82 protein-coding genes and 1 rRNA gene (1 of these 83 cut by a window edge) are annotated in these 95,058 nt (G+C 56.7%); 24 read left to right on the forward strand and 59 right to left on the reverse strand.

Annotation, left to right across the window (positions count from 1 at the left end; translation table 11 throughout):
* Window positions 1–686, forward strand: the final stretch of a protein-coding gene (gene ppx, locus EDF82_RS10220) for an exopolyphosphatase (RefSeq protein WP_123755357.1). 847 nt of this gene lie to the left of the window's left edge; the window shows 686 of its 1,533 coding nt (coding positions 848–1,533); its start codon lies beyond the left edge, outside the window; its stop codon occupies window positions 684–686.
* Between the two features lie 47 nt (window positions 687–733).
* On the opposite strand, the gene EDF82_RS10225 is transcribed toward ppx, so the two are convergent.
* Window positions 734–2,971 carry an EAL domain-containing protein gene (locus tag EDF82_RS10225; protein ID WP_123755358.1) on the reverse strand — a complete coding sequence of 746 codons (2,238 nt, stop codon included), beginning with the start codon at window positions 2,969–2,971 and terminating at the stop codon, window positions 734–736.
* Between EDF82_RS10225 and EDF82_RS25295 the strand changes: the two genes are divergently transcribed.
* Window positions 2,904–3,218 (forward strand): hypothetical protein, encoded by a 315-nt coding sequence (locus EDF82_RS25295; protein ID WP_187043089.1) that lies wholly within the window; start codon window positions 2,904–2,906, stop codon window positions 3,216–3,218. The two genes, EDF82_RS10225 and EDF82_RS25295, sit on opposite strands and share 68 nt — an antisense overlap.
* 104 nt (window positions 3,219–3,322) lie before the next feature.
* Window positions 3,323–3,514, forward strand: coding sequence for a YfgG family protein (locus EDF82_RS10230; RefSeq protein ID WP_123755359.1), 192 nt, complete (start codon window positions 3,323–3,325; stop codon window positions 3,512–3,514).
* Window positions 3,515–3,554: 40 nt separating this feature from the next.
* On the opposite strand, the gene EDF82_RS10235 is transcribed toward EDF82_RS10230, so the two are convergent.
* Window positions 3,555–4,448, reverse strand: a complete 894-nt coding sequence (locus tag EDF82_RS10235) for a LysR family transcriptional regulator (RefSeq protein WP_123755360.1) — start codon at window positions 4,446–4,448, stop codon at window positions 3,555–3,557.
* A 191-nt stretch (window positions 4,449–4,639) separates the two neighbouring features.
* Between EDF82_RS10235 and EDF82_RS10240 the strand changes: the two genes are divergently transcribed.
* A complete protein-coding gene (locus tag EDF82_RS10240) occupies window positions 4,640–5,740 on the forward strand; it encodes an MFS transporter (protein ID WP_123755537.1) in 1,101 nt (366 codons plus the stop codon).
* 102 nt (window positions 5,741–5,842) lie between these two features.
* Here the strand turns inward: EDF82_RS10240 and EDF82_RS10245 are convergent, their stop codons facing one another.
* From EDF82_RS10245 to guaB, 4 genes are all read right to left on the reverse strand, one after another.
* Window positions 5,843–6,175, reverse strand: a complete 333-nt coding sequence (locus tag EDF82_RS10245) for a type II toxin-antitoxin system RelE/ParE family toxin (RefSeq protein WP_123755361.1) — start codon at window positions 6,173–6,175, stop codon at window positions 5,843–5,845.
* Between the two features lie 30 nt (window positions 6,176–6,205).
* Window positions 6,206–6,439 (reverse strand): type II toxin-antitoxin system Phd/YefM family antitoxin, encoded by a 234-nt coding sequence (locus tag EDF82_RS10250; protein WP_123755362.1) that lies wholly within the window; start codon window positions 6,437–6,439, stop codon window positions 6,206–6,208.
* 159 nt (window positions 6,440–6,598) lie between these two features.
* The gene (gene guaA, locus EDF82_RS10255; RefSeq protein ID WP_123755363.1) at window positions 6,599–8,176 is read right to left on the reverse strand and encodes a glutamine-hydrolyzing GMP synthase; all 1,578 of its coding nucleotides are present in this window, start codon (window positions 8,174–8,176) and stop codon (window positions 6,599–6,601) included.
* A gap of 65 nt (window positions 8,177–8,241) precedes the next feature.
* Complete coding sequence (gene guaB, locus EDF82_RS10260; RefSeq protein ID WP_123755364.1) at window positions 8,242–9,708, reverse strand: IMP dehydrogenase; 1,467 nt, start codon at window positions 9,706–9,708, stop codon at window positions 8,242–8,244.
* Between the two features lie 158 nt (window positions 9,709–9,866).
* Here guaB and xseA point away from each other — a divergent pair, with 158 nt between their 5' ends.
* The gene (xseA, locus tag EDF82_RS10265) at window positions 9,867–11,237 is read left to right on the forward strand and encodes an exodeoxyribonuclease VII large subunit (RefSeq protein WP_123755365.1); all 1,371 of its coding nucleotides are present in this window, start codon (window positions 9,867–9,869) and stop codon (window positions 11,235–11,237) included.
* Between the two features lie 13 nt (window positions 11,238–11,250).
* On the opposite strand, the gene EDF82_RS10270 is transcribed toward xseA, so the two are convergent.
* From EDF82_RS10270 to EDF82_RS10325, 12 genes are all read right to left on the reverse strand, one after another.
* The gene (locus tag EDF82_RS10270; RefSeq protein ID WP_123755366.1) at window positions 11,251–11,469 is read right to left on the reverse strand and encodes a zinc ribbon domain-containing protein; all 219 of its coding nucleotides are present in this window, start codon (window positions 11,467–11,469) and stop codon (window positions 11,251–11,253) included.
* 50 nt (window positions 11,470–11,519) lie between these two features.
* On the reverse strand, window positions 11,520–12,605 hold the full coding sequence (locus EDF82_RS10275; protein ID WP_123755367.1) for a Gfo/Idh/MocA family oxidoreductase: 1,086 nt from the start codon (window positions 12,603–12,605) through the stop codon (window positions 11,520–11,522).
* Between the two features lie 144 nt (window positions 12,606–12,749).
* Window positions 12,750–14,228, reverse strand: a complete 1,479-nt coding sequence (gene der / locus EDF82_RS10280; protein WP_123755368.1) for a ribosome biogenesis GTPase Der — start codon at window positions 14,226–14,228, stop codon at window positions 12,750–12,752.
* A gap of 159 nt (window positions 14,229–14,387) precedes the next feature.
* Window positions 14,388–15,566 carry an outer membrane protein assembly factor BamB gene (gene bamB / locus EDF82_RS10285; RefSeq protein WP_123755369.1) on the reverse strand — a complete coding sequence of 393 codons (1,179 nt, stop codon included), beginning with the start codon at window positions 15,564–15,566 and terminating at the stop codon, window positions 14,388–14,390.
* Window positions 15,567–15,576: 10 nt separating this feature from the next.
* Window positions 15,577–16,197, reverse strand: a complete 621-nt coding sequence (locus EDF82_RS10290) for a YfgM family protein (RefSeq protein ID WP_123755370.1) — start codon at window positions 16,195–16,197, stop codon at window positions 15,577–15,579.
* Window positions 16,198–16,231: 34 nt separating this feature from the next.
* Complete coding sequence (gene hisS, locus EDF82_RS10295; RefSeq protein ID WP_123755371.1) at window positions 16,232–17,506, reverse strand: histidine--tRNA ligase; 1,275 nt, start codon at window positions 17,504–17,506, stop codon at window positions 16,232–16,234.
* Between the two features lie 91 nt (window positions 17,507–17,597).
* Entirely contained in the window at window positions 17,598–18,719 is a 1,122-nt protein-coding gene (gene ispG / locus EDF82_RS10300; protein WP_123755372.1) for a flavodoxin-dependent (E)-4-hydroxy-3-methylbut-2-enyl-diphosphate synthase, read from the reverse strand.
* Window positions 18,720–18,745: 26 nt separating this feature from the next.
* Window positions 18,746–19,723, reverse strand: coding sequence for a cytoskeleton protein RodZ (rodZ, locus tag EDF82_RS10305; protein ID WP_123755373.1), 978 nt, complete (start codon window positions 19,721–19,723; stop codon window positions 18,746–18,748).
* A gap of 272 nt (window positions 19,724–19,995) precedes the next feature.
* Window positions 19,996–21,162, reverse strand: coding sequence for a bifunctional tRNA (adenosine(37)-C2)-methyltransferase TrmG/ribosomal RNA large subunit methyltransferase RlmN (locus tag EDF82_RS10310; RefSeq protein ID WP_123755374.1), 1,167 nt, complete (start codon window positions 21,160–21,162; stop codon window positions 19,996–19,998).
* A gap of 359 nt (window positions 21,163–21,521) precedes the next feature.
* The gene (gene ndk / locus EDF82_RS10315) at window positions 21,522–21,953 is read right to left on the reverse strand and encodes a nucleoside-diphosphate kinase (RefSeq protein ID WP_041146713.1); all 432 of its coding nucleotides are present in this window, start codon (window positions 21,951–21,953) and stop codon (window positions 21,522–21,524) included.
* A 161-nt stretch (window positions 21,954–22,114) separates the two neighbouring features.
* Window positions 22,115–24,439 (reverse strand): peptidoglycan glycosyltransferase PbpC, encoded by a 2,325-nt coding sequence (pbpC, locus tag EDF82_RS10320; RefSeq protein ID WP_123755375.1) that lies wholly within the window; start codon window positions 24,437–24,439, stop codon window positions 22,115–22,117.
* Window positions 24,440–29,386 carry an alpha-2-macroglobulin gene (locus EDF82_RS10325; RefSeq protein ID WP_123755376.1) on the reverse strand — a complete coding sequence of 1,649 codons (4,947 nt, stop codon included), beginning with the start codon at window positions 29,384–29,386 and terminating at the stop codon, window positions 24,440–24,442. It abuts the gene before it with no gap.
* 557 nt (window positions 29,387–29,943) lie between these two features.
* On the opposite strand from EDF82_RS10325, the gene EDF82_RS10330 reads away from it, so the two are divergent.
* The 3 genes from EDF82_RS10330 to sseA all read left to right on the forward strand — a co-directional run bounded on the left by EDF82_RS10330 (window position 29,944) and on the right by sseA (window position 33,347).
* Window positions 29,944–31,155 carry a hypothetical protein gene (locus EDF82_RS10330; protein ID WP_123755377.1) on the forward strand — a complete coding sequence of 404 codons (1,212 nt, stop codon included), beginning with the start codon at window positions 29,944–29,946 and terminating at the stop codon, window positions 31,153–31,155.
* Between the two features lie 36 nt (window positions 31,156–31,191).
* Window positions 31,192–32,376, forward strand: coding sequence for an amidohydrolase (locus tag EDF82_RS10335; protein WP_123755378.1), 1,185 nt, complete (start codon window positions 31,192–31,194; stop codon window positions 32,374–32,376).
* 122 nt (window positions 32,377–32,498) lie between these two features.
* Window positions 32,499–33,347, forward strand: a complete 849-nt coding sequence (gene sseA, locus EDF82_RS10340; RefSeq protein WP_123755379.1) for a 3-mercaptopyruvate sulfurtransferase — start codon at window positions 32,499–32,501, stop codon at window positions 33,345–33,347.
* A 33-nt stretch (window positions 33,348–33,380) separates the two neighbouring features.
* On the opposite strand, the gene sseB is transcribed toward sseA, so the two are convergent.
* From sseB to trmJ, 11 genes are all read right to left on the reverse strand, one after another.
* Window positions 33,381–34,157, reverse strand: a complete 777-nt coding sequence (gene sseB, locus EDF82_RS10345; protein WP_123755380.1) for an enhanced serine sensitivity protein SseB — start codon at window positions 34,155–34,157, stop codon at window positions 33,381–33,383.
* Window positions 34,158–34,236: 79 nt separating this feature from the next.
* Window positions 34,237–35,523: an aminopeptidase PepB gene (gene pepB, locus EDF82_RS10350; RefSeq protein ID WP_123755381.1), complete on the reverse strand. Its 1,287-nt coding sequence runs from the start codon at window positions 35,521–35,523 to the stop codon at window positions 34,237–34,239.
* 110 nt (window positions 35,524–35,633) lie between these two features.
* Window positions 35,634–35,834 (reverse strand): Fe-S cluster assembly protein IscX, encoded by a 201-nt coding sequence (gene iscX, locus EDF82_RS10355; RefSeq protein WP_123755382.1) that lies wholly within the window; start codon window positions 35,832–35,834, stop codon window positions 35,634–35,636.
* Between the two features lies 1 nt (window position 35,835).
* Window positions 35,836–36,171 (reverse strand): ISC system 2Fe-2S type ferredoxin, encoded by a 336-nt coding sequence (gene fdx / locus EDF82_RS10360; RefSeq protein ID WP_004866372.1) that lies wholly within the window; start codon window positions 36,169–36,171, stop codon window positions 35,836–35,838.
* Window position 36,172: 1 nt separating this feature from the next.
* Complete coding sequence (gene hscA / locus EDF82_RS10365; protein ID WP_123755383.1) at window positions 36,173–38,023, reverse strand: Fe-S protein assembly chaperone HscA; 1,851 nt, start codon at window positions 38,021–38,023, stop codon at window positions 36,173–36,175.
* A 15-nt stretch (window positions 38,024–38,038) separates the two neighbouring features.
* Window positions 38,039–38,554 (reverse strand): co-chaperone HscB, encoded by a 516-nt coding sequence (hscB, locus tag EDF82_RS10370; RefSeq protein WP_123755384.1) that lies wholly within the window; start codon window positions 38,552–38,554, stop codon window positions 38,039–38,041.
* A 282-nt stretch (window positions 38,555–38,836) separates the two neighbouring features.
* The gene (gene iscA / locus EDF82_RS10380) at window positions 38,837–39,160 is read right to left on the reverse strand and encodes an iron-sulfur cluster assembly protein IscA (protein WP_123755385.1); all 324 of its coding nucleotides are present in this window, start codon (window positions 39,158–39,160) and stop codon (window positions 38,837–38,839) included.
* A gap of 15 nt (window positions 39,161–39,175) precedes the next feature.
* Window positions 39,176–39,562 carry a Fe-S cluster assembly scaffold IscU gene (iscU, locus tag EDF82_RS10385; RefSeq protein ID WP_002913991.1) on the reverse strand — a complete coding sequence of 129 codons (387 nt, stop codon included), beginning with the start codon at window positions 39,560–39,562 and terminating at the stop codon, window positions 39,176–39,178.
* 26 nt (window positions 39,563–39,588) lie between these two features.
* Complete coding sequence (gene iscS / locus EDF82_RS10390) at window positions 39,589–40,803, reverse strand: cysteine desulfurase (protein ID WP_123755386.1); 1,215 nt, start codon at window positions 40,801–40,803, stop codon at window positions 39,589–39,591.
* Window positions 40,804–40,981: 178 nt separating this feature from the next.
* Window positions 40,982–41,473 carry a Fe-S cluster assembly transcriptional regulator IscR gene (gene iscR, locus EDF82_RS10395; RefSeq protein WP_041146727.1) on the reverse strand — a complete coding sequence of 164 codons (492 nt, stop codon included), beginning with the start codon at window positions 41,471–41,473 and terminating at the stop codon, window positions 40,982–40,984.
* 208 nt (window positions 41,474–41,681) lie between these two features.
* Window positions 41,682–42,416, reverse strand: a complete 735-nt coding sequence (gene trmJ / locus EDF82_RS10400) for a tRNA (cytosine(32)/uridine(32)-2'-O)-methyltransferase TrmJ (RefSeq protein ID WP_123755387.1) — start codon at window positions 42,414–42,416, stop codon at window positions 41,682–41,684.
* Window positions 42,417–42,536: 120 nt separating this feature from the next.
* Between trmJ and suhB the strand changes: the two genes are divergently transcribed.
* The gene (gene suhB / locus EDF82_RS10405) at window positions 42,537–43,340 is read left to right on the forward strand and encodes an inositol-1-monophosphatase (RefSeq protein WP_123755388.1); all 804 of its coding nucleotides are present in this window, start codon (window positions 42,537–42,539) and stop codon (window positions 43,338–43,340) included.
* A 42-nt stretch (window positions 43,341–43,382) separates the two neighbouring features.
* Here suhB and EDF82_RS10410 read toward each other — a convergent pair whose 3' ends face one another.
* Both EDF82_RS10410 and EDF82_RS10415 read right to left on the reverse strand, forming a co-directional pair.
* Entirely contained in the window at window positions 43,383–44,363 is a 981-nt protein-coding gene (locus EDF82_RS10410; RefSeq protein ID WP_123755389.1) for a nickel/cobalt transporter, read from the reverse strand.
* Window positions 44,354–44,992: a DUF1007 family protein gene (locus EDF82_RS10415; protein ID WP_123755390.1), complete on the reverse strand. Its 639-nt coding sequence runs from the start codon at window positions 44,990–44,992 to the stop codon at window positions 44,354–44,356. Before EDF82_RS10415 ends, EDF82_RS10410 begins: the two co-directional genes overlap by 10 nt.
* A gap of 124 nt (window positions 44,993–45,116) precedes the next feature.
* On the opposite strand from EDF82_RS10415, the gene csiE reads away from it, so the two are divergent.
* A complete protein-coding gene (gene csiE, locus EDF82_RS10420; protein ID WP_123755391.1) occupies window positions 45,117–46,394 on the forward strand; it encodes a stationary phase inducible protein CsiE in 1,278 nt (425 codons plus the stop codon).
* Here the strand turns inward: csiE and EDF82_RS10425 are convergent.
* The 4 genes from EDF82_RS10425 to EDF82_RS10440 all read right to left on the reverse strand — a co-directional run bounded on the left by EDF82_RS10425 (window position 46,391) and on the right by EDF82_RS10440 (window position 53,221).
* A complete protein-coding gene (locus EDF82_RS10425; RefSeq protein ID WP_123755392.1) occupies window positions 46,391–47,524 on the reverse strand; it encodes a 3-phenylpropionate MFS transporter in 1,134 nt (377 codons plus the stop codon). The genes csiE and EDF82_RS10425 overlap by 4 nt on opposite strands.
* A gap of 87 nt (window positions 47,525–47,611) precedes the next feature.
* Window positions 47,612–48,439 carry an aldose 1-epimerase gene (locus EDF82_RS10430; protein ID WP_123755393.1) on the reverse strand — a complete coding sequence of 276 codons (828 nt, stop codon included), beginning with the start codon at window positions 48,437–48,439 and terminating at the stop codon, window positions 47,612–47,614.
* Window positions 48,439–49,875 (reverse strand): sugar porter family MFS transporter, encoded by a 1,437-nt coding sequence (locus tag EDF82_RS10435; protein WP_123755394.1) that lies wholly within the window; start codon window positions 49,873–49,875, stop codon window positions 48,439–48,441. The genes EDF82_RS10430 and EDF82_RS10435 overlap by 1 nt, the downstream gene beginning before the upstream one ends.
* 70 nt (window positions 49,876–49,945) lie before the next feature.
* A complete protein-coding gene (locus EDF82_RS10440) occupies window positions 49,946–53,221 on the reverse strand; it encodes a DUF5107 domain-containing protein (protein WP_123755395.1) in 3,276 nt (1,091 codons plus the stop codon).
* A 112-nt stretch (window positions 53,222–53,333) separates the two neighbouring features.
* On the opposite strand from EDF82_RS10440, the gene EDF82_RS10445 reads away from it, so the two are divergent.
* Window positions 53,334–54,530 (forward strand): ROK family transcriptional regulator, encoded by a 1,197-nt coding sequence (locus tag EDF82_RS10445; protein ID WP_123755396.1) that lies wholly within the window; start codon window positions 53,334–53,336, stop codon window positions 54,528–54,530.
* Window positions 54,531–54,603: 73 nt separating this feature from the next.
* Window positions 54,604–55,026: a DoxX family protein gene (locus tag EDF82_RS10450; protein ID WP_123755397.1), complete on the forward strand. Its 423-nt coding sequence runs from the start codon at window positions 54,604–54,606 to the stop codon at window positions 55,024–55,026.
* A gap of 67 nt (window positions 55,027–55,093) precedes the next feature.
* Here EDF82_RS10450 and glyA read toward each other — a convergent pair whose 3' ends face one another.
* Window positions 55,094–56,347, reverse strand: a complete 1,254-nt coding sequence (gene glyA, locus EDF82_RS10455; protein ID WP_123755398.1) for a serine hydroxymethyltransferase — start codon at window positions 56,345–56,347, stop codon at window positions 55,094–55,096.
* Window positions 56,348–56,670: 323 nt separating this feature from the next.
* Here glyA and hmpA point away from each other — a divergent pair, with 323 nt between their 5' ends.
* Complete coding sequence (gene hmpA, locus EDF82_RS10460; RefSeq protein ID WP_123755399.1) at window positions 56,671–57,861, forward strand: NO-inducible flavohemoprotein; 1,191 nt, start codon at window positions 56,671–56,673, stop codon at window positions 57,859–57,861.
* 67 nt (window positions 57,862–57,928) lie between these two features.
* On the opposite strand, the gene glnB is transcribed toward hmpA, so the two are convergent.
* The 5 genes from glnB to purL all read right to left on the reverse strand — a co-directional run bounded on the left by glnB (window position 57,929) and on the right by purL (window position 66,355).
* Entirely contained in the window at window positions 57,929–58,267 is a 339-nt protein-coding gene (gene glnB / locus EDF82_RS10465; RefSeq protein ID WP_002914032.1) for a nitrogen regulatory protein P-II, read from the reverse strand.
* A gap of 65 nt (window positions 58,268–58,332) precedes the next feature.
* Window positions 58,333–59,670 carry a two-component system response regulator GlrR gene (gene glrR / locus EDF82_RS10470; protein WP_123755400.1) on the reverse strand — a complete coding sequence of 446 codons (1,338 nt, stop codon included), beginning with the start codon at window positions 59,668–59,670 and terminating at the stop codon, window positions 58,333–58,335.
* Window positions 59,657–60,361: a two-component system QseEF-associated lipoprotein QseG gene (qseG, locus tag EDF82_RS10475; RefSeq protein WP_187043014.1), complete on the reverse strand. Its 705-nt coding sequence runs from the start codon at window positions 60,359–60,361 to the stop codon at window positions 59,657–59,659. Before qseG ends, glrR begins: the two co-directional genes overlap by 14 nt.
* Window positions 60,362–60,378: 17 nt before the next feature.
* On the reverse strand, window positions 60,379–61,815 hold the full coding sequence (locus tag EDF82_RS10480; protein WP_123755402.1) for a HAMP domain-containing sensor histidine kinase: 1,437 nt from the start codon (window positions 61,813–61,815) through the stop codon (window positions 60,379–60,381).
* 652 nt (window positions 61,816–62,467) lie between these two features.
* Window positions 62,468–66,355: a phosphoribosylformylglycinamidine synthase gene (gene purL, locus EDF82_RS10485; RefSeq protein ID WP_123755538.1), complete on the reverse strand. Its 3,888-nt coding sequence runs from the start codon at window positions 66,353–66,355 to the stop codon at window positions 62,468–62,470.
* Window positions 66,356–66,529: 174 nt separating this feature from the next.
* Between purL and mltF the strand changes: the two genes are divergently transcribed.
* The gene (gene mltF, locus EDF82_RS10495) at window positions 66,530–68,143 is read left to right on the forward strand and encodes a membrane-bound lytic murein transglycosylase MltF (RefSeq protein ID WP_123755404.1); all 1,614 of its coding nucleotides are present in this window, start codon (window positions 66,530–66,532) and stop codon (window positions 68,141–68,143) included.
* Here the strand turns inward: mltF and tadA are convergent, their stop codons facing one another.
* A complete protein-coding gene (gene tadA, locus EDF82_RS10500; protein ID WP_222618214.1) occupies window positions 68,144–68,650 on the reverse strand; it encodes a tRNA adenosine(34) deaminase TadA in 507 nt (168 codons plus the stop codon).
* Window positions 68,651–68,708: 58 nt separating this feature from the next.
* Window positions 68,709–69,344 carry a phosphatidylglycerophosphatase C gene (gene yfhb / locus EDF82_RS10505; RefSeq protein ID WP_123755406.1) on the reverse strand — a complete coding sequence of 212 codons (636 nt, stop codon included), beginning with the start codon at window positions 69,342–69,344 and terminating at the stop codon, window positions 68,709–68,711.
* 220 nt (window positions 69,345–69,564) lie between these two features.
* Between yfhb and EDF82_RS10510 the strand changes: the two genes are divergently transcribed.
* Both EDF82_RS10510 and EDF82_RS10515 read left to right on the forward strand, forming a co-directional pair.
* Window positions 69,565–70,413, forward strand: coding sequence for a MurR/RpiR family transcriptional regulator (locus tag EDF82_RS10510; RefSeq protein WP_123755407.1), 849 nt, complete (start codon window positions 69,565–69,567; stop codon window positions 70,411–70,413).
* Window positions 70,414–70,469: 56 nt separating this feature from the next.
* Window positions 70,470–70,730 carry a YfhL family 4Fe-4S dicluster ferredoxin gene (locus tag EDF82_RS10515; protein WP_123755408.1) on the forward strand — a complete coding sequence of 87 codons (261 nt, stop codon included), beginning with the start codon at window positions 70,470–70,472 and terminating at the stop codon, window positions 70,728–70,730.
* A gap of 18 nt (window positions 70,731–70,748) precedes the next feature.
* Here the strand turns inward: EDF82_RS10515 and acpS are convergent, their stop codons facing one another.
* The 11 genes from acpS to rpoE form a co-directional block, all read right to left on the reverse strand.
* Window positions 70,749–71,129: a holo-ACP synthase gene (gene acpS, locus EDF82_RS10520; protein ID WP_123755409.1), complete on the reverse strand. Its 381-nt coding sequence runs from the start codon at window positions 71,127–71,129 to the stop codon at window positions 70,749–70,751.
* Window positions 71,129–71,860: a pyridoxine 5'-phosphate synthase gene (gene pdxJ / locus EDF82_RS10525; protein ID WP_123755410.1), complete on the reverse strand. Its 732-nt coding sequence runs from the start codon at window positions 71,858–71,860 to the stop codon at window positions 71,129–71,131. The genes acpS and pdxJ overlap by 1 nt, the downstream gene beginning before the upstream one ends.
* Before the next feature lie 8 nt (window positions 71,861–71,868).
* Entirely contained in the window at window positions 71,869–72,609 is a 741-nt protein-coding gene (gene recO / locus EDF82_RS10530) for a DNA repair protein RecO (RefSeq protein ID WP_123755411.1), read from the reverse strand.
* Window positions 72,610–72,620: 11 nt separating this feature from the next.
* Complete coding sequence (gene era, locus EDF82_RS10535; protein WP_123755412.1) at window positions 72,621–73,526, reverse strand: GTPase Era; 906 nt, start codon at window positions 73,524–73,526, stop codon at window positions 72,621–72,623.
* The gene (gene rnc / locus EDF82_RS10540) at window positions 73,523–74,203 is read right to left on the reverse strand and encodes a ribonuclease III (protein WP_123755539.1); all 681 of its coding nucleotides are present in this window, start codon (window positions 74,201–74,203) and stop codon (window positions 73,523–73,525) included. The genes era and rnc overlap by 4 nt, the downstream gene beginning before the upstream one ends.
* Window positions 74,204–74,498: 295 nt before the next feature.
* Window positions 74,499–75,473, reverse strand: a complete 975-nt coding sequence (lepB, locus tag EDF82_RS10545; protein ID WP_123755413.1) for a signal peptidase I — start codon at window positions 75,471–75,473, stop codon at window positions 74,499–74,501.
* A 16-nt stretch (window positions 75,474–75,489) separates the two neighbouring features.
* Complete coding sequence (gene lepA / locus EDF82_RS10550; RefSeq protein ID WP_123755414.1) at window positions 75,490–77,289, reverse strand: translation elongation factor 4; 1,800 nt, start codon at window positions 77,287–77,289, stop codon at window positions 75,490–75,492.
* Window positions 77,290–77,475: 186 nt separating this feature from the next.
* The gene (gene rseC, locus EDF82_RS10555; RefSeq protein ID WP_123755415.1) at window positions 77,476–77,955 is read right to left on the reverse strand and encodes a SoxR-reducing system protein RseC; all 480 of its coding nucleotides are present in this window, start codon (window positions 77,953–77,955) and stop codon (window positions 77,476–77,478) included.
* Window positions 77,952–78,908 carry a sigma-E factor regulatory protein RseB gene (gene rseB, locus EDF82_RS10560; protein WP_123755416.1) on the reverse strand — a complete coding sequence of 319 codons (957 nt, stop codon included), beginning with the start codon at window positions 78,906–78,908 and terminating at the stop codon, window positions 77,952–77,954. The genes rseC and rseB overlap by 4 nt, the downstream gene beginning before the upstream one ends.
* Window positions 78,908–79,558: an anti-sigma-E factor RseA gene (rseA, locus tag EDF82_RS10565; protein ID WP_123755417.1), complete on the reverse strand. Its 651-nt coding sequence runs from the start codon at window positions 79,556–79,558 to the stop codon at window positions 78,908–78,910. Before rseA ends, rseB begins: the two co-directional genes overlap by 1 nt.
* 31 nt (window positions 79,559–79,589) lie before the next feature.
* Window positions 79,590–80,165 carry an RNA polymerase sigma factor RpoE gene (rpoE, locus tag EDF82_RS10570; protein WP_004866461.1) on the reverse strand — a complete coding sequence of 192 codons (576 nt, stop codon included), beginning with the start codon at window positions 80,163–80,165 and terminating at the stop codon, window positions 79,590–79,592.
* 422 nt (window positions 80,166–80,587) lie between these two features.
* Between rpoE and nadB the strand changes: the two genes are divergently transcribed.
* Window positions 80,588–82,207, forward strand: a complete 1,620-nt coding sequence (gene nadB, locus EDF82_RS10575) for an L-aspartate oxidase (RefSeq protein ID WP_123755418.1) — start codon at window positions 80,588–80,590, stop codon at window positions 82,205–82,207.
* On the opposite strand, the gene EDF82_RS10580 is transcribed toward nadB, so the two are convergent.
* The gene (locus EDF82_RS10580) at window positions 82,192–82,929 is read right to left on the reverse strand and encodes a tRNA1(Val) (adenine(37)-N6)-methyltransferase (RefSeq protein ID WP_123755419.1); all 738 of its coding nucleotides are present in this window, start codon (window positions 82,927–82,929) and stop codon (window positions 82,192–82,194) included. The genes nadB and EDF82_RS10580 overlap by 16 nt on opposite strands.
* A 132-nt stretch (window positions 82,930–83,061) precedes the next feature.
* Here EDF82_RS10580 and srmB point away from each other — a divergent pair, with 132 nt between their 5' ends.
* Entirely contained in the window at window positions 83,062–84,387 is a 1,326-nt protein-coding gene (gene srmB, locus EDF82_RS10585; protein WP_123755420.1) for an ATP-dependent RNA helicase SrmB, read from the forward strand.
* A 56-nt stretch (window positions 84,388–84,443) separates the two neighbouring features.
* On the opposite strand, the gene grcA is transcribed toward srmB, so the two are convergent.
* Window positions 84,444–84,827: an autonomous glycyl radical cofactor GrcA gene (gene grcA, locus EDF82_RS10590; RefSeq protein ID WP_123755421.1), complete on the reverse strand. Its 384-nt coding sequence runs from the start codon at window positions 84,825–84,827 to the stop codon at window positions 84,444–84,446.
* Window positions 84,828–85,143: 316 nt separating this feature from the next.
* On the opposite strand from grcA, the gene ung reads away from it, so the two are divergent.
* Complete coding sequence (ung, locus tag EDF82_RS10595; protein WP_123755422.1) at window positions 85,144–85,833, forward strand: uracil-DNA glycosylase; 690 nt, start codon at window positions 85,144–85,146, stop codon at window positions 85,831–85,833.
* A 69-nt stretch (window positions 85,834–85,902) separates the two neighbouring features.
* Here ung and EDF82_RS10600 read toward each other — a convergent pair whose 3' ends face one another.
* Window positions 85,903–86,973 carry a tRNA/rRNA methyltransferase gene (locus EDF82_RS10600; protein ID WP_123755423.1) on the reverse strand — a complete coding sequence of 357 codons (1,071 nt, stop codon included), beginning with the start codon at window positions 86,971–86,973 and terminating at the stop codon, window positions 85,903–85,905.
* A gap of 203 nt (window positions 86,974–87,176) precedes the next feature.
* Here EDF82_RS10600 and trxC point away from each other — a divergent pair, with 203 nt between their 5' ends.
* From trxC to EDF82_RS10625, 5 genes are all read left to right on the forward strand, one after another.
* The gene (gene trxC, locus EDF82_RS10605; RefSeq protein WP_123755424.1) at window positions 87,177–87,602 is read left to right on the forward strand and encodes a thioredoxin TrxC; all 426 of its coding nucleotides are present in this window, start codon (window positions 87,177–87,179) and stop codon (window positions 87,600–87,602) included.
* 70 nt (window positions 87,603–87,672) lie between these two features.
* Window positions 87,673–88,371, forward strand: a complete 699-nt coding sequence (locus EDF82_RS10610) for a tRNA-uridine aminocarboxypropyltransferase (RefSeq protein ID WP_123755425.1) — start codon at window positions 87,673–87,675, stop codon at window positions 88,369–88,371.
* Window positions 88,372–88,406: 35 nt separating this feature from the next.
* Window positions 88,407–91,058: a protein lysine acetyltransferase gene (gene pat, locus EDF82_RS10615; RefSeq protein WP_123755426.1), complete on the forward strand. Its 2,652-nt coding sequence runs from the start codon at window positions 88,407–88,409 to the stop codon at window positions 91,056–91,058.
* Window positions 91,059–91,178: 120 nt separating this feature from the next.
* Complete coding sequence (gene pssA / locus EDF82_RS10620; protein ID WP_123755427.1) at window positions 91,179–92,534, forward strand: CDP-diacylglycerol--serine O-phosphatidyltransferase; 1,356 nt, start codon at window positions 91,179–91,181, stop codon at window positions 92,532–92,534.
* A gap of 41 nt (window positions 92,535–92,575) precedes the next feature.
* Window positions 92,576–92,899, forward strand: coding sequence for a YfiM family lipoprotein (locus EDF82_RS10625; RefSeq protein WP_123755428.1), 324 nt, complete (start codon window positions 92,576–92,578; stop codon window positions 92,897–92,899).
* Window positions 92,900–92,902: 3 nt separating this feature from the next.
* Here EDF82_RS10625 and EDF82_RS10630 read toward each other — a convergent pair whose 3' ends face one another.
* On the reverse strand, window positions 92,903–94,201 hold the full coding sequence (locus EDF82_RS10630; protein ID WP_123755429.1) for an MFS transporter: 1,299 nt from the start codon (window positions 94,199–94,201) through the stop codon (window positions 92,903–92,905).
* Between the two features lie 574 nt (window positions 94,202–94,775).
* Window positions 94,776–94,891 (reverse strand): 5S ribosomal RNA (gene rrf / locus EDF82_RS10635).
* Between the last annotated feature and the right edge of the window lie 167 nt (window positions 94,892–95,058).

Genomic DNA, 95,058 nt, shown 5'->3' on the forward strand with positions numbered 1-95,058 from the left:
ACGCGCTGGCGATCAAAGAGCTGCGTTTATCCGACGGCGCGCTGCGTGAAGGCGTGCTGTACGAGATGGAAGGACGTTTCCGCCATCAGGATATCCGTAGCCGCACCGCGCAAAGCCTGGCGAATCAATACAATATTGACCGTGAGCAGGCGCGTCGGGTGCTGGAAACCACCACTCACATGTTCGAACAGTGGCAGGATCAGAATCCCAAGCTTGCCAACCCGCACCTGTCTGCACTGCTCAAATGGGCGGTCATGCTGCACGAAGTGGGACTGAATATTAACCATAGCGGGATGCATCGCCACTCGGCGTATATCCTGCAGAACAGCGATTTGCCCGGCTTCAATCAGGAGCAGCAAATGCTGATGGCAACGCTGGTTCGCTATCATCGCAAAGCCATCAAGCTCGACGATTTGCCGCGCTTTACGCTGTTTAAGAAAAAGCAGTTCCTGCCGCTGATTCAGCTTTTGCGTTTGGGCATCTTGTTGAATAACCAGCGTCAGGCGACCACCACGCCGCCTACGCTACGCCTGCAAACGGAAGCAAACCACTGGACGTTGGTCTTCCCGCACGACTGGTTCAGCCAGAATGCGCTGGTGCTGCTCGATCTGGAAAAAGAGCAACAGTACTGGGAAGGCGTGCCCGACTGGTTGTTGAAGATTGCCGAGGAAGAGCCCGACAACTAATCCACAGGCCGGGTTGAAGCAGCCCGGCCCTTTCTTATCTTACCCCGTCAGCCAGCCTTGGCCATTTCCTTGCTTGCCAGAGAATCCAGCGGAACCGGTGCACCAATGTCGCGGCCCTGCAGGTAGTCAATCCCCAGAGACTGCACCACCTGTCGAATCTCCGGCGTCTCAACATCCTCCGCCACCACCTGCATATTTTTCATCCGCGCCAGATGGCAAATCGAGGCCACCACCTGGTAATCGAGGCTGCTGGAAGGCAGATTGCGGATAAAGCTGCCGTCAATGCGCAGTAAATCGACATCCAGACTTTTCAGGCGAGCATAGCTGGCGGAACCCGTACCAAAATCGCGGATGGCCACACGGCAGCCTAACGTCTGCAGTTGTGCCACGGTTTGCCGTGCAAGCTCCGGATTGGTGAGCGCGTGGTTTTCCGTCAGCTCAAAGATTAACTGCCAGGGCTCAACATCGTAGTGCGCCAGCAGGATCTCCACTTCGCCGGGGAACTGGCTTCTGCTGGCGGAAACCGGTGAAAGGTTCATTGCCAGCCGCAGTCCCGGAAGTGTCTGCCGGTGCCGGTTCATAAAGGCGATGGTGTGCTCCAGCACCCACAGGTCGATACGCGATGCGAGGCCAAACTCTTGCGCCACCGGCAGGAAGGTTTCCGGGTAAATCAGCGCCCCGTCCTCCCCCACCATTCGCAGCAGCACTTCATGATAGCTATCGCCGCGAATGCCGACGATCGGCTGAGCCGCCAGCTGAAACTGATTGCTTTCCAGCGCATGCTGGATCTGGTTCATCATCGCCACTTTATCTTTCAGTCCGGACTGGATATGCACGGCGCCGCGGCGCTGCAGATTTTCCGGCTGGCCGCTGGTCAGCGACATATCAGCAATGTTGTTGAGCTCGCCCAACAACAAATAGAGATGCTGAACCGGTGAACGAACGCTGCAGTAGCTGATCCCAACGGTGGGTTGCAGAGGTATCCCGTCCCAGACCAGGCGAAAGCGTCTGATATGTTCAGCCAGTGTTGCAATTCGTGCCTTATGCTCACCGCTGTTCAGGCGGATCACCAGATCATGGCCGGAAAGATGGTAGACGGCTTCATTCGGTTGTAAAACGTCGCTTAAATGCTCGGCAAGCTGCTGTTTATATTGGATACGCAACAGAACGCCATAATGACGGCCAAGCAGCTCCAGCTCCGGTATCCGCAAAAAGCACAGCACTGACCAGATTGAGTTATCTAACGAGCGGCTCAGCGCCCGTAAATTGGGCATATGGACCACCGGGTCGAGAAATGCCATCCGCCGAACCCGGTCATGAATCATGCGCTGCTGGGTGGCCAGCATAGCCATATAAGCAATAATAAAAGAGAACACCAGATAGCTCGAAGAGGTGATGGCTATCTGGTTATGATAAACCATTGAAGAGGGTAAATAGCGCTCGTGAAAATGAATAACAAAAATCAGCACCAGCGACCAGATCAGCGAGATATAGCGATAACCAAAACGCATCGCTCCCCATAACATCACAGGCATAAGTAATGATAATGTATAATTTGTGCTAAATATCGTACTTCTGCTATTCAGTGGCATAAATAATAGTGCCAATAACATTAACAATGACGCAGCCCATAACACAAATTCGACATATTTTATTTTTGGGTCAACCTGTAGATTCGCCTGTGAAATAAACCCACGGATATGCCATGGATTACGAATAATACGAATCAGAAAATAGCATAGCGGCACGCCGGTTAAACAGCCCACCATCAAAGCCTGAAAAGTCACTAACGTTCGCAGGCTTAGCGGATCCACGCCAATCAGATCCGCCCGTCGCGGATGCATCCCCAGATACTCGGCCAGTTGGGAAATCACCAGAAAAATGAGTGATGGCAGAAACATTTGCCAGAACAATCGGTGCGGCATCAGGCTCACATTGCCATGCGTAATATGCTGCCGGTGTGGCACGAAGATTCGGTATCCGCCCCAGCACAGCACGGCGGGGATCAGGAAATGGAAAATAACGCTGACCGCGTTCCCTGGACTCATTCCGCGCGCGATAGTACACAGCAGGCCAATGATAATACCTGGCAGTGCCGCCCAGCCAAAAAAAAGCATCAGACTGAGGACCAGCGCTAACGGTAAATAGTAAAGAGAAACTTCACTACCGTTGAGCTCAGCGTAGGTATTTGCCTCTCTTGCAAGAGGCAGTAAAAGCGTGGGTAAGATAAGCGGCAGCGCCCACCATTTATCCCGATACTGTTTATATTTTTTAATTATTGTCATTGATGCTCTATGGATAACCCAGATTCCAGCAGGGTATATTCAGGCAGGCATCCAACCCAACCATCCTGACCGCGAAAATAATAACAACGCGGAACGAGCAGACGATTTTAGTGACCAACAGCCGCGCACAGTTGATTTAAATCAAAAAAATTATGCTCTAACATTAATAAATCTTATTTTTTTGGCATTGAACCGCCGAATGAGAAACCATGTAAATGTGGTGAGCATCTTACATAACATTAAGTAATGTTTGAGCCGCGGATTTTTACATCCCCATCAATTGACCCTGCGCCCTTCCTGTGCCTTAATACCCATATCGCCCACTTGTGGGTATACTTTAAGGAACCTTTTGTGAGTCAGGCACCCAGTATGCGTAAACGACATCGATTTAACCGTCGCATGACCCGTATCGTACTGCTTATCAGCTTTATCTTTTTCTTTGGACGATTCGTCTACTCCTCCATCGGCGCCTGGTACCATCATCAGGACAAGATCCAGTCTCAGCAGTCTACGATTACTGTTGATACTCCCCCGCGGGAATAAGCCGACACTGTCGTGTCAGCCACATGCCGGTCGCATCGCCTTAAACGGGGAAGCGCACACCGCGTAGCAGACGCAGTATTTCACCGATCCCTTTGCTGAGAATTTTATCCTGACGCATGACCACACCTAACTGTCGGTGCAGAGACGGCGTCAGCGACTGAACAGATAATCCGTGCCGGTCTTCAGGCTGCTCAACCGCCATACGCGGGACAATGCTATACCCCAACCCGGCGCGTACCATACGTTTAATCGCCTCGATGCTCCCCAACTGCATGACCGGGGCTACCAGCAGCCCGGCAGCACGGAACCAGCCGTCGATGAGCTCACGGGTGCCGCTTCCTGCCTCAAAGGCAATCAACGGCAGCGCCTGTAACCGTTCTGGCATCAGCGGCAATGGCAATTCATCGCCATCGCTGGCAAAGATAAAAACAAACTCCTCATCCAGCAACGAAGTGACGGCCAGGCTACGCCCGCTGGCCGGGAGCGTCACCAGCCCCAGATCGAGCCGGTTCTCTTCCACGGCCCGCACGATATCAACCGTATTGCCGGTCGTAACGCCCACCGTCAGCAACGGATGTGCCAGCCGCAGCTGCTGTAACAACGGGGGCAAAAGGTGAATGCAGGCCGTAGCTCCCGTCCCCAGCGTTATCGAGCCGCTGATCTCATGGCTACACTCGTTGACCGACTGCAGCGCGGCGCTGACCGCACGGTCGATATGCTCGCTGTGACCTAACAGCGCCTCTCCGGCAGACGTGGCTTTGATGCCTCGCCCGGTGCGCTCAATCAGGCGGGTCTGGAGAAACTGTTCCAGCTGGCGCACCTGCAGGCTGACCGCAGGCTGCGATAGCCCCAGCACATCGGCAGCGGCAGAAAAACTCCCGCGCTGGACCACCAGCCGAAAGGTCGCCAGATATCCCAGATTAAGCGTCGTCATTGCAAAGTTTCTCTTATAAGGGTCATAAACGAACCGGTCTGCCAGCACAATAGCGTGCGGGTTATGCTGCCGACAACTGCATAACTGACTGGAACACCACAAAAGTGACTGAACAAACGCGCCGCCCTACCGCTTTACTCACGCTGGCTGTCGGGTGCAATCAGCTGATTAACTGGGGGATTTCATTTTATATGCCGGGCACCTTTGCCCGAGCCATCCACCAGGACACCGGCTGGCCCGCGACCCACATCTACCTCGGCCTGACTCTTGCCATGCTGATAATGGCGCTGCTCTCCCCTTCCGTCGCCCCGCTTCTGGCGCGAGCTGGCGGCCAGCGGGTGGTGCTTTGCGGCACGCTGACGATAGCGGCGGGATGTTTCATGATGGCCACGGTCCATTCCCTGACAGGCTGGCTGGGCGCCTGGCTACTTACCGGTATCGGCATGCGTCTGGCGCTGTATGACGCCCTGTTCGCTGCGCTGGTGAATCTTTACGGCCAGCAGGCGAGACGAACGATCTCCCGGGTCACGCTGGCGGGCGGGTTAGCATCCGCCCTGTTCTGGCCGCTGGGGGCCGCTTTGCTGACGGTGACGGACTGGCGACACGCGCTGCTGGTCTATGGTCTGCTGGGTCTGCTGAGTGCGTTCCTGCTCTGGCGGATGCCCAATCACACCCAGCCCGTCGCGATACGCCGGCACGAGCGCCTTCCTGCTTCGCACCATGAAAAGCGCATGGGCCTGCTGTATGCCACGCTGATCGCCCTGGTCACCTTTGTCTCCAATGGCACCTCCACTCATCTGCCGGAATTTATTGCCAGCTACGGGCTGCCGGTGGCGGTGGGAATGCTGTGGGGCGTGGGGCAAACCGGCGCGCGGTTTCTGGAGGTCGCGTCCGGCTCCGCGCTCACGCCACTGAAGCTTACCCTGCTGACCACCTTCCTGATGCCACTGTGTTTCGCCCTCGGCCTGAGCGCCCCCAGCATTGCGTGGGCTGCCGCAGGGTTTGTGCTAGGGTATGGCGCAATCAACGGGCTGACGACAGTGTTTAAGGCCACGCTACCGCTACAGCTGTTTGCCACCCAGGATTACGCCCGCCGCACCGGCATCCTGCTGATCCCGGCCCAGCTGCTGGCTGCGGCCTCACCATTTGCCTATGCCTGGCTTAATCAACATCTCGGGATTCAGGGGAGTTTAGGGGTGTCCGCCGGACTGGCGCTGGTGGTCGCCGGGCTGGCACTGGCCATTGCCCGCGACCAGGCTCTGCGTCCGTCACCAACGCTTAGCCCACCTTAATACCCGGTCTAAAACGAAAACCCCTCTGCTTTTACAGAGGGGTCCAGGGGAATAACTGCCACGCAATGGTGTAAATGGAGTATTTAGAAACAACGCAGATTATCAGGCCATAATCAGACGCTTAAACAGTAACTGTTGGATGTCCTGGCGATGGGACAAGATCGCATGTGCTGTCACCCGCGTACCGTCGACAGAATACAAAACCCGGTAGCCTTCAGCATGGTTAAATTCCCGATACTTCGCACAGCCAATTTTCAGCAGCTCTGGGCAGAGCTGGCATCCTAACGGAAACTGGCTCACGGTACGCTCGAACTGCGTGAGTATATCCGCGATAACCGGGCGCGGTTTAACATCAACCCGGCGGAGATAACTCGCAATGGTGTCGATGCAGTGCTTTACAGTCAGCGTGTATTCAAAGGTGACCAGCGGTTCCATGGAAATCCCTTTACGTTGCGTGCTCTGGGTTTAATCCGCAATCCCATCCAGCAGTTGGTCTTTTGAGAACAAGCGCCCGTCAGATTTATCTTTCTCCGACAGAGTCAGCAGTTTTAACAACGCGATGGCGTTTTCCCGTTCCTGCTGCTGGTCATAGGATTCTATAACATACGCAGGTACACCATTTTGTGTGACCAGGATCGGTTCAGACAGATCAAGCGTCGCCGCGTTTTTTTTAACGTAGCTGATAGTCTCTACTTTCATGATGGCTTCACCGAATAATTATACAATGGTTTTAATATAGACCATTTTTAGACCACCAACAAGATGCAGAATTCTCACTTCCGATTGAATGATTGGGAACCCATAAAACGAAAAAACCCTCTGTAAAAACAGAGGGTTTTGTTTAATCACGCCGGGAGATTATTCCCACTCAATCGTTGCTGGCGGTTTGCCGCTGATGTCATACACCACGCGGGAGATACCGTTCACTTCGTTGATGATGCGGTTGGACACGCGGCCAAGGAAATCGTATGGCAGGTGCGCCCAGTGGGCGGTCATAAAGTCGATGGTTTCGACCGCACGCAGGGAGACGACCCAGTCGTATTTACGGCCATCGCCCATGACGCCAACGGAACGGACCGGCAGGAACACGGTGAACGCCTGGCTCACTTTGTTGTACAGGTCAGCTTTGTGCAGTTCTTCGATGAAGATAGCATCCGCGCGACGCAGCAGGTCGCAGTACTCTTTCTTCACTTCGCCCAGCACGCGAACACCCAGACCTGGGCCCGGGAACGGGTGACGGTACAGCATGTCGTACGGCAGGCCCAGCTCCAGGCCAATCTTACGCACTTCATCTTTGAACAGCTCACGCAGCGGTTCAACCAGACCCATCTTCATCTCTTTCGGCAGGCCGCCCACGTTGTGGTGAGATTTGATGACGTGCGCTTTACCGGTTGCGGAAGCGGCAGACTCGATAACGTCAGGGTAGATAGTACCCTGTGCCAGCCATTTAACATCTTCCAGTTTCAGCGCTTCTTCGTCGAACACTTCAACGAATACGCGGCCGATGATTTTACGCTTGGCTTCCGGGTCGTTTTCGCCCGCCAGCGCGGTCAGGAAGCGGTTTTCGCCTTCAACGTGAACGATATTCAGGCCGAAGTGGTCGCCGAACATATCCATTACCTGAGCGGCTTCGTTCAGACGCAGCAGGCCGTTGTCGACGAAGACGCAGGTCAGGTTTTTACCGATAGCGCGGTGCAGCAGCATCGCGGTGACCGAGGAGTCAACGCCGCCGGACAGGCCGAGGATAACTTTGTCGTTACCAACCTGCTCGCGGATGCGAACAATCGCATCTTCGATGATTTTTGCCGGGGTCCACAGCGCTTCGCAGCCGCAGATGTCCAGCACAAAACGCTCCAGCAGACGCTGGCCCTGACGGGTATGGGTCACTTCCGGGTGGAACTGCACGCCGTAGAAGCGTTTTTCTTCGTTGGCCATAATGGCAAACGGGCAGGTCTCGGTGCTGGCAACGGTCACGAAGTCAGACGGGATAGCGGTAACTTTGTCACCGTGGCTCATCCACACGTCCAACTGCGGAAGACCAGCAGCGCTCAGGGAGTCTTCAATACCGCGAACCAGCGCGCTGTCGGTTTTAACTTCGACCTGTGCGTAGCCAAATTCACGCTCGGTAGAGCTTTCAACATGACCGCCCAGCTGCATTGCCATGGTCTGCATGCCGTAGCACACGCCAAATACCGGCACGCCAGCGTCGAACACATACTGCGGTGCGCGCGGGCTGTTATGCTCGGTGGTGCTTTCCGGGCCGCCGGAAAGAATGATGCCGCTTGGGTTGAACTCACGAATTTGAGCTTCTGTCACGTCCCAGGCCCACAGCTCGCAATAAACCCCTAATTCACGTACGCGACGTGCAACCAGCTGGGTGTACTGAGAACCGAAGTCCAGGATTAGAATGCGATGTTTATGAATGTTATCCGTCATTGACGTTTATTCCAGAGCAGTAGCGATTAAATAAAATCGCCCGGCGCATGGCCGGGCGATGAAAATCAGGAGCCCATGCGGTAGTTCGGGGATTCCTTGGTGATCGTCACGTCGTGAACGTGGCTTTCCTGGATACCAGCCCCGCTGATACGCACGAACTCCGCTTTAGTACGCAGGGTGTCGATGGTACCACAACCGGTCAGTCCCATACAGGAGCGCAGGCCGCCCATCTGCTGGTGAATGATCTCTTTCAGGCGGCCTTTATAGGCAACACGGCCTTCGATACCTTCCGGTACCAGTTTGTCTGCCGCGTTGTCGCTCTGGAAATAACGGTCTGAAGAGCCTTTGGACATCGCGCCCAAAGAACCCATACCGCGGTAAGATTTGTAAGAACGCCCCTGGTAAAGTTCGATTTCACCCGGAGATTCTTCGGTACCTGCCAGCATGGAACCAACCATGACGGCCGCGGCGCCAGCGGCGATCGCTTTGGCAATATCACCGGAGAAACGAATACCGCCGTCGGCGATAACCGGAATACCGGTTCCTTCCAGGGCTTCGACAGCATCAGATACCGCGGTAATCTGCGGAACACCCACGCCGGTCACGATACGGGTCGTACAGATAGAGCCAGGGCCGATACCCACTTTCACCGCGCTCACGCCGGCTTCAGCCAGGGCACGAGCACCGGCACCCGTTGCGACGTTACCGCCGATGATTTGCAGGTCCGGGTATTTAGCACGGGTTTCACGGATGCGCTGCAGAACGCCTTCGGAATGGCCGTGGGAGGAGTCAATCAGCAGTACGTCAACGCCTGCAGCAACCAGCGCATCAACACGCTCTTCGTTACCTGCGCCAGCGCCAACCGCTGCACCAACGCGCAGACGACCGTGCTCATCTTTACAGGCGTTCGGTTTACGTTCCGCTTTCTGGAAGTCTTTAACCGTGATCATGCCACGCAGATGGAAACCGGCATCCACGACCAGCGCTTTTTCAACGCGTTTTTCGTGCATTTTAGCAAACACGACGTCGCGGCTTTCGCCTTCACGCACGGTGACCAGACGCTCTTTCGGGGTCATGTAAACGCTGACCGGCTGGTTCAGATCGGTCACGAAGCGCACGTCACGGCCGGTGATAATCCCCACCAGTTCGTTGTCTTCGTTCACCACCGGATAACCGGCAAAACCGTTACGTTCGGTCAGTTCTTTCACTTCACGCAGCGTGGTGGTCGGCAGGACGGTCTGTGGGTCAGAAACCACACCGGATTCATGTTTCTTCACGCGGCGAACTTCATCCGCCTGGCGTTCGATAGACATGTTTTTGTGAATAAAGCCGATGCCGCCTTCCTGTGCCAGGGCAATTGCCAGGCGCGCTTCCGTTACGGTATCCATGGCTGCGGAGAGCATTGGAATATTCAGACGAATGGTTTTCGTCAGCTGAGTGCTGAGATCGGCAGTATTCGGCAGAACGGTAGAATGAGCGGGAACGAGGAGGACGTCGTCAAACGTCAGAGCTTCTTTAGCGATACGTAGCATGGGCAATATCTCGACCAGGGTGGATAAATATTGCCGTGGCATTATACAGAGCGTAACCGATTGCATCCACCCTTTTTTGAAAATAATACTTGCGATTGCCCCTCAGCAGGTTACTATCGACTGAATAACCTGCTGATTTAAAATTTGATCTTGCTCACATGTTGCCATCTAAATCTCCCTCCATTTTCACCGTCAGCCGCCTTAATCAGACGGTTCGTATGCTGCTGGAACAGGAAATGGGTCAGGTCTGGATCAGCGGCGAGATCTCAAACTTCAGCCAGCCCTCCTCCGGTCACTGGTACTTCACCTTAAAAGACGATAACGCCCAGGTGCGTTGCGCGATGTTCCGCAACAGCAACCGTCGGGTCACCTTCCGCCCGCAGCACGGGCAGCAGGTGCTGGTTCGCGCCAATATCACCCTGTATGAGCCGCGCGGCGATTATCAGATTATTGTTGAAAGCATGCAGCCCGCCGGTGAAGGCTTGCTGCAGCAGAAGTATGAGCAGCTAAAAGCCTTGCTGGCGGCGGAAGGCCTGTTCGAGCAACAGCATAAGCAAGCGCTCCCCTCTCCGGCCCACTGCGTCGGGGTGATCACCTCAAAAACCGGCGCGGCGCTGCACGACATTTTGCAGGTGCTCAAACGGCGCGATCCGTCGCTGCCGGTGGTTATCTACCCGACCGCGGTGCAGGGTGACGATGCGCCAGCGCAGATCGTTCGCGCCATCGCCTTAGCCAACCAACGTGCAGAGTGTGACGTACTGATCGTGGGTCGCGGCGGCGGCTCGCTGGAAGACTTATGGAGTTTTAACGATGAACGGGTCGTGCGGGCGATTTTTGCCAGCCGTATTCCGGTCGTCAGCGCTGTCGGGCATGAAACTGACGTGACCATCGCCGATTTTGTCGCTGACCTGCGAGCGCCAACCCCTTCTGCTGCTGCGGAAATTGTCAGCCGCAATCAGCAGGAGCTGTTACGCCAGTTGCAATCCGGTCAGCAGCGCCTGGAAATGGCGATGGACTATTTCATCGCCAACCGTCATCGTCGCTTTACCCAGCTGTTCCACCGCCTTCAGCAGCAGCATCCTCAGCTGCGCCTGGTGCGCCAGCAAACGACTCTGGAACGCCTGCGTGAGCGTATGCGTCAGGCGCTTGAAACGCAGATGAAGCGTGCCGATCAGCGTCAACAGCGCATCGTACAACGCCTGAATATGCAGAACCCGCAGCCGCGTATTCATCGCATTCAGTCACGGATTCAACAGCTGGAATATCGTCTTGCCGAGAACATGCGCGCGCGCTTAAGCGATCAACGCGAACGTTTTGGCAGCATGGTGACCCATCTCGAAGCCGTCAGCCCGCTGGCGACGCTGGCGCGCGGCTATAGCGTCACTTCAGCCAGCGATGGCAAAGTGCTGAAACAAACCAAACAGGTGAAGGCCGGCGATCGGCTCTCCACTCGCCTGAATGACGGCTGGGTAGAAAGTGAAGTTACCGTGGTCACGCCCGTGAAGAAAACACGGGCCAGGAAAGCCTGACGGCGCATCCGCCTTACTCAGGCAGAACCCACTCCACACGCTTTTTCGAGATCAGCCCGTGTCCGTGCTGACAAAAATAATCCACCGCCCCGCACGCCTTTAATACCTCGAGCGGTTGGTGGCAATCCGGACAGCGGGCCTCCGGTGCAAAGTCTGTTGCACAGTGGCTACAGTGCGCACTCTGCCCCTGCAGTTCCAGCGGCGCATGACAAACAGGACAGGCAAGTTCCATGGTGATTCCTTACTGAAGGTTTATCTGCCCAGTTTATCATGACATCCGCTTCAGTGCGGCCCGCGTAATTGCTGCTGTAGCTCCAGCAGCAGCGCCACCTCGTTGATCCGCCGCTGGGTTAAGCGGGCGACCTCATCGGGCGCGCGGACAAACAGGCTGTTGTCGCCCAGAATATGCTCTCCCAGGCAGTGGTCGTAGATGGCACCAGCGCGCCGCCAGCTGTCGACGCGCTCACCGTCAATCAACGACACCACCTCGCAATTATCACGGCGATCCTGGCTGATGATCCGCCCGTCACGCAGCCACAGGCGAAGCCCTTTCTGACCTCCGGAAGGCCCGGCATATTTGTTGAGCCAGATATTAAGCGCAAGACCGCTGATCTCCCCTGTCAGGTGGGCGCTGCCTTCTGCAGTGTGAAAATCGCCTGGCGCGATGGCGCGACCGAGCCGGTCGCTGGCCTGCCGGACCGCAAGATGAATGTCATCTTCCCCACCACAGTAGCGAATGGTTTCGCGCAGCATGGCCAGCACATGGGTACCGATATCGAGGATCACGCCATCGGGATGGCGCAGCTGACGGGTGTCAGGTTCACCGGTGGCAAAGTTGAGCGCCACCGGCTCGCCGTTTGCATTAAAACCGCTAGGCTCCTGCAAAAAGCCGTCGATACGGACGATGTCGCGGATTGAAGAGACCAGCGGCTGGCGGCTTAGCGCCGGACCTTCCCAACGGGCGTCCAGCTCACCTAAGGCCAGCTTCAGCGCGCCATCACGCGCCATCCAGTGATCGAGCGCCAGAACCCGCCGCGCGGTATGCGGATCGCTAAGCCGTGCCCGCAGACGGGCAATCTGTTCCAGGGTAGCAACAACCGGCTTTTCCACCACAATGCGCGGACAGTCTGAGGCCAGCGCCGCTTCCAGCACCGGTAGATGCTGTAACGAAGCGGTGGTGATAAACAGCAGATCCAGTGGTTTGTCGAGCAGCGCCGCCAGCGACTCACAGCAGGTGATGCCCGGCAGTTTTCTCCCGGCATTAGCATCGAAGCCCCAGCACGCCGTGAGCGGTATCGCCAGACGCCCGAGAGCCGGAAGATAGGCAGTTTCGACAACCGCACCCAGTCCAATAAATCCTACTTGCATCGTGACCCTGCCATCGTGATTGCCAGATAATCAGTAAAAAGTATGCGGTTATTATACACGCCGCACCGTCGTCCGCTGCGGATTCATTCAGCGGCAGGATGCGTTCCTGAGGGATAAAAAAACCCGCCAGCGGCGGGTTTTCCATTATTTGCTTTTCTTGATGTGTTTAATCAAGCGCTTACGCTTACGCATCTGGTTCGGCGTCAGGGTATTACGTTTGTTGGCAAACGGGTTCTCGCCCTCTTTGAACTGGATACGGATCGGCGTCCCCATGACTTCCAGCGATTTGCGGAAGTAGTTCATCAGATAGCGTTTGTAAGAATCCGGCAGGTCTTTCACCTGGTTACCGTGAATAACCACGATCGGTGGGTTATAACCACCGGCATGAGCATATTTCAGCTTCACGCGACGACCGCGCACCAGCGGCGGCTGGTGATCTTCGGCAGCCATGGTCATGATACGGGTCAGCAATGCCGTCCCGACACGACGGGTTGCGCTGTCATAGGCTTCGCGTACGGATTCAAACAGATTACCCACGCCGCTACCGTGCAGGGCGGAGATAAAGTGGATACGGGCAAAGTCGATAAAGCCCAGACGGAAGTCCAGGGTTTCTTTGACCTGCTCTCTGACTTCCTGGCTCAGGCCGTCCCATTTGTTGACGACAATCACCAGCGAACGCCCGCTGTTGAGGATGAAGCCCAGCAGAGAGAGGTCCTGGTCGGAGATGCCTTCACGGGCATCGATAACCAGCATCACGACGTTAGCGTCTTCGATCGCCTGCAGGGTTTTGATCACCGAGAACTTTTCGACTACATCGGTAATTTTCCCGCGCTTACGCACGCCCGCGGTGTCGATCAGCACGTATTCACGCTCATCGCGCTGCATCGGAATGTAGATGCTGTCACGGGTGGTGCCCGGCATGTCGTAGACCACAACGCGGTCTTCGCCAAGAATACGGTTGGTCAGCGTTGATTTACCGACGTTCGGACGGCCGACAATCGCCAGTTTGATCGGCAGATCCTGCGGGTTGAAGTCATCTTCCGGCTCTTCAATTTCTTCGCCGTTTTGCTCGGCTTCAAACTGCGCCCAGTACGCTGCATCTTCATCGACTTCTTCCGAAGGGTCGATTTCTTCTGCCCATGGCAGCAGGACGTGCTCCAGCAGGCTGGTAACACCGCGACCGTGAGACGCCGCGATCGGGTGAATATCACCCAGCCCCAGCGACCAGAAATCGGCAATCGCCTGATCGGCATCGATACCGTCAGTTTTGTTCGCCACCAGGAAGGTTGGTTTTTCACGAGAACGGAGGTGTTTCGCGATCGCCGTATCCGCCGGCATCAGGCCCGCACGGGCATCAACCATAAACAGCACCACGTCCGCTTCTTCAATCGCCAGCAGGGATTGTTCCGCCATCCGGGTTTCAACGCCATCTTCTGTGCCATCGATACCGCCGGTATCGATACAGATAAATTCGCGACCTTCAACTTCAGCACGACCGTACTTACGGTCACGAGTCAGCCCCGGGAAATCCGCGACCAACGCATCACGAGTGCGCGTCAAACGGTTGAAAAGCGTGGATTTTCCAACATTAGGGCGCCCGACAAGCGCGACCACAGGTATCATGTTAAATGCCTCTTACAAATTGCTATGCAACGTCGTTTTGACGACGTTTTTAAAAAAGTCAAAACGGCCCCTGTGTGCCAGGGGCCGTTTATCAATATGCACTATACCGCTGTCTCCCGTCGCACGAAGCAACCCGGTCAACTGGGTATGTCGCTACGACTAACGCGTAATGGAATACAGCGTGCCGTCTGTTGCCTGGATCAGCAGTCGACCATCGGCTACTGCCGCGTCGGTACGGAAGCCGGAGCTATCCACTTTCTGCTGGGCCACAAAGTGACCATCCTCTGGGTTAATCCAGTGCATATAGCCTTCGCTATCGCCAACGACCAGGTTGCCATTATACAACACCGGCGCCGTTAACAGGCGATGTAATAGATCGCTTTGCGTCCACAGCGTAACACCACCTTCAGTGGAGAGCGCCAGGATGCGGTCATTCTGATCGACCATGTAGATACGATCGCCGTCAACGATAAAGTCGTTCACGGAGCCCAGCTCACGTTTCCACATGATCTGGCCGCTACGCAGATCCAGCGCCGTCAGGTTACCATTATACGCCAGGGTATAAACCACGCCATTAACGATAACCGGAGTGGTATCGACGTCATTCAGACGGTCAATTTCAGTCGGGCCGGTTGCCTGGGAGATACGCTGCTGCCAGATGATCTGCCCTTGCTGCATCAGCACGGCGCTCACGCGACCGTTATCACCGCCAACGATGGCTGCGCCATAGGCGGTCGCCGGAGCAGATTCACCGCGCAGGGACAGCGCCGGCATATCCAGGTTGACGGTCCATTTGACCGCGCCATCCGTTTCGTTCAGCGCCTGCAGCTGGCCGTTGCTGGTATGCACCAGCACCATGCCGTCGCTGATGACCGGACGAGAAATCGCTTCACCGGCGACACGCGCCTGCCACGCCACGGTACCATCGCTGGTATTCAGAGCGTACAGCTGGGCTTTTTCGCTACCGATATAGACATGGCCGCCGGAGACCGCGATACCACCGGAAAGCAGCGCCGGGGTCCGTGAGAACCAGCCGTCTTTCTCAGCCAGGTTAATTGACCAGACTTCTTTACCATCGTCAGCATTCAGCGCTTTGACGGTGCCTTTACGATCGGCCGCATAGACCACACCGTCCGCAAAAGCCGGGTGCAGGTTAGAATAGAATTCGCCGATACCATCGCCAACAGAGGTGCTCCAGGACGTGGACGGCGTAAACTGATTTTCCACCGTCGGCAGTGGCGACATTTTCACCACATCTTCTTCGCTGTTAAACAACGAACAACCGCTTAATAAGGTAACGGAAAGCAGCCCTGGCAAAAGTAATTTACGCAATTGCATCGAGTCCCTCTCAGATGGACAGATTATTTATTTTCATACGCATCATTTCGCTGAGCGCTGGTGAAGCATCGCTTTTCACGCCAGCTTCCCAGGCTGCGCGCGCGCCTTGCTTATCGCCTTTATCGAGCAGAATCTCACCACGGAGATCGGCAACGATAGCAACCCAGCCCTCGCCTTTAATACCATCAAGGGTTTTCAGCGCTTCATCTGGTTTCTTCAGCTGCAGCTGTACACGCGCGAGACGCATATTGATAACCGACTTCAGGTTATCATCCGGCGCCGCGGCGAGGCCCTGCTGAAGCTGCTTTTCGGCATTTTGCAGATCGTTCTTGTCAACAAAACGCTGCGCCAGTTCCAGTGAGGTGAACGCACCGTAGGTATTTTTGTTGTCAGCCGCAAATTTCTCTGCCGTCGTCAGCGCTTCAGGCTTGTCTGATTTGAGCCCAGACATCGCGTTCTCATAGGATAAAGACGACTCTCTCGCCGTATCCTGCTGATGAGAGCTCCAGTAGCGCCAGCCAACCAACGCACCAATCCCTAAAATCACACCAACGGCCAGCGCTTTACCATTTTCGGCAAAGAAACGCTTGAGCGCATCGACCTGATCGTTTTCGTTGTTATACGTTTCCACGCAGTCCTTCTCCTGACTAATGATTCCCGGGAGATTAACCCAGTAGTGCGCGCAAATGCGCAGCAACGCTATCCTGCGTTACGGTAGTTTGCTCACCTGAGCGTAAATCCTTCACCACCACGTTTCCGTCAGCAATTTCTGACTCACCGACCACCAGAGCAACACGAGCGCCCCATTTGTCCGCGCGGGCAAACTGCTTCTTAAAGTTGCCGCCGCCGTGGTTAGTCATCAGCTTAACGCCGGGCAGCGCATCGCGAACCCGCTCAGCCAGACGCATTGCGGCGGACTGGGTGTCGGTTCCGGAGGCTACCAGGTATATATCGACAACGGAATCGGCTTTAAATTCCGGATTAACTGCCTGGACCAGTAAAACAAGACGTTCCAGACCCATCGCGAAGCCCACAGCCGGCGTTGCACGCCCGCCCAGTTGCTCCACCAGGCCATCATAACGACCACCGGCACACACCGTTCCCTGCGAGCCGAGGCTGGTAGTCACCCACTCAAACACGGTACGGTTGTAGTAATCCAGTCCGCGCACCAGGCGCTGGTTCACGGTGTAGCGAATACCGGCGTCATCCAGCAGAGCACACAGCCCGGCGAAATGCGCTTTAGAATCTTCATCCAGGTAGTCGCCTAACGCCGGTGCGTCGTTCAGCAGCGCCTGCACTTCCGGATTTTTGGAATCCAGAACACGCAGCGGATTGGTGTACATGCGGCGTTTGCAGTCTTCGTCGAGCTTATCTTTAAACTGCTCAAGATAGGCGACCAGCGCATCACGATAGGTGGCGCGAGCTTCCAGCGAACCAATAGAGTTCAGCTCCAGCGCGACGTGATCGGCAATCCCCAGTTCACGCCACCAGCGAGCGGTCAGCATGATCAGCTCCGCGTCAATATCCGGGCCCTGCAGGCCAAAGACTTCAACACCCATCTGGTGGAACTGACGATAACGCCCTTTTTGTGGACGTTCGTGGCGGAACATCGGCCCGACGTACCACAGGCGCTGTTCTTGATTGTACAGGAGACCATGTTCGATGCCGGCACGTACGCAGCCCGCCGTCCCTTCCGGACGCAGCGTCAGGCTATCGCCATTGCGGTCTTCGAAGGTATACATCTCTTTTTCAACCACGTCGGTGACTTCACCGATCGCGCGTTTGAATAACGGGGTCTGCTCTACAATCGGCAAACGGATTTCGCTGTAACCGTAGCTGCCGAGTACCTGTTTCAGTGAGCCTTCAATGCGCTGCCAGAGAGCGGTCTCGCCCGGCAGATAATCGTTCATGCCACGGATGGCTTGAATGTTCTTTGCCACGTTTAATCTCTTTATATATATACAAAAATGAACCCCGACGCCGCGCGTCTGCAGGTTCAATCATACACGGGAAGTGATATACCGCCCCAGATTATTTCTCTTCGACCTGCTGAACGTCGATACGACGCGCTTCATCGAGCATCGAGGCTTTGGCACGGATGCGCGCTTCCAGCTGATCGATCATATCGTCGTTATCCAGTCGGTCTCTGCGCACGCCGTCTTCATACAGGCCGCTTTTTTTATTGCCGCCGGTCACCCCGAGCGTCGATACCAGCGCTTCGCCAGGACCGTTCACCACACAGCCGATAATTGAAATATCCATCGGCGTGATGATGTCTTCCAGGCGCTGTTCCAGCGCGTTGACGGTGCCGATCACGTCAAATTCCTGACGGGAGCAGGTTGGGCAGGCGATGAAGTTAATGCCGCGCGCGCGAATACGCAGAGATTTCAGGATATCGAATCCAACCTTGATCTCTTCAACAGGATCCGCCGCCAGCGAAACGCGTAGCGTGTCGCCGATCCCTTCATTGAGCAGCAGACCGAGGCCGATCGCCGACTTCACCGCGCCACTGCGCGCGCCGCCGGCTTCGGTGATCCCGAGGTGCAGCGGCTGATCGATCTGCTTCGCCAGCAGGCGATACGATTCAACGGCCAGGAACACATCTGACGCCTTCACGCTGACCTTGAATTGATCGAAGTTCAGACGATCGAGATGATCGACGTGGCGCATCGCTGATTCGAGCAGCGCCTGCGGCGTCGGTTCACCGTATTTTTCCTGCAGATCTTTTTCCAGCGAACCGGCGTTGACGCCGATACGGATCGGAATATTTTTATCGCGAGCACAATCCACAACCGTGCGGATACGCTCTTCGTTGCCAATGTTGCCCGGGTTGATACGCAGGCAATCCACACCGTACTCCGCCACTTTCAGGGCGATACGGTAATCAAAGTGGATATCGGCGACCAGCGGTACATTGACCTGTTGTTTGATGAGCCTGAACGCTTCTGCCGCATCCATCGTCGGCACCGAGACGCGGACAATATCCGCGCCAACGCGTTCTAATGCTTTGATTTGATTTACTGTCGCTTCCACATCGGTGGTGCGCGTATTGGTCATCGACTGGACGGCGATGGGGGCACCATCGCCAATCGGCACATTCCCAACGTAAATACGTTTCGATTTTCTACGTTGAATCGGAGCCTGGTTATGCATGAAAAATCTCCCGCGTTACCCGTCTGTTACTGCGCCGCAGTTGGTTCGGCACTAAGGGTCAGACGCGCAACCTGGTTAGTTCTGATAAAACGACTTAAATCGACGGGTTTACCCAGATACTGAATCTGTACGGCTGCCGGAGCACCGATTTTCAGTTTGTAAGGCGCCTGACCGCTGAGGTTCAGGTTACCGCCCTTACGCTGTAAACCGCTGAACAGTTTTTTGCCGGTCGCATCGCTGACTTCCAGCCAGCAATCAGCGGAAAAGTTCAGCACCAGGTCCTGAGCGGCTGCCGCGGTTGCGGTAGCATCAGCCGGGTTAGTTGGCAGCGGCGTGGCCGGAGCCGGTGTCGCTGCGGCAGTATCCACATTGGCCTGAGACGGCGCCACGACGGCGTTGTTGTCTACCGGCGCCTGAGCGGTGGCCGCTGGCGCTGGGGTGGTATCAACAGGTGCGCTGTTGGCGATGTCGCCAGCGTTGTCCGGCGCTGTGCTGCTTGCTCCGGTATCCAGCGGAATATTCTGGTTGCTGTCGCCGGCGTTTAACTCCGCGGTCGACTGGTCGGCCATGGACGTAATCTCTGCCTGCTGCGCTTTATGGTCTTGCCACCACCAGGCGCCGCTGAGGCCAATCACCACGAACAGTACCAGCCAGGTGAAGCTCATCAGCCAGCCGTCACGCTTTTTACGGCGCTTGCCCAGCGAGAAGCTCTGCATCGGCGCAACTTTTGCCGCACGGATCGGGGCCTGTTTTGCCATCATCGGCAACAGTTCTTCTTCCGGAATGTGGACAAGACGCGCATAGGAGCGGATATAACCGCGCAGGAAGGTGGAAGCCAGATCGGCAGGCGCCTTATCGTCTTCGATGTCACGAACCGTGGACACTTTCAGGCATAAGCGCTCAGCCACCGCTTGCTGGCTGAGTCCGAGTTGTTCGCGGGCATTACGCAGACGCGCGCCCGTGGTATTTGCTTCTTGATGGTCTTGAGTGGCTTCAGTATTCATTCGACAACTACTGGTACGTGAATTTAAAGTTCAGCGCCGGTCAGACCCGCGCCGCGAAACATCTGCTAAACGACATACAATGAGTATAAATCCGCCTGGCTAACTCTCACATATACTTATCAATACTGCATGCTAAGCGGTTGTAGTGCCGCTACATACTGCCTCAAAGTCGACAGAAACGCACCGTAATTATTGCCTGAACTGGCGTATTTCGCCTGGCGATTAGGCTTAAATACGCAGCACGCGCTTTATGACGCGCGCTGCGTTATTTATCAGACCGTTTTCACTTCAATCGCTTCACCCTGCATACGTTTACGCATCGTACGTTTGGTACGGTCGATAACGTCGCCGGCCAGCTGACCGCAGGCGGCATCGATGTCGTCTCCGCGGGTTTTACGGACGATGGTGGTGAAACCATAATCCATCAGGACCTTGGAGAAACGGTCGATACGGCTGTTGGAGCTACGGCCATACGGCGCGCCCGGGAACGGGTTCCATGGGATCAGGTTGATCTTGCACGGCGTATCTTTCAACAGCGCAGCCAGTTCATGCGCATGCTCGGTGCCATCGTTAACGTGATCGAGCATCACGTACTCAATGGTGACGCGACCCTGGTTGGCGTTGGATTTAGAAATATAGCCGCGAACCGAGTTCAGGAAAGTCTCAATGTTGTACTTTTTGTTGATCGGCACGATCTCATCACGAATCGTATCGTTCGGCGCGTGCAGGGAGATCGCCAGCGCCACATCGATCATATCGCCAAGCTTATCCAGCGCCGGCACGACGCCAGAGGTAGACAGCGTGACGCGACGTTTTGACAGGCCAAAACCGAAGTCATCGAGCATGATTTCCATCGCCGGTACCACGTTGGTCAGGTTCAGCAGCGGCTCGCCCATCCCCATCATCACCACGTTAGTAATCGGGCGCTGGCCGGTAATTTTGGCCGCACCGACGATTTTCGCCGCGCGCCAGACCTGGCCGATGATTTCCGACACCCGCAGGTTACGGTTAAAGCCCTGCTGCGCCGTCGAGCAGAATTTACACTCTAACGCGCATCCGACCTGCGACGAGACGCACAGAGTGGCGCGATCGTCTTCCGGAATGTAGACCGTTTCAACGCGCTGATCGCCAACGGCAATCGCCCATTTGATGGTGCCGTCGCTGGAGCGTTGCTCTTCGACGACTTCCGGCGCGCGGATCTCCGCGACTTCTTTGAGTTTGTTGCGCAGCACTTTGTTGATATCGGTCATATCATCAAAATCATCGCTGCAATAGTGATACATCCATTTCATCACCTGATCGGCGCGGAAAGGCTTTTCGCCCATGTTTTTGAAAAACTCGCGCATCTGCTGACGGTTCAGATCCAGCAGGTTGATTTTGGCATCTTTGTTCGGCACCGGCAGAGCGGCGTTATCAGGTGTGACAATATGTTCAGACATAATCGATTCCGGCCTCGTTGTTACACGTTATGGCCCCAGGAGGGTTGAAAAAAGAAACGCCCCTGAGAACGAGTGCTCGTTCAGGGGCGCTGCATTGTACAAATTCTGGCGTATCAATACCACGTTTGCACGCGGCAATGATGAAAAAATCTGTTACGGCGTACTTAATCCTCTATGGCTCTCCGATTATCGAAAAGACGACGAGGCGATAAAAAAGTCTGCTGCCGCAGACTTAATCCTCTATGGCTTTTCGATTGTCGCAAGGCGGCGAGCAAGTAAATCCCCGGGAACATAGATAACTATGTGACCGGGGTGAACGCGCGAAGCCAACACAGCGACGGCCGAAAAGACGACGAGGATTAGCGAGTGCGCGGGCAAACCTCGCCTTCAGCAAAGAAGAACGCGATTTCGCGAGCCGCAGACTCAACAGAATCGGAACCGTGGGTGCCGTTCTCGGTGAAGCTGTCCGCGTAGTCAGCGCGCAGGGTGCCCGCCAGCGCGTTGTCCGGGTTGGTTGCGCCCAGCAGGTCACGGTGACGCTGCACGGCATTTTCGCTTTCCAGGACGGAAACAACGATCGGGCCAGAGGTCATGAACTCAACCAGACCGTCGAAGAACGGGCGACCTTCGTGCTCAGCATAGAAGCCGCGAGCCTGCTCAACGGTCAGATGCAGCATTTTGGTGCCGACAATTTTAAACCCTGCAGCTTCAAAGCGAGAAAAGATGCCGCCAATAACGTTTTTTGCCACCGCGTTTGGTTTGATGATGGAAAAAGTACGTTCAATAGCCATGATAACCTCTTATATATGTTGTTCTGTTTCGCAGATGAGACCGATAAATACGGCGCGAATTATAATCATCATCTGCCGCCGTTGCCTATGTGTTTAGGTAACATTTTTTTAAAAAAAAGCGACCTTAAACAACAAATCCAGCCAGTCAATGCAAATTCCACTTATTGCAGCGTGAAACTGGCGGTAGCGATCTGGCCACTTTCCTCCATCACCACCAGCTGATAGCGGCCAGGTTGTTCCAATGGCAAGGTTGCACTGGAGCCGGACGCCGCCTGCGGTTCACCATTCAGGAACCACCAGCGCCGCCCTTCTCCACCGCTTGTCTGCAACGACAGCATCACCCGAGCTGCCCCCGGCAGGCGTTTGATCACCGCGCCATCCCCCACGCCGGTCAGCACCAGCGGGGCGACATCCAAGACCTGCGGCGGCGGACAACCGGCAGAGACCGGCCCCAGCCGGGCAGCACGCCGCTCGCTCGCCGGCAGCCAGGGTTCCAGCGGCAGCGGCCAGACATCGATCCGCCGCTCGACGGCGCCGGGGCAGTCTGCCGCCACGCGCCGTCCTTGCTCATCAGTCCATACCGGGAAGCGAATGCCACGAGCGCCCTCCTGACCCGGAAGCAACAGCGTCGGCGGCTGGCTGCCGTCCAGCAGCCATGTCGCCAGCCGCCGACGGCAGTTGCTGTCTCCCGCCGCCAGGCTCTGCCCGCCCGGCCAGCAGATCGTCGCCGCGCTCACCGACGCCGGTCGCGGGTCGACGGGCAACCCGCCGCGCCCCGTCATCGGCCGTGCCAGCAGCATATTATTGACCTGATTTAACAGCGGTACCGCACTGGCAAAACCAAACTGTCCCACCACCGGCGTACCGTCCGGCCTGCCGGTCCAGATGCCGATCAGATACCGGGCGTTCACCCCAATCGCCCAGGCATCGCGGTAGCCGTAGCTGGTGCCGGTTTTCCACGCCAGCGGCACCACCTGTGGCAAAGAGGCATCCGGCACCGGCTGCGCTTCACCGGCCAGGATCCGTCGGACGATCCACGCCGCGCCCGGCGACAGTAGTGGCCTTTCCACCAGCGGCGCGTCCGGCGTCATCCGCAGCCGCGCGGCCTTGCCGTGGCGGGCGAAGGCGCTGTAGCCCGCAACGATATCTTCCAGCCTCGCCCCCGCCCCGCCGAGGATCAGCGACAGGTTTGGCTCGGCGCCTGCCGGAAGCATCAGCGGCAGACCGGCGTTACGTAAAGTAGCGGCAAAGCGCTTCGGCCCGTAGGCTTCAAGCACCTGCACCGCCGGCAAATTCAGCGAGCGCACCAACGCCTCGCTGGCGCTGACCGGGCCATGAAAGCCGCTGTCAAAATTTCCCGGGCGATAATCGCTAAAGCGTCGCGGAACATCCTGCAACAGCGAAGCCGGATGAATCAGCCCGTCATCCAGCGCCATACCGTAGACAAAAGGTTTTAATACCGAACCCGGGGAGCGCACCGCCGACACCATGTCGATATGGCCGAAACGGCTATCGTCGGTGATATCCGCCGACCCCACCCAACCACGCACGCGCATGTTGGTATGGTCGACCACCACCATCGCCAGCGAGCTGCGCGGCGGCAGCCGCGATTTCCAGTTGAGAGCCAGATCTTCCAGCTGCCGCTGAAGCCCGGCATCCAGGGTGGTCACCACTTTTTCCTCGCGGCTACTCGCCAGCATACGACGCGAGAAAAGCGGCGCCAGCTGCGGCATCTGCCGCGGGAACAGCCAGACCGGCTCTTCTTTCGCTTCCCGCACCGCGCTGTCAGGCCAGACGCCCTGAGTGCGCAGTCTCTCCAGAACCTTATCCCGGGCAGCCTGAGCCCGCTGCGGCCAGCGGTCAGGACGTAAGCGGCTCGGTGCCTGCGGCAGCACCGCCAGCAGCGCCGCCTCGCCATAGCTCAGCTGCGCCGGCGGTTTCCCGAGATAGGCCCAGCTGGCGGCACCAATCCCCTGAAGCGTGCCGCCAAAGGGGGCACGATTAAGATACAGGGTCAGAATATCGCTTTTTGACAGGTGCCACTCCAGCTGCAGCGCACGCCATAGCTGGCGCAGCTTGCCGCCGAAAGTACGGGGATGAGGGTCGAGCAGGCGGGCGACCTGCATGGTCAGCGTACTGCCGCCGGAGATCACCCGCCCGGCGTGCATATCCTGCCAGGCGGCGCGCAGCACCGACAACGGGTTAACGCCCGGATGACGCCAGAACCAGCGATCTTCATACTGGATCAGCGCCTGAAGATAGCGCGGTGACACATCCTTCAGGGTCACCGGATAGCGCCAGACGCCCTGACTATCGGCGAACCGCCACAGCGGCGTGCCGTCTTCTGCCACCACCACCCGGGCCGGTACCACCTCATTGAGCGGTAGCGGCCACAAACGGTCGGCGGCCAGTACCACCAGCCAGAGTATAACGATGCCCGCCGCCAGCCAGCGCCAGCGGCGGGATATGCGCAACCACCAGCGCATTTACGGTGTAATAACCAGCGGACCGCTGGCCGCACCGGTTGCCCGCCATTGCGGAACATACATGGATTCTACCTGCGGTTGCGGAACCTGATAGGTTCCCGGCGTCACCGCGCGGGCCAGATACACCAGCGTGACCGGCTGTCCTTCATTAATCGCCACCGCGGCGACAAAGCGATCGTCGCGGAATTCGATATGCTGAATATCAGCCTGCTGCATCTGGTTCAGTAGGTTCTGCACCCCTTCGCCGTTCTCCTGCAGGCTGGCGCTGCTGTTCGCCAGGTTCTGGTTTTCCAGCTCCAGCCCCGCCGGCAGCAGATCCACCACCAGCGCATCCGGCACGTTTCTGTTGGCGGTCACTTCAAGTTTCACCAGCACCAGTTCACCGCTGCGTAGCGAGCTCAGCGATTTCTGCTGGCCATGGGTATCAAAAATATGGCGTTCGATACCCAGCACGTTCCCCGCCGGCTGCGGCGCGCTAAGCGGATAGCCGCTGCTGTCAACGCGCAGCCACAGTGGTTGATTCCCGGTGTTGCTGACCTGCAGGGTTGCCAGACGATCGGCGCTCAGGTTTTGGGTCAGCGGTTTATCCGCGGAGAGCGGCTGCGCCTGCAGCGAGGTCTGCGCCTGCCAGTTGCCGGGCAAATTCTGCAGCGTCCGGCCTGCGAGGAACAGGGCGTTGGTCTCCTGGGTAGAGAGCCAGCGCTGGCCATAGGCCTCTTCTGACAGCGTGTTCAGTAAGCGAGTCTGCGCTTCCGGCAACAGCTTGTTCTCTTCCAGCAGCGCCAGCTTCAGCGCATCGTCGCGCAACGCGCTGCCATAATCGCCAAGCCAGCGGTTCTGATCCTGACGCGGGGTGGTCATCGCCAGCTCCAGCGCCCGATCGCCGCGCGGGGCATCCCCCATCGCTTTCAGGGCGATCCCCAGCTGCAGCAGCGACAGGCCGGAACGCGCCTGCTCATGCCGGTTCCAGATTTCACGCAGTGCACCCAGCGGCGCTTTTTGCTGACGCGCCAGCACCAGCGCCGCATAGGCCTGGGCGGCGAAACGGCTGGCCGCGGTATCATCGCTGTAACGCACGGTCATCAGACCCGGCTCCTGCAGGTAACGCAGCAGCCGCTGATTACCGTTATTCAACGCCTGAGTCGGCACGCTATAGCCCTGCTCGCCCGCACGCACGAGGAAATCCATCGCATAGGCGGTCAGCCAGTACTCCTCCGGCCCTTCTTTGTCCCACAGGGCGAAGCCCCCGTCAGCACGCTGCATATTCAGCAGGCGGGAGATGCCGATCTCCACCGCCGCGCGGCGTTTCTCATCGCTGTCACCGACAATACCCCACGTTTTTAGCTGCGCGGCATTGGTGTAAAGCGACGGGAACAGCCCGCTGGCGGTCTGCTCCAGGCAGCCATACGGGTAAGCTTTCAGCTCGCGGATATAGCGCGCCAGGTTAAGCGGCGGCTTGCCGCTAAGCACCAGTTGCCCCTGGAGGGTCGCCGGCGAGAATCCCTGAGTTTGTGCTGCCGGTACCAGCCACTGCTCTCCCGGTTGCAGCACCACGCCGCTGTTTACCGTTTGAGCCGGGAAAGCCGGGCGCACGCCAATCTTCCACTGTTTCTGGATGGCAGCGAACGCCTCGCCCGGCAGATTCAGACCGTCGATAGTGGCGTTCACCTGACCATCGCCGAAACCTTCCCGCGCGCTCACCGGAATAAACAGTGTGCTGCGGGCGCCGGGCGCCAGCTGTACCGGTGGGATGGCCCCGCCATCGAGCTGTAGCAGGCCGCCGGCGTTCAGCGTAACGTTCAGGGTTTGCGGCCGGTCGGTCAGGTTGCTGAGATCCAGCGCCAGCCGGGTCGTGTCGCCGCTGGCGAGGAAGCGTGGCGTGTTAAGCTCCACGATCACCGGCGCGGCGACCACCACCTTCTGGTCGCTGCTGCCAAAGTCATCGGCGGTCCACGCCTGCGCCATGACCCGCAGCTCACCGTTAAAGTCGCCAATCGGCAGCGTGACCTCACCTTCGCCCTGCTCATTAAGCACCACCGGCTGCGCCTGTTGGGCAATAATGGTGACGTGATTTACCGGCGGTTTACCGCCGCGTTTAAGCTCGTCGCCGTCGCCGCCGAAGCGCAGGCTGGCAATACGCCCCTGCCCCTCAATGACCTGGCCGTAGATATCATAAATATCCGCGCCATAGCGTTTCTGACCGAAGAAGGCATTCCACGGGTCCGGCGTCGTGTAATCGGTAATATTCAACACGCCGCTATCCACGGCGGAGAGCAGGACGTTCACCTGTTTTGGCACGTCGCCCTGCTGCACGCTGGCTTTGACTTTCACCGTCAGCGGCTGGTTCGGACGCATCTTTTCAGGTGCCTCCAGCGCGAGGTTCAGACGACGGTTTTCGTCGCCCAGCGGCAGATGCAGCAGGCCAACCGCCCGTTTCGGCGTTGCGGAGCGGGATTTATCTCCGGGACGAATCACCAGCGTGCTGAGATAAAGGTCGTGACGGTTCCAGGTTTTATCAACCGGAATCGACAGCGCCATTCCGCTTGCCGGAACGTCGATCTCCTGCCACCACAGCGGGCCTTCGCTGGATTCAACCATGGCATAGCCTTTGCCTGCGGCAGGCGCGGCGATCTGCAGCTTGATGGTATCGCCGGGTTTGTAGGCGGCTTTATCCAGCTTCATGGTGACCCGATCCGGGCGCGCCGCGCCGGTACCGTCGCTGTTATCCTGCCAGCTGTAGCCTGCCCAGAAACGCACGCTGCTGACCGAATCATTCGGGCCTTTGACCTCCAGGCGATAAGAGCCCCATTCCACCGGGAAGCTCACCTTCGCGGTTTGCCCGACCGGAATATCCAGCGAGGTTTCGCCTTCCTGCAGATCTTTTTGATCAAACTGCGACTGCCAGCCTTCGCTATCTGACCAGTTCCAGTAGTAGTCGCGACGCTCGCGGATCAGGCGAACCTGCAGGCCGGAGACCGCTTTTTTCTCGCCTTTGGCATCGGCATAGACAACGTCAAACGCGGCGATGCTGTTTTCATCCACTACCGGCTGTTTCACGGTGCTGTCGGTGCGGTAGTCATACACATCTTTGAGGGTAAATTCGGGACGGATCCCCGGTAGGGTATCCGCAGGCCAGATCGCTTGTTGCACGGTACGGGTAACCGGACGACCACCGGATTCCAGCAGGCTGGCCTGGAGGATCACCTGCAACGGTGAATGGCTCTCCTGCCACTGGCTGGCGGTGGTCACTTCACCATGCCCTTTTTCGTCGAGCGTCATCTGGACTTCATCGAGGCTCCGGGAGAGGTTTTCCTCCGCAATATCGCCAAACTGGAAGCCCGGCAGAGCGGTCACCGCGTCACGCAGCGGGCGCAGGAACAGCTTGCCCTGCAGCTGGTTGCCGCTTGCCGGGGCGCCGTACAAATAGGCACCGGCCACCGCGAAGCGAACGTCGGCATTCGGGGCGAGCGGCGCGTTTTGCGGCGTCAGATTCAACGCCATGCGTTCCGGCATAAAGTCTTCGACGTGGAAATCCCACTCGCGCGGCTGGTTGTCGCCGGTGCTGGCACGAACGTGCCACATGCCGGTCGCCGCATCGCTACTGAGCGGGTAAGTAAACTGATACAGGCCGTTGACCGGCTTGCTGACCTGCGAACGGATCACCTGGCCATCCGGCTGAACCACTTCCAGTTTTACCGGCTGCTCGGCCAGCGGTTTACCGTCGCCGTCACGCAGCAGCGCGTTGAGGATGACCGTCTCTCCTGGGCGGTAGAGATCGCGCGGGCCAAACATAAAGAACTGTTTGCTGAATCCTGGCGCGCCGGCAATCGAGAACTCGGCCAGATCCAGCGCGGGAAGCTTGAGATCCAGCAGCGTCGTCTGGCCCTCTTTGCGGGCCAGCAGCAGCGCCGCGTCTTTATCGGTTTGCAGCGTCACGTGACCCTGGCCGTCGCTTTTCGCCTGGGCCAGCGTCTGCCCTTTGGCATTGAGCAGCTGTACATCGATATCGGATTGCGCGGCGCCGTTTTCGAGGCTCTGGGTAAAGACGTCCAGTCGGTTATGGTAGCGGTGCGCCGACACGCCGATATCGCTCAACGTAAACAGGGTCGCGGCATTACTGTAGCTATAGCGCCCCGCCGGGTTCATCACCGCCACATAGACGCCTGGCTGCTGTAACGGTTGGATATCCGCCAGCGGCAGCAGCAGTTTCTCGCGGGTATTACGCGCCGGGTTAAGGTCGAAGCGCCCGGTGTAAACCAGCTCGGCCATTTTCAGCAGCTCGTCGGATTCCCAGTTACTCAACGAATTGCGGTACTCCCACTGGCTGACGAACGCCGACAGCGATTCAGGTTTAACGCGGTAAAAATTAACATCGACGTTATCCACGTTCAGCGCCATCACCGGCAGCCCGGCCACTACTTTACCCGGCAGCAGCGAACCGCGGCTGGCAAAGCCTACGCTGGGGGCAATATCCCGGGTGGTAATGGTTTTTTCAAATGAGGTATCGAAGGTCGCCGCGTTCAGGGCCACCAGCGTCGGATCGACAGAGACAATCAGCTCGCGTTTGGGCTCAAGGTGGCGCAGCCGCAGCGTTTTCAGGTCGGGCGAGAGTTCCCAGGCGCCGTCAACCTTGCCGCTTTTTTTATCGACCAGGTGCACGCTGCGGGAGAAATCCTGATCCGGCTTCAACGGCACGGAAAATGTCAGCACCAGCGCCGCGGCGCCATCCAGCTGGAGCTCCGAGGCATCGAGCAGGGTCAGCGCCTTGCCTTTGCTTTTTTCCGCCAGCGCCGCCAGTTGGGTGCTATCAAGTTTTGCCCCCTCCTCTTTCGCCGCGGGCGATGCCGCAGGCGCGACGGCCTCTGTTTTACTGCTGTCGTCACACCCGGTGAGTGAGAGTGCGGTCAGCAGCGCCAGCGACACTGCCGCTAAACGAAATGGTTTCATCCTTTAACCCCTTGGCCCAAACAGCCAGATACCTATCGTGCTCTCATTATCATGCGTCGGCGACAGAATTACCAATCGGGGACGCTTTCTTCAGCCGGTTCAACAGCCAGTGCTCCCGCAAACCGGTGACGCCTCGCAAGCAAAGAACAACCTGATAATACTCACGGCGATAAACAGCATAATTAAATAATCCGCCGTAGCAGGATACTTCCCTGTTAATTTCATTCCGGATAGCAGAAAGATGAATTCCGAAATTAACGACTGCACGTGAATATAATTTGACAATATTGCGGCATTATTTTATTTCAACGTATACCCGTCATACGTCTTATTGCTGGCTACCCGTGCGTAGAACGGCGTTGCTGCGTGCAGGCACCGCATGCCCCATGGTGATATCTGCGCGGGTGCCTGAAAGAGTGCTGGTATTTCGGAATGTCGATGCCCAGTAATACATTCGGTGGTGATGAAATCGGCCGCACGTTCCGCGGGCGAAATAAATGGCGCAACATCACGCCGCTCCACATTAATAAATGAAATAAACAACACGAGATTTATTTATGCCACAAATGGTCGCGCTCTTTCTTATTATTTTTATTTTATATGCGGGCGATGTTATTTCCACCCGCACGAAAGCCTGGATCCCCTCCGTTTTTGTCTGCGCGGTGCTGTTTCTCGCCGGCTACTGGACCTTTTTCCCCGCCGATATTATTAGCCAGGCGGGGATCAATACCCCCGTCGCGCTGCTGATGATGTATCTGCTGATCACCAATATGGGCACGCTGCTCTCGCTGAAAGAACTGATGCGGCAGTGGAAAACGGTGATCATCTCGCTTGCCGGCATTGCCGGGATAACGCTGGCCGTCTTTGCGGTGAGCCTGATGCTGTTCGATCACAACACCGCGCTGGTGACCATTCCGCCGCTGGTGGGTGGCGTGGTCTCTTCGCTGATCATGTCGCAGGGCGCCAGCAATGCCGGTTTAGTCGACCTGTCGGTACTGGCTATTCTGATGTACGTCATGCAGGGCTTTGCCGGCTATCCCCTGACCGCCATTATGCTGCAGCGCGAAGGGAAAGCGCTGTTGGCGCGCTACCGTAGCGGCGACTATCGTCCCGAGCACGCTGACGGCGACCCGACGCTCCTCGCCCCCGGTGAGGAGACCATGCCGCGGTTGTTTCGCCGTATCCCCACCAGCTACAACACCGCCTATTTTAAATTCCTGCGCCTGGCGATAGTGGCCTGCCTGGCCTGGTTCGTGTCGGACCTGGCAAAGCCGTGGGTCAGCATCAGTCCGTTCGTCCTGTGCCTGTTTTTTGGCGTGGTCTTCACCTCGCTGGGGTTCCTCGAAAAGCATACGCTGCACAAGGCCAACGGCTTCGGCTTCGCGGTCATGGCCTTGATGCTGTTTATCTTTGATTCCTTGAACAAAGCGACCCCGGAGATGCTGCTGCGCCTGCTTTATCCGATGCTGGCGCTGATCGCGACCGCGATAGTCGGCATGTATATCGTCTCCTGGCTGGTGGGCAAAGCGCTCGGCGTGAGCGGCGCCATGTCCTTTGCCATCTCGCTGACCGCGCTGTATGGCTTCCCGGCGGATTACATCATCACCAACGAAGCCATTAACGCCCTCACCCAGGATGAAAAAGAGCGCCAGATCCTCACGCAACATATGCTGGGTCCCATGCTGGTCGGCGGGTTTATCTCCGTCACCATCGTCTCCGTCATTCTGGCCGGCGTACTGGTGGGCTATCTGACGCCTGCTATCGGCTAAGCCCGGTCATTGTCACTATGCTTATGGAGTATCGTTATGATTAACCCCGAAATTACCGCAATCGTCGCCCGCGAAGAGCAGGCCATGATCGCCCGGCGTCGCGATTTGCACGCTCACCCGGAACTACCCTGGGAAGAGCAGCGGACAACCGAACGCGTCATCGATGAACTGCAGGCCATCGGCATCGCCTGCCGTCGTACCGAGCCAACCGGGGTGATTGCCGACATTAGCGGCGGCAAACCGGGCCACACGGTGGCCTTACGGGCCGACATGGATGCGCTCCCGGTGCTGGAGCTGAACGAGCAGCTTAGCTATCGATCGCAGATCCCGGGGAAAATGCACGCCTGCGGGCATGATGCCCATACCGCGATGCTGCTCACCGCCGCCCGCGCGCTGTACGCCGTTCGCGAGCAGATGCCCGGTAACGTACGGTTGATTTTTCAGCCTGCAGAAGAGATCGCCGAAGGTGCCAAAGCGATGATCGATCAGGGCGCGCTCGATAACGTCAGTAATATTTTTGGCCTGCATATCTGGTCCGGTACGCCCTCCGGTAACATCTCCTGCAACGTCGGGTCGTCGTTCGCCTCCGCGGATTTACTCACCGTCACCTTTCGCGGTCGCGGCGGCCACGGTTCAATGCCGGAGGCCTGTGTCGATGCCGCGGTGGTGGCCTCGGCGTTTGTGATGAATGTGCAGGCCATCGTGGCGCGCGAAACTTCACCGCTCGACGCGGCGGTGGTCACGATCGGCAAAATGACGGTCGGCACACGCTTTAACATCATCGCGGAAAACGCGGTGCTGGAAGGCACGGTGCGCTGTTTCAGTCTTGCGGCCCGCCAGCGACTCGAAGACGCGATTACCCGCTACGCCCGGCATACCGCGGCAATCTATGGCGCGACCGTCCAGGTCGACTACCACTACGGCACGCTGCCGGTGATCAACGAGACGCGCAGCGCCCTGCTGGCCCAATCGGTGATCCGTGATGCGTTTGGCGAGGCGGCGCTGTTCAGCGAGCGCCCCACCACCGGCGGGGAAGATTTCAGTTTTTATATGCAGAATATCCCCGGCTGCTTTGCCCTGCTCGGCTGCGGCAGTCCAGAGAAAGGCAGCGATTACGCTCACCACCACGGCTGCTTCAATATCGATGAGCAGGTGATGAAAAACGGCGCTGAGCTGTACGCGCAATACGCCTGGCGCTATCTGCATCAGCAGGTGTTTTGATATTCCGCCCCCGAAGCGCTTCGGGGGCGTATCACATTCCCGTAGCCTTCCGGTGAAAATGCCTTGTCGGTCAGCGTAAAAACATCAACAATCTATCTATTATTGATGACACGGAGGCAGCCATGTCCACTTCGTTTTTTGTCGCCGCTGACTGGTTAGCGGAACATCTTGATGACCCGGAAATCCAAATAATCGATGCACGAATGGCCCCGGCGGGTCAGGAAGCGTTGCGCGATATGGATGCGGAATACCGCGCCGGCCATATTCCCGGGGCGCTCTTTTTCGATATTGAAGCCCTGTCCGATCACACCAGCCCGCTGCCGCATATGATGCCGCGGGCGGAAGCGTTCGCCGTCGCCATGCGGGAACTGGGCGTGAGCAGCGATAAACATCTGGTGGTGTACGACGAAGGTAACCTCTTCTCAGCGCCGCGAGCATGGTGGATGTTGCGCACCTTTGGTGTGGCAAACGTCTCGATTCTCGCCGGCGGCCTGGCTGGCTGGCAGCGCGAAGAACGCCTGCTGGAACAAGGGATCCCTGAACAGGCGGAAGGTGAATTTGACGGGCGCTTCGATCCACTGGTGATCAAACGTCTTACCGATGTGCTGCTGGTCAGCCATGAAGGATCGGCGCAGATCGTCGATGCGCGCCCGGCCCCCCGCTTTAATGGTCTGGCCGATGAACCTCGTCCGGGGCTGCGTCGCGGCCATATTCCCGGGGCGCTCAACGTGCCGTGGGGCGATCTGGTGATTAACGGCGAGCTCAAAACCGTTGATGAGCTGAATGATATTTTCCTGCGCCAGGGCGTGGATTTTGATCGGCCGATTATCGCCAGCTGCGGCTCGGGCGTCACGGCGGCGGTGGTCGTGCTGGCGCTGACCACGCTGGGAGTCAACGGCGTCTGCCTGTACGACGGCTCATGGAGCGAATGGGGTGCGCGGAGCGATCTGCCGATCGAGCCGGCGCAATAGACAACATAACGGGGGCGCGATGCCCCCGTTATCTTAGAGAATGCGGTTCTGTTTGAAGTCGCGCAGGAAGCTGCCCCAGCGCTTTTCATAAAACGGCGTGATATGGGCCATCATAAAATGGCTGATGCCTTTCTCGCCCTCGACAACCTGACAGATATCAACCGGCTCATCGCCAGGTAAGGTATCGGTCGCCACGCTGCCGGTGGCCTGAATCACCGCCTCAATCTCGCCTTCCACTTCAAGGCCGATCAGCAGATTTGCCGGTGCCTCTGCGCTGTCCTTGATCGAACAAAGATACGCGCGTTTGACGGTCTTGAGCGTTTTAAACAGCGTCGTCAACGAGTCGATCATCTGTGCCGGTGGCTCGGCAACCTCTGACAGCAGCAACGATTCGCCGCCTTCAATCACCGTCTGCGTGCTGAGCGGCGTGCCCTCTTCTCCCAGCAGATGCTTGATCTCGTTGGGCATAAACTCTTTGCCAGTAGGCAGCTTCGCATTGAGGAACAGCGTTTCGCCAAGCGTCATGGCAAACAGCGTACGTGCCGGCATCGCCACAAAGGATTGCTCGTCGGTGACCGCCTGCTGCAAGGCCTCCAGCGAGGTGAAAAACGGAATGACCGAAGCCCCGTCGTCTTTCTCCCAATGCTGTAAGTCCACGGCGCTCTCTTCCACCACCGCTTCGCCTTCCGCCGCCGCACCGGGCACCCACACCGTGGATTCCAGCAGCACACGGAAAAATGCCGGACGGTGGCCCGGTTCGATCGCCGCCTGTTCCAGCAGGGTTTCTAATTCATTTTTAGTTTCGGACATAATGCTCACAACATCAGGATCGGAATGGCCCCGGCAACGCTGGCCGGGGCTACGAGTCAGGGCAATCGCCCCGGCGCTTTTACTCTGCGGTTAACAGATTGGCAATCGTACGTACACCGAGGCCGGTCGCGCCAGCGGACCACTGTTCAACGGCGGATTTACGGTAGGTTGCCGAGCAGTCAATGTGCAGCCAGCCCTGATGATAGTTCTCAACGAAATGAGACAGGAAACCTGCCGCCGTGCTGGCGCCAGCCGGATAAGCGGCGCTGCCGGTATTATTCAGTTCGGCAAAGTTAGACGGCAGCTGACCACGGTGGAATTCCGCCAGCGGCAGACGCCAGAAGGCTTCATTTTCTGCCTGCGCGCTCGCCAGCAGACGGTTAGCCAGCTCGTCATCGAAGCTGAACAGCGCGTGGTAGTCGTTCCCGAGCGCGGTTTTCGCCGCACCGGTCAGGGTCGCCGCGTCGATGATCAGCGCCGGTTTCTGCGCGCAGGCATCGATCAGACCATCGGCCAGGACCAGACGGCCTTCGGCGTCGGTATTCATGATCTCGACGGTCTTACCGTTGCGGTAGCGAATAATGTCGCCCAGTTTGAAGGCGTTACCGCTGATCAGGTTGTCAGCGCAGCACAGGTACAGCTTCACGCGCTTGTTCAGACCGCGGGTAATCGCGAATGCCAGCGCACCGGTGACCGTCGCTGCGCCGCCCATGTCGGACTTCATGGAGTCCATGAACGCGCTCTGTTTGATGCTGTAGCCGCCGGAATCAAAGGTGATACCTTTCCCGACCAGGCAGGCATACACCGGCGCGTCTTTATCGCCGGATGGGTTGTAATCCAGCGCCAGCAGCACCGGCGGACGCTCGGAGCCGCGACCCACGGTATGCAGACCGAGATAGCCCTGTTCACGCAGGTCTTCGCCTTTGGTGATGCGGTAAGAAACATTGTCGCAGGCCACGCCGCACAGCAGATCGACGGCACGCTGCGCCAGCTGTTCCGGCCCCAGATCTTCCGCCGGGGCGTTAATGGTGTCACGGACCCAGTCGATGATCGTCAGGCGGCTGTCCAGCTCGCTCTTCTGCGCGTCGTCCAGCGTCGGCCATTCGACTTTGCGGCTGCCTTTCGGCCCTTTATAACCGGCCCAGAACGCCCATGCGCGGTCGGTATTCCAGCCTTCACCGCTCAGCGCGACATGCTTAATCCCCATGCCATCGACCTTACGCGCCGCGCGCTGAATCAAACCCAGGTCGTCTTTACCGTTCAGATGCAGGGTGATGCCGTCATCATTAATGCTGTAAGTCGCTTTTTCGCCCCAACGCGCATCGGCAGGTTGAGTCGTCAGCGTAATCTTCATGGCTTCTGTCATTTTTTTTCATCCTTATTAGCAAACGGGCCACCTTATGGCAGCCCGTTAGAATTTTTTCGCTGCATGATCCGCGTTGCAGGCACTCTGCAGCGTAGAGCATGACGCGAAAATTAATCGGCTTCGTCTAACCAGACTAGCAGAATCGCCTCAAGAATTTTTTCATTCGATGCGTTTGGATTGTCATCGAACGCTTCCAGCTCGCAAATCCACTGATGCATATCGGTGAAGCGAACGGTTTTCGGGTCGAGATCCGGGAAAGCGTCGTACAGCGCCTCACCAATTTCACGACTATCGGTCCATTTCAGTCCCATATTAATGCTCGCGTGCGTGGTTGATGGTGTAACGCGGGATCTCGACGACCAGGTCATCGTGGGTCACGCGCGCCTGGCAGCTCAGACGGCTATCGGGCTCCAGCCCCCATGCCTTATCCAGCATGTCGTCTTCGTCTTCCGTGCTTTCCGCCAGCGAGTCAAACCCTTCACGCACAATGCAGTGACAGGTCGTGCAGGCACAGGATTTTTCGCAAGCATGTTCAATCTCGATGCCGCTACGTAACGCCGCATCCAGAATGGTCTCACCGATCTCAGCTTCCACAACTACGCCATCCGGACACAGGTCCTGATGAGGCAGAAAAACAATCTTTGGCATATTAAACCTCGTCCACGGATTGGCCTTTCAGCGCAGTACGGACCGACTGGTCCATGCGGCGTGCGGCAAATTCCTGGGTTTGTGTGTCTGTATTTTTAATCGCATCTTTAATGGCGTCGGCATCATCACCTGCGGCAACCGCGCTCAACTGCGCCATTGCCTCATCGATAGCCTGACGTTCTGCGGCGCTGAGCAGCGCGGCATCGGCGGCCAGCGCACTGACCAGGCTCTCTAACACGCGTGCGGCTTCGACTTTTTGCTCAGCCAGCATACGCGCCTTGATATCCTGTTCGGCGTGACTCATCGAATCTTTGATCATGGTGGCGATTTCGCCGTCGGTCAGGCCATAGGATGGCTTCACCTGAATGGAGGCTTCGACGCCGGTCGATTTCTCCATGGCGGTCACGCTCAGCAGGCCGTCGGCATCCACCTGGAAGGTCACGCGAATATGCGCGCCGCCGGCCGGCAGTGCCGGAATACCGCGCAGCGCAAAACGCGCCAGCGAGCGGCAATCCTGTACCAGTTCACGCTCGCCTTGCATCACGTGAATGGACATCGCGGTTTGACCATCTTTGAAAGTGGTAAATTCCTGCGCGCGCGCCACCGGAATGGTGGTATTGCGCGGGATGACTTTTTCCACCAGGCCACCCATGGTCTCCAGCCCTAAAGAGAGCGGGATAACATCGAGCAGCAGCAGTTCGCTGTCGGGCTTGTTGCCCACCAGGATGTCGGCCTGAATCGCGGCGCCAATGGCAACCACTTTGTCCGGGTCGATGGTGGTCAGCGGGGGACGGCCAAAGAACTCGCCGACGCGCTCACGCACCAGCGGCACGCGAGTTGAACCGCCGACCATCACCACTTCCAGCACCTCTTCCGCCGCCACGCCCGCATCTTTCAGCGCACGACGACAGGCCAGCAGGGTCCGTTTGACCAGCGGCGCAATCAGTTCATCAAACTGGCTACGGGTAATCTCCCCTTGCCAGCCACCCACGTTGACGCTGACGACGTCGGCATCGCTGAGGGCGATTTTGGCGGCGATGGCCGCATCCAGCAGCTCGCGCTGCAGGCGGTTGTCACTACGATCGCTCAGCCCCGCCAGTTCGCGCAGGTAATCCGCCAGCAGGTGGTCAAAGTCATCGCCGCCGAGCGCGGAATCGCCGCCCGTGGCCAGCACTTCAAACACCCCACGGCTCAAGCGCAGCACTGAAATATCAAAGGTGCCGCCACCGAGATCGTAAACCGCAATCACCCCTTCCTGACCGGAGTCCAGGCCGTAGGCAATCGCCGCCGCGGTCGGTTCATTCAGCAGACGCAGCACGTGCAGGCCCGCCAGACGCGCGGCGTCTTTGGTGCCCTGGCGCTGAGCGTCGTCGAAGTAGGCCGGAACGGTAATGACCACGCCGTCAAGCTCGCCGGACAGCGCTTCGGTGGCCCTGGCGGCCAGCGCTTTCAGGATATCGGCAGAGACGCGAATCGGGTTGAGCAGACCCGCGGCGGTCTGGATCATCGGCAGACCGTTTTCACTGGCCTGTAGCTGGTAAGGCAGATGCGGATAGCGGGTCTGAATATCGGCCAGCGAACGCCCCATCATACGTTTTACCGAGCTGATGGTATTGACCGGATCCTGGGCGGCATTCTGCCGGGCATCGTAGCCGACGCTCTGGCCAGATGCCTGGTAGTTCACCACGGAAGGCAGGAGGTAACGACCCTGATGATCGGGCAGTGTTTCGGCCTGACCGCTACGCACGGTAGCGACCAGAGAATTGGTGGTGCCAAGGTCAATCCCCGCGGCCAGACGACGCTGATGCGGCGCGGCGCTCAGACCAGGCTCACTAATTTGTAATAAGGCCATAATTGCTTCCGAAAATTAAAAATCGAGCAGCTTTTCTTCGAGTTGTTCTGCCACGCTCTGAAGTTTATCGAGAAAACGCAGTTTACGCACGGTATCTGCCGCTACGTCCCACGTCTCGTTATTTAATTGTTCAACAACCTGCTGATGACGAAGGTCATACATCCCTTTCACGCGCTTGATAAACCCCGCGAGCCGCGCTTCATCCTGCGACTTTTCAATCTCATCCAGCTCTTCACGCAGCTCCAGCTGTTCCATCAGGAAGGCGGTATCGCGCACGGTGTGCTGCTCGCTGGCTAAGTCGTAGCCATGAAGCGAAAGGAGATATTCGGCGCGGGTCAGCGGATGCCGGAGCGTTTGCCATGCCTGGTTGATTGTGGCGGATTGCTGCACGGAGGCGAGCTGTTCGGCCGCACTCGCGCTGGCGAACTTGTCGGGATGATACTGGCGCTGTAAATCCTGGTACCGGACAGCCAGCTGTTCTTGCGAAAGGGTATAACTGACCGGTAACCCGAAGAGGGTAAAATAGTCCATAGTAACCTCAGGGTTAACGAGATAAAGCAAACCCCACGCGTAGCAAAACTACGGTGGGGCTATACCCTTCATCCTTCAAGCTGCCTGGGGGTTGGCTGCACCCGTTCAGCCCAGTCACTTACCTGTGTAAGCTCCTGGGGATTCCCGGCCTTGCCGCCTACAAGCAACTCGAATTATTTGGGGTATATACTTTCTTACTTCGCGTTGCAGATGCATCGGCTGCGAGTGGCTCGCTTGCCGCCTTCCGCAACACGAATTAATCGGTATAACAGCGGAACGCGATTACACGTTAAAGCTTTCGCCGCAACCACACTCATCTTTAACGTTAGGGTTAGTGAATTTAAACCCTTCGTTCAGGCCTTCTTTGACGAAGTCCAGCTCAGTGCCGTCGAGGAACTGCAGGCTTTTGCCGTCGATCACTACCTTGACGCCTTTATCTTCAAACACGGTGTCTTCTGCCGCCGGCTCGTCAACAAACTCCAGCACATAGGCCATACCTGAACAGCCAGAAGTGCGGACCCCTAAGCGCAGACCGAAGCCTTTGCCACGGTTGGCCAGGAAGGAATTAACTCGCGACGCTGCGCTGTCGCTAAGAGTAATCGACATACAATAACCTCTTAATTATTTCGCTTCACGTTTGCTTTTATAATCCGCAATCGCGGCTTTAATCGCGTCTTCCGCCAGGATGGAGCAGTGAATTTTCACCGGCGGCAGTTCCAGTTCATCGGCGATATCGGTGTTCTTGATCGCCTGAGCTTCGTCCAGAGATTTCCCTTTCACCCATTCGGTGACCAGGGAGCTGGACGCGATAGCGGAACCGCAACCATAGGTCTTGAAGCGCGCGTCTTCAATGATACCTTCATTGTTGACTTTGATCTGCAACTTCATGACGTCGCCACATGCCGGTGCGCCAACCATGCCGCTGCCGACGTTCTCATCGCTGTTGTCGAAAGAACCAACGTTGCGTGGATTCTCGTAATGATCGATAACTTTTTCGCTGTATGCCATGATGAATTCTCCTTATACCCTACCGATTAATGATGTGACCATTCGATGCTGTTCAGATCCACGCCCTGCTTGAACATATCCCACAGTGGAGACAGATCGCGCAGACGGCCGATGGATTTACGAACCAGATCAATGGTGTAGTCAATCTCTTCTTCGGTAGTGAATCGACCTAAAGAGAAACGGATAGAACTGTGTGCCAGTTCATCAGTCATGCCCAGTGCACGCAGCACATAGGACGGCTCAAGACTTGCGGAGGTGCAAGCTGAACCCGAGGAAACGGCCAGGTCTTTCAGCGCCATAATCAGCGATTCGCCTTCAACATAGTTGAAGCTGACGTTGAGAATGTTCGGCGCGCCCTGCTCAAGGTCACCGTTGAGGTAAACCTCTTCCATATCTTTTACGCCTTCCCACAGACGGTTACGCAGACCGCGCAGACGCGCCATCTCGGTTTCCATCTCTTCTTTCGCGATACGGTAAGCTTCACCCATACCGACGATCTGGTGGACAGGCAGAGTACCGGAACGCATGCCACGCTCGTGACCGCCGCCGTGCATCTGCGCTTCAATGCGGATACGCGGTTTGCGACGAACATACAGTGCGCCAATACCTTTAGGTCCGTAGATTTTGTGACCGGAGAAGGACATCAGGTCAACTTTCAGCTGGCTCAGGTCGATAGGCAGTTTGCCTACGCTCTGGGTCGCGTCAACGTGGTAAATGATGCCACGCGCACGGCACAGTTCGCCGATGGTAGCGATATCCTGCACCACGCCAATTTCGTTGTTCACGTGCATGATGGACACCAGGATGGTGTCGTCGCGCATCGCGGCTTCCAGCTCTTTAAGATCGATAATCCCGTTGCGCTGTGGCGCCAGGTAGGTGATCTCGAAGCCTTCACGCTCCAGCTGGCGACAGGTATCCAACACCGCTTTGTGCTCGGTTTTGCTGGTAATAATGTGCTTGCCTTTTTTCTGATAAAAGTTAGCAGCACCTTTAATAGCCAGGTTGTCGGATTCCGTTGCACCGGAGGTAAAGACGATTTCACGCGGGTCAGCACCGACCAGTTCAGCAATCTGATTACGGGCGATATCAACCGCCTCTTCAGCCTGCCAACCGAAACGGTGTGAACGAGAGGCCGGGTTACCAAAGGTCCCGTCCAGGGTCAGGAATTGCATCATTTTCTCGGCAACACGCGGGTCCACCGGCGTTGTTGCGGAGTAATCGAGGTAAATCGGTAATTTCATTGCTCTTTAACTCCGTACATCACTCAATGCAAGGAACCAGGCAACCGGCTTGATGTACGACCGGGGACACGGGATGCCGTAGCATCCCGGCCTGATTCTGAAATCTTTATTTTATCTTTTATGACTCTGACCGTTTCACCTTGCAGCACCGTGGCCACAAGTTGAAACCAGACGAGTATTACGCACGCAGCTTAACGTCAATGGCGTCCTGGGTGCGGGTATTGCGCTGGGATTCATGGCTATGCTGACGCCCAGAAACATCAAGGATTTCCTGGTTATTGACCAGTTCACCCAGGGTGATGTTGTTCAGGAAGCTGGTCAGACGTTCGCTCAGGTCACGCCACAGTGCGTGGGTCAGGCATTTATCGCCGCCCTGGCAGCCGCCTTTGCCCTGACAACGGGTCGCGTCTACCGATTCGTCTACTGCGCTGATCACTTCGCCTACGGCGATGCTACCGGCTTCTTTACCTAACAAATAACCACCGCCTGGTCCACGCACGCTGGAAACCAGACCGTTTTTACGCAGACGGGAAAACAGCTGCTCCAGATAGGACAGCGAGATCCCCTGACGTTCAGAAATATCAGCCAACGGAACCGGGCCCGATTCAGAGTTGAGCGCAACGTCCAGCATCGCGGTCACAGCATAACGCCCTTTAGATGTCAGTCTCATGTCTTACTTAACCTCAAACTCGCCCCTGCCCGGGCTTTTTATTAATATGGGTATTGCATAGCAGGAGCAAGTCTGACATTCCCGAGTAAATTGGTCAACTATTTACTTGACTGTTTTAGTCAGGTATTTAACCTTCCGTGCGCTCATGTGCTTGCGCGGCCTACGTTTTTGTCTGCCGGGCATGCCGCGCACCCTCGGGAAAGCGGCATCACTGCTCTTTGTTTTTTTGCTCAATCGACGCCAGCATGCCGCGCAGAATGTTCAGTTCCTGGCTTTCCGGGCGTGCGCGCGTAAACAAACGACGCAGTTTATTCATCACCTGCCCTGGGTGGGTGGCGCGGATAAAACCGGTGGAAATCAGAGTCTGTTCGAGGTGACCGTAAAAACGCTCTAAGTCATCGACCAGCGGATAAGGCGTTTCGTCGTGCTCTACCGCCGGGGCATCCTGCTCCTGCGCGGCCAGCCAGGCCATCCGCACTTCATAGGCGATAACCTGGACGGCCATCGCCAGGTTCAGCGAGCTGTATTCCGGGTTAGCGGCGATCGCAACATGGTAGTGGCATTTCTGCAGTTCATCGTTGGTCAGCCCGACGCGTTCGCGGCCAAAGACCAGCGCTACCGGTGCATGCTGCCCTTCAGACACGCTCTTCAGACCGCATTCACGCGGGTCGAGCATCGGCCACGGCAGCGTACGCGAGCGGGCACTGGTACCGACCACCAGGCTACAGCCTGCCAGCGCTTCATCGAGAGTATCGACGATCTGCGCATTGCCGATCACATCGCTGGCACCCGCCGCCAGGGCAATAGCCTGAGAGTCAGGTTTAACCAGCGGGTTAACCAGCCACAGGTTTGTTAACCCCATGGTTTTCATGGCGCGAGCAACGGAACCCATGTTTCCAGTGTGTGATGTTTCTACCAGTACGATTCGAATATTTTGCAGCATTATGGTTCTTCGGCTAAAGATTATTCACGCATGCTATCATAAAACGGAGACATAAGGAGATTTGGCTGTTATTATGTGCGCCGTTTTTTCCCGTTCTTTAACATCCAGTGAGAGAGACCGATGCATCCGATGCTGAACATCGCCGTGCGCGCAGCGCGCAAGGCGGGTAATTTAATTGCCAAGCACTACGAAACCCCAGACTCCGTAGAAACGAGCCAGAAAGGCAGCAATGACTTTGTGACTAACGTCGATAAAGCAGCCGAAGCGCTGATTATTGAAACCATTCGCAAATCTTACCCGCAGCACACCATCATCACCGAAGAAAGCGGTGAACACGCAGGTGAAGATCAGGATGTTCAATGGGTTATCGATCCGCTGGATGGCACCACCAACTTCGTAAAACGCCTGCCTCATTTCTCTGTATCTATCGCCGTACGCATTAAAGGTCGTACTGAAGTGGCGGTAGTTTACGATCCAATGCGCAACGAACTGTTCACTGCAACCCGTGGTCAGGGCGCACAGCTCAACGGCTATCGTCTGCGTGGCAGCACCGCTCGCGATCTGGATGGCACGATTATCGCCACCGGCTTCCCGTTCAAAGCCAAACAGCACGCGACCTCTTACATGAACATCCTGGGCAAAATGTTTACCGAATGCGCGGACTTCCGTCGCACCGGTTCTGCTGCTCTGGATCTGGCCTACGTTGCTGCTGGCCGCGTTGATGGTTACTTTGAAATCGCGCTGAAGCCGTGGGATTTCGCTGCTGGTGAGCTGATTGCTCGCGAAGCTGGCGCGATCGTTTGCGACTTCACCGGTGGTCATAACTACCTGCTCACCGGCAACATCGTTGCGGGCAACCCGCGTGTGGTTAAAGCGATGCTGGCCAACATGCGTGACGAACTGAGCGAAGCGCTGAAGCGTTAATCTCTCTCACTTTCCCCCGGTTCGCCGGGGGGAAGTTGTTTTTCAAAACGGCCGCAATCCGCCGCCGCCCGGCACCGCACTACTCCACATCACCACCGACGCCGCCAGTAAAATGACGCCGCCGGAGAGCGCCAGCGTCGACCAGCCAATTTGCTGCCAGAGAGGAGGCGTTTTACTCCCGCTCAGCTTCACGGCTAGCTGACGAAAACCATGCACCAGCAACGCCAGTCCACTGATGGTCAGTGACGTTCCCGCCGCCATTGCCAGCGCCGCCGCCATGCCCCAGCTAAATACGCCAATCACCTTACTAAACAGCAGAACCATGATCGCTCCTGAACAGGGACGCATCCCCATCGACAACACGATCGCCAGCCGTGCGCGCCAGTCATCGCCGCTCTGGAGCTGCTCCGGCGCCGGCATATGCTGATGCCCGCAGCCACAGTGGGCATCATGAACGTGATGAGGCGTAAACGCGGTAAACCGAGGACGGCGCAGGAGTCCCCGCAGCTTTTTCAGCGCCCGCCAACACAACAGCAGGCCCAGCACGCCGACCAGCAGATAGCTGCCTTTCTCCAGCCAGAAGCTGCTGAGATGCAGCTGCCTTGCGGGCAACTGCAACACCGTCAGCACCACTACCACCAGCACAATCGCCACCACGCCCTGCAGCAGCGAGGCGGCCAGCGTCAGGGCAATGCTGGATTTCAGCTTCGCCGGATGCGTTGCCAGCCAGGTGGTAATCACAATCTTGCCGTGCCCCGGCCCCAGAGCGTGCAGCACGCCATAGATAAAGCTAAAGGCCAGAAGGGTAAAACCTGCCGCTGACGGGTTATCCGCCACGGCCTGTAATAGCTGGCTCAGCTCGACATTCAACGCCCGCTGCCAGATGGTACTTTGCAGCAACACCTGCGGCCAGGCGCGCCAGAGCCAGATGCCGGCCCCGGTGGCCAGCAGTAAAAAAACGGCCAGCGGCCACAGCTGACGCAAACGCGACGCCCGGGCAGCGGGAGAAAGAATTACTGACATGTCAGGGTCACCTTCTGAGCAAAGTAGGTTCCAAGCGCCATATCCTCCGGCGGCGCGTCGGCTTTATCCAGCGCCAGCGCAAACGTCGTCATTTTTTCATTTGGCTCCGGGGTGATGACCTTCACCTTGCACATCGTGCGTAAGGCGGCAGGCAGCGTGACGTCGCTCGGGTGGTCATAATGCATATCAACGTAATAGGTCGGGTCAAAGGTCGACAAGGTCAGGGTTTGCCCCGCTAAGGGTTGCGGAGTTGCCAGCGGCATCGTGAACGTCAGCACCGCCTGATGACCTTCGCGCTCAAGGCCATAGCCATCGGGCCGGTTATCAAATTTGACCCGCTGCTGGTTATGCCACAACTCGCTGAAATAGTGCTGACCGAGAACATTGGCCATCACTTCCGCCGCCAGCCTTTTCCAGACCTCATCCCCCGGTTTCGCCTTTCCGGCATCGTACAGCAGGTCTGCGGAGGTGATCTCATCCATGGTCCAGCGCATCTTAAACCCGGTCAGCAGCCCGTTGTCGGTCACGATGTCCGTTTTCATGCTGATGAAGCTATGCGGGTGCGCTAGCACACTAAATGATAAAACCATGAAAAATGCCGCACTGGTGCATTGTTTCACTCTCTTCATCCGTTCCTCACGTGAAAAATTCTGTGAACTTCGCCAGCATTCCTGACGTAAAGCCGCCGAACGGCCCTGATCTCCATTCATCCATTGGCTATTCTTAGCGAAAACCCTAACTGGAACTCACCAGATGATGACCGTCATTGAACCACCATCTGCGCTTTCCAGTCCACAGCGCCGTAGCCAGGTACTCCTGATGTTTTACCTGCCAGGGCAGTCAGTGACGCCCGAACAGCTCAGCCACATCAACCAGGTTGATGAAGCAACGGCCCGGCAGGATATCACGGAGACGGAACGTGAAATTCAGCGTTACCACCGATTGACCCTCTCGTCACAGGTGGACGGTAGCTACCGGATTGAAGGCGCCGTAATCGATCAACGCCTGTGTCTGCTGCATGGCCTGCGGCGGGCGCTGCGTTTATGCCCACATTTTATTGCTCACCATTTTACGCCCGCCTTAAAAACGCAGCTTAAACGACAGGGCATTGCGCGGACGCTGTATGACGACACCAACCTGCAGGCGCTGGTCAATCGCTGCGCGCGCACGCTCAACCGGCAGTTTGATTGTCGGGATATGCATTTCCTGTGTCTGTATCTGCAATATTGCCTGCTGCAGCACCATCAGGGCCTGACGCCAGACTTCACCCACGAGCAGCAGCGCTGGGCGCAGGAAGCGGCGGAGTTCACGTTGGCGCAGGAGATCGTCCGTCACTGGCAACGCCGGGTCTCCAGCTCGCCGCACGCGGGTGAACAGCTGTTTCTGACGTTGCTGTTTATGCTCCTGAAGACCCCCGACCCGATCCGCGATGGCCACCATCAGGACCGGCGGCTGCACCTGGCGATTTCCCACTTAATTCATCGTTTCCAGCAGCTGGCGGGCCGGCCATTCAGCGACGACCAGGGACTCAGCGATCAGCTGTATATTCATCTGTCGCAGGCGCTCAACCGCAGCGTGTTCGCCATCGGCATCGATAACGCCTTACCGGAGGAGATTAGCCGACTCTATCCGCGCCTGATGCGCACCACCCAACAGGCACTGAGCGAGTTTGAAGCCGCGTATGAAATCGTCTTCAATCAGGAGGAAGTGGGGTTAATTGCGGTGATATTCGGCGCATGGCTGATGCAAAAAAGCGACCTGCATGAGAAACAGGTCGTGCTGCTCACCCATGATAATCCTGACCGTGAACAGGCGCTGGAACTGCAGTTACGCGAGCTGACTCTGCTGCCGCTCACCATTAAATATCAGAGCGTGCATACCTTCCAGAAAGAAGGGGCCCCGAAAGGCGTGACCCTGGTCATCACGCCCTATGCGACCGCGCTGCCGCTGTTTTCGCCGCCGCTGTTTCACGCAGAAGAGACCTTCAGCGATCACCAGCGGCAGCATATTTGTAAGATGCTGGAGGATTAGGCGACCGCTTTCGGCCGCAGCACCAGCGCCGGAAGCGCCACCAGCGCCATCACCCAGAACACTCCCTGATGTAGATGCTGGTATAGGAAACCGGCAAACACCGTCATGATGGCAATACTGCCGCCCATCGCCACCGCGGAGTAGACCGCCTGCAGGCGAATCACTTCGCTGCCCTGACGTGCGGAGATATAACGCATCGCTGCCAGGTGGCAGACCGTGAAAGTCCCACAGTGCAGGATCTGCGCGACGATGAGCCACGGCAGCGCGGTAGTCGCCCCCATCAGCGTCCAGCGTATCAGGCCGCACACCGCCGAAATCAGCAGCAGTTCCCGGGCGCTGAAGCGACTGAATACTTTTTTGCTCAGCGCAAAGATAACCACTTCCGCCACGACGCCCAACGACCATAAATAGCCGATGGCCGAGGCGGAGTATCCGGCCTCCTGCCAGTAGATGGCGCTGAAACCGTAGTAGGCGGCATGCGCGCCCTGCAACAAACAGACGCAGGCGAGAAAACGCCAGCTCTGGCGCACCAGCGTCAGCCAGGCCGCCAGCCCCGCCCCTTCCTGATGACGAGACTCACCTTGCGGCATCACCGAGGGCTTCAGCAGCATCCCCAACAGCATCGAGGCGGCCCCGAGACTGAGCAGCACCAGAATCGCCCGGTAATCAAACAGGCTGACCAGCTTACCGGTCAGCGCCGAACCGATGACAAAAGCCACCGACCCCCACAGACGCACGCGCCCGTAATCCATGGTGATCTGTTTTTGCCAGGTGTTCGCCAGCGCGTCGGTCAACGGCACCAGCGGAGAGAAAAAGAGGTTGAAGCCGACGATCACCAACGTCAGCCAGGCGACGTGGTTCCCGGCCCAAAAGGCCAGCGCAAACAGCAGCACCAGCAGCGCCAGAACACGCAGGGCGAATACCAGGCGGGAGGGATCGCTGACCCTCGGGGCAATCAACAGGCTCCCGAGGAAACGCGCCACCAGCCCCGCCCCCAGCAGCATACCGATGGTTTCCGGCGTTAAGCCCGTCCCGGCCAGCCAGACGCTCCAGAATGGCAGGAAGATGCCGTAGCTAAAAAAGTAGGTGAAGTAACTAAGCGCCAGCCAGCGCGTGGAGTGCAAAACCATGATTCCCTCCTGAATGGAGGCGATAGTCTGGCGATAAAGCATAGCCGGCGCAAGCCAGGGATTTTGAGTGCCTCCGCGAAACAACCCCTAATCGACGGTGATTTTCACCCCCCATGAAACGCTATCTCCCGGCCCCAAAACCACCAGACCTGGCTGCCCCGCCATGTTGTGCGCGTTGACCGGATGACTCTGCGGCTCCAGGCAGATAAACGGTTCACCCGACATGCGGAACAGCATCAACCACGGAGTTTGTGATGAAATCGTGACGGACATCACGCTTCGCTGTATGTTCGCGACGCCGTTCCAGCCGGAATAGCAGACATTCAACCAGCGATCTTCGCCATACGTCGGACGGGAGAAATCCCCGCCTTCAGGCAGATCGCCGCGCCAGCCCAGAGGCAAATGCGATGCGCCTTCCGGCCAGTGGCCGCTCGCCTCGAACTGCACCAGACTGTGCTGATCGAAGGCGAAGAACGGGTGAAAACCGCCGCCGTACAGCATGGGGGTCTGCCCGCAATGCACCAGCGTCATCGTGGCGATCAGCGTCCCGTGCTGCAGTTCATAGCGGATCCGGGCCTGATAATCAAAACCGCAGGGGTGCTGCTGGCGCAACTGCAACAGACAGGAGTGGTCAGCTTGTTCCAGCACCTCCCATGGCAGCAGCCAGCCGTCGCCGTGCAGGAAGAATTGCTCATCGGCATGATGGTGCGGCAGCAGGACCTCGCGACCCTGGAAGCTAAAACGGTTTCCGGCCACCCGATTAGCCAGTGGCAGCATCGGAAACATGCCGCCAGCCGGGTTTTCATACAGCACCGGCACCTGATAGCGTGACGAAAACAGGCTTTGCACTTTGCCGCCCAACGTTGAGACGCGCATCCTCAGATGCGCGTTTTCCAGCATCAACACCTGCGTCATTAGCGGGTCTGCTCGTGTTTCATCGCCTGGCCACCGGCATGCCGCTGTGCCAGTTGCTCCTCCAGCGCTTCTAAGGTAATGCCCTTCGTTTCCGGCACGTTGCGCAGAATGTAGAGGTATCCGGCAGCGCAAATCACGCCGTACAGCAGGAAACTACCTGATGCCCCCAGCCCGGCATTAAGCAGTGGGAAGGTGTAGGTTAACAGGAAGCAGGCAATCCACAGCGCCACCGTCCCCAAAGACATCGCCAGCCCCCGGACGCGGTTAGGGAAGATTTCCGCCAGCAGTACCCAGGTCACCGGCGCCAGGGTCAGCGCGTAAATAGCAATCGCGGCCAGCACCAGCAGCAATACCGGCCACCCCATAATGCCCATGGCATAAGCGCCGGCGATCAGCACATAGATCACCGTCAACCCGCTGGCCCCCAGCAGCATTAACTTACGGCGGCCGATTTTATCCACCAGCGGCAGGGCGGCAATCGTGAACACCAGGTTTACCACCCCGGTCGCCACAATCGATTTCAGGGTGCTGTTGATATCAAATCCCGCCGAGGCAAAAATCTCCTGGGCGTAATTAAAGATGACGTTAATCCCGCACCACTGCTGAAATATCGCGAGCACCATCCCAATGATGACGATCGGTTTAACGTGTGGCGCCAGCAAGGCGCTGTAGGAGACTTTGTTGTTATCTTTTTCCAGGGTATGCGCGATTTCACGCAATATTCTGTCGGCGTAATCGGCAGAGCCAATACGCTCCAGCGCGGCGCGCGCACGCTCTGTCTTACCGGCTTTCATCAGCCAGCGCGGGGACTCCGGCACAAAAAACATCAGCACCAGAAACGCCAGCGCCGGCACCAGCTCCGCACCAAACATCCAGCGCCAGCCGGTCTGACCGTTCCAGGTTTCCACGATCATCTGCTGGGTTGCTCCCGTCGCCACCGGCTCAGCAATCATCAGGTTGATCAGCTGGGCCGCCAGCACGCCAATCACGATAGTGAGCTGGTTGACCGCCACAAAGCGCCCTCTTTTCTCGGCCGGGCTGACTTCGGCGATGTACAGCGGACTGAGCGCCGATGCCAGGCCAATGCCCACCCCGCCCACAATGCGGTAAAACACAAACATGTCGAAATTGCTGGCCAGCGCCGTCCCCCACGCCGAGGCGCTGAACAGAACGGCAGAGAGAATTAATGGCAGCTTGCGCCCCAGTTTATCGGCGCACCACCCCGAGATTAACGCGCCAAAAACGCAGCCCACCAGCGCCGAACTCATAGCCCAGCCGGACTGCGCCGGGTCAGTAATCGAGAACCAGGCTTCATAAAATGGCTTCGCGCCACCAATCACCACCCAGTCATAGCCAAACAGTAAACCACCGCAGGCGGCAACCAGACAGATAGTCCAGACGTAGCCCATTTTCAGATGTGTCTGCGCGTTATTCATAATGATTCCTCTATAAGGGAAACGCAGGGAACAGTAGGGTTCAGGCGGGACCAGCCCGCCCGTTTGAGGTTCAGGAAAAAATGCCGCTTTGCAGGGCATGGTGAATCAAATGCGCCTTATCATGAGCAGGATTGATGTGCAGAAGCTGCTGCATCACCTGCTGGCTGGCGGATACGTTGCCCAGCCCCAGATGACCAAGCGCTTCAATAAACAAGCAGTGTTGTTGATGCTGCTGCTGAGCTGATACATCGAGGACCACCAGGTCCGGGAGAGAGACGGCGAAAAAGTCAGCCTGCGGAACGTCATCCCGATGCTGTTCCGCCCAGGAGATAAAGCTGCGGAAATGCTGCTCGGCCTGGGCGGTATTGCCGCACTTACGTAACGCCATGCCCTGCCAGAAAAGGTAATCGGCGGGTTGATCGTTGTAGTAGCGCCCGGCATCCAGCGTAGATCCGCCTTGCAGAGCGCGCTGATAGTACTGCGCTGCCTGCTGCGTCTCTCCGGACTGCTCCGCGCAATACCCCAGCAGATACCAGATATCGTTATCCGTCTGCCCTGGCAGTCGCCCCTCCCCCAGGTTGTGGGGATAGTGCAATGCCTCATGCAGATATTGCGCCGCTGACAGATACTCATGTTGTGCAACAGAACATAACGTCCGGTGAAGCTGATTAAGCAAATACTGGCCGGTCATCTTCCCTTCGCCCCCTTCCCAGGGGTGAAAGACCCGCGAGCTGAGCACAGAGGCCGCTTCGGCGTAATGACCGGTGATATGCCACAGGCTTAACAGTTCAGCGGTCAGATCGTCGCGCTTGTGCACCACCGCCTGACGTGCCGCCAGCGTCTCCAGGCGTTCAGCCACGGGAGTGCCCAGTAATTTCTTAAGAAAATCAAGTTCAAAGAGGAAGCGGGCGTTGTCTGGCTCCAGCGCGACGGCGCGTTGCAAACAGGCCAGCGCCTGCCGTGCATCCTGCTGTTTGTTCCAGGCGTAGACCCCCAGCAACCGATGCGCCGGTGCATAATCCGGGGATGTTTCCAGCGTCCTGCGCCAGCAGCCTACCGCGTCGTCATAGCGCCGCTTGCTGTACCAGAAACAGCCCAGCAGATACTGCGCAAAGGCGCTGTCTCCCAGGGTTTGCAACATCTGGACTTCGTCGAGCGTGTTGGGGAAACGAACTTTTCGGGCATGGCACTTCTCGGCCGCCGCGATAAATTGTTCCCGTTGCGTCGCGTCATGGCTTAACGAGGCGCGCCACAGCAGCGGCAGCGCCTCCTGGCTATCCAGCAGCGCGAGCACCTCTGTTGCCGCCTGCTTTTGCCCAAGCGATAACAGCCACCCCGCCAGCAGGCTGGCGTTAATCCCTCTGCCCCCGGTCACACGCAACAGGTTCTCGCGAGCCTCATCGCCAGGCGCAATCATCCAGCGCACGCAGTGCAACGGATAGCTCAGCGGATAGCGTTCAAGACAGGCGGCACTGTATTCCAGCGCGTCATGAATCGACGCAGCCTGCGCCAACGCCAGCGTTTTCAGCCCCATCGCCAGATGGTTACTGGTATTGAATTGCAGGCTGATATTCACTTTTTCCAGCGCGTCGGCCGTATCACCGCGCTTCATCGCCAGACGTGCCAATGACCACCAGGCCGCATCGCGACAGTTGCCGCTCCAGGAAGCTTTGTAATAATGATCCCAGGCGCCGGCATCATCGCCCTGTCGTTCCAGAGCATTAGCCAGCAGCATACTGGCTTCGCCATCGCGCGGGTTTTTATTCAGCCGATGGGCGCGGCGCAACGCCGCACGGGCACACTGCTCAGCGCAGGCCCAGTCGGCGCTATTAAACGCCAGCGTCCCCAGAGCGACGTTGTTGCGATAATCTTGCGGATCAAGTGCAATCGCCCGGCGATAGTAGTCGGCGGCATAGCGGCTTGCGTGGTTGTACTGTTCAAGATGCTGGCCGATAAAATAGAGTTCATCGCCATTGTGGATCGCTTCCGGCAGCGCTGGCGCGGTGGCCGGTTCGGGCAGTGGGGTTTCCTGGGCCTGATGCTCCCGATAGTCCAGCAGCGCCTGGCCTTCGGCGGTTTTCACCTGGAGCGTCAACCGCCCGGCGCCGTTTTCCGGTAGCGTCTGGAGCCAGCTCTCACCCGGCCTGAGCGACAATTGCGTTTCATAAAGCGGCTGATTGTCGTCGCTAAGCTCAACCACGATATTCTCCAGCGGCGCAATGGCATACACGCCGACCTGCAGCTGCTGAGATTCGCGAACCAGCTTCAGCGCCAGCTGCGTGTTGGCATTTTGCACCATCCCTAATTCGCTGTAGGGAAGGAAGTTTTGCACAAACACCTTCTCTTCATAAGGCGCAAGCCAGGTAAAGTCAGGCTGGTTATCGGTGAACACGCCGGTCATCAGCTCGATGTAGGGACCATTTTCATCGGTCAGATTGCGGTCCCAGGCCTGGCCGAAATCACCGTAGCCCCAGCTCCACTGTTTTTTCCCCGGCGAGACATGGTGATCGGCGACATGCAGCAGCCCGCCGCGCTCGTCATGGTGATAAGCACCGACAAAATCGTAGTCCGATTTCTCGGCCATGTAGGAGGTTGGCACCGGGACGTTCTTATAGCGGGAAATATCAACGCCTGCGGAGTAGTCAACCTTGTAGTAGGTGCCGGTCGCAATCGGGAACGCGGAGACGTCACGCTTGCCGTGGTCGAAGACCGCGGTCACATCCGGTGGGAACACGCTCTGATGGGCATCGCCGCCTTTGACCGCGGGGTTGGCCCACCACAGGAAATGACGCGGCGTCGAATTACCGTTAAACACCTTCCCGGTAATTTCAATCAGCGCGCGGTCAGGATAGAGCGTAAACCCGGTCATGACCTGCAAACCGCGCATCGGCTCAGCTTCCCCCATCCATACGGTCTGCGCACCGTCTTCTCTCTGCTGGATCGAAAAATCGACCGGCATAAAGGTGGTCGGACGGTGATGCTGTGGCCAGTTGAATTCAATGCCGCCGGAGATCCACGGCCCAAGCAGCCCCACCAGCGCCGGCTTAACCACTTCGTTGTAATAGACAAAATCGCGTTGTTTGACTTTGTCATACGCCCGATGAATGCGGCCCCCAAGCTCCGGCAGCAGCATGATGCGAATAAAGTCATTCTCCATCCAGAGTGCCTGATATTCACGCATTTCCCGCTCGCCGGTGAGCGTATCAATCACGCCGTAGGGATAGACGCTGCCGGAAGAGCCCTGATACACCCGTTTCTCAAGGAACATCGGATTCGGATCTTCCGTACCCGTCGTCCACGTCGGTAATGAAATCGTTTCCTGCCAGACCTTAACCGAACCGTACATGACGCCTCCACTAAAACAAATAAAGTAAAAGATGTTATGACAGCAGTTTATATCGCTATATAGCTGCTAAAATGCGCAATGCTCACGCAATATAGTTAAGGGAGTTAAGTGTATGCAGCGGACCGGTTTCAATAACGCCCGGGTCAGGCAGGCCAATAAATCTGTTTTTCTTTCCCACCTCTGGCGGGCGAAGCAGCTCAGCAAATCGCAGCTTTCTCAGCTCAGCGGTTTATCTATCCCGGCGGTGAGCAATATTCTCGACGAACTGCTTAGCGATGGACTGATTAGCCACTCCAGCGAAAAGATGAGCAACCGGGGCGTCAATAGTGGAAGTTTTCAGATCCCGCAGCACGGCGCCTGGACGCTATGCATGAACATCACGCCCACCAGCATTGAATATCAGCTTGCCGACGCGCGTTTGCTGGCCACCGGCCCTCTCCAGCACGTGCATATCGATGCTCCCACGCCGCAGGCGCTGCTTGCGGCCATTGCCGGTTGCTGGCAGGAAGTCCATCGTCAGTATCCGCAGTCGCGCATCAATCTCGCGCTGGGGGTGCATGGGCAGGTCGATCCGGTGACCGGGGTTTCGCAAACCATGCCCCAGGCGCGCTGGAAAACGCCGGTGGAATTAAAATACCTGCTGGAAGAGAAGCTCAAGGTTCGGGTCATGGTCGACAACGACTGCGTGATGCTGGCGCTGGCGGAAAAGTGGCAGAACGATGGGCACCCCCTGGATTTTTGCGTGATTAACGTCGATTACGGTATCGGCTCATCATTTGTGATCAACGATCAGGTATGGCGCGGCAGCCTCTACGGCAGCGGACAAATCGGCCATACGATCGTTAATCCTGACGGCATGGCCTGCGATTGTGGCCGATACGGCTGCCTGGAAACGGTGGCATCGCTCAGCGCGCTGAAGAAACAGGCGCGGACGTGGTTAAAAACGCAGCCTGACGCCGGGCTCTCGCCGGAGAACATCACGACCGAGTCGCTAATGAACGCCTGGAGAGCAGGCGATATGCATATTCGCGCCTGGGCCGACAGCGCCGCCAACGCCATTGGTTTAAGCCTTTATAACTTTCTGAATATTTTAAATATTAATCAAATCTGGCTCTATGGCCGCAGCTGCGCTTTTGGCGAGACGTGGTTAAACACTATCGTCAAACAAACCGGATTTAATCCCTTCGACCATGGTGATTCCCCCCGGACGCACGCCACCCAGATTGGCTTTGGCCGGCTGAGTCGCCAGCAGCAACTGCTCGGTATCGGTTATCTGTATGTGGAGGAGCAACTGCAGGCATTGCGCTGAACGCATGCGGCATGTGGCAGATCGCCAAACGGTGTATTACGTTTATAAGACTCATCTTCACAACGGATTGATTATGAACACACTACGCTATTTTGATTTTGGTGCTTCCCGCCCCGTGTTGCTGTTGATCGCCCGTATTGCGGTGGTGCTGCTGTTTATTCTGTTTGGCTATCCCAAACTGATGGGCTTTAGCGGCACGGTACAGTACATGGCGTCCTCCGGCGCTCCGCTCCCGACGCTGTCGGCGATTATCGCCATCGTGATGGAGGTTCCGGCAGCCATCCTGATTATCCTCGGCTTCTTCACCCGTCCGCTGGCGGTTATTTTTATTTTTTACACCCTCGGCACCGCCGTCATTGGTCACCATTACTGGGACATGACCGGGGATGCGGTCTTACCTAACATGATTAACTTCTACAAAAACGTCAGTATTGCCGGAGCCTTCCTGCTGCTGGCCATCACCGGGCCGGGGTCGCTCTCCCTCGACCGTCGTTAAGCAGCGATCGCCAGACGTAAAAAAGGCCGCATTTGCGGCCTTTTTCTTTAGCTTGCGTCGCTAAACGTTATGCGTAAACCGGGAAGCGTGCACAGACGTCCAGCACTTTGCCCTTCACGCGCTCAATGACCGCTTCGTCATTGATGTTGTCCAGCACATCACACATCCAGCCAGCCAGCTCTTTGACTTCCGCTTCTTTAAAGCCACGGCGAGTCACGGCCGGAGAACCAATACGGATACCGGAAGTCACAAACGGGCTCTTCGGATCGTTCGGTACGCTGTTTTTGTTGACGGTGATGTTGGCGCGGCCCAGAGCGGCGTCAGCTTCTTTACCGGTCAGGTTTTTGTCGACCAGATCCAGCAGGAACAAGTGGTTTTCAGTACCGCCGGAAACCACTTTGTAGCCACGGTTCAGGAACACTTCAACCATCGCTTTCGCGTTCTTAGCAACCTGCTGCTGATAAACTTTGAACTCAGGCTCCATCGCTTCTTTCAGTGCGACAGCTTTACCCGCGATAACGTGCATCAGCGGGCCGCCCTGCGCGCTTGGGAAGACGGCAGAGTTCAGTTTTTTGTACAGTTCTTCGCTACCACCCTTCGCCAGGATCAGGCCGCCGCGCGGACCCGCCAGGGTTTTGTGAGTGGTGGTGGTCACAACGTGAGCATGCGGAACGGGGTTCGGGTACACGTCTGCAGCGATCAGACCAGCAACGTGAGCCATATCGACGAACAGATAGGCGCCGATGCTGTCAGCGATTTCACGCATTTTTGCCCAGTCAACGATACCGGAGTAAGCAGAGAAACCACCGATGATCATCTTCGGTTTGTGTTCCTGAGCCTGCTTAGCCATATCTTCGTAGTCAATTTTACCGGACTCATCGATACCGTAAGGAATGATGTTGTACAGCTTACCGGAGAAGTTTACCGGGGAGCCGTGAGTCAGGTGACCGCCTTGTGCCAGGTTCATACCCAGAACGGTATCGCCCGGCTGCAGCAGCGCGGTGTAGACCGCAAAGTTAGCCTGAGAACCAGAGTGCGGCTGTACGTTGGCATAATCCGCGCCGAACAGCTCTTTTGCACGATCGATAGCCAGTTGCTCAACGATATCAACGTATTCACAACCGCCGTAGTAGCGCTTGCCCGGATAGCCTTCGGCATATTTGTTGGTCAGCTGAGAACCCTGCGCCTGCATGACGCGCGGGCTGGTGTAGTTCTCGGAGGCGATCAGTTCGATGTGCTCTTCCTGACGTACTTTTTCCTGCTCCATAGCCTGCCACAGTTCGGCATCATAATCGGCAATGTTCATTTCACGCTTTAACATCCGCATCTCCTGCTCAGCTAACAATAGATTACAGCTCTAAAAGGGGGGCCTTTTCGGGCAACGGCCCACAGTATAACTGAATCGTTCTGTGATAACAGGTCTTGACAAAGGATTTTACGCAAACGATTGGCTCCGCATGAGACAAGGCTTTGAGCAACAACGACTCCACGATTATCAACAGATTTCTTTTCAGGTTTGTGATGCAAATAATTCATGTTGTTACCACTACAGGGAAAAGTGTTAAAGAACCATTTACATTGCAGGGTTATTTTTATAAGATGCATATAAAATACATCATTTAAATAACTCTTAAGGAAGCTGCTATGCTCGACGCTCAAACCATCGCTACCGTCAAAGCCACGATCCCCCTGCTCGTCGAAACCGGCCCTAAGCTGACCGCCCATTTTTACGATCGCATGTTCGCGCATAATCCGGAGCTCAAAGAGATCTTCAACATGAGCAACCAGCGCAACGGCGATCAGCGTGAAGCGCTGTTTAATGCGATCGCGGCCTACGCCAGCAACATCGAGAACCTGCCTGCCCTGCTGCCGGCGGTCGAGAAAATCGCGCAGAAACACACCAGCTTCCAGATCAAACCGGAACAGTACAACATCGTGGGCGCTCACCTGCTGGCGACGCTCGACGAGCTGTTCAGCCCGGGCCAGGAGGTGCTTGACGCATGGGGAAAAGCCTATGGCGTACTGGCGAACGTCTTTATCAACCGTGAAGCGGAAATCTACCAGCAAAACGCCAGCAAAACCGGCGGCTGGGAAGGCACCCGAGCGTTCCGCATTACCCGCAAAGCCCCGCGCAGTGCCCTGATTACCAGCTTCGACCTGGAGCCGGTAGATGGCCAGCCGGTCGCCGATTACCAGCCGGGCCAGTACCTGGCTATCTGGCTGAAGCCGGAAGGGTTTGAATATCAGGAAATTCGCCAGTACTCGCTGACCCGCAAGCCAAATGGCAAAAGCTACCGCATCGCGGTGAAGCGTGAAAACGGCGGCCAGGTTTCAAACTGGCTGCACGCTGCGGCGCAGGAAGGGGATATCGTACATCTGGCGGCACCGGCAGGTGACTTCTTCCTCGACGTTACGGCGCAAACACCGGTAACGCTTATCTCCGGCGGGGTTGGTCAGACGCCGATGCTGGCGATGCTCGAAACGCTGGCGAAAACGCAGCATGCCGCCCAGGTTAACTGGCTCCACGCGGCGGAAAATGGCGACGTTCACGCGTTTGCCGATGAAGTTGCCGCCCTGGGTGCGACCCTGCCGGCGTTTCGTTCCCACGTCTGGTATCGCACGCCGACCGCCGCCGACCGTCAGGCAGCGCGCTTTAATAGCGAAGGTCTGATGGAATTGTCCGGGCTGGCCGATGCGCTGCGCGATCCGCAGATGCAGTATTATCTCTGTGGGCCGGTGGTGTTTATGCAGTTTGCCGCGAAGCAGCTGGTGGCGTTGGGCGTGAGCGGCGAGAACATTCACTACGAGTGTTTCGGCCCGCACAAGGTGCTGTAAGCCGATAAAACAAAGTAGCCCCGGTGGCGCGAACCTACCGGGGCTACAGATCTATGCGGTCTTACATTTAAATCGCGGCGTCGTCTTCTTCGCCGGTACGAATACGAATCACGCGGGCCACGTCGAAGACGAAGATTTTACCATCACCGATTTTACCGGTCTGGGCGGTGCGGATAATGGTATCCACACAGGTATCGACGATATCGTCAGTGACCACAATTTCAATTTTCACTTTCGGCAAAAAATCCACCATGTACTCTGCACCGCGGTACAGCTCGGTGTGGCCTTTCTGACGGCCAAAGCCCTTCACTTCCGTTACCGTCATCCCGGTGATGCCGACTTCGGCCAGCGCTTCACGCACGTCATCCAGTTTGAAAGGTTTAATAATCGCATCAATCTTTTTCATGGTGTTCCTGTCTTTGTCGCGTAACCGGTTGCTTACCGTATCATAGCTTGCGTTATGTTGCGGAGCTACTCTTTAAAGTCGTTGGCGTCGAGCTCATGGCGCGACAGCAACTTATAAAATTCAGTGCGGTTACGCCCCGCCATTCTGGCGGCGTGGGTGACGTTACCTTTGGTAATTTGCAGTAATTTGCGCAGATAGTTCAGCTCAAACTGATTACGCGCTTCAACGAAGGTTGGCAACGCGGTGTTTTCCCCTTCCAGCGCCTGCTCCACCAGCGCATCGCCGATCACCGGTGAGGTCGTCAACGCGACACACTGCTCAATCACGTTCACCAGCTGGCGCACGTTACCGGGCCACTTGGCCGCCATCAGCCGTTTCATCGCATCGGTGGAAAAGGCGCGGACAAACGGCTTATGCCGATCGGCAGACTGACGCAGCAGGTGGTTCGCCAGCAGCGGAATATCTTCAGCACGCTCGGCCAGCGGCGGGATCTTCAGATTCACCACGTTCAGGCGGTAAAACAGGTCTTCACGAAACTCGCCGCGCGCCATCGCTTTTGGCAGATCGCGGTGGGTCGCCGAGATAATCCGCACATCGATATCGATATCGCGGTTGCTGCCCAGCGGGCGCACTTTCCGCTCCTGCAACACCCGCAGCAGCTTGACCTGGAGCGCCACCGGCATATCGCCGATCTCATCGAGGAACAGCGTCCCGCCTTCCGCGGCCTGGAACAGCCCTTCCCGGTTGCTGACCGCGCCGGTAAAAGCTCCGCGCGCATGGCCAAACAGCTCGGACTCCAGCAGCTGTTCCGGCAATGCCCCACAGTTGATGGCGACAAAAGGTTTGTCGTGGCGCGGACTGGCGTTATGAATCGCCTGGGCGACGATCTCTTTCCCGGTACCGCTCTGGCCGTTAATCAGCACGCTGACGTCCGACTGCGCCACCATCCCGGCCTGCTCCAGCAGGCGCTGCATCAGCGGACTGCGGGTAACAATCGCCTGGCGCCAGCGCTCATCCGTGACCGGCGCGCTTTGCTCAAGTGCATCATCGATGGCTTTATACAGCGCGTCTTTGTCCACCGGCTTGGTCAGAAAACCAAATACCCCTTGCTGGGTGGCGGCGACCGCATCGGGAATCGAACCGTGGGCGGTGAGGATGATAACCGGCAGCCCCGGCTGTACTTTCTGAATTTCGCTGAACAGCTGCAGGCCGTCCATCTCATCCATGCGCAGGTCGCTAACCACCAGTTCGACTTTATCGCGGGCCAGGATTCGCAGCGCCTCAGGGCCGCTTTCGGCGGTGACCACGCTGTATCCTTCGCTGGTTAAGCGCATACCCAGCAGCTTTAACAGGCCAGGATCGTCATCCACCAGCAGCAAATGGGCGGGTTTACGGATCGTCATGGATCACCTCCGGTACTTTATCGCTTCCGTGACTGCCGTCGGTATTAAAATTGCCGCCAGGTTTGCGACTGGAGAGCTGACGTTCGATATCGGTCAGGTTTTCCAGCTTGCGTGTTGTCAGCTCCAGTTGGCTGCGCAGCTGCTCTTGCTGGAGGCGCAGCGCCTCTAGTTCGGCATCGCTGGACTGTTGCAGCTTCGCATAGCGCGCACGCTCTTCTACCAGCTGAAGCTGGCGGTTCTGGCCATCGAGCCACAGCTGATACAGAGGACGCACCTGCACCGCAATGTGCGCGCTGTAGGTATTCAGGCGAGACACCACGTCGCGGCGCTCGTTGGGGGTGATTTTGGCATCCGCCAGCAGGATCCCGCGCTTAAACGCGTCCTGCCAGTTATTATCGCCGTGAAGCCGGGCTTCAGCCCGCGCCTGCACCGGCGCCAGACGGTCGGCACAATCAATCCCGCGTAGCCAGTACAGCGGGTTTTTATCGCTGGCCTCGCTCTTCAGCGACCAGATGTCGGCACAATCGACCGCGAGAAAATCCGCAACCTGATGCTGCGGCAGTTCAGGTTGCGCTTTGTCATTTGCCGTGTGCGGCGAAAAAGAAGCGGAACATCCCGTCAGCGCCAGACATGCGATGCCGCACAGCAAGCGTCCTTTGACAGCACGAACCACTGCGAAAAAGTGGGACATATTCACCCGTTGTTGATTCATGTGTTGGTTTTTCCCGACTCAGCGGCGGGCAGCGTGATGCGAAAACAGATATACCCGGGTTCATCCTCTTCCAGGCTCAGTTCTCCCTGCATTTGTCGGACGCAGTCCCGGGCAATACTCAGTCCCAGACCGCTTCCCTTCACCGCCCCTTTACGCTGATGACTTCCCTGATAAAACGGCTCGAAAATCATGTTTTTTTCCGCAGGCGGAATCGGTTCGCCGCTGTTGATCACGTCAATACGAACCTGCTCGCCATGCCGGTAACTATGGAGACGAATGTTACCGGATTCAGACCCATAGTGCACCGCATTGGAATAGAGATTATCCAGCACGCTGATGAATAATGCCGGGTCCGCCAGACAGGTCCGTTCCTCTAGCTGAATCTCGGTATGCATCATTTTAGCCCGGGCGGGCAAACTGTGGGCTGCCACAACGTTTTCAACCAGCTCTGCCAGATTCACGCGCTCACGCGGGACCGGGCCATCCGCCTGTTTGCGGTTGTAATCAAGCAGTTGCTCAATCAGTTTTTGCAGATTGCGGCTGCTGCTATCCAGAATTTCGACAATCTCCTGCTGCTCAGCGGTCAACGGCCCGGCCACGCGGTCTGCCAACAGCTCGGTCCCCTCGCGCATGCTGGCGAGCGGCGTTTTCAGCTCGTGGGAGAGATGGCGCAAAAACTGATGGCGCTGCGATTCCAGCCATGCCAGGCGTTCGCTCAGCCAGATAATGCGCTCCCCGACGGAACGTAGCTCGCGCGGGCCGGTAAACAGTGCCGCGTTGTCCAGCGACTTCCCTTCCCCCAGCCGGTTAATCATCCTCTCGATCCCTTTTACCGGACCGATAATCATGCGGGTGAACAGCAGGACCAACGCCAGGCTCAGCAAAAACAGCACCAGCGCCTGCCAGCCGAAGAACTGCCCGCGTTCAGCAATCTCCTGCTGCAGCTGTTGTCCGCGTGAGTACACCACCGTCCGGGTGGCCTGCACCATTTCGCTGTTCGCCGCGGCAAAGGCTTCCAGGCTGGCCCCGGATTTGGCATCCGGGCTGCTGTTGCTGCACTTTAGCTGGGCCAGATCGCTTAACGCCTGGCTCAGCGCCTGCCAGATTTTTTCATCCGGCAGTACGCCGGCATGGGCATCCAGCATTTCGCTGTAGCGTTTGCGCTGGTTCTGATACACCTTCGCCAGCGTGGGGTCGTCCAGCACACAGTACTGCCGGTAGCTACGCTCCATTTCCAGCGAGGCGTTGACCATCGCTTCGCTGCGTCGGGCATCGATCAGCGTCGTACGGTTGATATGCGCCGCCTGGGCGCTCAGCGCATTCAGGCTCTGCCAGGCCTGCCAGGCTAATACCAGCAGCGGCAGCAGAATCAGCACAAAGGAGAGCGTGACCAGTTGACGCAGGGAACGAGGGAAAAGAGAGATACGCTTCAAGGCCTGGGGTCTCAATGATTAGCTCATAACGATGCCGGGTGAAGACATCACAGCGTGACAGGTACTGGCAACCGTGCTGTCGTCAGGAAGGTCACAATATATACCCTAATGCGTTCAAGTTGTAGGAAGGCGATGGGTGACCTTGCCAGGTGAAGTACCGCAGATATAACAAAGCCAGGCAGATGCCTGGCTTTGTTAAGGAATAAGGCGGTGCCTAACTCGACGTTTCGCCCGATGGCTGATAAAGCTAGGCTATTATCAATAGTTGGACGGCAGGCACCTTGTTGTGCGTCATTCGAAGTTTATGTAGCGCGTCCCGAAGGGGCTGACATAAGAAGGTGAATGAGCCACTGGTTATTATTATGCAGTAACTGTGCCACATTGCAAAACAATTTATTAACACAATGAAATATAATATATTTTTAATACTTTTAGCTGTTGACTGATACGGTCGTTTTTTATTCACAGTGTCGTCATTTAGCAACACCTTATTGCCGCTTTATCTATATCATTTAAAATCAATTACTTAAGTGTCGCTAATTGGCGACACCACTTCCTGGCGTTTGTCGGCGATCCCCGACACCTGAAAGCGACCACTATCACAAATAAAAAAGCCCCCGGTCAAAACCGGGGGCTTAATACGTGTCTGCGGTTAACCCAGCTGTTTACGCGCGTTGCGGAAGATGCGCATCCACGGGCTGTCTTCGCCCCAGTTTTCCGGGTGCCAGGAGTTGGCAACGGTACGGAATACACGCTCAGGGTGCGGCATCATAATCGTCGCGCGACCACTTTCGCTGGTTACCGCGGTGATACCGTTGGCTGAACCGTTCGGGTTCGCCGGGTAACTTTCCGTCACCTTACCGAAGTTATCGACAAAGCGCAGCGCCACCAGGCCTTTGCTCTCAAGCTGCGCCAGATGCGCACTGTCACGCACTTCCACCTGCCCTTCACCGTGGGAAACGGCAATCGGCATCATGGAGCCCACCATCCCCTGCAGCAGCAGAGACGGGCTTTGCGTCACTTCAACCAGGCTGAAGCGCGCTTCAAAACGGTCGGAGTAGTTGCGCACGAAGCGTGGCCACAGGTCGCTCCCCGGGATCAGCTCGCGCAGGTTAGACATCATCTGACAGCCGTTACACACGCCCAGTGCCAGGGTCTGCGGACGATGGAAGAAGGTGGCAAACTCATCGCGCACGCGTTCGTTGAACAGGATGGACTTCGCCCAGCCTTCACCCGCACCCAACACATCACCGTAAGAGAAGCCGCCGCAGGCCACCAGCGCCTGGAAATCAGCCAGTCCGGTACGGCCGGCCAGCAGGTCGCTCATGTGCACATCGATGGCATCAAAGCCCGCGCGATGGAAGCCAGCCGCCATTTCAACATGCGAGTTGACGCCCTGCTCGCGCAGCACGGCTACTTTCGGACGCGCGCCGGTTGCGATATACGGTGCGGCAATATCTTCGCTGATATCGAAGGAGAGCTTAACGTTAAGGCCCGGATCGTTATCGCGGCTTTTCGCCTCGTGTTCGCTATCGGCACACTCCGGGTTATCGCGCAGACGCTGCATCTGCCAGGTGGTTTCTGCCCACCACATACGCAGCGTGGTGCGGCTTTCGCTGAACACCGGCTGGTCATCCGCAGTGATAACAAAACGGTCACCCGCCGTCGCCTGGCCCAGGTAATGGACGCAATCTGCCAGACCATGAGAAGCCAGCAGGGCTTCCACCGCCTCGCGATCCGCCGCGCGAACCTGAATCACCGCGCCCAGCTCTTCGTTAAACAGCGCCGCCAGACGATCGTCGCCCAGCGCGGCGATATCGGCCGTCAGGCCACAGTGGCCGGTGAAGGCCATCTCGGCCAGGGTCACCAGCAGACCACCGTCAGAGCGGTCGTGGTACGCCAGCAGCTTACGTTCCGCTACCAGCGCCTGCATCGCATCCCAGAAGCCCTTCAGTTGGGCAACATCGCGAACGTCGGCCGGCACATCACCCAGCTGACGATAGACCTGCGCCAGAGCGGTGGCGCCGAGCGCGTTGTGGCCTTTGCCTAAATCAATCAGCAGCAGGGCGTTATCTTCTGTGGAGAGCTGCGGCGTCACGGTATGACGGACATCTTCCACACGGGCAAACGCGGAAATCACCAGCGACAGCGGCGAGGTCATCTCGCGCTGCTCGCTGCCTTCCTGCCAGCGGGTTTTCATCGACATCGAGTCTTTACCCACCGGAATCGTCAGGCCCAGGGCCGGACACAGCTCTTCACCCACCGCTTTCACCGCTTCATACAGGCCGGCATCTTCACCCGGGTGACCGGCTGCGGCCATCCAGTTAGCGGAGAGTTTCACACGATTCAACGCCCCAATTTGCGTCGCCGCAACGTTGGTCAGCGCTTCACCCACCGCCAGGCGGGCAGAAGCGGCAAAGTCGAGCAGAGCAACCGGCGCACGTTCGCCGATAGCCATCGCTTCACCGTAGTAGCTATCGAGGCTGGCGGTGGTCACCGCGCAGTTCGCCACCGGGATCTGCCACGGCCCGACCATCTGATCCCGTGCAACCATGCCGGTGACGCTACGGTCGCCGATGGTCACGAGGAAGGTTTTTTCCGCCACCGCAGGTAAATGCAGGACGCGATTGACGGCATCAGCCACGGTAATAGGCTGGCGATCCAGCGCTTCGCCTTTGACTTTCAGGGTCTGCACGTCGCGGGTCATTTTCGGCGTTTTACCCAGCAGCACGTCCAGCGGCAGGTCGATCGGCTGGTCGTTGAAGTGGGAATCGCTCATGTTGAGGTGCAGCGCTTCGGTGGCCTCGCCGATCACCGCATAAGGTGCGCGCTCGCGGCGGCACAGCTCATCAAACAGCGGCAGCTGCTCTGGCGCAACCGCCAGCACATAGCGTTCCTGAGATTCGTTACACCAGATTTCCAGCGGGCTCATGCCCGGCTCATCGCTGAGGATATCGCGCAGCTGGAATTTACCACCGCGTCCGCCGTCGCTCACCAGCTCCGGCATGGCGTTAGACAGGCCGCCCGCGCCGACGTCGTGGATAAACAGAATCGGGTTGTCGTCGCCCAGCTGCCAGCAGCGGTCGATCACTTCCTGGCAACGGCGTTCCATTTCCGGGTTATCGCGCTGTACCGAGGCAAAGTCGAGGTCGGCATCGGACTGACCGGAAGCCATTGAAGAGGCCGCTCCGCCGCCCAGGCCGATATTCATCGCCGGGCCGCCCAGGACAATCAGTTTCGCACCCACGGTGATCTCGCCTTTCTGCACGTGTTCGCCGCGGATGTTACCGATCCCGCCAGCCAGCATGATCGGCTTATGATACCCACGCAGCTCTTCGCCGTTGTGGCTGGTCACTTTTTCTTCATAGGTACGGAAATAACCGTTCAGCGCCGGACGACCAAATTCGTTGTTAAACGCCGCGCCGCCTAATGGGCCATCGGTCATGATATCCAGCGCGGTAACGATGCGCTCCGGCTTCCCGAAGTCTTCTTCCCACGGCTGTTCAAAACCAGGAATACGCAGGTTCGATACCGAGAAGCCCACCAGGCCCGCTTTCGGCTTCGCCCCACGCCCGGTCGCCCCTTCATCACGGATTTCACCGCCGGAGCCGGTCGCCGCGCCCGGCCACGGAGAGATGGCCGTCGGGTGGTTGTGCGTTTCGACCTTCATCAGGATATGTGCGTCTTCCTGATGGTAGTCATAGCGGCCCTTTTCGCGATCGGCGAAGAAGCGCCCTACCTGAGAACCTTCCATGACTGCCGCGTTATCTTTATAGGCGGACAGAACGTAATCCGGCGTCTTTTCGAAGGTATTTTTGATCATCTTAAACAGCGACTTCGGCTGCTGTTCGCCATCGATGACCCAGTCGGCGTTAAAAATCTTGTGACGACAGTGCTCGGAGTTCGCCTGGGCAAACATATACAGCTCGATGTCGTTGGGGTTACGCCCCAGCGTGGTAAAGGCGTCGAACAGGTAGTCGATTTCGTCTTCCGCCAGCGCCAGCCCCAGACGGAGGTTAGCGTCAATCAGCGCCTGACGACCCTGACCCAGCATATCGACGCTGGTGACCGGCGTCGGCTGATGCTGAGCGAACAGCTGCTCACCCGCTTCCAGCGCATCAAAGACGCTTTCCATCATCCGGTCGTGAAGTTCGCTCGCGACGGTGGCCCACTGCGCTTCGCTCAGAGTGCTGGCTTCGACATAGTACGCCACGCCGCGCTCAAGGCGCACAACCTGCGACAGGCCGCAGTTATGGGCGATATCGGTAGCTTTAGAAGACCAGGGGGAGATGGTGCCAGGGCGGGGAGTGACGAGCAGTAATTTACCGGTTGGGGTATGGCTTTTTAAATCAGGGCCATACTTGAGCAGTCGCGCCAGACTCTCTCGTTCGTCGCCGCTTAACGGCGCGCTCAGATCGGCAAAATGAACATACTCTGCATATATAGTGCTAACCGGCAGGTTCGCCGCCTGGAAACGTGCCAGCAGTTTATTAATTCGAAATGCCGACAGTGCAGGTGAACCACGCAAAATTTCCATCATAAGTCTCTCGTCTTCGCAGCTTTCAATATGAGCCAGGGGGGAAACGGGCGCCATTATAGTGAATCCTGAGCCGCGACGAAACCGTTTGCGTGGAAATAAAATGATTCCCCTGGTTTATCAATTAATGTGACCGCACTCGCGAATAAGTTGCCAACTGGCGCATTCTTAAGCAAAATGCCGCTCATTCGACGTCTGTCTTTTCCCTATTCCGCTAATAGCCTGCTGAGGAACTCAGAGCTGCAGAAGATTAACTATCTGAAAAAACTGAAGATTAATTATCTGCTTATCGGCATTGTGACCTTACTGCTGGCGGCCGCCCTGTGGCCGTCGATCCCGTGGTCCGGCAAGCCGGAGAACCGCGTGGCCGGGATTATCGCCCGCGGCGAGCTGCGTATCAGCACCATCAATTCACCGCTGACCTTCGCCACGATCAATGACAAAACCTATGGGCTGGATTACGAGCTGGCAAAACAGTTCGCCGACTACCTCGGGGTGCCGCTGAAAGTGACCGTCCGCCAGAATATCAGCCAGCTGTTCGACGACCTGGACACCGGCAAAGCCGATATGTTAGCCGCCGGGCTGGTCTACAACTCGGAGCGGGTCAAAAACTACCAGCCCGGACCGAGCTACTACTCCGTATCCCAGCAGCTGGTTTATCGGGTCGGCAGCCTGCGGCCGCGTAACCTTGCCAGCCTCACGGCTGAGCAGCTGGCCATCGCCCCAGGTCATGTTGCGATTAACGATCTGCAGGCGCTGAAAGATCATAAATACCCGGACCTCGGCTGGCGTGTGGATGAAAAGCGTGGCACCACCGCGCTGATGCAGGCGGTGATTGACGGCGAGCTCGATTACACCATTGCCGATTCGGTGGCGATCAGCCTGTTCCAGCGCGTTCATCCGGAGCTAGCCGTTGCGCTGGATATCAGCGACGAGCAGCCGGTCACCTGGTTTAGCCTCAAGAGCGAGGACAATTCGCTTTCCGCCGCGATGCTTGATTTCTTCGACACCATGAATGAAGACGGCACTCTGGCGCGGCTGGAAGAGAAGTACCTTGGGCACGGCAACGATTTCGATTATGTCGATACCCGTACCTTCCTGCGCGCCGTCGAAAATGCCCTGCCCGGTCTGCAGCCGATGTTTGAAAAGTATGCCCGTCAGATCGACTGGCGTCTGCTGGCGTCCATTGCGTGGCAGGAATCACACTGGGATCCGCAGGCCACCTCGCCGACCGGGGTTCGCGGGATGATGATGTTGACCAAAAACACCGCCCAGAGCCTGGGGTTGACCGACCGAACGGATGCAGAGCAAAGCCTCAGCGGCGGCATGCGTTACCTGCAGGATATGATGGGCAAGATACCGGATTCCGTCCCCAAAGATGAGCGGATCTGGTTTGCCCTCGCGGCGTACAACATGGGTTACGCCCATATGCTGGATGCGATTTCGTTGACCAAAAAGCAGAAAGGCAATCCCGACAGCTGGGCGGACGTGAAGCAACGCTTACCGTTGCTTAGCCAGAAACCCTATTACAGCAAGCTGAAATACGGCTACGCGCGCGGCCACGAGGCGTACGCGTATGTCGAAAACATCCGTAAATATCACATCAGCCTGGTGGGCTACTTATCCGAGAAAGAGAGAAAGGAAGCGCAGAGGCTGGCGATGGCCGGAGACTATCCGGCGGTGATGCCGGACGAACTGGAGCAAGCGCCACGCACGATTCCTTTTTTCCAGTATCACGCCGAGTCTTTAGTCGACAACGCCAGGATGAAAATCCCCGGCCTGGGGCACTAACTACACGTCTTCGCCAGAGCGCGCCTTTTTCAGCGCTTTTTTCTCTTCGCGACGCCAGCGGAAAAAGTCACTGAGCATTCCCGAGCACGATTCCGCCAGGATCCCTTCGCTGACCTCGACCCGATGATTCATTCCCGGATGATGTAAGACGTCGATAAGCGATCCGGCCGCGCCGGTTTTTGCATCCCGGGCACCAAATACCAGCCGTGAAATCCGGCTATGCACCATCGCACCGGCACACATCACGCACGGTTCGAGCGTGACATACAGCGTGGCATCAATCAGTCGGTAGTTTTGCAGGACCATTCCGCCCTGACGCAACGCCATAATTTCAGCATGCGCCGTCGGATCGTGGCGCCCGATAGGACGGTTCCAGCCTTCACCGATAACCTGATTATTGTGCACCAGCACGGCCCCTACCGGTACTTCGCCCTCTTCCCAGGCACGTTTCGCCAGCGTTAATGCGTGACGCATCCAGTATTCATCGTTTAGTTCATGGTCAGACAAAGCGGGCACTCCTGCGGAAAAAGCGGGGCGCATTATACATGGCAACCGGCATTACACACTATTCTAACTGGTGAAGATCGCCCTGCGGCGTGACGCGCCAGCGGTGCTGGCAAAAACAGAGCAACGGGTTGTCCTGCTCGCTGTCGCTGTAGCCGCTGTACAGCTGCAACGGCGCACCGATTTTCTGCTCCAGTTGGGCGACTTTTTCATGTCCCAGGCAGCGTAGAGTTAGCCCCCAGCCGCCGCAACGGCGCTCCATCCGGCTGGCGATAACATTCACTCTCGTCAGCCAGGGGGTATCAAAATAGACCTGCTCAACCAGCGACTGGGGCGAGCCGGTAATCAACCAGACCTCGGCATCGTGATGGTCGAGGTAGTCCGTCAGCCGGGCCTGCACCACCGGGAACGCGGTCACCCGCTGGCGAAACCAGCGGACGAAACCGGCCTCTAGTCGCTTCAGGGCGCGCTCGCTGCGCCCGAAGGTGGCAGCCCACAGCAGCAGGCTCATTGGCCAGCGCGCCGCCCGACCGCTGACGGTTAATCCCAGCAGGATTGCCGGCGACATGAGGATCACCAGCGGGACATTCAACGGCTGGTGACGCAAGACATAGCGCAGGAAACTGCCGAACATATCTTGTTGATGTAACGTTCCATCGAGATCAAAAAAAACCACTCGCCGCGTGCTGCTATTCAAAACCGACCTCTTTCTTTAGCAAATATCGTAGCTGATGCCGTTAGCTTAACAGCCTTATCTCGTGAACAGAGAAAACATCTACGGACGTTAACCCTGGGTTAAGGCTATTTTCCTGGAATCAATAAATCTCAGCGGTAGAATTTTTAATTCGCTGTATTCCTCTTATAATCGAATACAAAATTCTTTCAGCAGAGGGCGAAGGTTGTCCTGAGGAAAACCGATGAACTGTTTAATCCGCATTCGCCAGCGCTATCCATCGCTGGCGGCAAGCGACAAAAAGCTGGCAGACTTTATTCTGGCTCAGCCTGACCAGACCCGCCACCTCAGTTCGCAGCAGCTGGCTGGCGAGGCCGGCGTCAGCCAGTCCAGCGTCGTGAAATTCGCGCAGAAGATGGGGTTTAAAGGTTTCCCGGCACTGAAGCTGGCCTTAAGTGAAGCGCTGGCCAGTGCGCCCGATCCACAATCGGTTCCGGTGCATAACCAGATCCGCGGTGACGATCCGCTGCGCCTGGTGGGCGAGAAGCTGATCAACGATAACGTGGCCGCGATGCACGCTTCGCTGGATGTCAACACCGAAGAGAAACTGCTGGAAGCCGTTGCGCTGTTGCGCCACGCCCGCCGGGTGGTGATCACCGGGATCGGCGCATCCGGGCTGGTGGCACGTAATTTCGGCTGGAAGCTGATGAAAATCGGTATTAACGCCGTTTCCGAACAGGATATGCACGCCCTGCTCGCGACCGTGCAGGCGATGTCATCCGACGATCTGCTGGTGGCGATCTCCTATTCTGGCGAACGCCGCGAGATCAACATGGCCGCCGGAGAAGCGCTGCGGGTTGGCTGTCGGATCCTGGCGATCACCGGGTTTACACCGAATGCGCTGCAGCAGCAGGCGACACAGTGTTTGTACACCATCGCCGAGGAGCAGGCGACGCGCAGCGCCGCGATCTCCTCCACCAGCGCGCAAATGATGCTCACCGATCTGCTGTTTATGGCACTGGTTCAGCAGGATCTTGAACATGCGCCGGACCGGATCCGCCACAGCGAGGCGCTGGTGAAAAAACTGGTGTGAGCAGAAAATGGGCGTATAATGCCCGCCCTGTTTGTGATGTTTCTGAGAATTTCCTGATGGCGCTGTTAATCACCAAAAAATGCATCAATTGCGATATGTGCGAACCGGAATGCCCGAATGAGGCGATTTCGATGGGTGACAGCATCTATGAAATTAACAGCGACCGCTGCACGGAGTGCGTGGGCCACTATGAGACGCCCACCTGTCAGAAAGTGTGCCCGATCCCCAATACGATTCTGAAAGACCCGGCACACGTCGAAAATGAAGAGCAGCTGTGGGATAAGTTTGTCCTGATACATCATGCGGACAAAATCTGACGCTGCTCCCCGCAGGCGTTAACTCTCCACGATGACCGTAGCACAAGCGTAATGTCGCTCATCCGCCAGGGTCACGTGGATGCTCCTGACCCCCATACGCTGTGCCAGATTCTGCGCTTCGCCCCATAGACGCAGGCTGGGTTTACCGAGCTCGTCGTTGTACACCTCGAACTGATTAAACGCCAGACCGTTGCGGATCCCAGTTCCCAGGGCTTTCGCCGCCGCCTCTTTAACCGCAAAGCGCTTCGCCAGAAAACGGACCGGCTGCTGGTGCTGCTGCCATATCAGCCACTCGTTGTCGCTGAGCACGCGCCGGGCAAGGCGATCGCCGCTACGGGCAATCACCGCTTCTATCCGAGCAATTTCAACAATATCGGTTCCCAGCCCCAGAATCGCCATTACGCGCGGGCTTCCTGCATCAGGCGTTTCATCTCGGCAACGGCCTCTTTCAGGCCGCTCATCACCGCCCGACCGATGATCGCGTGGCCGATGTTCAGCTCGTGCATTTCCGGAATGCGGGCAATCGCTTTGACGTTGTGATAGGTCAGGCCGTGGCCAGCATTCACCTTCAGACCGAGGCTTGCGGCAAAGGTCGCGGCGGTCGCGATACGCTGCAGCTCTTTTTCCTGTTGGGCGTCGCTTTCGGCGTCGGCGTAGCAGCCGGTGTGAATTTCAATATAGGGAGCGCCAACGTCTGCTGCGGCCTGAATTTGCGCTTCATCGGCATCGATGAACAGAGAGACCAGAATCCCGGCATCGGCCAGACGTTTGCAGGCATCGCGCATTTTTTCGCGCTGACCGGCCACATCCAGGCCGCCTTCCGTCGTCACTTCCTGACGCTTTTCCGGCACCAGGCAGCAGAAATGCGGTTTGGTGTCGCAGGCGATGGTCAGCATCTCTTCGGTGACCGCCATCTCAAGATTCATGCGGGTGTCCAGCGTCTGGCGCAGCACGCGCACGTCACGGTCGGTAATGTGGCGGCGGTCTTCGCGCAGGTGGACGGTAATGCCGTCAGCCCCGGCCTGCTCAGCGATAAACGCCGCCTGTACCGGGTCCGGATAAGCGGTGCCGCGCGCGTTACGCAGTGTCGCGATATGGTCAATATTGACCCCTAACAGTAATTCAGCCATGACAATCCTCATTGATCGTTATTCGTTTTATCTGCTCGCGCCGCGCGTGCGGGCATAAACTGGCGAAACAGCTCCCGACTCTTCAGCGGTTTACCGCCAAGATACGGCTTCAGGGCGATACGGGTAAAGCGCTTAGCGGCACGCAGCGCATCGCTGTCCGGAAACTCCCGGTTCGCCAGCGCTTTCAAATGGTGCCCGGTAAAGGTGTTGTTATCAATAACCACGCTGGCGATAAAGCCTTTTTCTTCACGGTAGCGGTAGGTCATGGTGTCATCGACCGCGTCGCCGCTGCCGGCGCAGTGGAGAAAATCGACGCCGTAACCCAGATGCCCCAGCAACGCCAGTTCAAAACGGCGTAATGCCGGCTCCGGCGTGCCGCTTGCGCCCGCCAGCGCCTGAAGACAGTGCAGGTAATCGAAAAAGAGTTCGGAAAAGCGCGTTTCATGTTCCAGCACGCGGGAGAGGAGTTCATTCACATACAGCCCGCTGTAGAGCGTGATACCGCTGAGCGGCAGGGCCAGTGAAACCGCTTCGGCATTGCGTAACGTTTTGACGTCGCCGCGGCCGCCAAAGCGAAGTAATAAGGGGGTAAAAGGCTGGAGAGCGCCTTTGAGGCTGGAGCGTTTGGAACGTGCGCCTTTAGCTACAAGGCGCACGCGGCCGGATTCTTCCGTGAAGACGTCCAGCATCAGGCTGGTTTCGCTCCAGGGACGACTATGCAGGACGAAAGCGCGCTGCCAGCCTTCCATCAAAATAGCGCTTAGTGATCGTCGCCGTAACCGAGACTGCGCAGCGCGCGTTCGTCATCAGCCCAGCCGGATTTCACTTTCACCCACAGTTCAAGGTGAACCGGCGCTTCAAACATATCCTGCATGTCTTTACGGGCTTCAATACCGATGGTTTTGATTTTGGCGCCTTTGTTGCCAATCACCATCTTCTTCTGCCCTTCACGCTCAACCAGGATCAGGCCGTTAATATCATAACCGCCACGTTCGTTGGTCTGGAAACGTTCGATTTCTACCGTCACAGAGTACGGCAGTTCTGCGCCAAGGAAACGCATCAGTTTTTCACGGATGATTTCTGAAGCCATAAAGCGCTGTGAACGGTCGGTAATGTAATCTTCCGGGAAGTGATGAATCGCTTCCGGCAGATGCTTACGGACGATCCCGGCGATGGTATCGACGTTCATTCCCGTTTCTGCAGAAATCGGGACGATATCCAGGAAGTTCATCTGGCTTGCCAGGAACTGCAGGTGCGGCAGTAAATCCGCTTTTTCCTGCACGTTATCGACTTTATTGACCGCCAGGATCACCGGCGCTCTGGCGTCACGCAGTTTGCCCAACACCATTTCGTCATCGGCGGTCCAGCGGGTACCTTCAACCACGAAGATAACCAGCTCAACGTCGCCAATCGAGCTACTCGCCGCTTTGTTCATCAGGCGGTTGATAGCGCGTTTTTCTTCCATATGCAGGCCCGGGGTATCAACATAGATTGCCTGATACGGCCCTTCCGTGTGGATGCCGACAATACGGTGACGCGTCGTCTGCGCTTTGCGCGAGGTGATCGAAATCTTCTGCCCAAGCAGATTGTTCAGCAGTGTGGATTTACCCACGTTCGGGCGGCCGACAATAGCGACAAACCCGCAATAACTTTTTTCGTTGCTCATTCCAGCTCCAGTTTTTTCAGCGCCTGTTCGGCGGCAGCCTGCTCCGCCTTGCGACGGCTGGAACCTGTGCCAACCACTGGTTCACTCAGGCCGCTGACCTGGCAGTGGATAGTAAATTCCTGATCGTGGGCTTCGCCACGCACCTGCACCACCAGATAAGACGGCAGCGGCAGATGGCGACCCTGCAGATACTCCTGCAAACGGGTCTTCGGATCTTTTTGTTTATCGCCCGGGCTGATTTCGTCCAGACGAGTTTGATACCAGCTCAGAATCAGGCGCTCAACGTTCTGGATATCGCTATCGAGGAAAATCCCGCCGATCAGTGCTTCAACGGTATCTGCCAGAATAGATTCGCGACGGAAACCGCCGCTTTTCAGCTCACCCGGCCCAAGGCGCAGGCACTCACCTAACTCAAACTCACGGGCGATTTCCGCCAGCGTGTTGCCTCGAACCAGCGTGGCGCGCATGCGGCTCATGTCACCTTCGTCAACCCGAGGGAAGCGGTGATAGAGCGCATTCGCGATCACAAAACTCAGAATTGAGTCACCCAGAAACTCCAGGCGCTCGTTGTGCTTGCTGCTGGCACTGCGGTGAGTTAATGCCTGTTGCAACAGCTCCTGATGATGGAAAGTGTAGCCCAGCTTCCGTTGAAGCCGATTAATTACGATGGGGTTCATGCGATACCAATAAATGAATGCGTCAAAAATGCAGCACACGAAACCGACCTGGGCAGCTCTGTCTCATAGTAGATTGCCTGTGCGCAAACCTGTCGCCTTTCTGCAACCCAACTTATTTCAGAGTAAAATCAACCAACGCGGTTTCGTGTGCAGTGTCACTCTTACGAGAGACAACCAAAACTTCGGGGGGATATTCTATACGCAACGACAAGGGATGTCGTTAGTTTGAATAGATTTAAATATTAAATAATTCACGCTGCCGTATTGCGACGGCAGCGTGAATAAGGCAGGGGAATTAGTGGATGCTGCCAATACGTGATAAACGCACGCCGGTCGGCCACTCACCTTCCTGTTTTTCGAAGCTCATCCAGATTGCCGTAGCTTTACCCACCAGGTTCGCTTCTGGCACAAAGCCCCAGTAACGGCTGTCGGCGCTGTTATCGCGGTTGTCACCCATCATGAAGTACTGACCCGGCGGCACAATCCAGGTCGCCAGCGGCAGACCCGATTGATGGTAGTACATGCCGACCTGATCCTGAGCGATCGGAACGGTCAGAATACGGTGAGTCACCTCGCCGAGCGTCTCTTTACGTTCGGTCAGGCGGACACCATCTTCTTTGGTCTCGCCCTTCGGCAGTTGCCAGAACCCGCTGGTCGCTTCACCACCGTTACGGCGCGAGAATGTCTGAACGAAATCGCTCGGCTCAACGTTGGAGTAAGTAACCGGCAGCGCGCTACCACAAGCCTGGCCGGAACTGCAGCCTGGCTGGATGGTGACCTGCTTGGTCAACGGATCGTAGGTGACCTTATCGCCCGGCAGCCCGACAGCACGCTTGATGTAATCCAGGCGCGGATCTTCCGGGTATTTAAAGACCACGATATCACCGCGTTTGGGATGACCGGTTTCGATCAGCGTTTTCTGGTAGATCGGATCTTTAATGCCGTAGGCAAACTTCTCAACCAGAATAAAATCGCCAATCAGCAGCGTTGGCATCATTGAACCTGATGGAATCTGAAACGGCTCATAAATAAATGAGCGAACCACCAGAACAATAGCCAGTACCGGAAATACCGAGGCTCCCGTTTCCAGCCAGCCCGGTTTCGGGCCCACTTTCTTCAGCGTTTGCTTGTCGAGGCTATCGCCTGTCGCAGCCTGAGCCGCGGCCTGACGTTCACGACGCTTCGGCGCAAAGATGAATTTATCCAGACACCACAACAACCCTGTGACCAGGGTTGCGATCACCAGGATCAGGGCAAACATGTTCGCCATGCCAACTCCTTAATGGTTATTTGCCGTCTTTACCGACGTGCAGAATGGCAAGGAACGCTTCCTGCGGCAGCTCAACGTTACCCACTTGCTTCATACGTTTTTTACCGTCTTTCTGCTTCTGCAGCAGTTTTTTCTTACGGCTGACGTCACCGCCGTAGCATTTCGCCAGCACGTTTTTACGCAGCTGCTTGACGGTAGAACGGGCAATGATGTGGTTGCCGATCGCCGCCTGAATCGCAATATCGAACTGCTGGCGTGGGATCAGCTCTTTCATCTTCTCTACCAGCTCACGACCACGGTACGGCGCGTTATCGTTGTGAGTGATCAGCGCCAGCGCATCAACACGCTCGCTGTTGATCAGCACGTCCACGCGGACCATGTTGGAGGCCTGGAAGCGTTTGAAGTTATAGTCCAGCGACGCGTAGCCGCGTGACGTTGACTTCAGACGGTCGAAGAAATCGAGAACCACTTCCGCCATTGGAATTTCATAGGTCAGCGCCACTTGTTTACCGTGGTAAACCATGTTGGTCTGCACGCCACGCTTCTCAATACACAGGGTGATAACGTTACCCAGGTATTCCTGCGGCAGCAGCATATGACACTCGGCGATCGGCTCACGCAGTTCCTGAATGTTGTTCAGCGGCGGCAGCTTGGACGGGCTATCGACATAGATAACCTCTTTCGCGGTGGTTTCGACTTCGTAGACGACCGTCGGCGCAGTGGTGATCAGATCCAGGTCATACTCGCGTTCCAGACGCTCCTGAATGATTTCCATGTGCAGCAGGCCCAGGAAGCCGCAGCGGAAGCCGAAGCCCAGCGCCGTGGAACTCTCCGGTTCGAAGAACAGAGAAGCATCGTTGAGGCTCAGTTTGCCGAGCGCATCACGGAAGCTTTCGTAGTCATCAGAGCTGACCGGGAACAGACCGGCATACACCTGCGGTTTGACTTTTTTAAAGCCTGGCAGCGCTTTGTCTGCCGGGTTACGCGAGGTGGTCAGGGTATCGCCAACCGGCGCACCAAGGATGTCTTTAATGGCGCACACCAGCCAGCCAACCTCGCCGCATTTCAGCTCGGTACGGTCAACCTGTTTTGGCGTAAAGATGCCCAGACGGTCAGCATTGTAGACTTGTCCGGTGCTCATGACTTTGATTTTGTCGCCTTTACGCATGGTGCCGTTTTTAATACGCACCAGCGACACTACGCCGAGGTAGTTATCGAACCAGGAGTCGATGATCAGCGCCTGCAGCGGGCCATCCGCGTCACCTTCCGGTGGCGGGATATCGCGTACCAGACGTTCGAGAACGTCAGGAACACCGATGCCGGTTTTCGCCGAGCAGCGCACAGCATCAGCTGCATCAATGCCGACAATGTCTTCAATTTCTTCGGCTACACGCTCCGGGTCGGCAGCAGGCAGGTCGATTTTGTTGAGGACCGGAACCACTTCCAGATCCATTTCCATAGCGGTATAGCAGTTGGCCAGCGTCTGGGCTTCTACGCCCTGACCGGCATCGACCACCAGCAGCGCACCTTCACACGCGGCGAGAGAACGTGACACCTCATAAGAGAAGTCGACGTGGCCCGGCGTGTCGATAAAGTTCAGCTGATAGGTTTCGCCATTGGTCGCTTTATAATCCAGGGTGACGCTCTGCGCCTTAATGGTGATGCCACGCTCACGCTCAAGATCCATGGAGTCCAGTACCTGGGCTTCCATTTCACGATCGGAAAGGCCACCGCAAATCTGGATGATACGGTCAGACAACGTCGATTTACCGTGGTCGATATGAGCGATGATTGAAAAGTTACGTATATTCTTCATATTTAGAGTTAATTTTGCCTTACGCGAATCATGAGGCCGCTGTTCTGTGCCTGACGTTTTTTAATCCGAAAACGCCGCATTCTACACTACATCCACGAAACCAGGAAATGCTCTTACCAGCAGCATAACCGTAACAAATGGTGAGTGGGTCTGAGCGTGGCTAATAAAAAATAAAGGCCAGTGGAATCACTGACCTGGCTCTGAAGAGGGTGTCTCTGTACGCAGTAAATCCGGTGGCAGGCCCACGCTAATGATGACGGGTTGCCACGATTGACGAGCGGCTAATCCTGGAGAAAGTCCGCGCGCAATCAGGAATCCGCCAACGCCACCGAGCACCGCACCACACAGTGACGCGAAGTCATTGGCAAACAGCACCTGAAAAATGGAAGCCACCACAAACAACCCGACCAACGGCGCCATATAGACTAAAACCGCAGAGCCCAGCAGGCTGCTTTCGGCAATTCCCAGCTCAACTTTCTGCCCGGCGGACAGCGGCTGGTCGCTGGGAACGCTAATGGTATGGCTGGTTTGCGGTCCCAGCTTGTTCAGCACCCGACTGCCGCAGCCGGCACGCGAAGCGCAGCTGCTGCAGGAGGCTTTAACGTCGCAGTGCACCTGCGCCATGCCATTTTGCCAGGAGACGACCGTGGCCCACTCTTTAATCATTGTACTGCCTTGAACTTGATGCTGTCGGAGATGCGTTTAGCCGTTTGCGGCGGCATTTCGCCGACTACGGTAATCTCTGCGTTATCGCGTACCGTCGTGCTCACGGTACGACGCCCGGTGCGTAGCAGCTGATCGCTGCTGGTTGACGTGGCGCGACTAACGTTAACAGAGAAACTAAACAGCCCGTCCGAATAGAGGCGGGATTCAACCGGACCGTCAATCGTTGGCAGACGGCGTTGGCTGCTGGAGACTTCCGAAACCCCTTGCGGTAGCCAGGTTGGTGCCCAGTTAAAGTTGGCTTTATCGCCCCCTTCCGGCACCGACAGCTGCGGAGGCAGGCTCGCTTTTGCTAGCGTCTCCATACTGCTGCTGACTTTATCGCCAACGCTAAACGAGACGACCCGGAACTGCTCGAGGGTTTCCCCGTCGCGGTCGAGCAAATCAACCCGCATCGGCAGTTTCGTTTCGGCATCCAGCCAGACAATATAGCTATAGCGTGTGCCATCGCGCGCGACCACACGAATCACCTCGCATAAGCGATCGGCAATACGGGTACGGCCAACGGAAATGAAGTCGTAGTAGGAGGCCAGCCGCTTGAAGTCGGTGTAAGCCAGCGACGGTAATGAGTCGACAATGTAGTCGCCATTCAGCGTGAAGGGGTCAAGCCCAGGTTCAAAATAGCTGATTTCATTACCACGCAGCACAACTTCCCGGCGTGGGCCATCGAGTTGTAGCAGCTGTGCGAGAGGTTGATTGTTAAGGCGCGCGTGACGATAACGCAGCGACTCAACGCCCTGTTTGTTAATGCTGACAAAAGACAGCTCGTAATTCAGGGACTGGCTGGCCAGGTTCATTTGCTGCAACAACGCCCCGGACGATGTATCAGCCGAGGCGTTGACAGAGAAGAACAGGCTGCCTGCCATGAGCGACATGGCACACCAAAGTTGCTTCATTACTGCGATTGCGTTCCTAATGTTTGATAACCTGGCACCTGAACAGCGGCTTGCTGAGTCTGGGCTTGCCCAAACTGAAGCTGCTCTGCGTGCAGGCGGCGCTGCAGTTCATAGTCCTGCAGCATAGCATTAATGCGGCGACGTTGTTCTTGCACCTGCGCCTGCTGACCGCTTCCTGCAGACGCATCTGCTGGAACGCCAAGGCTAACCGGGCTGGCTTTACCCATCATCGGCATGGTGTTGAACACCGGTGCTTCAGGTTGCTGAGATGATTCGTTCTGCCCATTATACTGCTGAACGCCAACGATAACAGCAAGCGATACGCACGCAGCCACACCCATCTGAGTCAAAGAGCTGGCCCATGGGCGGACTTTTTGCCAGAAAGGCATCTGGCGCCACTGATGTGGAGCCGGCTGAGATTCAGGAATAAGCGGCACCGCCTGGCGAACAGGTTCGTTTTCAATGGCGGCCATAACGCGGGCTGAGATATCAAAATGGAGCATCTCAGCGGTATCGCCTCGCAGCGAATCACGAATGAGATGATAGCTCTCCCAGGTCTTTTGCATTTCAGAAGAACGGCTCAGCTCATTGAGCAGCTCGTTATCCAGCGATTCACCATCCATTAAAGCCGAAAGTTTTTCTTTCTGCATGCCTGATACCCTTTTCAGTATTCCGCTATCGTCAACGCCTGATGAGCGGTTGAACTTTATTATCAATAGCTTCTCGTGCCCGGAAAATACGCGAACGTACGGTCCCTACCGGACAATCCATGATAGCGGCTATCTCTTCATAGCTCAGGCCATCAAGCTCCCGCAATGTAATTGCCATGCGTAAATCTTCCGGGAGCGATTCAATGGTACGAAAAACTATTTGTCTCAGTTCTTCTGACAACATTAAATTCTCAGGGTTCGAAATTTCTTTCAGTGCCCCACCACTTTCGAAGTTTTCTGCCTCATTGGCGTCAACATCGCTGGACGGTGGGCGGCGCCCCTGAGCTACCAGATAATTCTTCGCCGTGTTGACGGCGATACGATATAACCAGGTATAAAAAGCACTATCTCCCCGGAAGGACTCCAGCGCGCGCCATGCTTTTACGAACGATTCCTGAACGACATCAGGGATATCGCCCGGTGGCACGTAGCGGGAAACCAGGCTCGCAACCTTATGCTGATAGCGTACCACCAGCAGATTAAACGCCTTCTGATCTCCTTTCTGGACCCGTTCAACGAGGACCTGATCCGTTAACTGCTCGCTCATCCGAGGTAATGTCTCCCCAAACCCAATTCCCATGCGCCTTCAAAGCACTACCCAATCACTGCATTATGAGCAAGCAGACGATTGGAGTGTCTGAAAACAATAAAGTTCCGTTACGCTTTTGTTTTTTGTCTGGCAACGGCGGACAATTTGTTATCTCTCATTATAAGTCCCGCAACTCAACGCCAGGTAAGATGATGAAGAAAAAGCGTAAGGTCCGCCAGAAGGGTAACGTAACATCGTTTTTATTTCACTATAAAATCTGAAGCTAACGATCTGCTTCGCAAATATTTTCTCTCCTTTACCTGAAGGCCGCTCCGCGACCCGATGTTTAGTCTCCGCAACTAGTCGGAAAAAAAATGTACGATTCATCACGGCCTGGTGCTATTGTGGTTTCATCGTGTTTAGTAAATTAAACAAAGCCCATGAATACTACTCCTGACTTTTCCTGTGATGTGCTGATTATCGGCAGCGGCGCCGCCGGTTTATCCCTTGCTCTGCGTCTGGCGGAGAACAGTTCCGTGACCATACTGAGCAAAGGACCAATCAGCGAAGGCTCTACGTTATACGCTCAGGGCGGCATTGCCGCGGTCTTTGATGAGACGGACAGCGTGGAATCCCATGTTGAAGATACGCTGATCGCCGGCGCTGGCCTGTGCGATCGCCACGCGGTCTCTTTCGTCGCCAGCAATGCCAAACCTTGCGTGCAGTGGCTTATCGATCAGGGCGTCCTGTTCGATACCCAAACGCAGGCTAACGGCGAGCAGAGCTACCACCTGACCCGCGAAGGGGGCCACAGCCATCGTCGTATTCTTCATGCGGCCGATGCGACAGGCAAAGCGGTAGAGACCACGCTCGTCAGCCAGGCGCTCTCTCACCCAAATATTCGGGTGCTGGAACGAAGCAACGCGGTCGATCTGATCATTTCCGATAAAATCGGCCTGCCGGGAACGCGTCGCGTCGTCGGCGCCTGGATCTGGAACCGTAATAAAGAAAAGGTGGAAACCTGCAGCGCCAGGTCTGTGGTGCTGGCCACCGGCGGTGCCGCCAAAGTGTATCAGTACACCACCAACCCGGACGTCTCCTCCGGCGACGGCATTGCCATGGCGTGGCGCGCGGGCTGTCGCGTCGCCAACCTCGAGTTTAACCAGTTTCACCCCACCGCGTTGTACCACCCGCAAGCACGTAATTTCCTGCTGACCGAAGCGTTACGCGGCGAAGGGGCATACCTGAAGCGCCCGGATGGCTCACGGTTTATGCCCGATTTTGACGAACGCGGCGAACTGGCTCCGCGCGATATCGTCGCCCGCGCCATTGACCATGAGATGAAACGGCTCGGCGTCGACTGCATGTATCTCGACATCAGCCATAAACCGGAAGCCTTTATCCGTCAGCACTTCCCGATGATCTACGAAAAACTGCTTGGCCTGGGGATCGATCTGACAAAAGAGCCGGTGCCCATCGTTCCTGCCGCTCACTATACCTGCGGTGGCGTGATGGTCGATGACCATGGCCGCACCGACGTCGACGGGCTGTATGCCATTGGCGAGGTCAGCTACACCGGGCTACACGGGGCTAACCGCATGGCATCCAATTCGCTGCTCGAATGTCTGGTCTATGGCTGGTCCGCCGCCGAAGATATTATGAAGCGCATGCCGTTTGCCCAACCGGTCAACGGGCTTCCTTGCTGGGATGAGAGCCAGGTCGAGATCCCCGATGAGCTGGTGGTCATTCAGCATAACTGGCATGAGTTGAGATTACTGATGTGGGACTATGTCGGGATCGTTCGTACCACCCGCCGACTGGAGCGCGCGTTGCGCCGCATCACCATGCTGCAACAGGAGCTTGACGAATATTACGCGCGCTTCCGCGTGTCTAACAATTTGCTGGAGTTACGGAACCTGGTGCAGGTTGCTGAGCTGATCGTTCGCTGCGCGATGCAGCGCAAAGAGAGCCGCGGGCTGCACTATACGCTGGATTATCCGGAGCAGCTCCCGAACAGCGGGCCATCGATCCTCTCGCCCCTGGTTCACATAAAGAGATAGAAATCCTGGGTCAGGGCAGTAAACCCTTCAGAGTATTGTTGCTCTGGCCCACGGATAATCAGGCGATCGCTAAAACACTCCCCCGCCATCGGCGAGAACGCCAACAGCACCCGGTGCGGAGGACGCATTTCCGTTTCCGCCACATCGGTACGCAAGCGCAAATGCCACCCCATATTCTGAGCGCGCTGAACAAATGCGTTGCCAATATCCACCGGCAGCACCACGCAGAAGAACCCTTCTTCTGTGATACACTCCGCGGCGCAGGTTAAAAGCGTCACATGGTCGAGTGTGGTGGTATATCGCGCCTGTTCACGCTGCGAGGTCGCGCAGGGTACGCCTTCAGCAAAAAAAGGCGGATTGCTGACGATCAGTTCATAGCGCCGGGTTTGCGGTGGCTGCCATTGTTGAATATCCGCCTGATGAACCTGGATTCGCGCCGGCCACGGAGACGCATCGACGTTTTCCCGCGCCTGGTCTGCCGCATTGTCGTCAAGTTCCACCGCATCCAACGTGACCCGCGCGTCGGTTCGCTGCGCCAGCATTAAGGCCAGCAGGCCGCTACCGGTGCCAATATCCAGCACCTGTTTGACCTGCGCGATCGGCGCCCATGCACCGAGCAAAATGCCATCGGTGCCCACTTTCATCGCACAGCGATCGTGAGCAACAAAGAACTGTTTAAACGTAAAACCATTGCGCGGCAGCGCAAACTTCGACTGAGACATCCTTAATAACCTTGCGGACGAAAAACTCCTGGGCTTGAGGCTATGCACAATACCGGAGAACAGATAGCCTTACAAACAGATGAACATTATGCCCGTAACGTTTATAATCGTCGGTCCACTCAGAGGTAGATCATGACTGTAACGACTTTTTCCGAACTTGAACTCGACGAAAACCTTCTGGAAGCCCTCCAGGAAAAAGGTTTCACACGCCCGACAGCCATTCAGGCCGCCGCTATTCCGCCTGCGCTTGATGGCCGTGACATTCTCGGTTCAGCCCCGACAGGCACCGGTAAAACTGCGGCATACCTGCTGCCAGCGTTGCAGCACCTGCTTGATTTCCCACGCAAAAAATCCGGACCACCGCGCATTCTCATCCTGACGCCAACCCGTGAGCTGGCGATGCAGGTTGCTGACCACGCGCGCGAACTGGCTGCGCACACGCATCTGGATATCGCCACCATTACCGGCGGTGTCGCGTATATGAACCATGCGGAAGTGTTCAGCGAGAATCAGGATATCGTGGTCGCCACCACCGGACGACTGCTGCAATACATTAAAGAAGAGAACTTCGATTGCCGCGCTGTAGAAACGCTGATCCTCGACGAAGCGGACCGTATGCTGGACATGGGCTTCGCCCAGGATATCGAGCACATTGCCGGTGAAACCCGCTGGCGTAAGCAGACCATGCTGTTTTCTGCGACGCTGGAAGGCGATGCAATCAAAGACTTTGCCGAGCGTCTGCTGGAAGAGCCTGTTGAAGTATCCGCCAGCCCATCCACCCGTGAACGTAAGAAAATTCACCAGTGGTACTATCGCGCCGATGATATCAAGCATAAAACCGCGCTGCTGATTAACCTGCTGCAACAGCCGGATGCAACCCGCTCCATCGTCTTTGTACGTAAACGCGAGCGCGTTCATGAGCTGGCTTCCTGGCTGCGTGAAGCGGGTATTAATACCTGCTGGCTGGAAGGCGAGATGGTGCAGGCTAAACGTAACGAAGCCATTAAGCGCATGACCGATGGTCGCATGAACGTGCTGATTGCTACCGACGTCGCCGCACGCGGGATCGATATTCCTGACGTCAGCCACGTATTCAACTTCGATATGCCGCGTACGGCCGATACCTACCTGCACCGCATCGGACGTACCGGTCGCGCAGGGAAAAAAGGCATTGCCATTTCTCTGGTCGAAGCCCACGACCACCTGCTGTTAGGGAAAATTGGTCGTTACATCGAGGAGCCGCTCAAGCCGCGCGTTATCGATGAATTACGTCCGACCACCCGCGCACCGAGTGAAAAGCAGACCGGTAAACCTTCCAAGAAGGTAATGGCTAAGCGCGCCGAGCAGAAAAAAGAGAAAGACAAAGATAAGACACGCGTGAAGAAACGTCACCGTGATGCTAAAAATGTGGGTAAGCGTCGTAAGCCAAGCGGTAGCGATAGCAGCACTCCGCAGTAAGCAGAAAGTAAAAAAAACGCCGGGATATCCCGGCGTTTTTATTTTCAGGCTTCGACTTACAGGCTTTCTGTAAAAGTACGAGCAATAACGTCACGCTGCTGTTCTGGCGTCAGGGAGTTGAAACGTACCGCATAGCCAGAGACACGAATGGTCAGCTGCGGATATTTTTCCGGATGCTCAACCGCATCCATCAGCGTTTCACGACGCAGCACGTTAACGTTCAGGTGCTGACCACCTTCAACGCGGACTTCCGGTTTTACATCCAGCGGAATTTCGCGGTATTCGATTTCGCCCAGTTTGCTCACCGCAACCACGTCATCTTCCGCAAAACCGCCTTTGGCACACAGGCAGCGCGCTTCGCCTTTTTCGCTATCCAGCAGCCAAAAAGAGTTCAGCAGGTCGTCATTTGCAGCTTTAGTGATTTGGATACCAGTAATCATTTGATGCCTCCCTTAGGCAATAGTTATTCGTCTTCCTGGCCTGTTCGCGGCCAATTGGTAAAACCATTGTTGTATGAGTGTATGTATATCAGTCAACCACCCGGCATTCATTGACTTAAATCAACAAAAACCCTGCAGCGCAAATGGGTATAGAGGGATATTATTGTTTTACATCAAGTTACGCCATAGCTAATTCAAAATAATTTTGTAAATTTTCAATTATTTTTGCATGCAAAACGTCAGCCGCAGCCTGCAGATTTTGTTATGCAGAAAGAAGCAGTTAAGCTATAGCGATGACACTTTGCAGGAGAGCAGAATGACGACCCCATTAACCTGGCACGACGTGCTGGTGGAAGAGAAGCAGCAGCCCTATTTTGTGAATACCCTGAAAACCGTCGCCGAAGAACGCCAGTCGGGGATGACGATTTACCCGCCGCAAAAAGATGTCTTCAATGCCTTTCGTTATACCGAACTTGGCAATGTCAAAGTGGTGATCCTGGGGCAGGATCCTTACCACGGGCCCGGCCAGGCGCATGGCCTGGCCTTCTCGGTACTGCCGGGTATCGCGACGCCCCCTTCGCTGTTAAACATGTATAAAGAGCTGGAAGGAACCATCCCTGGCTTCAGCCGCCCTGCGCACGGCTATCTGGAAAGCTGGGCGCGGCAAGGCGTGCTGTTGCTCAATACCGTCCTGACGGTACGGGCGGGACAGGCCCATTCTCATGCCAGCCTTGGCTGGGAGACCTTTACCGATAAGGTGATTTCGCTGATCAATGAACATCGTGAAGGGGTGGTGTTTTTACTGTGGGGCGCACACGCGCAAAAGAAAGGAGCGATTATCGATCGCCAGCGCCATTGCGTACTGAAGGCGCCGCATCCTTCACCGCTTTCCGCCCATCGCGGCTTCTTTGGCAGTAATCATTTTGTTCAGGCGAACCAGTGGCTGGCCGAGCGCGGCGAGTCGCCCATCGACTGGATGCCGGTGTTACCCGCCGACCAGCAATAGCCCCGTCGGCGTCCTGCAGAGACAAAAATGCCAGCATTCCGCTGGCATTTTTTTAGATCAACTCAGCGATCAGGCCTTGTTCTGGCGCCACCATTCAGCGAGCAATACGCCGGTTGCGACAGAGACGTTCAGGCTTTCGACATTGCCGGTGCCTTCGATAGCCACGTTAAGATCCGCGCTGGAAATCGCCGCATCGGACAGACCATCACGCTCCTGACCTAACGCCAGTACCATTTTCTTCGGCAGCTCAGCTTTGTGCAGCGGCGTGCCGTTATGGCTGGAGGTCGACACAATGGCATAGCCCGCTTTACGGAACTGTTCCAGGGTATCGAGGAAGCTGTCACCGGTAATCGGTTCAACGTGTTCCGCGCCACCTTCTGCGGTACGGATCGCCGCACCGGATTCCAGCATGCCGGCATCCTGTACGACCACGCCTTTCACGCCGAAATGCGCGCAGCTACGCATGATAGCCCCGAGGTTGTGCGGGTTGCCAACATCTTCCAGCGCCAGCACGCAATCTTCGGCATCGGCTTTAGCAACCCACTGCGCCACGGAGGTCCCGTTGCGTTTCTTGATCAGGAAGCATACCCCACCGTGGTGTTCGGTACCGGAGGCTTTCGCCAGTTCGGCTTCATCAACCACATGATAGGCTTTGCGATTCGCCGCCATCCAGCGCAGTGCTTCTTTGAAACGCGGGGTCACGCTCTGGATAAACCAGGCGCGAACGATCGCATCCGGACGGCTCTGGAACAGGGCCTGACAGGCATTTTCGCCGTAAACGCGGGTCTCTTCCGCGCGCTGACGACGCAGCACTTCCGGATCGATAAAGCTTTTGCCGCTGATCCCACCGTGATCCGGTTTGGCCGGCGCGTCATCATTCGGCGCACGCGAAACGGTACGCCATGGAGAACCACCGTCGCGATCGAAATCATCACGTTTACGATCGTCACGTTTGCGGTCATCACCGCGGCTGTTTCGCTCATCGCGGGCAGGGCGGCTACGGCCGTCAACACGAGATTTTCCTGGGCGCCCTCCCCCTTTCCCGGTACGCGGGTTATGGGTGCGTCTGTCAGAATCATCATCACTGCGGACATACATCACTTTGACCTTGCCGCTTTTATTTTTCAGTTCGTCGCTCATCAATTTTCTCCACCTGCGCTGCGCGAAGCGCGCAGATTACCCGATGTGTCACCGCCGCGCCATTATTTCGTTTAAAAGATAGGGTCTATTGTACTCATCGAACAAAACGCGTTGTTGTTTACTCGTCGCTAATCAATAATATGTAACATTACAGAAACAAATCGGCCACGTGCCACGCTGCAACCCATAACCAGAGGTTAGTTATGAATACCGTTTGTGCCAGTTGTCAGGCTCTGAACCGCATCCCCGAGCAACGTAGCGCCGATGGCGCGAAGTGCGGACGCTGCGGCCACGATCTTTTTGACGGCGATGTGATCAACGCGACCGGGGCAACGTTGGATAAACTACTAAAGGACGATCTACCCGTTGTCGTTGATTTCTGGGCGCCATGGTGCGGCCCTTGCCGTAATTTTGCCCCCATCTTCGAAGACGTTGCGGAAGAGCGTAGCGGTAAGATGCGTTTCGTTAAAGTCAATACCGAAGCTGAACGCGAGCTCAGCGCGCGTTTCCGCATCCGCAGTATCCCGACCATTATGATGTTTAAAAATGGCGAAGTCATCGACATGCTGAACGGTGCAGTACCAAAAGCGCCGTTCGACAGTTGGCTGAACGAAGCCAACCAACAGTAAACCTGCCGGGGCACCGCTTGTGCCCCCTTTTTACCTCTGCGACAATGGCGTTTTTTCTTAGCGACCCTTTATGATGGACAACGCCGTTCTTCGTCTTCGCGCCGAACGCCTCGCTCGCGCGACCCGGCCTTTTCTCGCTCGTGGTAACCGTATTCACCGCTGCCAGCGCTGTTTGCTGCCGCTGAAGCAGTGCCTGTGCGCCACGCTGACACCGGCTGCAGCCACCAGCCGCTTCTGTCTGGTGATGTTTGATACCGAGCCAATGAAGCCCAGCAATACCGGGCGGCTGATTGCCGACATCCTGCCGGACACCACCGCTTTTCAATGGTCGCGAACGGAACCACCGCAGGCGCTGCTCGATGCCGTCGCCGATCCGAATTACCAGCCGATGGTCGTTTTCCCGGCCTCTTATGCGGGAGCTGAACGCCAGGTGCTGAGCGCACCGCCGGAAGGTAAACCGCCGCTGTTTATTATGCTCGACGGAACCTGGACGGAAGCGCGGAAAATGTTCCGTAAGAGTCCGTACCTCGACGCGCTGCCGGTCATCTCCGTCGATCTCTCACGTCTTTCGGCCTATCACCTGCGAGAGGCGCATGCCGAGGGGCAGTACTGCACCGCCGAAGTGGCCATTGCGCTGCTGGATCTTGCCGACGACCGAAAAGCCGCCCGCGCACTTGGCGATCATTTTAGTCTGTTCCGCTCTCGCTACCTGGCGGGAAAAACCCAGCATAAGGGCAGTATCACAGCACAAATAGCAGAAAGCGTTTAAAATCATTCGGTCACTGGGGATCAAAGGAGACCGGTATGAGCCAAAAAGGCCTGGAAGCGCTGCTGCGTCCGAAGTCGATTGCCGTTATTGGCGCGTCAATGAAACCGCAGCGTGCCGGTTATCTGATGATGCGCAACCTGCTGGCCGGTGGATTTAACGGCCCGGTACTGCCCGTTACGCCCGCCTGGAAAGCCGTTCAGGGCGTGCTGGCATGGCCGACAATCGACAGCCTGCCGTTTACTCCGGACCTTGCGGTGCTCTGTACCAATGCCCGACGCAATCTTTCTCTGCTCGAAGCATTGGGGCAAAAAGGGTGTAAAACCTGCATTATTCTCTCCTCCCCGCCGGATCAGTACCCTGCGCTGCTTGAATGCGCGACCCGCTATCAAATGCGCCTGCTTGGCCCCAATAGTCTCGGGCTACTCGCCCCGTGGCAGGGGCTGAATGCCAGCTTTTCTCCGGTTCCGATTCATCGTGGCAAACTGGCCTTTATCTCTCAGTCGGCGTCGGTGTCGAATACCATTCTCGACTGGGCACAGCAGCGTGAGATGGGCTTCTCTTACTTTATTGCCCTCGGGGATAGCCTGGATATCGACGTAGACGATCTTCTCGATTTTCTGGCCCGCGACAGTAAAACCAGCGCTATTCTTCTCTATCTTGAACACCTGAGCGATGCCCGGAGCTTTGTTTCCGCCGCACGCAGCGCATCACGTAATAAACCGATTCTGGTGATCAAAAGCGGCCGTAGCCCGGCGGCGCAACAGCTGCTGCACGTCAATTCCGGTATGGATCCGGCCTGGGACGCTGCGATTCAACGCGCGGGCCTGCTGCGCGTGCAGGATACTCATGAGCTCTTCTCCGCAGTTGAAACCCTCAGTCATATGCGTCCTCTGCGCGGTGAAAAGCTGATGATCATCAGCAACGGTGCGGCCCCGGCGGCGCTGGCGCTGGACGAGCTATGGCTACGCAACGGCAAGCTGACCACCCTCAGCGATGAAACCTGCAACCAGCTGCGCCAGGCCCTGCCAGCCGGTATCGGCATCGCTAACCCGCTGGATCTGCGTGACGATGCCAGCAGTGAACATTACCTCAAGGCGCTGAACGTTCTGCTGGATAGTCATGACTATGACGCTCTGTTGGTGATCCACTCTCCCAGCGCCGCCGCGCCGGGAACGGAAAGCGCCCTGGCGCTGATTGATGCGCTGAAGCAGCATCCGCGCGGGAAATATGTCACGGTACTGACGAACTGGTGTGGCGAATACTCATCCCAGGAAGCTCGTCGTCTGTTTAGCGATGCCGGTCTGCCAACCTACCGTACTCCGGAAGGGACCATTACCGCGTTTATGCATATGGTGGAATACCGGCGTAACCAGAAACAGCTGCGAGAGACGCCGGTGCTATCAGATATGGTGACGGCGAATACTGAACAAGCCCATGTGCTGTTGCAGCAGGCGATTAACGAGGGGGCTCATTCGCTGGATACCCATGAGGTCAGCCCGGTGTTACATGCGTATGGCATCCATACGCTACCCACCTGGATCGCCGCCGACAGTGCCGAAGCGGTACACATCGCCGAACAAATTGGTTATCCGGTGGCCCTGAAGCTCCGCTCGCCGGATATTCCGCATAAATCTGAAGTGCAGGGCGTCATGCTCTATTTGCGAACGGCCACCGAAGTCCAACGGGCGGCAGACGCCATTTTTGACCGCGTAAAAATGGCCTGGCCACAGGCGCGTATTCACGGTTTGCTGGTGCAAAGTATGGCCAACCGTGCCGGGGCGCAGGAACTACGCGTCGTCGTTGAGCACGATCCGGTTTTTGGCCCACTGATTATGCTGGGTGAAGGTGGTGTCGAATGGCGGGCGGAAGATCAGGCCGCCGTGGCTCTGCCACCGCTCAATATGAACCTTGCCCGCTATCTGGTGATCCAGGCGATCAAAAGTAAGAAGATCCGTGGCCGCAGCGCGCTACGTCCGCTGGATGTCTCCGGTTTGAGCCAGCTGCTGGTCCAGGTGTCGAATCTGATCGTTGATTGCCCGGAGATCCAGCGGCTGGACATTCATCCGCTGCTGGCCTCGGGGAACGAATTCACGGCGCTCGACGTCACGCTAGGCCTTGCTCCGTTTAGCGGCGACAGCGAAAGCCGGCTGGCTATCCGCCCCTATCCTCAACAGCAAGAAGAGTGGGTGGTGATGAAAAATGGCGAGCGCTGCCTGTTCCGCCCTATTCTGCCGGAAGATGAACCGCTGCTGATGGCGTTCATCGCTCAGGTAACGAAAGAGGATCTGTATTATCGCTATTTCAGCGAAATCAATGAATTTACCCACGATGACTTAGCCAATATGACGCAGATCGACTACGATCGAGAAATGGCGTTTGTTGCCGTGCGCACCACCGCCCAGGGGAATGAAATTCTCGGCGTAACAAGAGCCATTTCCGATCCTGATAATATTGATGCGGAATTTGCCGTGCTGGTCCGTTCCGACCTGAAAGGCCTGGGGCTTGGCCGGCGGTTGCTGGAGAAACTGATTACCTATACGCAGAGCCACGGCCTGCAGCGGTTAAATGGTATCACCATGCCAAATAACAAAGGCATGATTGGCCTGGCCAGAAAGCTGGGGTTCACGGTTGATATTCAGCTGGAAGATGGGATTGTCAGTTTATCCCTACAATTTACACCGCAATAATCATAAACTGGCGGCCGCAATTGTTGACCACATTCGCGAACAGTAATGTTATTATTGCCCGCTTACGTCGTCTGCATGGTACAGAAGACCCTTCAATAAACAGAGAAGAAACGCACTGTGATGTTGTCAAAATTTAAGCGTAATAAACATCAACAACACCTTGCCCAACTCCCTAAGCTTTCTCAGTCAGTTGATGATATCGAGTTCTATTACGCGCCTGCGGATTTTCGTCAGGCGTTACTGGCAAAGATAGCCCACGCCACCCAGCGTATTTGTATTATTGCGCTCTATCTCGAGCAGGATGATGGCGGCAAAGGAATTCTGCAGGCACTGTACGACGCCAAACGCCAGCGTCCGGAGTTAGATGTACGCATTCTGGTTGACTGGCACCGCGCCCAACGCGGGCGTATCGGCGCCGCTGCGGCAAATACCAATGCTGACTGGTACTGTCGTATGGCGCAGGAAAATCCTGGCGTCAATGTCCCGGTCTATGGCGTGCCGGTCAATACCCGAGAAGCCTTGGGTGTGCTCCACTATAAAGGTTTTATCATCGATGATTGCGTCCTCTACAGCGGCGCAAGTCTGAACGATGTCTATCTGCACCAGCACGATAAATATCGTTACGATCGTTACCAGTGTATTCGCAACGCCAAAATGGCGGATGTGATGTTCGACTGGGTCGATCACAACCTGGTTCAGGGTCGTGGGGTTAACCGTCTCGACAGCGCCAGCCGCCCGAAAAGCCCGGAAATCAAGAATGAGATCCGTCAGTATCGCCAGGACCTGCGTGACAGCAGCTACCATTTTGTCGGCAATGCTGATGACGATCGGCTGTCGGTCACGCCGCTGGTTGGCCTCGGCAAATCGAGCCTGCTGAACAAAACCATTTTCCACCTTATGCCCTGCGCTGAGCATAAGCTGACTATCTGCACTCCCTACTTCAACCTTCCCGCGCTGCTGGTGCGTAATATCATCCAGCTGCTGCGTAGCGGCAAGAAAGTCGAGATTATCGTTGGCGATAAAACGGCGAATGACTTCTATATTCCGGAAGATCAGCCGTTTAAGATTATCGGGGCGCTCCCGTATCTGTATGAAATTAACCTCCGCCGTTTTCTGAGCCGCCTGCAGTATTATGTCAATACGGACCAGTTGGTGGTGCGACTGTGGAAGGATGAGGACAACAGCTACCACCTGAAAGGGATGTGGGTTGATGATGAGTGGATGTTGTTGACCGGTAATAACCTCAATCCGCGTGCCTGGCGCCTGGATCTGGAAAATGCCATCCTCATTCACGATCCGCAGCAACAGCTGGGCGCGATGCGCGAAAAAGAGCTGCATCTGATCCGCGAGCATACGACCATCGTTAAACACTATCGCGATCTGCAAAGCATCGCCGATTATCCGGTCAAAGTGCGAAAACTGATTCGCCGCCTGAGGCGTATTCGTATTGATCGACTGATCAGCCGTATTCTCTGAACATCTGCCCCGCATTGCCGGGGCTTTTTTCTGGAATGTGTATGCGTAATATCATCCTTCTTGCCCCATTGCTGCTCACCGGTTGCAGCCATATGGCCAACGATTCGTGGCGCGGCCAGGATAAAGCTCAGCACTTTATTGCGTCGGCGATGCTCTCGGCTGCCGGGAATGAGTATGCCCAGCATCAGGGTTACAGCCGCGACCGCAGTGCGGCAATTGGCTTTATGTTTTCCCTCAGTCTGGGGGCATCGAAAGAGCTGTGGGACAGCCGCCCGGCAGGAAGCGGCTGGAGCTGGAAAGACTTCGCATGGGATGTCGCCGGTGCCACGACGGGCTACGCCGTGTGGCAACTGGCGCATCAGTAATACCTAGAGTCTCAGCCCTTTGCCTTTACGGTGCAGCATCAGAGAGACCAGCAGCGCGATGGCGCACATCACGGTGACGTACCAGTAGAAGACGTGTTCAATCCCCACTGATTTCAGCGACAACGCAACGTACTCAGCGGAACCGCCAAACAACGCATTCGCCACCGCATAGGACAGGCCGACCCCTAACGCACGGACCTGCGCCGGGAACATCTCCGCTTTCAGAATACCGCTGATCGAAGTATAAAAACTCACAATCATCAACGCGCAGATCACCAGCGCAAATGCAGCATAAGGTGAGGTCACATTCTGTAAGGCGCTCAAAATCGGTACCGTAAAGAGCGTTGCTAATGCGCTAAAGCAGATCATTGATGTCCGACGACCAATTTTATCCGACAGCGCCCCGAACAGCGGTTGTGCCAGCATGTAGACAAACAGTGCCGCGGTCATGATTACGCTTGCGGTACTGGCGCTCATCCCTGCCGTATTGACCAGATATTTCTGCATATAGGTCGTAAAGGTATAAAAAATTAACGACCCTGCAGCGGTAAAGCCCAGTACCATCATAAAGGCTTTGCGGTTGCGCCATAGCCCTTTGAAAGAACCCGCCTCTTTTAACGCACGAGTCTCTTGCTTAGAGGTTTCATCCAGCTGACGACGCAGCCATAAGGCGACGACGGCGAGCACAGCCCCTAGCGCAAATGGAATTCGCCATCCCCATGCATGCAGTTGTTCGTCGTTGAGAATTTGTTGTAAGGCCACGACCACAAGTACGGCCAGTAACTGTCCGCCGATCAGCGTGACGTACTGGAATGATGCGTAGAAGCCTTTTTTACCTTCGACAGCGACCTCACTCATGTAGGTTGCGCTGGTCCCGTATTCCCCTCCGACGGAGATCCCCTGAAACAGGCGCGCGACGAGTAACAGTGCCGGAGCCCAGGTGCCGATGGTTTCGTAGCCGGGTAAACAGGCAATGACCAACGATCCCGCACACATCATGCAAACGGAAATGAGCATTGAGGCTTTACGACCACGGCGGTCAGCGATACGTCCGAACAGCCACCCGCCAATGGGGCGCATCAGGAAGCCTGCAGCAAAAACCCCGGCGGTTTGTAATAGCTGGGTGGTTGTGTTTCCGGAAGGAAAAAAGATGTGTGCAAAATAGAGAGAGCAGAATGAGTAGACATAAAAATCAAACCATTCAACCAGATTACCCGATGATGCACCGACAATTGCCCATATGCGACGACGAGTGTCGCTGTGCTCCAGCGAGCCTCGTTCGTTAAGACTACTTTCTGCCATTGTTATTCTGCTCCAGCAAGGACTGCAATCTGTCTGGGCGTTCCACGTCACTAAGACAAATCAATTAGTAAACCAAATGTTATATAATTGTTATTTAATTATATGTGAATGAATTCACATTTTTTCCCGTCATCTGGTTTTCGGGATTAACGCTAAAACATGGCCTGGGATAAAGTGAAATATGGTGAGGAGGCGCTGACAGCAGGCTTTTATGTTGTCGGGAAGGGTGGCTCCCGCGCGGTTTTATGATGAATGGAGACTTTCGTGGGAATAAAACGCAGAAAAAACAAAAGGCCCAGTCTTTCGACTGAGCCCTTTGCTTTATTTGATGCCTGGCAGTTTATGGCGGGCTTTCCTGCCCGCCACCCTCCGGGCCGTTGCTGCGCAACGTTCAAATTCGTTCCCGACGAATTTGTATTCGTATCATCCTGATACTCACCCCTTCGGGGCCAGCCGAAGGCTGTTCAACATCGTTCCCGACGATGTTGTCCTGCTCAGGAGAGTGCTCACCGACAAACAACAGATAAACAAAAAAACCCCATGCTTTCGCATGAGGTTTTCTTGTTGATTTGATGCCTGGCAGTTCCCTACTCTCACATGGGGAGACCCCACACTACCATCGGCGCTACGGCGTTTCACTTCTGAGTTCGGCATGGGGTCAGGTGGGACCACCGCGCTATCGCCGCCAGGCAAATTCTGTTATCAGGATGCTCAAAAAAGCACCCCAATTAATCTGTATCAGGCTGAAAATATTCTCTCGTCCACCAAAACAGCTTTGGCGTTGTAAGGTTAAGCCTCACGGTTCATTAGTATCGGTTAGCTCAACGTATCGCTACGCTTACACACCCGACCTATCA

This window comes from Klebsiella sp. BIGb0399, from assembly GCF_003752615.1.
GTDB lineage: Bacteria > Pseudomonadota > Gammaproteobacteria > Enterobacterales > Enterobacteriaceae > Klebsiella > Klebsiella lignicola.

Bases quoted from the DNA above. Each gene is read 5' to 3' on its own strand.
- EDF82_RS10225 (WP_123755358.1), bottom strand. From the start codon at position 2,971: ATGACAATAATTAAAAAATATAAACAGTATCGGGATAAATGGTGGGCG.
- EDF82_RS10235 (WP_123755360.1), bottom strand. From the start codon at position 4,448: ATGACGACGCTTAATCTGGGATATCTGGCGACCTTTCGGCTGGTGGTC.
- EDF82_RS10240 (WP_123755537.1), top strand. From the start codon at position 4,640: ATGCCGGGCACCTTTGCCCGAGCCATCCACCAGGACACCGGCTGGCCC.
- EDF82_RS10245 (WP_123755361.1), bottom strand. From the start codon at position 6,175: ATGGAACCGCTGGTCACCTTTGAATACACGCTGACTGTAAAGCACTGC.
- EDF82_RS10250 (WP_123755362.1), bottom strand. From the start codon at position 6,439: ATGAAAGTAGAGACTATCAGCTACGTTAAAAAAAACGCGGCGACGCTT.
- guaA (WP_123755363.1), bottom strand. From the start codon at position 8,176: ATGACGGATAACATTCATAAACATCGCATTCTAATCCTGGACTTCGGT.
- guaB (WP_123755364.1), bottom strand. From the start codon at position 9,708: ATGCTACGTATCGCTAAAGAAGCTCTGACGTTTGACGACGTCCTCCTC.
- xseA (WP_123755365.1), top strand. From the start codon at position 9,867: ATGTTGCCATCTAAATCTCCCTCCATTTTCACCGTCAGCCGCCTTAAT.
- EDF82_RS10270 (WP_123755366.1), bottom strand. From the start codon at position 11,469: ATGGAACTTGCCTGTCCTGTTTGTCATGCGCCGCTGGAACTGCAGGGG.
- EDF82_RS10275 (WP_123755367.1), bottom strand. From the start codon at position 12,605: ATGCAAGTAGGATTTATTGGACTGGGTGCGGTTGTCGAAACTGCCTAT.
- der (WP_123755368.1), bottom strand. From the start codon at position 14,228: ATGATACCTGTGGTCGCGCTTGTCGGGCGCCCTAATGTTGGAAAATCC.
- bamB (WP_123755369.1), bottom strand. From the start codon at position 15,566: ATGCAATTGCGTAAATTACTTTTGCCAGGGCTGCTTTCCGTTACCTTA.
- ispG (WP_123755372.1), bottom strand. From the start codon at position 18,719: ATGCATAACCAGGCTCCGATTCAACGTAGAAAATCGAAACGTATTTAC.
- rodZ (WP_123755373.1), bottom strand. From the start codon at position 19,723: ATGAATACTGAAGCCACTCAAGACCATCAAGAAGCAAATACCACGGGC.
- EDF82_RS10310 (WP_123755374.1), bottom strand. From the start codon at position 21,162: ATGTCTGAACATATTGTCACACCTGATAACGCCGCTCTGCCGGTGCCG.
- ndk (WP_041146713.1), bottom strand. From the start codon at position 21,953: ATGGCTATTGAACGTACTTTTTCCATCATCAAACCAAACGCGGTGGCA.
- pbpC (WP_123755375.1), bottom strand. From the start codon at position 24,439: ATGCGCTGGTGGTTGCGCATATCCCGCCGCTGGCGCTGGCTGGCGGCG.
- EDF82_RS10325 (WP_123755376.1), bottom strand. From the start codon at position 29,386: ATGAAACCATTTCGTTTAGCGGCAGTGTCGCTGGCGCTGCTGACCGCA.
- EDF82_RS10330 (WP_123755377.1), top strand. From the start codon at position 29,944: ATGCCACAAATGGTCGCGCTCTTTCTTATTATTTTTATTTTATATGCG.
- EDF82_RS10335 (WP_123755378.1), top strand. From the start codon at position 31,192: ATGATTAACCCCGAAATTACCGCAATCGTCGCCCGCGAAGAGCAGGCC.
- sseA (WP_123755379.1), top strand. From the start codon at position 32,499: ATGTCCACTTCGTTTTTTGTCGCCGCTGACTGGTTAGCGGAACATCTT.
- sseB (WP_123755380.1), bottom strand. From the start codon at position 34,157: ATGTCCGAAACTAAAAATGAATTAGAAACCCTGCTGGAACAGGCGGCG.
- pepB (WP_123755381.1), bottom strand. From the start codon at position 35,523: ATGACAGAAGCCATGAAGATTACGCTGACGACTCAACCTGCCGATGCG.
- iscX (WP_123755382.1), bottom strand. From the start codon at position 35,834: ATGGGACTGAAATGGACCGATAGTCGTGAAATTGGTGAGGCGCTGTAC.
- fdx (WP_004866372.1), bottom strand. From the start codon at position 36,171: ATGCCAAAGATTGTTTTTCTGCCTCATCAGGACCTGTGTCCGGATGGC.
- hscA (WP_123755383.1), bottom strand. From the start codon at position 38,023: ATGGCCTTATTACAAATTAGTGAGCCTGGTCTGAGCGCCGCGCCGCAT.
- hscB (WP_123755384.1), bottom strand. From the start codon at position 38,554: ATGGACTATTTTACCCTCTTCGGGTTACCGGTCAGTTATACCCTTTCG.
- iscA (WP_123755385.1), bottom strand. From the start codon at position 39,160: ATGTCGATTACTCTTAGCGACAGCGCAGCGTCGCGAGTTAATTCCTTC.
- iscU (WP_002913991.1), bottom strand. From the start codon at position 39,562: ATGGCATACAGCGAAAAAGTTATCGATCATTACGAGAATCCACGCAAC.
- iscS (WP_123755386.1), bottom strand. From the start codon at position 40,803: ATGAAATTACCGATTTACCTCGATTACTCCGCAACAACGCCGGTGGAC.
- iscR (WP_041146727.1), bottom strand. From the start codon at position 41,473: ATGAGACTGACATCTAAAGGGCGTTATGCTGTGACCGCGATGCTGGAC.
- trmJ (WP_123755387.1), bottom strand. From the start codon at position 42,416: ATGCTGCAAAATATTCGAATCGTACTGGTAGAAACATCACACACTGGA.
- suhB (WP_123755388.1), top strand. From the start codon at position 42,537: ATGCATCCGATGCTGAACATCGCCGTGCGCGCAGCGCGCAAGGCGGGT.
- EDF82_RS10410 (WP_123755389.1), bottom strand. From the start codon at position 44,363: ATGTCAGTAATTCTTTCTCCCGCTGCCCGGGCGTCGCGTTTGCGTCAG.
- EDF82_RS10415 (WP_123755390.1), bottom strand. From the start codon at position 44,992: ATGAAGAGAGTGAAACAATGCACCAGTGCGGCATTTTTCATGGTTTTA.
- csiE (WP_123755391.1), top strand. From the start codon at position 45,117: ATGATGACCGTCATTGAACCACCATCTGCGCTTTCCAGTCCACAGCGC.
- EDF82_RS10425 (WP_123755392.1), bottom strand. From the start codon at position 47,524: ATGGTTTTGCACTCCACGCGCTGGCTGGCGCTTAGTTACTTCACCTAC.
- EDF82_RS10430 (WP_123755393.1), bottom strand. From the start codon at position 48,439: ATGACGCAGGTGTTGATGCTGGAAAACGCGCATCTGAGGATGCGCGTC.
- EDF82_RS10435 (WP_123755394.1), bottom strand. From the start codon at position 49,875: ATGAATAACGCGCAGACACATCTGAAAATGGGCTACGTCTGGACTATC.
- EDF82_RS10440 (WP_123755395.1), bottom strand. From the start codon at position 53,221: ATGTACGGTTCGGTTAAGGTCTGGCAGGAAACGATTTCATTACCGACG.
- EDF82_RS10445 (WP_123755396.1), top strand. From the start codon at position 53,334: ATGCAGCGGACCGGTTTCAATAACGCCCGGGTCAGGCAGGCCAATAAA.
- EDF82_RS10450 (WP_123755397.1), top strand. From the start codon at position 54,604: ATGAACACACTACGCTATTTTGATTTTGGTGCTTCCCGCCCCGTGTTG.
- glyA (WP_123755398.1), bottom strand. From the start codon at position 56,347: ATGTTAAAGCGTGAAATGAACATTGCCGATTATGATGCCGAACTGTGG.
- hmpA (WP_123755399.1), top strand. From the start codon at position 56,671: ATGCTCGACGCTCAAACCATCGCTACCGTCAAAGCCACGATCCCCCTG.
- glnB (WP_002914032.1), bottom strand. From the start codon at position 58,267: ATGAAAAAGATTGATGCGATTATTAAACCTTTCAAACTGGATGACGTG.
- glrR (WP_123755400.1), bottom strand. From the start codon at position 59,670: ATGACGATCCGTAAACCCGCCCATTTGCTGCTGGTGGATGACGATCCT.
- qseG (WP_187043014.1), bottom strand. From the start codon at position 60,361: ATGTCCCACTTTTTCGCAGTGGTTCGTGCTGTCAAAGGACGCTTGCTG.
- purL (WP_123755538.1), bottom strand. From the start codon at position 66,355: ATGATGGAAATTTTGCGTGGTTCACCTGCACTGTCGGCATTTCGAATT.
- mltF (WP_123755404.1), top strand. From the start codon at position 66,530: ATGCCGCTCATTCGACGTCTGTCTTTTCCCTATTCCGCTAATAGCCTG.
- EDF82_RS10510 (WP_123755407.1), top strand. From the start codon at position 69,565: ATGAACTGTTTAATCCGCATTCGCCAGCGCTATCCATCGCTGGCGGCA.
- EDF82_RS10515 (WP_123755408.1), top strand. From the start codon at position 70,470: ATGGCGCTGTTAATCACCAAAAAATGCATCAATTGCGATATGTGCGAA.
- acpS (WP_123755409.1), bottom strand. From the start codon at position 71,129: ATGGCGATTCTGGGGCTGGGAACCGATATTGTTGAAATTGCTCGGATA.
- pdxJ (WP_123755410.1), bottom strand. From the start codon at position 71,860: ATGGCTGAATTACTGTTAGGGGTCAATATTGACCATATCGCGACACTG.
- recO (WP_123755411.1), bottom strand. From the start codon at position 72,609: ATGGAAGGCTGGCAGCGCGCTTTCGTCCTGCATAGTCGTCCCTGGAGC.
- era (WP_123755412.1), bottom strand. From the start codon at position 73,526: ATGAGCAACGAAAAAAGTTATTGCGGGTTTGTCGCTATTGTCGGCCGC.
- rnc (WP_123755539.1), bottom strand. From the start codon at position 74,203: ATGAACCCCATCGTAATTAATCGGCTTCAACGGAAGCTGGGCTACACT.
- lepB (WP_123755413.1), bottom strand. From the start codon at position 75,473: ATGGCGAACATGTTTGCCCTGATCCTGGTGATCGCAACCCTGGTCACA.
- lepA (WP_123755414.1), bottom strand. From the start codon at position 77,289: ATGAAGAATATACGTAACTTTTCAATCATCGCTCATATCGACCACGGT.
- rseC (WP_123755415.1), bottom strand. From the start codon at position 77,955: ATGATTAAAGAGTGGGCCACGGTCGTCTCCTGGCAAAATGGCATGGCG.
- rseB (WP_123755416.1), bottom strand. From the start codon at position 78,908: ATGAAGCAACTTTGGTGTGCCATGTCGCTCATGGCAGGCAGCCTGTTC.
- rseA (WP_123755417.1), bottom strand. From the start codon at position 79,558: ATGCAGAAAGAAAAACTTTCGGCTTTAATGGATGGTGAATCGCTGGAT.
- rpoE (WP_004866461.1), bottom strand. From the start codon at position 80,165: ATGAGCGAGCAGTTAACGGATCAGGTCCTCGTTGAACGGGTCCAGAAA.
- nadB (WP_123755418.1), top strand. From the start codon at position 80,588: ATGAATACTACTCCTGACTTTTCCTGTGATGTGCTGATTATCGGCAGC.
- EDF82_RS10580 (WP_123755419.1), bottom strand. From the start codon at position 82,929: ATGTCTCAGTCGAAGTTTGCGCTGCCGCGCAATGGTTTTACGTTTAAA.
- srmB (WP_123755420.1), top strand. From the start codon at position 83,062: ATGACTGTAACGACTTTTTCCGAACTTGAACTCGACGAAAACCTTCTG.
- grcA (WP_123755421.1), bottom strand. From the start codon at position 84,827: ATGATTACTGGTATCCAAATCACTAAAGCTGCAAATGACGACCTGCTG.
- ung (WP_123755422.1), top strand. From the start codon at position 85,144: ATGACGACCCCATTAACCTGGCACGACGTGCTGGTGGAAGAGAAGCAG.
- EDF82_RS10600 (WP_123755423.1), bottom strand. From the start codon at position 86,973: ATGAGCGACGAACTGAAAAATAAAAGCGGCAAGGTCAAAGTGATGTAT.
- trxC (WP_123755424.1), top strand. From the start codon at position 87,177: ATGAATACCGTTTGTGCCAGTTGTCAGGCTCTGAACCGCATCCCCGAG.
- EDF82_RS10610 (WP_123755425.1), top strand. From the start codon at position 87,673: ATGATGGACAACGCCGTTCTTCGTCTTCGCGCCGAACGCCTCGCTCGC.
- pat (WP_123755426.1), top strand. From the start codon at position 88,407: ATGAGCCAAAAAGGCCTGGAAGCGCTGCTGCGTCCGAAGTCGATTGCC.
- pssA (WP_123755427.1), top strand. From the start codon at position 91,179: ATGTTGTCAAAATTTAAGCGTAATAAACATCAACAACACCTTGCCCAA.
- EDF82_RS10625 (WP_123755428.1), top strand. From the start codon at position 92,576: ATGCGTAATATCATCCTTCTTGCCCCATTGCTGCTCACCGGTTGCAGC.
- EDF82_RS10630 (WP_123755429.1), bottom strand. From the start codon at position 94,201: ATGGCAGAAAGTAGTCTTAACGAACGAGGCTCGCTGGAGCACAGCGAC.